Source organism: Rubricoccus marinus, assembly GCF_002257665.1.
Classification (GTDB): Bacteria; Bacteroidota; Rhodothermia; order Rhodothermales; family Rubricoccaceae; genus Rubricoccus; species Rubricoccus marinus.
The window spans coordinates 82,834-198,176 of the sequence record NZ_MQWB01000001.1 but is presented as its reverse complement, the minus strand read 5'-3'; the positions used below and the strand labels follow the sequence as shown (position 1 = coordinate 198,176).

The following is a 115,343-nucleotide window of genomic DNA, read 5'->3' as shown; positions in this document are numbered from 1 at the left end:
GGCGTCCAGCGCCGCGACGGCGTGATGCACATAGGCGGTGTCCAGCGAGTCGCCTCCCAGGCGGGAGGCCAGGCCGGGCGAGAAGAGCCGGACGAAGAGGTGCGCACCGGCCGCCTCGGCGCTCACCTCTAGCGAGCCTTCGGCAAGCTCGGCCACGCGGCTGATGACGGCGCCGAAGAGGCTGAGGTCCAGCAGGATCGGCGTCTCCAACGGCACCACCTCTACCGAGACCGGCACGCCAGAGGCGCCTTCGGCCACGGCGCGGTTCACGGTCGCCTCTAGGCCCGTCGTCCCCGTTGGGCGGGGCGCGACGGTGCGGAGGGCAGAAAGCTGCGTGAGGTCCAGGAATCCGTCCAGCGTGTCGAGGATCTCCTGCGCGGCGCGCGTGATGGCGCCCGCGGCCTCGGCGGCCTCCCCGTCCTCGTCCTCCATCAGGTCCGCGTAGCCCAGGACTGTCGCCAGAGGCACGCGCAGGCCGTGGCTGAGCAGCGAGACGAGGTCGGCGCTGTGGCGTGCGTCGTCGGCGGCCTCCTCGCTCGCGCGGGCGGCGATCCGCTCTGCGTTGCGGCGCTCGGTCACATCCACGGCGACGCCTCTGGCGCCCGAGATCGCGTTGTCGCGGTCCCGGGAGGGCTCGGCGTAGACCTCGAACTCGCGGGAGCCGAGCGTGAGCGTCCACGAACTCGCCTGGCCGGAGAGCACGCGGTTGAACCCTTGCATCGTCTCCGGGTGGTTCCGGTAACGCTCCACGGCGGAAACGCCGATCAGGTCCTCGGAGCGGATGCCCGAAAGCGCGAGCGCGCGGCCCTCGCAGAACACGAAGTGCCCCGCCTCGTCCAGCTCGAACAGCAGAATAGGCGCGTGCTCCAGGACGATGCGGAGTTGGGATTCGCGCCCGTGCAGGTTGTCGCGGATGTGGCGGCGCGCCGTCACGTCCTCGGCGAGAAAGGTGACGCGGCCGGGCCGCTCGGGCGTCGGTGCGGTGATGAGCGAGAGCGAGACGCGGTAGCGGCGGGCCTCGGTCTCGCCCGGCGGCACCAGGTCCGCGCGGAATCGCTGCACGCTCTCGTCCACGGTGGCGCGGCGGCAGGCGCCGGTCCAGAGCCGGACGGCCGCTGGCGGGAGCACCTCGGAAAACGTGTCGCCAGGGCCGGCGCCTAGCATCCGAACGGCGGACTCGTTGGCCTCCACGAGTTCGAGGTCGTCGGGCTCGCCAGGGGCCGTCCGCCATTCGGCCACGCCGACGGGGTACGGCGAGGCGTAGAACAGCCGCGAGAGCGTCGCCTCCTGCTCGGCCAGGCGTTGCGCCGAGGCCCGCCCGCCGAGGGCGGCTCCGGCCCATCGCGCCAGCGTTTCCACCAGCTCCCGCGCGGGCGGCCCGAACGGCTCCGGCCGCGCCTCTCGGCCCAGGAACGCGAGCACGCCGAGGCCTTGCCCTCCCGCTACAATCGGCGCCCCCAGGAACGCGCCCACCTCGCCCGGCGCTGCGAACGCCGAGGCCGCGACATCGTGAATGCCGACCGAGCCGCTGGCGCGGAACGTGATGGACGCCAGTGCGCCAGAGGCCAGCAGCCGCCCGTGGTTGACGATGCCGCCGGGGTCGTGCACGGATTCCACGTTCCACTCCTCGGACTCGACGCAGAGGAACACGGCCGCTTCGAGCCCCAGGAGGGACGACGCTCGCGTGAGCGCGTTGTGGAGCCGCTCGTCCAGCGGCGCGGGGTCCGCTGTCAGCGCGCGGAGGAAGCGCGCGTGGTCCAGCTCTACGCCCTTGTACTCCGCGTAGATCAGCGCCGAAACGAGAGCCCCGGCCTCCGAGAGGTGCCAGTCGCCGATGGGCGCGTCGCAAAGCGCGAGGAGGGCGTGCCGCTCGTCCCCGAGCCACACCGCCTCCACGTGCGGGACATCCACGCCAATAGTGGCCCCAACGACGGAGAGCTCCCCATCGTCCACGAGGGCGGCGAGGGCCACCTGCATCGCGTCTTGCGTCAGGGACTCCCCTGTACTCGCGACGGCCTGCACGTGGCCGTCGAGTTCGAGGCGGAGGACGTACAGCCCTCGCGATTGGAGCAGGGCAGCCGACTGACGAAGCGCGACGTCGAGCGCGGAATGGTGGGGTAGCGACACGGTACAGGTTGAGGGGGCAGTTCCGGTATCGCGCCCTCAGGTGTGCAGGCAAATCAACGCGCATCCTAGGAACGCTCGCGCGTCCGAACGGGCTTCTGCCACCCCTTTTTGTCGCTCCTAACTCGGCCGCCCCGCGTTTTCTCTACGCCAGAGGCCCTACGCCCCTGCTCAGCGCGCGACGACAACGCGCCCCGTCCGGCGCCCCTGCGGCGTGTCCACGACGAGGAAGTACACACCCGACGGGAGGCCGCTGGCGTCGACGTCGAGCAGGGACTCACCGGCGGGATAGGCGCCTCTGGCGAGATCGCGGACGGTGCGGCCGAGGCCGTCCACAAGCCGCGCGCGCACGTCTCCAGGCTCGCTCAGCGTAAGCCGCGCGCGGGCCTGGCCTCGCACGGGCTGCGGCGAGACGGCACCGAGCTGGACGGCGCTCTCGTCTGGCCCAGGCTCGCCAGCCGTGGCCAACGCCAGGGCCTTCTGCGCGGTATAGATGTAGTCCCCGGTCAGGCTGCTGTTTCCGTTCGCGGCGTTGGCCGCCGCGTAGACCGTGACGGCCTGGGGCGGCGTGCCCGCGGGCGGCGTCCAGTCAAAGGTCCACGAGGACTGCTGGTTGCCCGCCGTCGTGTGCGTGACGTAGTTCGTGTTCCCATCCGCGAACTGAATCGCCGACGAGCCCCGGAGGTCGAAGCTGCCGACGGGCGTGCCGCTGGCGTCACGGACGGAGACCTGGAAGCCTTGGAGCCGTCCCGAGCCGCCCGGCGCCGCCTCGGTCGTGTTCACCACGGCCACGGTGATCGCCAGAGGCTGACCGGCCACGTACACGTCGGGCGCGGTGATGGAGACCGAGCCCGTGCCCACGTTCGTGTTCGCGTCCCCGTCCGGCGTGCGGTGGCAGGTGGCGCAAGAGGTGCCGTCGAAGCCGTCGAAGCCCGACGGCGCGCCGTACGGGTACGTCAGCGCCAGAAGCGGCAGGGCAAGGACGGTAAGAGTGGCGAGCGTCCTGACGATCATCGGCGGGTGGGAGGGTGGCCTAGCGGACCACAGTAAGCGGGAGGACAACGCGGCCCGAGGCCGCGTCCAAGCGGACGAAGACGGCGCCGGGCGCGAAGCCGCTGGCGTCGAGTTCGACCTCAAGATCGCCTGCCGAGACGGCGCCGTCGTAGACAACCGCGAGCTCGCGGCCTCTGGCGTCGAACGCCGTGACGCGCACGCTCGTGCCTGCCGCCGCGCCAATGGCGAGGCGCGCGCGGCTCCGGACCGGGTTGGCGCCCCGGAGCGCGAGCGTCGGCGCGGCGTCGGTTGCGCCGGGGCCGTTCGCCAGAGGCCCCTGGACCACCTTGTAGATCTTGCCCTCGGTAAACGAGGTCAGCAGCACCTCGCCCGAGGCGTCGGCGTTGATGGACGCGATGTTGGGCACGGTGTTGAGGATCACGTCGGCGCCAGAGGCGTCGTCGAGAAGCGCCCACAGGCGGGGGAAGACGAAGTCCGCGAAGAGGTAGCGGCCTTGCAGGCCGGCCAGCGCGGTGCCGCGGTAGACGAAGCCGCCCGTGATGGAGAGCCCGCCCGTGGTCTCGGCGGTGTGCGGGTAGGCGTAGAGCGGGAGGTCGTATTTGTCTGGGTCGCAGTCGTCCACGAAGCACTGGAAGCCTTCCATCTCGCCCCAGCCGTAGTTGCCGCCGGCCTCCACGACGTTGATCTCCTCCCAGTCGGTCTCGCCTACGTCGCCCAACCAGAGGTCGCCAGTCTCAGCGTCGAAGGTGAACTTCCACGGGCTGCGGAAGCCTCTGGCGTAGATCTCGGGGCGGGCGCCGCTCACATCGAGAAAGGGGTTGTCCGCCGGGATGCGGTAGGGCAGGCTCCCCGTCGTGCCGTCCACGTCGATGCGGACGAGCGAGCCCAGCAGCGTCGCGAGGTTCTGGCCGTTGCCGTCCACGTCGCCCGGGCCGCGCCCGTCGCCGTAGGCGACGTACAGGAATCCGTCGGGGCCGAACTTGATCTTGCCGCCGTTGTGGATCGTCAGCGGCTGCTCCACCTCCAAGAGGACGACGGGGTCATCGGGGTCTGCCACGAGCGGATCGCGCGCCGAGCGGCGGTACTCCGCCAACACTGTCCGCTGCACGCCTCTGGCGCCGTAGTAGACGAAAAAGCGTCCGTTGCTCGCGTAGTCCGGGTGGAAGGCGAGTCCCAAAAGCCCCGCTTCCGCGCCCGGCCACGCCACGTCCGTCAGGTCCAGAAAAACCGTCGGCTCGGTCTCGCCCGGCGCGATGGAGAGGATGCGCGAGGGCGCCTCGGGCGACGTGCTCCCCTCCCCCTTTTCCACGACGTACAGCCGCTCGGGCTGGCCGGGCGCGACGGCCACCTCAACGGGGAAATCGAACCGGATCCCGGGGAAGGCCTCGACGGCTCGGATCTGCGCGAGGGATGCGGGGGCGAGTAGAAACGCTGCGAGGAGCGTGGCAAAAACGGGAAGTCGACTCATGGCATAAAGCCCATCACATCAGCCCGTTACAACGAGCCGAACGGATTGGCGGAGGGTAGAGGTCTCCGCTAGAACAAACACCACGCCAGCGGCCACACCAAGCGTCTCGAGGTCTACGACGAGGCGCATCTCGCGCGCGACGGCCCCCTCGTTCAGGACGGCCAACTCGCGGCCTCTGGCGTCGAAGAGACGCACACGTACCGGTTCGCCGCCAGAGGCGCTCAGCACGAGCGCGGCCTCGCCGCGGACGGGGTTCGGGCCGTCCACGCGGATCAGCCCCGCGCCAGAGGCGCCGGGGGCCGCCGCGGTAGAAGTGCCCTGAAGGCGGAAGATGGTGCCTCCGTAGGTGACCACGTACGCCTCGCGCCCCGGCCCCTCGTTGATGGACGAGATGTTGCTGATCGAGCTAGAGAGCAGCGTCGAGGTTGCGGTGCCCGGCGTCGTGCCAGAGAACAGGGACCACAGGCGAGGGAAGACGAAGTCGGCGTAGAGGTAGGCGCCCTCCAAGCCCGCCACGTCGGTCCCCCGGTACACGATCCCACCCGTGATGGAGAGCCCCCCCTGGTCCGTGTTGTTGTGGGGGTAAGAGAACACCGGCGCGTCGTAGTCGCTCAGCGTGCAGGTCCGCTGGAAGCACTCGGGGCCTTCCACGCGATTCCAGCCGTAGTTGCCGCCGTTGCGCACCTTGTTGATCTCCTCCCAACGCCCCTGCCCCACGTCGCCCAGCCACAGGTCGCCGGTGAGGGAGTCGAAGGAGAACTTCCACGGGTTGCGGATGCCGTAGGCGTAGATCTCGCCGCGGCCCCCGCCAGAGGCGAATGGGTTGTCCACTGGGATCCCGTAGGTGGCGCCTGCTGGCACCGTGTCCACGTCGATGCGGAGAAGCGCGCCGAGGATGGTGGAGGTGTCCTGCCCGCTGCCCAGCGGATCGTTCCCCGAGCCGCCATCGCCGAGCCCGATGTAGAGGAAGCCGTCCGGGCCAAACGCGATCTTGCCACCGTTGTGGTTGCCGAAGGGCTGGCTCCGCTCCAAGATTACGCGCTCGCTCTCGGGGTCCGCCGCCAGAGGATCGCCGCTGGCGCGCGCGAACTCCGAGACGACCGTCCGGCCGTCCGGCTGCCCGCTGTAGTGCACGAAGACGCGCCCGTTGGCGGCGTAGTTCGGGTGGAACGCGAGACCGAGCAGGCCCTGCTCGCCCCCCGCCCGCACGCGGTCGTCGAGGTCGAGGAAGACCGTCGGGGCGCTGTCCCCCACTTCAAGCGTGAGGATGCGCGCGCGCCCGGTCCCGTTGCCTTGCTCCACTACGTACACGCGGTTGGGCTGGCCCGGCGCCATCCCCATCTCCACCGGCGACTGGAAGCTGACGCCCGGGAACGCGTTGGTGGCCGTGATCTGGGCCTCTGGCGCTGCCGCGAGAAGGAGCGTGAGGCCGAAGACCGCCAGAGGCGTGAGGGAGGAGAACCGGGGCATAGAGGTGGGACGCTGATTCCGCGAAGCTGAAAGGACGGAGTCCACGATGATAGCGACCTTGTAGCCGGTCCCCGTTGCTATGCGCGTCGCTCTCCTGCTCCCCCTGCTTCTGTCTCTCGCCGCCTGCGGCCCCAGCGGGCCGTCGGTGGACCGCGCCGCGCTCCACGCCGAATGGGAGGCGTGGCGCACCAGCCGAGACAGCCTTTACGCCTCCGAGGACACGCCCGTCATGGAGAGCCTGCGCGAGACGTTTACCGGGCTGGAGTACTTCCCGTACGACTCCACGCTCGCCATCCCCGCCTCGCTCCAACCGGCGTTGCAAACGGACACGCTCTACCTCGGCACGTCCACCGGCGAGCCCCGCGCGATGGTGGCCTCTGGCGTGCTCGTGTTTCGCGCCGAGGGCCGCCCCATGCGGCTAACGGCCTACCTCCCTCTGGGGGAGACCAACCCGAACCTTTTCGTCCCCTTTCGCGACCAGACGACGGGCGTGGAGACCTACGGCGGGGGCCGCTACATGGACCTCACGCCAGAGGCTGACGGCAGCGTCGCGCTAGACTTCAACCGCGCCTACCACCCCACGTGCGTGGTCAACCCGTCGTTCTCGTGCCCTATCCCGCCGCCGCAGAACACGCTGGACCTCGCCGTGACGGCGGGCGAACGCTTCCCCGAGGCCTCTGGCGACGCCTAGCAGCAGCGCAGAGTGGGCGGGAGCAGCCTCTGGCGCCAGAGGCTCGGAGCGTGGGCTCTAGCGCCAGAGGCAAAGCAAAGAGGCGAGGGACCGAAGTCCCCCGCCTCTCCAACGTTAGAGCATGAGCGTGCGTCGCGAGCCTAGTCGCGCTTCCGGCGGCCGCGGCGCTCTTCGCGATGATCGTCTCTGCGATCATCCCTGTCGTAGCGGCGGTCGTCGCGCTGGTCGCGTGCCCGGGTGGGGCGGCGGCGCTCTCCCGTCAGGTACTTGAACTCCTGCTTCTGGTCGCGATCCAGGACCCGCTCAACGCGGTTGTCGGCATCGCGCCAGAAGCGTTCCACGGTGCGGTTGGCGTGCTGCTTCTGGTTGAAGCGGCGCGGGAAGGGGTACACGCGGCGCGCCTCGCCGCGACGGGTCTGGCGGAGCAGGTTGTACGCCCGGTTTTCCAGCACCTCACGGATCTGGCGCTCCTGGCGGTTGTCCAGGCGAAGCTCGCGGTCAAGGCGGTCGACGTACTGCCGCACGTCGCGCTCGACGCGGCGCCACTCGGGGGTGCTTCTGGCGTCGTCGCGGTTGTCACGGCGGACATCTGCCGGGCGCGGTGCCGGCTGGTACACGGTGCCGCCTCGGCGTGGGGTAGGGTAGCGCTGGGACTCCAGGGCGGTGCACCCGCTGAGCGCGAGGAGGCCGACGAGGCCGAGTGCGGAGAGTGTTGAACGGGTCATGGCGGTGGGGTTGGTGGGGCTTGAGAGAGCGGGCGGCGCCGGGTGCTGCGTCTGCCCTCACGTGGTAAGCCGCGTGTTCCCCCACCCACGTATCAACCGCCGTTCCGATAGCGTGAATCGCACGCCAGAGGCCTCTGGCGGCACTTCGCCGTCCACCATACAGGACGCCACCGCCGTATGTCCTGTGCGCGTTGCGCCCCGACAGGTTCCGCCACGGCGGCCGAAGCCTCTGGCGCGGAGGGGGCCAGACGGCGCCTCTCTGCGCCCCTTCTAGCCGAGGTCGAGACATGCGTTGCCGGGCGTCGGCGCGGGGCGCCCCTCTTCCCGCAAACCTTTTACACGCTTATTTTATGCGCACAGCTTCGGCAAACCGACGGCTGTGCGACCTCACCCGCGCGACGAGTCTGTGCCGTAGCCCTCCTCCTTCGCGAGAGGCCTCTGGCGCGCTCAGCACGTGTGTCGCTTTAGAACCGAAAGCGCGTGCCCCACGCGATGTCCTGGTACCTCCCGAACGTCACCTCGTGTGGCTCCCGCTGGTACGTAATGACGCCGGGGAACTGCTCGGACTCCAGTTCCGCACCTGGAATCGAGATTGCCTCTGGCGCCGCGACTGAGGTCCACCGCACGAAGAAAGACGTCCGGCGCGGGGCCACGATCTCTACCGTCGCCTGCACGAACGGGCTGCTCCGCGAGGACGACAGGCTGTAGGCGACTTCTCCGCCTGCGGCCGTCGTGGAGCGGTCTACGCTTCCCTCGATGGTCGTCAGGCCCCCGCCGATGGCAGCTTCGAGGCCGAACCCGCTGACGCGCGGGCTGGGCAGCACCAGCTCTGCGTAGCCTCGGAACGAGCCCAGAGAGACGAAGCCCACCTCGGGCCCCGTGACCTCTTCGATGGACTCGCGCTCCAGGCTTGGACGCTCGTCCTCGCCGCGCACCCACGTGCCGCCGAGACGCACCCACGGCACCGGCCGAAGCGCGACGTCGACGCTCGCGAGAGGCGCCGACGCCCCTTGCAGGAACTGCGGCGACGTGTCGGTGGGAATGCCGCCCAGCCGCACGCTCTCCTGGACCACGCCAGAGACCTCGGCATCCGACGACACCCCTCGCATAGCCGCTACGTTTACCCATCCGTAGCGAGCGCGCCAGCGGCTAAACGCCCCATCGGCTCTTGCCGAGCGCGACGAGAGAACGTCCTCCCCCGCGGTCGCCCCCGGGAAGTCCAGCGGCGTGACGTCGCGGAAGGCGGAGCGGTTGGCGAGCGAGCCCAGGCGGCTGGCGTACCCGCCTCGCGGCGGGGGCCGGGGCAGGAGGCGCTCCGCGAGAATGGAGCCCACCGCGGCAAAGAGCGGGACGAAGGGCGCGCTTTCCAGCCCTCCTTCTAGCAGAAACACGTCTCCCCCAGCGACGGCCAGCCCGACTGCGCCGCCGATGTACGGAAACGCACGCGCGATCCCTTCCTCAGCAACCGGCTCAATCTCTACCCACTCGATCTCGGTTGCCGGAATCGCGACGGCCTCTGGCGCCCGCCAGTTGTACGGAGCGACCGGGTGCAAAAGAAGCTGGTCGGCGTCGGCTTTCAGGATCACGCCGGAAAGGATGCGGTCGCCGCGTCGGATCACAACAGTGCGGCGCTCAGGGTTCACGAACGGAACGTCCGTGCTGGGGTCTAGAACTCGGCCCGCGAGGGCGTTCGTCGCCCCCGCTCTCTCCGGCCGGAGCAGAGACTCGCGGGCCTGCGCGACGGAATCGCGAACGGCCTGGTACTCCTCCGCGCTCAAGACAGAGGACGTATAGGCCGACGAGGCCTGTTGCCAGTTGGGGTTCAGAAACGCGGCGGCACTCTGCTCGAAGGAGCCGACAAACGTCCGGAGCGCGTCGATCTGGCCAGGCCGCAGCGCGTACGTGGTATCGCCCCCCACCGCTCGCGACACCACCAGCCGAGTCGTATCGGTGCCTGCCACCACCTGGACGGACTGAATCCCCTCGATCCCTGGGAAGAGCCCGAAGTAGCGCTGCTCCTCTGGCGACAGGTCGGGGCCGATGCGGTCTCCGAGAGGGGACTGCGCAAGCGCGAGTGTGGGAAGAAGCAGAAGGAGAGCGAGAAAAAGACGCATTAGTAGAGAGGGTGGTCCCCGAGGATAACGGTGCCCGATGAGGCGCGGCCACTCGCCCTAGAACGACTCCTCGGTTCTGTCAACGCTCTGTCTGGTCCCATCTATTCTGCTACTAGTCTGTGGCAGACCGTCACGGCGACACCCCTTCGCGCCTGGGTCTAGAACGCAGGCGCAGCCGGCTTTATCGGGCGCTTGCGCAACCGCTTGAGCCCTAGGCATGCCCAAATGCCGCCCGCGCCGACCACCACGCCTCTGGCGCCAGAGGCCCGGCGTACTCTGAGCCGCGTCTTGAAGTTGGTTCTCCATGCTCTACCGTTCCTTCCTGGCCCTGGGCTTCGCGCTTGGCCTCGCCTCCTGCCTGACCACGCGCGCGCCTGCCATGCTAGCCAGCCTAGAGTGCCCCGCAGAACTGCTAATCGGAGAGCAGGGACGCTTTGTCGCCTCGACAACGGACGACGGCATACCGGCTCCTGATGTCCAGTGGATCTGGGGAGACACCGAGACCTCTACGGGCGCGGATGCCTCGCACGTGTTCAGGACTCCCGGGACGTATTCCGTGACCGCAGAGCTACGCCGTGGCGAGAACGCTGTCGATACGGAGACGTGCGTGGTCACAGCCGTAGAGCTAGGGCACGGCCCTGTGTTCACAGCCTGCCAGGCCCAGCCGAGCACGGCCGCCTCTGGCGAACCGGTTTCCCTGATGGGTTCTCTCCACCCCAATTCGCCAGAGGCCGACGCGTTTGGAGTCGACTGGGGCGACGGCAACACCGATGCGTCACTTCCAGCGACGCACCGCTACAGCGAACCCGGCACGTACACCGTGACAGTGACCGCCCGCAACGCCTACGGCATCGATTTCTGCTCGACGGACGTGACCATCACTGAGAGCGACTAAGGAGACCCACCCCAGCCGGTGTCATCGCGAGCGCAGCGCGGCGATCTCGCGACGCCGAGCACGACCCCACCAGATCGCCACGTCGCGGAGCCTGCCCTGAGCGTAGCCGAACGGGCTCCTCGCGATGACATCGGTTGGGGAGGCTGCACAACGAGGCCCTGCACCTCTGGGCCCCAGGTGGGTCGTCGCGGAGACGCCTTACCCAAACGGGTGTCATCGCGAGCGGAGCGCGGCGATCCCGTGCCGCCGAGCGCGGACCACCCCAATCGCCGCGTCGCGGAGCCTGCCCTGAGCGCAGCCGAACGGACCTCTCGCGATGACGCCGCAGGGGAAGGGTGCACGGTAGAGCCCCAGGCCTCTGGCGCCAGAGGCCTGGGCGGGAGCGGGCCTACGCCTCCACCTCCTCGGGCTCGTCTTCCTCCACGTCCTCCCCGTCGTCGTCGCCCTTGCCGCCTCCCTTTGAGAGCGCGTCGAGGTCGATCTCGCGGAACGGCAGCGGCTCGCCAGAGGCCTCAGCGGCGCGCTCCAGTTCCTCGCGGAGGAACGGCGCCGTCGGCGTGTCGGCCTCGGCCAGGGCCTCTGGCGTGCCGGCGAAGAGAATCTGGCCGCCGCCCGCGCCGCCGTCCGGCCCGAGGTCCACGACCCAGTCCGCCTGCTTGGCGACATCCATGTTGTGCTCAATGACGAGAACGGTGTTGCCCTTGTCGACCAGCGCCTGGAGGACCAGAAGCAGGTGCCGCACGTCCTCGAAGTGGAGGCCGGTCGTGGGCTCGTCTAGTATGTAGAGCGTGTTGCCGGTCCCGGGGCGCGAGAGCTCCTTAGACAGCTTAACGCGCTGCGCCTCGCCGCCCGAGAGCGTCGTCGCGGCCTGCCCCAGGCGGAGGTAACCCAGCCCGACCGCGTCCAGCGTTTTGAGCTTGCGCGCGATGCGTGGCTGGTTGGCGAACACCTCCAGCGCCTCGCTTACGGGCAGGTCCAAGACCTCGGCGATGTTGAGCCCCTTGAACCGGACATGCAGCGTCTCGGCGTTGTAGCGCCGCCCCTTGCAGGTCTCGCACTCCACGTACACGTCCGGGAGGAAGTTCATTTCGAGCTTCATGATGCCCGCGCCCTTGCACGTCTCGCACCGCCCGCCCTTGACGTTGAACGAGAACCGGCCCGGCTTGTAGCCGCGGATCTCGGCCTCTCCCATGCGCGCGAACAGCTCGCGGATCAGCCCGAAGAGGCCGGTGTAGGTCGCCGGGTTGCTGCGCGGCGTGCGCCCGATCGGCGACTGGTCGATGGCGATGACCTTGTCGACGTGCTCCAGCCCCTTTAGGTCGTCATAGGGCAGCGGGACCGTCTGCGAGTTGTGGAAGTGCTGCGCGAGCGCCGGCCGGAGCGTGTGGTTGATGAGCGTTGACTTCCCACTTCCCGAGACGCCCGTGACGCACGTCAGCGTGCCGAGCGGGAGGCGGAACGTCACGTCCTGCAGGTTGTGGCCTCTGGCGCCTTCGAGCACGATCTCGTGGCCGCTCCCCTCGCGGCGCTCGCCAGAGGCGGGCGTCGGGATCGCGCGGAGCCCCGCGAGGTAGGCCGTGGTCAGCGAGAGCGGAAGGCCGTCGCCAGAGGGCGTCGAGATGACCTCTGGCGGGCCGGCCGCCAGGAGCTCGCCGCCGTACTCGCCCGCGCCGGGGCCGAGGTCCAGCACGAAGTCCGCCGCCTCAATCGTTTCGCGGTCGTGCTCCACGACGAGGACCGAGTTGCCGAGGTCACGGAGCGATTGCAGCGAGTCGATGAGTTTGGTGTTGTCGCGCGGGTGCAGCCCAATGGAAGGCTCGTCCAGCACGTAGAGCACGCCGGTGAGCTGGGTGCCGATCTGCGTCGCGAGGCGGATGCGCTGGGATTCGCCGCCCGAGAGCGTCCGCGCCGGACGGTCCAGCGTGAGGTAGTCCAGGCCCACATCCACCAGGAAGCCCACGCGCTCACGGATCTCCTTTACGACCGGCCCACCGATGATCTCCTGGCGCCCTTCGAGGTCGAGGTCTTCGAGCCACTGCACGAGCGAGCGCAGGTCCATCTGCACGAGGTCCGCGATGCTCTGGTCGCCTTCGTACGTGCCCGTGTTGCCCACGCGGTAGCTCAGGCTTTCCGGCTTGAGCCGCCCGCCGCCGCACACGCGGCACGCGATGACGCGCATAAACGCCTCGGCCCATTTTTTCTGGCCCTTGCTGCTCGCGTTCTCTTGTGTGTGCGCAATGTGCCCCAGGACGCCACCGAAGCGGTGCTGGTACTTCACCTCGCGCCCCTTGTACTTGTACACGATGTCGAACTGCTCATCGCCCGCGCCCTCCATGAGCACCTGCCTCTGGCGCTCGGTCAGGTCGGCGATCGGCGTTTCCAGGTCGAACTCGTAGGCGTCCGCCACGGCGCGGACCTGGCTCCAGACCCACACGTCGCGCGGCGTCCCGAGCGCCGCGACGGCGCCCTCCTGGAGGGACTTTTTCGGGTTGGGCACGACCAGATCCGGGTCGATCTCCTTGCGCACACCCAGACCGTTGCACGCCGGGCACGCGCCGTAGGGGCTGTTGAAGCTGAACGTGTTCGGGCTCGGGTCCTCGTAGCTCAGCCCGTCCTGCGGCGCCGTCAGGTGCCGCGAGAACAGCACGTCGCCAGCCTCTGGCGGGGGAGCGCTCGCCTCGTTGCCTCTGGCGCCAGAGGCCCTTTTCGACTTCGCGCCCTTCTTGCCTTTCCCTTGCTCCTCGCCAGAGGCCTCTGGCGTGTCGTTTTCCACGGGCGACTTCGCGCTGCCCACTGGCCCCTCCCCCACCCGGTCCACCTGCGCGACGAGCGTGCCGCCGCCCATGCCGAGCGCGATCTCGACGGCTTGCGCGATGCGCGGCCGGATGCCCTCCTTGATCGCGATGCGGTCGATGACGACCTCGATGTCGTGGATGGAATAGCGGTCGAGCTGCATCCCCTTCTCGATGGGGCGGATCTCGCCGTCGGTGCGAACGCGCTCGAAGCCCTGCTTGGCGATCTGCTCGAAGAGGTCGCGGTAGTGGCCCTTGCGGCCGCGCACGACGGGCGCGAGCAGGATCACGCGCGTGCCCTCGGGCCACGCCGCGATCGCGTCGATGATCTCGTCGTCGCTCTGGCGGCGCATCGGCGCGCCGGACTTGTACGAGTAGGCGTCGGCTGCGCGGGCGTAGAGCAGGCGAAGGAAGTCGTAGACCTCGGTCACGGTCCCGACCGTCGAGCGAGGGTTGCGGTTGACGGTCTTCTGCTCGATCGCAATGACCGGGCTGAGGCCGTCGATGAGGTCCACGTCCGGCCGCTCCATCACGCCCAGAAACTGCCGCGCGTAGCTGGAGAGCGACTCCATGTAGCGCCGCTGCCCCTCGGCGTAGATCGTGTCGAAGGCGAGCGAGGACTTCCCGCTCCCCGAGAGCCCCGTGATGACGACGAACTGGTCGCGGGGGATGTCGACGTCGACGCCTCGGAGGTTGTGCTCGCGCGCGCCGCGGATGGTGATCTGGTCGTCCACTGGGTCGGGTCGGGAATAGACAGAGGGCTACCCACCGCGGCCCGGCGCCGTTCCGGGCGGGGGCCTCTGGCGGGGCGTCCGCACGCGAACCGAACGGGCGGTTTCGCCAGAGGCGGTCCGCGGCGGAGCCGCGAGCCTACGCGCGTGCTGTGCCAGCCTCGTGTCACCGCCGAGCCTCTGGCGCCCGAAGCGGTTGGATCGCCCCCTCGGCGCGTAGGTTCGCGGCCGACTCCCCGCGCTCTCGTGACGCTCCACCGCCTCCGCCTCGCTCTCCAGACCGAGCCCAAAAAGCTCCTCAACCGCCTCGGCCTCCGCCAGAGGCCCAAGGTGTTCGCGGTCGGCTTCAACAAGACCGGGACGACATCGCTGCACGTCCTGTTCAAGTCGCTCGGCCTCCCGGCCAGCCACGGCCCCCTCTGGCGCACTGGCGACCGGGCGACTCTCCGCGCGCACGACGCCTTCAGCGACGGCATCCCGGGCGACATCGCGGCGCTCGACGCGGCGCACCCCGGCGCGGCGTTTATCCTTCAGGTGCGGGACCTCCAGAGTTGGGTCATCAGCCGGCTCGGGCACATCGCGCGCAAAAAAGCTGCGGGCAACTTGCCGGGCGGCGGGCCCAAGTGGGACGTGACCGAGTTCGCCGTCCGCGCCTGGATCGAGGACCGCAACGCGTACCACCTCGCCGTTCTGGAGCACTTCCGCCAGAGGCCAGACGACCTGCTGGTGATCAACTACATCCGCGAGCCCGACGCCGCGGCGCGCGTGGCGGGCTTCCTGGGCTTCGACGCGAGCGCGCAGAAGCCGCGCTTCAACGCCGCCCCGAAGCGGCAGCCGCCGGAACACTTCGCGGCCCTGCTGGACCGCGCCCTCGCCGGCCTCGGCATCCCGGACGCCGAGGCCGACTACGACCTCTACTGCCCCAGCTTGCTCGCCTCTGGCGAAACTCCGCCGTGGCCGCCGGACACGTCCATGATGGAGCGCACGCCAGAGGCCGCCGCCCGCGCCCGCTCCTAGCGCGCGGCGATGACCTCGACGAGCGCGCGGATCATGCGCGCCTGCTCTTCGCGGTGGCCGTGCTGCGCCTCCACGTTGACGTACGGGCGCCCGTTCTGCGCGGCCCAGACCGAGAGCGAGCCGTCGTCGGTCGCGCGGGCGTTGTCTTGCAAGACCGCGTTGAAGCCTCTGGCGACGAGCGCGTCATAGAGCGCGCGGTCGGTGACGAAGAAGAAGTCGTCGGGGTCGGTGCCAGGGTGGAGCGTGACGGCCTCGGCGTCGGCTTCGTAGGCGCCGCCAGAGGCGTAGGAGGCCACGGAGTAGTTGTCCTCGGTGTTGTTGTGCAGAGTGACGACCACCGCCGGGTCGAGGTCGGTGTACGCCTTGAGGACGGAGGCCGCGAAGGTCTCCAGGGCGGCCTCGGCCTCTGGCGTGGCGCGCGAGAGCGACGCGAGGGTTTTGGCGCGGCCCGCGTCGGTAAACATCCGGTTGGGGTCGGCGGCGAAGCGCTCGCCCCCGACGGTGAACGCGAGGTTGCGGTCGCCGGAGTGCTGGAGCTCGACGACCCAGCCGCCCGTCTCGCGCGTGACGTCCAGCGCCGCGTCTACGGACGTGCTCTCGTCGTCGTGAAGGTTGAGCATGTGGATCGCCTCTGGCGTGCCCTCGCGCCCGAACGCCTCACGTCTCGCGATCCGCACCGGCGTCTCCCCGGCGTTTACGTCCCAATAGCCTACGCTCGTGGTGCCTGGCCCGACAGGGACCGAAACCTCGGTGCCCGGCTTGGCCTCTGGCGAGACCACGAGCGTGTCCGCGCGGCGGTCGGACGGGTCGCCAGAGGCGCTGGGCTTGTCGGTCTGCGCGCAGGCGGGCGCAACGGCGAAGACGAGGAGGAGCGGGAGGGCGCGCATCGGGAGCGGAGAGATCGGGAGAGCAAGAAACGACCATCGCGCGCGATTCGCCTCTGGCGACGCCGGCGTCTCGCTGGGAGGAGGCCAGAGGCCCGTCACCGCTTCTGCGCTCTGACTTCTGACGCCTCTCGCAGAGCCCCCGGTATCTTCCGCCAAACCACTCCCCCACCCCGATGCTTTTGCTCCTCCTGCTCCAAGACGCCGCGCCGGGCGGTTTCGCCCTCGGCGGACTGCTGTTCCCGCTGCTCATCCTCGTCGTCTTCTACCTCTTCCTGATCCGCCCGCAGCAGACGCGCGAGAAGAAGCGCCGCGCGATGATCGACGAGCTCAAAAAGGGCGACCGCGTGGTCACGGCCGGCGGCATCCACGGGACCGTCCTCAAGGTCGAGGACACGAGCCTGCTCGTGGAGGTGGACCAGAACACCAAGCTGCGCTTCGAGAAAAACGCCGTGACCGGCAAGGCGGCCTAGCGCCAGAGGCGCACCGAGGCCTCTGGCGGTGGCTCCAGCCCAACGGCAACGCCGCGCCAGAGGCGCACAGCGAATCCGCGAACCTCGCGGCGGACCTCGGGCGTTGGCCCCCAAACAACACGCCGCAGCGCGGTACGACCCATGGCTGACAACTCGCCCCGCCCTGGCGGAGAGACCCGGTTCGACACCATCGAGGACGCCATCGAGGCCGTCCGCAATGGCAAGCTCGTCGTCGTGGTGGACGACGAGGACCGCGAGAACGAAGGCGACCTCATCGGCGCGGCCGAGTTGGTCACGCCGGAGTCCGTCAACTTCATGGCGCGAGAGGCCCGCGGGCTGATGTGCGTCTCGCTCACGCGCGAGCGCGCCGCCGCGCTGGACCTGCCCATGATGGAGCAGGCCAACACGTCGCTGTTCGACACGCCCTTTACGGTCTCGGTCGACTACCGCCACGGGACGACGACCGGGATCTCCGCCGCCGACCGCGCCGCGACGATCCGCGCGCTCGCCGCGCCAGAGGCCACGCCGACGGACTTCGCGCGGCCCGGCCACATCTTCCCGCTCCGCGCCACGCCCGGCGGCGTGCTCCGCCGCGCAGGCCACACCGAGGCCGCCGTGGACCTCGCCCGCCTCGCCGGCCTACGGGCCTCTGGCGTCCTGATCGAGATCCTCAATGAGGACGGGAGCATGGCGCGCGTGCCGGACCTCCGCTCTTTCGCTGACACGCACGGCCTGCTCCTCGTCACCATCCAGGACCTGATCGCGTACCGGATGCGGACCGAGAAGCTGGTCCAGAAGCTCGTGGAGGTAGACATGCCGACCGCGCACGGCGACTTCAGGCTCGCGGCCTACGAGGAGGTCCTGACGGGCGACAACCACCTCGCGCTGATGAAGGGCGGGCCGTTCTCGCCAGAAGAGCCCGTCCTCGTTCGCGTCCACTCGCAGTGCGTCACCGGCGACATTTTCGGCTCGGCGCGGTGCGACTGCGGCGACCAGCTCGCCGGAGCGATGCAGCAGATCGAGCGCGAGGGTCGCGGCGTGGTCCTCTACATGAAGCAGGAGGGCCGCGGCATCGGGCTGATCAACAAGCTCAAGGCTTACAACCTCCAGAGCCAGGGCATGGATACCATCGAGGCTAATGAGGCGCTCGGCTTCAAGATGGACCTCCGCGACTACGGCATCGGCGCGCAGATCCTCTCGGACCTCGGCGTGGGCCAGATGCGGCTGATGACCAACAACCCCCGCAAGCGCGTGGGGCTGGGCGGCTACGGCCTCGAAGTCGTGGAGCAGGTGCCGCTGGAGATCGCGCCCGGCGAGCACAACGCGAAGTACCTCGCCACCAAGCGCGACCGCATGGGCCACAAGCTCTCGCTCGGCGACGGCTTCTCCTCGCACGATTCCGACGTGCTCGGCTCCATCCTCGACTCCGACGCATGACCCGCACCCTCGCCCTCGCCGCGCTCTTGCCTCTGGCGGCATGCGGCTCTGATTCCGCCTCTGGCGACGCCCCTGCACCTCAGGTACCCGTCGCTGACGCCCCGCCGGACACGCTCGCGCAAGAGGCCTCGAGCGAGGAGTGGCCGCTGGCGAAGGCCGGCACGATCCGCGTGGAAGGAACGGAGCAGCCCACCACGCTCACGCTCGTGCGCGAGGAGGGCTTCCCGATTCCCTTCGCGACCTACCGCCCCGAGGGCATGACCTCGGACTGGGGCGCGAGCGACGAGGGCGCCGGCGCGCACTTCTTTCTCGGCGACGCTACGCTCACCATTTTCGTCCCCTCTCGCGACCCCGGCGACCTCGCCGCGTGGGCGAGCGAGACCGCCGAGTCCATGGGCGAACCGTCCCAACTCGACGCCTTCCCCCGATGGGTGGACGCCGCGTACTCCTTTGGCGGCGTGGACGTGACCGGCTCGGTCCGCGCCGGGCGGCACAACGGCCGTGCGTTCTACGTCCTCGAAACGATGCCGCTGGAGATGGGCGACGGCTTCGCGCCTCGTGCCGAGACCGTCCTCCGCGAGTGGCGCTGGCTGGACACGGGAACGGGCTTCGGCGAGTAGTCTCTGACGCCAGAGGCCAGGGCCACAAGTGGGACGGTCTCAGCACCATCCCGTCTGTCGTTCCCGCGCAGGCGGGATTCCCGAGCGTCGGGGACGCCTCCCGCGCTGTTCTGCCTCTGAGTACGCACAGGAGAGCGCTTCCCTCTCCAGACGCCCGAGTGTCTGGTGCTACTGCAGCACCCTGACTTCGCTCCGAAGCACCCCACACGCAAAAGCCCCTGGCGCCACACGGACGCCAGAGGCTTCGTCATTTGAGCGCGAGGCACAGGTCCCTGGCGCCAGAGGCTCAGGAGGCCTTCTTCGCCGGTGCGGCCTTCTTGGCTGGGGCCTTCTTTGCGGGCGCCTTCTTGGCCGCCGGTTTCTTCGCCGTCGGCTTCTTGGCGGCCGGCTTTTTCTTGGCCGGGACTTTCTTCGCGGCGGGCTTCTTCTTCGCCGCCTTCTTCTTGGGCTTGGAAGCTGCCTTTGCGTCGATAAGGCCGATAGCCGTTTCCAGCGTCACCTCCATCGGGTCTGTGCCCTTGGGGAGCGTCGCGTTCGTCTTGAGGTGCTTCGCGTACGGGCCGTAACGGCCGCTACGCACCTCGATGGGCTCGCCGGTTTCGGGGTGGTTGCCGAGCACGCGGAGCGGCTTGTTCTTCTCGTGCTTCTCCGCCAAGAGCTGGAGCGCACGCTCCAACCCGACCGTCAGCACGTCGTCGCCGTCGGCGGGCTTGAGGCTGGCGTACGTGCGGTTCTGCTGCACGTACGGGCCGTAGCGGCCGATGCTCGCCTTGATGTCGTCGCCGGTTTCGGGATGCTGGCCCAGCGTGCGTGGCAGGCCCACGAGCGCGATGCCCATGTCGAGATCCACGTTCGCGGGGTCCGTCCCCTTCGGGAGCGACATCCGCTTGGGCTTGGCGCCTCCTTCCTCGTCGTCGCCGAGCTGGACGTATGGGCCGTACGGTCCGTTCTTGAGCAGCACGGGCTGCTCGTGCTCAGGATGGATCCCGAGCACACGGTCCTGGCTCGCGGCGTTGAGCACGTCGGAGAGCATCTCCTGGGTCACGTCGGCCGGGGCCCACTCGCCGGGGATGGACTTGGTCTCACCTTTGCTCGTGTCCTCCGTGTACGGCCCGTAGCGGCCCACGCGGATCACGAACGGCTCCCACTTTTCGTGCTTGAGCGACGACACCTCTTTGGGGTCGATCTCGCTCAGGCGCGTCTCGATGCGTTGCTCCAGCCCGTCGGCGCCGTTGAAGAAGCGCTCGAGGTAGGGCGCGCGCTGTTCGTCGCCAGAGGCGATCTGGTCCAGCTCCTCCTCCATCTTCGCCGTGAAGCCGGTGTCGACGAGCTTCTCGAAGTTGCGCTCCAGGAGTTGGTTCGTCGCGAGGCCCGTAAACGTCGGCGTCAGCTGCGAGCCCTTGCGGGTCACGTAGCCGCGGTTGACGATAGTGTCGATGATGGAGGCGTACGTGGACGGGCGGCCGATGCCGGCGGCTTCGAGTGCCTTGACGAGCGAGGCGTCGGTGAAGCGCGCGGGCGGCTTCGTCTCGTGCCCGATGGGCTCCACGTTTTTGCAGCCGGGCGTGTCGCCTTCGGTGAGCTGCGGCAGCGGCGTGTCGCGGTCGTCCAGCGCGGCATCCGGGTTGTCCTTGCCTTCCACGTACGCGCGGAAGAACCCGGGGAAGACGATCACCTGGCCGTTCGCGCGGAACGTGCTCTGGTCGTCCGTTCCCTCGGCGGCGAGGATCTCGGCGCGCGTGCGGAGAAGCTGCGCGTCCGCCATCTGGCTCGCGACCGTCCGCTTCCAGATCAGGTCGTAGAGCTTGGCCTCCACGCCGCTCAGGCCGAGCTGCTTGGAGGTCTTCATCTCCGTGCCCGAGGGCCGGATGGCCTCGTGGGCCTCTTGCGCGTTGCGCACCTTGCCTGAGAACTGGCGCGGCGTGGGCGAGAGGTACTCGGACCCGTAGCGCTCCTCGACGGACCGGCGCGCGGCGCCGATGGCCTCGCTGGAGAGCGTCGGCGAGTCGGTACGCATGTAGGTGATGAGGCCCTGCTCGTAGAGCTTCTGCGCCACGCGCATGGCCTGACGGGCGGGCAGCCCCAGCTTGCGGTTCGCCTCCTGCTGGAGCGTAGACGTGATAAACGGCGCCGCTGGCGTCCGCTTCGCCTTTTTCTGCTCCACCTCGCTTACGCGCCACGAGGCCTTCGCGAGGCGTTCCGCCAGAGGCTTGGCCGTGGCCTCGTCCATCTGGAGGGCCTTCGACTTCGGCTTGAGCTTGCCGGTGTTCTCGTCGAAGTCCTTGCCGGTGGCCAGCTTCTGGTCACCGTAGTGCGTCATCTTGGCGTCGAACGCCGTGCCGCCCTGCTCCAGCGTGGCCGTGAGGTCCCAGTAGGACGCCATGACGAAGTCCAGCCGTTCCCACTCGCGCTGCGCGAGGACGCGAACGGCGACGGACTGCACGCGCCCGGCCGAAAGCTTGGGCGCGATCTTTTTCCAGAGCACGGGCGAGACGCTGTAGCCCACCAGCCGGTCCAGGATGCGCCGGGCCTCTTGCGCGTCAACGAGCCGGGTGTCCACCTCGCGGGTGTCGTCCAGCGCCTTCAGGATGGCGGCCTTGGTGATCTCGTGGAAGACCATCCGCTTGACGGGCACCTTGGGCTTGAGAACCTCCAGGAGGTGCCAGCCGATGGATTCTCCCTCGCGGTCTTCGTCCGTCGCGAGGTAGAGCTCGTCGGCGTCCTCGAGGGCGTCCTTGAGCATCTTGACCGTCTTCTTCTTGTCGCTCGGGACGACGTAGAGCGGCTCGAAGCCGTCCTTGACGTTGACGCCTAGGCGCGCCCACTTCTCCTTTTTGACCGCGGCGGGGATCTCCGCCGCAGACGAGGGCAGGTCTCGCACGTGGCCCATGGACGCCTCCACCTGGTACCCGGCGGGCAGGAACTTGCGGATGGTCCGGGCTTTGGTCGGGGACTCGACGACGACGAGGCGCTTCATATAGTGGGGCTCTGTGTGTTTCTGTCTCAAGCTACGCGGGAGCGGCGTCAACGCTCCGGCACCGCGCGCGGCGCGCCGTTTCTTGACGCGCCAGAGGCCTCTAGCTGACGGGTGAGAGGCGGGACGCCCCTAGCCTCTGGCGTCGGCGGCTCAGGGGGCGGGCGTCACGCCAGAGGCGCGCGCGGAGTCGCGGCGGAGCGTGTCCTGCGGCGTCAAGACGGTTTGGCGGGCGGCCTCGGACTCGGCCGCGGGCTCTTTGTACTGGAGGATCTCGATGTTGCCGGCGTCGGTCTGCGCCTCGATCCTCGCCTGCCCCTCTCCGAGTTGGGCTCGGAAGTCGACGCCCGCCGGGCCGCCGCTCTGGCGGACGTCCGAGAACGTGAGCGCGGGGTCGAGGTCCAGCGCGCCGGCGCGGCTCTCGGCATCGACGCGGACGGACGCCGCGGCGGGCAGCAGGAGCAGGAGGTCCCCCGCGCCGGACTCAAGGCTCCACCGGCCCTCGGCGGGGATAAACGCGGCGCCAGCGTGGATGTCGCCGGCGCTGGAGGACAGCACGACGCGGGCGCTTCGGAGGTGATCGGCGCGGATCTCGCCGGCGCCGGTCTCGGCGTCCAGCGTGCCCCGGAGGCCGTTCGCGGTGATGTCTCCCGCGCCGAGCCGCACCACGACGTTGGTCGCCAGAGGCACGCGCACCTTGGCGTCCACGGTCACGTTCGGGTTGTCGGCGTCCGTGCGCCACACGAACTGGTACGTCGCCCCGTCGCCGGCCTCTTCGATCCGGATGTCCTCAAGGCGTGCCTCGGCTTGGCGGTCCGTCGTGCCCATCGCGCGCTTGGTGAAAACGACCTCGGCCTCCTGGAGCCCGATCACAGCCGTGACGCTTACGTCGCCCGCGAAGCCGTCGAGGACGAGCTCGCGGTTGTCCAGGCGGACCGCCCTCGTTTCCTCGGCCGTGGCCTCGTTGCTGTCGATGCCGCCGGTCTGGCAGGCGGCGAGGAGAAGGATGGGAAGGAGAAAGAGCGCGCGCATGAGACGATAGGAAGAGATGGGGAGGCCGCGCGTCGGGCGGGCACCCGTCTCTCACGCCTCCACGCCTCTCGCGATCCGCAGGGCCCGAATCCTCATGCCCGAGCCGCTCTCGCCAGAGGCCTCTGGCGGGATCAGGCGGAAAGGCGCACCTCGCGAATAAAGCGGCGCACGGCCACCCACGACGCGAAAAGACCGAGCACGAGGCCGAGCACGACGCAGACCCCGAACGTCGCCAGAGGGTGCCCGCCGGGCCAGCCGACGTCCGCCACGCCGGTCTGGCGGAGGTAAGCCAGGAGGATGGCGTACAGCCCCCACAGCGTTCCGCCCGCGAGCGCGCCAGCGGCCAGGCCCTGAATGCCGCCTTCGACGAGGAACGGGCGCCGGATGAATCCACTCGTGGCGCCGACAAGCTTCATCGTGCGGATCAGCATCCGGCGCGCGTAGATGGACAGCCGGATCGTGTTGCCGACGAGGAGAAGCGCCGCGAGGACGACGAGAAACCCGATCCCGAGGCCGATGCTGCGAATGGCCGAAAGGCGGCTTTCGAGGGTTTGGAGCAGGTCCAATTCGTAGTTCACGTCCGCCACGCGGTTCCAGGACTTGACGCGGGCGGCGGTCCGCTCCAGGCTATCGGGCGAGGCGTAGTCCCCCTGAAAGCGGACGCGGAAAGACGCCGGGAGGTTGGCGTCGTCGTCGAACAGCGTCGCGCCCTCGCCGAACTCCTCGCGGAAGATGCGGGACGCCTCGGCGGTGGAAACGTAGCGGAGCGAATCCGCGCCCGGGAGCCCCGCGAGGCGCTCCTGCATGCGCGTCGTGCCATCGCCGTCCAGCGGGTCCAGGTACACCTCGATCTCGCCCGCGCTCTCCCTCAACTCCTCGGCTGCGCTCTGCACCAGCCACCCGACAAGCGCCGTCATCCCGATCAGGACGAGCGCGACCGCGAGCGCGGCGATAGAGGCAAAGGCGGCGAACTTGGCGCGGCTGAATCCGGCAAGCCCCTCTCGGAGGGCGTAAGGCAGTGCCAAGGCGGGGGATGGATGGGTGTGCGCGAAGGTACCGCGCCCGATGGCGTGTGTCTCGCTCGGGAGGAAACCCGGCCTCTGGCGCGCGCCCGGATGCTGTCAGGCAGAGGGAGCGTGACGCCTCTGGCGCCAGAGGCGCCGATCTCCAGCGCGTCTTACCCCGGTGCGGCGGGGGACCTCTCCGCGCACGGCGGGGTCCCCCACAGCCTTACCGCTCGACGCGGCCCGAGCCGGAGCCCTGCGCGAGCTTCGACACCTCGGACGCACTTGTCAGGTTGAGGTCACCGGGGATCGTTTGCTTCAGGGCGCTTGCGGCCACGGCGAAGTTCAGCGCCTCCTCCGCATCGCTCATCGACGCGAGGCCGTGGATGAGGCCAGCGGCGAAGCTGTCGCCGCCGCCTACGCGGTCCACCAGGCGGACATCGTACTGCCGGCTCCGGACGGCCTGCGCCAGAGGCTCCGACGCGCCGGCGCCGCCGAGCAGCATCGCGCTCCACCCGTTGTCGCTCGCGCTGTGGCTCTCGCGCAGCGTGATCGCGACGGCGTCGAAGCCGTACTCGTTCTGAAGCGCGTCGGCCAGGCGGGCGTAGCCAGCCTCATCCAATTCGGCGTCCTCGGCGGCGTCCGCGCCCGAGCCCTCGGTCCGCATGCCCAGCGAGCGGTCGGCGTCCTCCTCGTTGGCGATGCACACGTCCACGTGCTTCATGAGAGGGCGCATGACCTCTTGCGCTTCTTCTGTGGTCCACAGCTTAGAGCGGAAGTTGAGGTCGCAGGAGACGGTCGCGCCGGCGTTCTTGGCGGCCGAGAGCGCTTGGCGGAGCGCCGCCAGAGGCTTCGAGCCCAGCGCGGGCGTGATCCCGGTCCAATGGAACCAGTCCGCACCCTCCAGCGCGGCGTCCCAGTCCACGTCGCCCGGCTCGATCTCGCTCACGGCGCTGTTCGCGCGGTCGTAGATGACCTTGCTCGGCCGCTGGCTCGCGCCGGTCTCCAGGAAGTAGATGCCCACCCGGTCGCCGCCTCTGGCGACGAAGCGGGTGTCCACGCCGTAGCGGCGGAGTTGGTTGACGGCCGCCTGCCGATCTCGTGCGTGGGCAGCTTGCAGACGAAGCGCGCGTCGTGCCCGAAGTGGGCCAGGGAGACCGCGACGTTGGCCTCTCCCCCACCGTAGGTGGCGTCGAAGCGGTCGGATTGGGTAAAGCGCGAGAAGCCCGGCGTGGAGAGGCGGAGCATGATCTCGCCGAAGGCGACGACAGTTGCCCTTCGCAAAAACGCCTCCCGCACCGACGTGGTGGGGAGGCGTTGCATGTGGGCCCTGATGGATTTGAACCATCGACCTCTCGCGTGTGAGGCGAGCGCTCTAAACCCCTGAGCTAAGGGCCCGAAACCGGCCGCCGCGCGATCGAATCGCGAGCGGCATCGTGGGACAACCTAGCCCGCCTCTGGCGACGGACGCAAGACGCCCCGTGTGGAGATTCCATCGGTCTGGAGCCGCGTGGGTGGCCTCTGGCGCCAGAGGCTCGCCACATACGGTGTGCACACAGGTTGCACACAGCGCCACCTCTGCGTTACTTCACACCACGTACTTCCACTACAGGCTTCCCCTATGCGCATCCGTTACGGACTCGCCGCACTGCTGGCTTTGCTCCTCTCCGCGCCCACGATGGCGCAAGAGTCGGCCGCCATCGTCGCGGCAAAGCACCACTTCCGCACCCAGTCGCCCGCCGCTTTTGCCGCCGACGACCTCGCCGACCTCCACGCGACGGACGCGTACCTGGACCGCCGCACCGGCGCGACCAACGTGTACCTCGCGCAACGGTACGCGGGAATCGAGATCTGGGGGACCGTGGCGCCCGCAGCCGTCTTGCCGAGTGGGAAGGTGCATGCCCTCGCGCCGGCGTATCACAGCCGTCTCGCGACGCGAGTAAACACCACGGCTGCGCAAGTGGCCTCTGGCGCGGCGGTCTCCGCCGCCGAGGCGTACGTGCGCCGGTTCGAGAGCGCGCAGCCAACGGGCCCCGTCGTGACGACCGACGCCCCCGGAGCACCTAGCCCGAACGCGCCCATCACGTTTGAGGCCAGCGAGCCACAGCTGATCTACCAGCCCACCGACAGCGGCGCGCTGCGCCTCGCCTGGGCAACGACGCTCTCGTCCCAGAACGGCCCCCTCCAGTTGGTCACCGTCCGCGTAGACGCCGTCACCGGCACGGTCCTCGGCGTGGACGACCACGTCGCGCGCGACCAGTGGCCCGCAAAGCCTGTGGCGCCCGAGGCCCCGGTCTCCCTCGCGCCTCTGGCGCCAGAGGCGTCGATGCCGCTTGCGGCCGCTCGCGCGGGCTCCTACCGCGTGATTCCGTGGCCCGTCGAGAGCCCCAGCCACGGCGACTACGCGCTCGTCACGGACCCCGCCGACCCTACGGCGTCGGAGCTAGGCTGGCACGACACCGGCTCGCAGCAGTTCACGACCACCCGCGGTAACAACGTCTGGGCCTACCTCGACCGCGATGACAACGAGGCCGCCGATGTCGGGACGGCTCCCGAGGGCGGGGCTTCGCTCACGTTCGACGTGCCATACACGACGAACCGCCAGCCGCGCGAGAACATCGACGCCGCGACGATCAACCTGTTCTACTGGGGCAACGTCTTCCACGACATCACCTACCAGTACGGCTTCGACGAGGCCGCCGGCAACTTCCAGGTCAACAACTTCGGCCGCGGTGGCGCGGCCAACGACCCCGCGTTCTTGGAGACCCAGAGCGGCGCGGACGTCTGCAACGAGACCAACCCGTGCGTCAACAACGCGAACTTTGCTACCCCCCGCGACGGTAGCTCCGGGCGCATGCAGATGTACGAGTGGAGAGGCGCAGCGGCCTTCAACGTTTCAGCCCCCTCGACGGTCGCCGCCGCCTACCCGGCTTCAGCGGCTCTCTTCGGGACCGGCGCGACGGTGTCCGGCGCCATCGTGACGACCACAACGTCGGGCGGTATTGCCAGCCGCGGGTGCACCGCTGCCGACATCGCGAACGCGGCGGCGGTTGCGGGCAACATCGCGCTCATCGAGCGCGGCGGATGCTCCTTCACGACCAAGGTGCGCAACGCGCAGGCCGCTGGCGCGATCGGCGCCGTGATCCACAACAACGACCGGAAGGGAGAGGGCGAGGACGGCTCGCCAGAGGACCTCGTCGGCATGTCCATCGGGGCCACCGAGGCGGATGACATCACGATCCCGTCGCTCTTCGTGCAGAACAGCACCGGCCTACTGCTTCGCCAGCGCGAGGGCGCGGCCGGCTCGCTGACGCTTCAGGTGCAGCGCGATAGCGGCCTGGACGCCGGCGTCGTCGCGCACGAGTTCGGCCATGGCCTTTCAACGCGCCTCACGGGCGGGCCGAGCCAGAACGGCTGCCTCTCTAACCAGGAGCAGATGGGCGAGGGCTGGAGCGACTACTACGGCCTCCTGACCACGATGGAAACCGCCGACGATACGCCCCGCGGCATCGCGACGTACCTGTCGTTCGAGGGCACCGACGGAGGTGGAATCCGCCCGGCGCGCTACACGCGCGACATGAACGTCAACCCGCTCACCTACGAGGACGTCATCACGCGTGCTGGCGTGGCGGGTAGCGGGATCTCCATCCCGCACGGCCTCGGTAGCGTCTGGGCGACGGTCCTCTGGGACATGACGCTGGACCTCGTGGACGAGTACGGCTTCGACCGCGACGTGTACGACGCCGACGGCGGCAAGGGCAACCAGATCGCGATGAACCTCGTCACGCAGGGGCTCAAGCTCCAGCCGTGCCTCCCGGGCTTCGTCTCGGGCCGCGATGCGATCCTGAACGCGGACACCCTGCTCTACAACGGGCGCAACTCGGACCTGATCTGGGCCGCGTTCGCGCGCCGCGGGCTCGGAGTAGGCGCAAGCCAGGGCCTGACCTCCAACGCCAACGACGGCAACTCGGACTTCAACCCGCCCACGGTTTCCCGTGAGAGCGGCCCGAACGCCTCTGGCGCCCGCCTCGTCGTTACCGGCCCCAACCCGGTGCGCGGCACCACGGCGCTGAGCCTCTCGCTGGTCTCGCCAGAGGCCGTGACGGTGCACGTGGTGGACCTGCTCGGCCGGAGCGTGCAGACGCTCCACGACGGGCCTCTGGCGGCGGACCGCCACACGGTGGAGTTGGACGCGAGCGGCCTCGCGCCGGGCGTGTACGTCGTGCGCGCGCAGGGCGAGACGTTCTCCGCCGCGCAACGCGTGACGGTCGTCCGCTAGGCGCCCGGTCGCTCTTAGACCTCGCGAGCCCCGCTGCCTCTTTGGGCGGCGGGGCTCACGTATTAGAAGCCTCTGGCGCCAGAGGCGCCGGGCCGCAGAGGCTAGGCGCGGACCGTTGACGCGTGCTTCGCGATCCGCGCGACAAAGAAGCCTTCCAGCAGCCCGTCCGGGAGGACACGGCGCGCGAGGCGCACGCTCTCTGGAAACGTTTTGCCGCTCCACGCGGCCATTCCGGGCATCGTGGCCTCCGCCAGAGGCCCAGAGGTGGGCAGCCCCGCGTCCACGATCTCGATCTTGTCCCCGAACGTCTTGAGCGCCTTGGCGAGCACGGCCTCGTTCTCCTCTGGCGCGAACGTGCACGTGGAGTAGACGAGCGTGCCGCCGGGCTTGAGCGCCATGATGGCCGAGAACAGGAGGCGCCACTGCACCCGGCGCATCTCGTTGATCTTGCGCTTGCTCCAGTAGCGCGTCGTCTCCGGATCGTCCGCGAGGAAGCGGCCTTCGGTGGAGCACGGCACGTCCACGAGGACGCGGTCGAAGGCCTCGGTTTCGGATTGCCACACGCGCGAGCCGTCCCCCTGCCACGCGGTCACGCAGGTCGCGCCCTGGGCCTCCATGTTGGCTTTGAGCTTGTAGAAGCGCCCCCTCACCTTCTCCATCGCGACGATCTCGCCGCGGTCCTCCATCATGGCCGCGAGTTGGCCGGTCTTGGAGCCGGGCGCGGCGCACAGATCCAGCACGCGCTCTCCGGCCTCTGGCGCGAGCAGGTGCGGCGGTAGCTGGCTGGAGGCGTTCTGCACGTAGAGCGCGCCGCGCGCGTAGGCGCCAGAGGCGAGCAGGGCCGCGCGGTCCTCGGCGCGGTACGCGCCTGGAATGCCCTCGATGGGCTCGAAGCCGACGCCCTCGGCCTTTAGCTCGGCCATCGTCTCCGCCTCTGGCGCCACGAGCGGGCACGCGCGGAAGGCCGTCGCGCCGGGCGTCTCGAACGTGGCGAGAACGGCGTCCAGGCGCTCAGGCGGCAGGATGGCGCGGAGGCGGTCGAGGAAGAGGTCTGGGAGAGCCAACAGGAGACGGGAGCGGTGAGGCCTGAAGATCGCGCGCGCCAGCGGCCTCTGGTGCCAGAGGCCGCGCCCATGCAAAAACCGCCGGCGTGCGGACACACCGGCGGCTCAGGAAGGCGTCAGGACGTGGGCTACGCCGCCGGGTCCTCGGTTTCGACCGCGGCACCGTAGGCCACCGCTCCCGCGTCGACGGCCGAGCCATCGCCGGAGGCACCGACCGGGGCGCCGTCGCCAGAGGCCTGTGGCGAGCCGGCGATCGCCGTCGGCGTGACTGAAGCGGGCGAGACCGCGGAGGCGAAGTAGTCCTCGTTGTCGAACGAGTCCACCTGGATGGCGTCGGCGCGGGCGTCCTCGGCGCGCTTGAGGAGTTGGGCCTCTTGCGGGGAGATCACGCCGGCCTCGACGGCCTGCGGGATCAGCGTGGCCGGGTGCGCCTTGGGGAGCTGGCGCGAGCGGATCGCGTCCTTCACCTTCCGGACGACGACCTCGGCCTCGGCGCAGATCGCCATCGCGTTCTCGAAGCGGCCGAGCGTGTGGTCCGGGTCCATCGTGGTGAACACGCCGCCGAAGAGGCGGTCGCGCTGCTCGCCGGGCACCTGCATGGCCGCGGCGACCTTGTGGCCGGTCTTGTCGGACGGCATCCCGCCGATGCGGTTGAAGCGGCTCCACGCAGCGAGAGGCCCACGGAAAAGCCACGTGGCGCCGGGCACCTGGAGGTTGGCGAACAGGCCGTCAAAGGCGTCCTGGATCTGCGCGAAGGCGTAGTCCATGCTCCACTGCATAAACGCCACGTCCTCTTTGCGGCGGCCTTCGGCCTCGAACCGCGCGAGAACGGCGGTCCCGAAGTACATCCACGAGAAGATGTCGGCGAAGCGGCCGGTGAGCTTCTCCTTGCGCTTGAGGTCGCCGCCGAGCGTGCCCATCGCGAGATCCGCGAGGAACGCGAACGTGGCCGAGGACCACTGCATCTTGCGCCAGTAAGGCGCGGCGGGGCCGCTCACGGGCGAGCCGGCGAGCCAGCCGCGCGAGAGGCTGAGGCCGATGCCGCGGAACGCGTTGCGGATCACGTGGCCGATGTGCGGCCAGAAGGCGGCGTCGAACGCTTTCACGTCGCGGTTCTGCAGCGCGACCATCTCCTTGAGCGCGTACGGGTGGCAGCGGATCGCGCCCTGCCCGAACACCATGAGCGTGCGCGTGAGGATGTTGGCGCCCTCCACGGTGATGCTGACGGGGATGCCGATGTAGGCGCTCGCGAGCGGGTTGCGGGGGCCGCGCGAGATCGCGTTGCCGCCGAGGATGTCCATCGCGTCGTTGACGGCTTTGCGGAACAGCTCGGTGGTCTGGTACTTCATCATCGCCGTGACCACGGCCGGCGCGGCGCCGCTGTCTAGCCCGCCGTTGGTGTACCGCCGGGCGGCCTCCATCGTGTAGGCCCAGCCGCCGATCCGCGCCAGAGGCTCCTCGATGCCCTCGAACTTGCCGATGCTCAGGCCGAACTGCTTGCGGATCAGCGAGTGCGCACCCGCGACGCGAGCGGCCTGCTTGACGCCCGCGGTGGCGGAGGCGGGCAGCGAGATGCCGCGGCCTGCGGCGAGACTCTGCATGAGCATCCGCCAGCCGCGTCCCACGCCCTCGGTTCCGCCGATCACGGCGTCTTCGAGCTTGACGACGACGTCGTGGCCCTCGGTCGGACAGTTCCAGAACGGGACGCCGAGCGGGTCGTGGCGCTTGCCGAGGACGACGCCCTCGGTCGTGGTGGGCACGAGCGCGCAGGTGATGCCGAGGCTCTCACCCTTGCCCAGCAGGTTCTGCGGGTCGAAGAGCTTGAACGCGAGGCCGAGCACGTCGGAGATGGCGGCAAGCGTGATGTAGCGCTTACGCCAGTTGAGCTTGATGTAGAGCTCGCCGTCGTCGCCGCGGAAGACCTCGCCCTTGGAGGAGATCGCGCCGGCGTCGCTGCCCGCGCCGGGCTCGGTCAGGGCGAACGAGGGGATCGCCTCGCCAGAGGCCAGGCGTGGCAGCCAGTAGTCCTTCTGCGTCTGGGTGCCGAAGTGGCTCAGGAGCTCGGCCGGGCCGAGCGAGTTGGGCACCATGACGGTGATACCGAGCGTGCTGGACGCGCTCGCCACCTTTGCCACGACGGCGCTGTTGAGGCTGGGCGAGAAGCCGTGACCGCCGTACTCCTTCGGGATGATGAGACCGAAAAAGCGGTCCGCCTTGAGCTTGTCCCAGAGCGCCTCGGGGAGATCGCGCCGCTGCCAGATCTCCCAGTCGTCCGTCATCGCGCACAGATCCTCGACGGGGCCGTCCAGGAACGCCTGCTCCTCTGGCGTGAGGCCGGCGTAGGCCTGCGAGAGGAGCCGGTCCGTGTCCGGCTTGCCGGAGAACAGCTCGCCCTCCACCCAGACCGTGCCGGCGTCGATGGCCTCCTGCTCCGTGCTGGAGATGGTGGGGAGGAACTGGAGCTTCTCCATCAGCCCCATGACCGCGCCGGAGAGCGCGCGCCGGACCGGCGTGATGAGGAAAACGGCCGCGAGGACGGCAAACACGACGATCGCCCAGACGGGCGCGCCGAAGCCGACGAGCGCGACGAGCCCCGCGGCGGCCCAGACCGCCAGAGGCGCGCCCGTAAAGCCGAGCGCGAAGAGCACCAGCACGATCCCGAGGACCGCGGCCCAGGTGGGCGTGAACGCGCTGAAGGCGCCGTGGAGGGAGTCGAGTACGTCCATGTCGGTTTACAGTGTTAACCCGGAGGGCTGAGCGGGGGCCTCTGGCGGGTGCGGGCGCACGCGAGTAGCCGGGAGGCGCCCGCGCGTATGCAGAAGGTTAACAGTGTAAACCACAGCTCTCTGTTACGCAAGCGCTTCGCGCGTCCCCCCCACGCGAGGCGTCCCCACGATGGCCCCTGGCGCAGACGGTGCCGGCGGCCGGCACTCTCGCCAGAGGCCCGCCCCCGACGGGGCGCGACGGAAACCGCGGGGCCTCTGGCGGGTGCGGGCCTCTCCCCTCCCCCGCACGCATGTCCGACTCCGTTTCCTGGGCGCTGACCCACCTTCCCCGCCAGACCGGACGCACCGCCATCGTGACCGGCGCCAACTCCGGGATCGGGCTTGAAGCCTCGCGCGCGCTCGCGGCGCTGGGCGCGCGTGTTGTCATGGCGTGCCGCAACCTGGACAAGGGCAACGCGGCGCGGATGGACATCAAGAGCACGGTCCCAGGAGCCGACGTGGAGGTGCGGCACCTCGACCTCGCGGACCTCGCGAGCGTGGAGGCCTTCGCCGCCACCTTCACCGCCACCTCGACGGCGCCAGAGGGCCCGGGCGATGGGCTCAAGCAGCGCGTGGACCTGCTGGTCAACAACGCGGGGGTGATGGCGTTGCCCGAGCGGCGCGAGACGGCGGACGGCTTCGAGATGCAGTTCGGCACCAACGTGCTCGGGCACTTCGCGCTTACGGCGCGCCTGCTGCCGCACCTGCTAATGCCGCCAGCGGCCCGCGTGGTGTGGCTCAGCAGCATCGCGCACCGCGAGGGGCGGATCCACTTCGACGACCTCAACAGCGAGGCACGCTACGACCCGTGGACGGCGTACCGGCAGAGCAAGCTGGCCGACCTCATGCTCGCGCTGGAGATGCAGCGGCGGCTGACGGACACGGGCGCGGACGCGATCAGCGTGGCGGCGCACCCGGGCATCTCGGCTACCAACCTCGCGACGGACATGATGAGTGGCTCGCCCATCCGCGCGATGCTAATGGGGCCGCTTATCAACCTCGTGGCGATGCCGCCATGGAGGGGCGCACTCCCCACGCTCGCCGCCGCCGCCTCGCCAACGGTCCAGCCCGCGGATTACATCGGACCGGACGGCTTCCGCGAGATGCGCGGCACGCCGACGCGCGCGGAGATCATGCCGCAGGCCCGGGACGAGGAGGCGGCGCGGCGCCTCTGGCGCGCGTGCGAGGAGGCCACAGGCCTCGCGATGCTGAGCTAGCCTCTGGCGCCAGAGGCCGTGGCCGAGTGCGGCGTTTCGGCCGCGAGGCCAGAGGACGACGCCGGAGCCATGGCGGCGTTTGGGCAGCGCCCGGGGCGATTCATGCTTGCGTTCTCGTTTGCGCAGGCGTTCCTTCACATTCCGCTTCCCGGATGTTCTGACGCATGAAGTGCGGAAACCGTCGCTTCATGCCGCCCAGCTTCCGCCTTTTGTCCCGATTCCGGACTTCAACCGGCACTCAGTGCCGCTGAAGTATTAGTTAGGCGGCCACTACCTTAGCGTATGGCAAAAGAGAGATTCAAGAGCGTGATCCGACTCGATGCGCCGCCGCCAGGCGAGCGGTTTCTGATCCGCGCGTCAAACTTCTCTCTGAACGACTTCGGGACATGGGCGGAGCAGTTCAAACCGGCAGACGAGCACGGCATGACGAAGTTCTACGAGTTGGTCGTGAGCCGCGAAGACCTACTCTCTTTGCTGGATGCAACCGGAATGCACTGCGCCATTCAGCGTGTGCCGTCTCTCCCGGACTTCGAACGCCTCTATCTCCGTAAAGGCCGCGGCACTGGCTTTCAAGCTGCCCTTACCGCCGTGGCTGCCTAACTCGCCGCTGCAAGCCGACGAAGGGCGTCAGCGCTCCCGGCTCGTCCGAGCGTCGGCGCTACTTTCGCTTCGTCCGATAATCAAGCCCTCAGCCCTTCGCGGTTGAGCGGCCATCTGTTCTGCGGCGGCTCTGCCTTAGCCGATGATCGACCTATACATCGCAAAGTCGCTCGCGGTCAGCTTCGGCGTCGAGGACTATTCTGGCCTCTACGAGGTCATCTGGGGCCTCAACTCTCAGTACCCGGAGATCAATCAAGAGACAAAGGTCCGGGCGGCTGACAGAGCCATGCGCTCCTTGCTCGACATGGGGCACGTCCGGTTTCACAGCGGTCCCGAGGGGCCAACCGAGGAAACAATGCCAACCGTCAAAGCACTCGGCGTGCTCGACGACCCAGCAGTCTGGAAGCCGCCGCTCGAACGGTCAGGGCTCCCGCTGTACTGGTTCACCGCGACGGATGCAGGCGGTGACGCGCTTGAGCGAGGCGAGTACAGTTCGCTCTGACTGCCGCCGCCGCAGAACTCGCCGCTGCGGCCGACCGCCCGGCCAACGTCGTTGCCCTGTTCAGGTTCACCACCTACTTTCGCCTCGGCCGAGCGCGTCGCCACTCGGGCGGCGGCAGAGCGGCCAGCTGTTCTACCGCGCTCTTGCTATGCCAGACCCGGTCTCAGTAGAGAAGGCGTTGCGCGTCGGGACGGCAACAGTAGGCATCCCCGTGATGCTGATCATGGTCGTCCCTCTGGGCCTGTTCGTCGTGTTCGGGGAGCGCCTCGGCCTCACGGGCTTGTTTGGCCTCGCCGCCATCGTTGTGCCCATCGCGCTTGCCTGGTTGTGGTGGTCTGTCTACTTGCCCCGCTGGCGGGTCTGGGCGCTTGAAAGGGTCACAAGTCCGGCAGACCGGGAAGAACTGATCGCTCGCGCAATCGAGGGCAACCTCATGTGGGCCCCGGGCCACTTCTTCGAGAGGACGGAGATCAAGTCCGGGCGCGTCCGCGAGCGCGAGCGTGCCGTGGGTTGGCACGAGATCCGTGACTCCGCGCGGTAGAACTCACCGCTACAGGCCGACCCCAAGCGCCAGCGTCTCGGTTCCACCGGGCTTCGGCGTCTCCGTAGCTTCGGGCTACCGTCGCGCCCTTAGCTTGGGGCGGCTGAGCGGTCCACTGTTCTGCAGCCTCCCGTCGCTACCCTCGTCATGGAATGGGAAAAGGTCCAATTGGCGTTCGAGTGGGATGGAAGCTGGCGCGACATCTACGTCCTTGATTCCTCACTCGACGACTGGCAACGGCTCCTCGACTTCCTCAGGACCAGCCGCTACAACCTGACGTTCAAGCGGGCGTCGGTCGAACCGATTCCGGTTCATGCGGCGGAAGCGTTTGGTGGACCAGACGACGTGCGCCCGCTGCTGCAGATAGACGTGGACGGGATCGTAGTGAACAGCCACTTCTTCGCCAAGGAAGAGATAGAGTTCGACCTCGACCCGCGCGAGGTGGAAGTGTCAGCGGACGCAGAGGCCGTGTTCGAGTTCATGGCAGGCATAGGCCGCGCGTTGAGCAAGCCGGTCATCTTGACGCCCGAGAACATGAGCGAGCTTGCGCTGATCGCCTACGATCCCGCTACGGACGAGCTACAAAAGCTGCGCGAGTTCGGCGGGCTGCTGTGATCCGGCTGCAGAACCCGCCACTGCAGGCCGACCGCACGCCGTAGCGTTTTCGCCTCGTTCTGGCATCGCGTATCCTCCGCTCCGAACCATCGCCAGCGGCCGTTGCCCTTCGCGGGTGAGCCGCATTCTGTTACACGGCACTCCCCATCCTCTCGCTACCGGACATGACCGAGTTGTGGTGCTGGCGGTGCCAGCAGGAGATGCCGATGCTGGACGAAGACGAGTGGCCCGAGATGGCCGCTGCCCTACGACGCGGCATCCGCAACATCAAAGCGCGACGGCAGGCGACCGGCGCCAGCTTGGCCGAGGTGACGGAGGGAGACAAGTTGCAGGCCCAGTACGCCGAGGCGCTCGACCTGTACGAGCGGCTAACGGGCTATCGTGAGACGAACCCTCTCGCGCTGCACCACCACCGAGTATCGATCTACGGCCCTCCGTGCCAGACGTGCGGCAAACCTCTCCGCACGCCGCAGGCTAAACTCTGTGCAGCGTGCGGTGCCCGCCGTGCCGCCTAACCCGCGGCTGCACGCCGAAGAGGGGCTAGCGCCTTCGCGCCGTCTGGCCTCTGGCGCCAGAGGCTCAGCCCCCGAGTTGGCGCCAGAGGTAGCTGTAGATGGACGCCCACATCGTCGCCTGCTGCGCGGGCGTGACGCCGGAGCCGTGGCCGCCCTCGGTGTTCTCCACGTAGTCCACGTCGTAGCCCATGGCTAGCATCTTCGCCGCCATCTTGCGCGCGTGGCCGGGGTGGACGCGGTCGTCGCGCGTCGTCGTGGTGAACAGCGGGCGGGGGTAATCGGCGTCCTCGCGGAGGTTCTGGTAGGGCGAGTACTGCGAGATAAACGCCCAGTCCTCTGGGTTGTCCGGGTCGCCGTACTCCGCCATCCAGCTCGCGCCCGCCAGAAGCGTGTGGTAACGGCGCATGTCGAGAAGCGGGACCGAGATCACGACGCCGTTGAACAGGTCCGACCGCTGCGTCATAACGGTGCCCGTGAGCAGGCCGCCGTTGGAACCGCCGCGGATCCCGAGGTGCTCCGGCGAGGTGACGCCTCTGGCGATGAGGTCCTCCGCCACCGCGATAAAATCGTCGAAGGCGCGCTGGCGGTTTTCGCGCTGCGCCGAGCGGTGCCACGCCGGGCCGAACTCGCCGCCGCCGCGGATGTTGGCGAGCACGTACACGCCGCCGCGCTCCAGCCACGTCTTGCCGAGCAGACCGCCGTAGGACGGCGTCAGCGAGACCTCGAAGCCGCCGTAGCCGTACAGCTGCGTCGGGTTGCTGCCGTCCATCGCGAGGGCCTCTGGCGCGACGATGAAGTACGGGACGCGCGTGCCGTCGGCCGAGGTCGCCTCCCACTGCTGGACGCTCAGGCCGCTGGCGTCGAACTCGGCGGGGAGTTGCGTGACCTCTCGCGTGGTCCCGTCGCCAGAGGCGAGGTAGAGCGTCGTCGGCTGGAGGAAGGAGCTGTAGGTAAAGAAGAAGCGGTCGTCGTCGTCGCTCGTGCTCACCACGCTGACGCTGCCGAAGTCGGGCGCGTCCACCGTGCGCCCAACCCATTCGCCGCCCTCGAACCGGAACTGTCGGAGCTCGCCGTTGACGTTGTCCAAGAGCGAGACGAGGAACGTGTTCTTCGTGGACGAGGTGCCCTCGACGGTCTGGCGCTCGGTGGGCACGAAGACCGCCTGGAAGTCGCGGCTGCCGCCGAGGAACGCGTCGTAGTCGATGGCGAGAAGCGAGCCCGCCGTGTAGGCCTCGCCGCCGGCGTCCCAGTCCGAGCGGAGGTAGAGCGTCATGTGGTCACCCACGATGCCGGGGTCGGCGTCGAGCGGGAGGTCCAGCCGCACCAACTCGCCCTCGTGCATGACGTGGAGGGAGCCCTCGAAAAAGCTCGGCCGGTGCGCCACCGCGCCGATGATCTCGTCGCCGCGCTTGAGCGCGGACGCCCACGAGCCCACGTCCTCCGCTTCGCCCTCGAAGACCGTCTCGGCCTCCGCCAGAGGCGTGCCCCGCTGCCAGCGCTTGACCACACGCGGGTAGCCGGAGGTCGTCATCGAGCCCTCACCAAAGTCGGTCGCGACGAGCAGCTCGTCCTCGCTCAGCCACGCCACAGCGCCCTTGGACTCGGGCAGGGAAAAGCCGCTGGCGACGAACGTCTTGGTCGTGAGGTCGAACTCGCGGGTCTCGACGGCGTCGGCGCCGCCGCGCGAGAGGCGCACGAGGCAGCGCTCGTAGTCCGGTGCGAGGCAGGAAGAGCCCTTGTACGCCCAGTTCACGCCCTCGGCCTCGCCCAGCGCGTCGATGTCCAGGACGGTCTCCCACTCGGGCTCTCCGCCCAGGTAGCTCTCCCACGAGGTCCGGCGCCAGAGGCCGCGCTCGTTGTCCTCGTCGGTCCAGAAGTTGTAGAGCCAGTCGCCCATGATGGACGGGTACGCGATGCGGTCGTCGGACGTGATGACCTCCAGCGCGTCGGCGTAGAGCGCCTCGTACTCCGGCACGGCCTGCAGCGCCTCGGCGCTCCGGGCGTTTTGAGCCTCTACCCACTCCATCGCGCGCTCGCCCTCCACGTCTTCTAGCCAGATGTAGGGGTCGCCCGGCGCATCGGCGGGTTGCGCCTCTGGCGGGATTTGAGCAGCGACAGAGGTGGCGGTCATCGCGAGAAGGACGAGAAGGCGGCGCATGGCGGATGGGGCAGGACGCGCAAAGGTAGAACGGCTCCCAAGGCGCGGCTCACGCGAGGCCTCTGGCGCAACGCCCACGCCCGCAAAAAAGCGGGAGAGCACAAAAGGCTCCCCCGCTCTGGGTTCCGGCGCATCCCACCACGAAGACGCCGGAGCCGAGCGCCTGCATCTATCGCGCCATCCTCCCCCATGGCGCCGCTACGCCGCCGCCAGAGGTCATCTGCGCGACGCGAGAGCCGGTTGGATGCGCGCGTGAGACCTGGGCCTCTGCCTCGGCTCAGACCTCGCCAGAGGCGTATTGCGCCAGGGGCTCGCTCCGCCAGAGGCCTCTGGCGCCAACGAAAACGCCCCGCCCCTCACGCGAGGGACGGGGCGGCCAAACGGCGCCAGAGGCGCTACGCCTCGAACTGCTTGAACACGACGCACGTGTTGTGCCCGCCAAAGCCGAACGCGTTGGAGAGCGCCACGTTGACCTCGCGCTTGCGCGGCTCGTTGAACGTGTAGTCCAGGTCGCACTCGGGGTCCGGCGTCTCGAAGTTGATCGTCGGCGGGACGGTGTCGTGCGTGATCGCGAGGATGCTCGCGATGGCCTCCACGGCGCCAGCGGCCCCGAGGAGGTGGCCGGTCATGGACTTCGTGGACGAGAGGCTCATCTCGTAGGCGTGATCGCCGAAGACCTTTTTGATGGCCTTCGTCTCCGCGATGTCGCCCAGCGGCGTGCTCGTGCCGTGCATGTTGAGGTAGTCCACGTCCTCTGGCGAGAGGTCGGCGGTCTTGAGCGCCATGCGCATCGCGCGCGCCGCGCCGTCGCCGTCCGGGTGCGGGGCCGAGACGTGGTAGGCGTCGCCGCTCATGCCAAAGCCGACGACCTCGGCGTAGATCTTCGCGCCGCGCGCCTGCGCGTGCTCCAAGTCTTCGAGGATGACCGCGCCGGAGCCCTCCGCCATCACGAAGCCGTCGCGGTTGGCGTCGAACGGCCGGGAGGCGGCCTCTGGCGCCTCGTTGCGCGTCGAGAGCGCGCGCATGTTGTCGAACCCGCCCAGGCAGACCTCGACGACGCCCGCCTCGGTTCCGCCGGCCACCATCACGTCGGCCAGGCCGCGCTCGATGATCATCGCCGCGTCCACGATCGCGTTGTTGCCCGTCGCGCAGGCGCTGACCGTCGCGTGGTTGGGGCCGCGCAGGCCGTGCTGGATGGAGATGTGCCCCGGCGCGATGTCCAGGATCATCATCGGCACGAGAAACGGCGAGAGACGCCGCGGGCCGTGCTCGCCGAACTCCAGGATCTGGTCCTGCAGCGTGCCGATGCCGCCGATGCCGCTGCCGAAGACGACGCCCGTCCGGTCGCGCTCCTCCTCGCTCAGCGTGTCGGTGTCGATGCCGGCGTCGCGCAGCGCCTCGCCAGAGGCCACGAGCGCGTACTGCGAGAAGCGGTCCATGCGGCGCGCCTCCTTCCGGTCGATGAACTCGGTCGGGTCGAAGTCCTTGACCTCGCACGCGAACTGGCAGCGCAGGCGCGAGGGGTCAAAGCGGGTGATGGGGGCGGCGCCACTCTTCCCCTCCATCATGGCCTCCCAGAAGTCCGGGACGTTGTTGCCAATGGGGGTGAGGGCACCGAGGCCGGTGACGACGACGCGGCGGCGAGAAGCGGACGGCATAGGGGGGCCGCTGGCGCGGGCGGGAGAGGCGCGGTGGGGGGACCGCAGGAAAGGCTCTGTACGGCGAGAGGAAGGAGGGCCGAGGGGAGCGTGTGGCCCCTCTCGTCCCCCCTTCCTCTCGATCAGTCGGGTGGAGGGCTTCAGCCCGCCTTTTCGGAGACGTAATCGACGGCGTCGCCGACGGTGCCGATCTTTTCGGCGTCCTCGTCTGGGATCGTCACGTCGAACTCCTTCTCGAACTCCATGATCAGCTCGACGGTGTCGAGGGAGTCGGCTCCGAGGTCGTTGGTGAAGGATGCATCGCGTGAGATCTCGCTCTCGTCGACGCCGAGCTTCTCGACGATGATGGCGGTGACGCGGCTCTCAATGTTGTCGGCCATGTTAGGATAATCGGGTTGGGGGTCCGCCAGAGGCGGGGAGGGTGGCGGGCGCCGCCCGCTCGGAAAGATCCCAAGCTACGGAGGCCCCCGCGCACGGGCAACGCAACCGAAGACGGCGCGCGCGGGCGCAGAGTTTCACGCCTCTGGCGCGCACGCGCGCGAGGCCACGCGCCAGAGGCGCGTTTTTCCTCAAGAGACGCCAGAGGCCGCGCGCTGCGCGTGCTCGCGAGGCGCGCCCCGGTATCTTCGTGCCCTTTCGCATCTGCTGCACCGCCGCTGGCGCCCTCCCCATGCCCACGCTCTTCACCTCCGAATCGGTCTCCGAAGGACACCCGGACAAAGTCTCGGACCAGATCTCCGACGCCCTCCTCGACGCCTTTCTGAAGGGCGACCCCGCCAGCCGCTGCGCCATCGAGACGCTGTGCACGACGGGCCTCGTCGTCGTCTCCGGCGAGGTCACGAGCGACACCTACGTGGACGTGCAGGAGGTCGTGCGCCAGACCATCGAGGAGATCGGCTACACGGACCCTCTCTTGCAGTTCGACGCCCGCTCCTGTGGCGTCCTCGTGAGCATCCACGAGCAGTCCGGTGACATCGCGCAGGGCGTGGACGACGACAAGGGGCTCCACGTGGAGCAGGGCGCCGGCGACCAGGGCATGATGTTCGGGTACGCCACGCGCGAGGACGAGGACACCTTGATGCCTCTGGCGCTGATGCTCTCGCACCGGCTCGTCAAGCGCCTCGCCGAGGTGCGCAAGGCTGGCGAGCACATGACCTACCTCCGCCCGGACGCCAAGAGCCAAGTCACGGTGGAATACGACGACTACGACCGCACCATCCGCCGCGTCCACACCGTCGTCCTCTCCACGCAGCACGACGAGAGCGTGACCGTGGAGCAGATCAAGGCCGACGTGCGCGAGCACATCCTGCCCGCCGTCCTGCCGAGCGAACTCGTGGACGACGATCTCATCCTCCACGTCAACCCCACCGGCACGTTCGTCATCGGCGGGCCGCACGGCGACACCGGCCTCACAGGCCGCAAGATCATCGTGGACACCTACGGCGGAAAGGGCGCCCACGGCGGCGGCGCGTTTAGCGGCAAGGACCCGAGCAAGGTGGACCGGAGCGCGGCCTACGCCACGCGCCACATCGCCAAAAACCTCGTCGCCGCCGATCTCTGCGACGAGGCGCTCGTGCAGGTCGCCTACGCCATCGGTGTGGCCGCGCCGGTCTCGATCCGCGTGGAAACGGGCGGCACGGCCAAGCACGGCCTGACCGACGCCCGTCTCTCGCAAGTGGTGCAGGACACCGTAGACATGCGCCCGGCCGCCATCATCTCCCGCTTCAACCTCATCGACGCCTCTGGCGAGAAGCGGCCTACGTACCGCAACACGGCCGCCTACGGCCACTTCGGGCGCGACGAATTCCCCTGGGAACGCCTGGACCTCGTGGACGACCTCAAGAAGGCGGCGAACGCCTAGCCAACGCGGCGCCTCTGGCGCCAGAGCGGGCGTCCCCTTCGGGAGGTGCCCGCTTCCACTTCTAAGCGCTCGCCAGAGGCCTCTGGCGAGGTCCGAAACAGAAGCGAGCGGCGCCCCTAGCTATAGAGCGCCGCTCGCGCACTGAGCCCCGTCCCACCACAAGCGGGGCTCAGCAGGTGTCCTGGCGGGGCGTCAGCGCACCACCGTTACGCGCCGCGTGCGGACCTCCTCGCCAGAGGACAGCCGCACGATGTAGACGCCTGCAGGCTGGCCGCTGGCGTCCCACGTCCAGTCGCTCTGGCCTGCGGCCAGCGTGCCCTCGGCGAGCACGGCGACCTCGCGGCCCAGCGCGTCGTAGACCGTCAGGCGGACGTCGGCGGGCTCCGGCAGGTCCGCCGCGAGGCGGACGGCGCCAGAGGCCGGGTTGGGGAAAGGTGCCAGAAGCGTGAGCGAGGCCTCTGGCGTCGCAGGCTCAGACACGACGGCCGTGGTGCTGCCGACAACGCGCATGCGGATGTCGCCAGAGGCGTTGTTGAAGCCGGTCACACGGATGTGGTAGACCGTCCCGGCCACAACCCGGAAGTTCTCGATGCGCGACGTCAGGATGCCGTCACCGGGAAGGCCATCATCATCGCAGGCCACTTCCGTACCGATATCGGTACGGATGCTGAGAACCGTGTCGAAGGTGGAACCCGCGAGATCGATCGTGATGAAGCCATTCTGAGTAGGCGCGAAGGTCCTCCACGTCGAGTTGCCCAGGTCTATGGAGGTGCAGGAGGCAGCGGTCTCACCGGCCTCACTCGTGGCGCCGACGTTGGTCTCAGGGAAGATGTTGTCCAACCCATCTACTGCACCATTATCGTTCAGATTCAAGTTCCGCCCGATCCCGAACGAGTCGTACGGTGGCGTGGTAAGAGCCGTGCCACCGCCGGACGTAGCCTGCGATGTAACAGCCATCGCGATGTCACCTTCAGCACTATTGAAGCCGACCACACGGACGAAGTAACGCCTCCCCGCTTGAGCAGCGAAGTTCTCGATCCGGGAGGTCAAAATGCCGTCGCCCGGGATGCCATCATCATCGCACGCTATTTCTTCCAGCTCACTTCCGACTTGAGCGATGGACAAAACGGTGTCGAAGGTGGAGCCCGCGAGATCGATGGTGATGGCGGCGTCCTCTTCCACCTTGAAGACCCACCAGACGGCTTCGCCATTGTCGGTCGAAGTACAGGTCGCAGTAGGGTTGTTGAACGGCTCGGCGTCGGCGCCTGCATTGGTGCCAGTGTAGATGCCGTCGGCCGCGATGGGCATCGCCTCGAAGATGCTGTCGTTGATGGGCTGCGCGAGAGCGGCGGGAGTTAGGAGGAGCGCGGCGAAAGCCACAAGGGTGAGTCGCAAAGAAGTCATAGGGCTGGGGAGACTGGGGAGCCCTAAGCAACCCTGTTGCCCCTTCCGGCAGGTATCACCAGCGTCTCAAATGTTATCGCCAGCGTCTCAAATCGGCGCCAGAGGCTTGCTTTGGCGTGTCGATGGCGTCGTGCTGCAAGGCCAGCGGCGTCGGCCGTGTGCTACTCTTCCCGGGCCTCTGGCGCCAGAGGCCCGTGCAGGTCAGCGGCGCCTACTGCCCGCTCACCTCGTAGGTGACCTGGTACACCCCGTCGTCGCCCCGAAGGGTCTCGGTGTACCTGCCGTGGATCTTCTGGATCGGGACGGAGAAGGTCCCGATCAGGTCCCGGTCATCGGTCGTGTCGTACTCCATCAGCGTGATGGTCACTCCCGAGGTCGAGGTGGCCGACGCCCCGACCGACCACGACTCCCCATCGTTGATGTCGTGGTAGGATTCGTTCCCGGACGGGTACCGGCTTCCATCTACTACGAGGTAGACCTCATCCTCTCCCCACTCCGTCGTCTCGACACACTTTACCGATGTGACCCGGACCCGGATGATGGGGATGTTGGGCGTAGGCGTGGTGACGACGGCTGTTGACGCCCACGTGGGTCGGGACGTCCACACGCCAAAATCGCTGTCCCCGATCAGCTTGAAGTCTCGGGGGGCCGCGATGACCTGAACGTTGCCGTTGGCCAGTACGTGCGCGGTACCTCCCCAGCGGAAGCTGCCTGAGCCATCGGTAAGTTTCCGGTGCTCCGGGGACGCAGCGCTGGCCGTAAACATGTTCGTGGGGGATGAGGCGTCGGCCTGAGACAGGGTCCACACCGAGAACGAGTTCTCTTCATCGGAGATGGTGCCATTCTGGCCCAGGCTGACGACGTAGAACGAACCGGAGGACTGGTCGAAGAGGAGTGAGATCCCGGCTTCCCCGTACGGGACAGAGCCCCGTTGCGATACGACGCTCCACGTGGAGGATTCCAGCGCAGACCCTGAACTCACGTACAGCTTGTTCGTGCTCCCGTTGATCAGGAGGAGGTAGTGCCGTTGATGGACGGGGTGGTAGGCGAAGGCCACGTTCTCAATCCGGCTGCCCCCGAGCGGGTCGCTCAGATTGAGGTTGGTCAGTTCCGTCACTGTCGCAGCGCTCGACACCGAGAACACACGAACCGACTTGTTCGTCCCTGTGCCGACGGCGAGATAGTCCCCGTTGCCCTGCGCCGCGGCCATATAGCCATCATCTCCGGTGAACTGGATTGTGTGACTCTTTTTACGCTCCCGGGTAGCGGGGTCGATGATGATGAGGTCTCCATCACGGTTGCCAGCATTGTCGTGAGAGAGAACCCAGTACTTGCCGACAACCGCCATGCCCTGGATGTGGGTCGCAGCGGTCGACGAGACGCCCCCGCTGATGCCGTACTCGGTGTGATTGGACAGGAGAGACTGCAGGTGGCTTCCGATATCAGACGTTGCCCGCGAGAACGCCATCCGGGTCTGCACCGGCTGCTGGCTCCACATCGCGCTAAACCAGCCTTCGCCGGCGCTTCCGAGCTCCAGGGGGCCGTTTTCGTTGTGCAGGTAGGTACTCGTCCAGCGGTTCAGGATGCGCACGTACCCATCGCTGGTAGGCTCAAGGACCCACATCGCGCTCCACCACCCGGGCTGGATCGGCCCAACCGCGAGCCCTTCCTGGTTGTGTAGGTAAAGCCCGGTATTGAGATTGCGGAGGCGCACATACGTCGCGTCAACGGGCTCAAGGACCCACGCGGTGTTGCCGGAGGAGTTGGCGACGAGCGAGCCGCTGTCTACCGCAAGGCGCTCGGCGCCCTTCCAGCGGTTCTCAAACGCGGCGACCTGCTGCGCCTGGGCCTCTGGCGCGAGGACGGCTACCACGCCGAGCAGCACGAACAAAGCAGCGGTCCGCGAGACGATGCGAGGGGCAGCAGTCCAATGGACGCGCAGGAGAGATGAGGGCGGCGGGTAGATCATGGCGTGTTCAGGGATAAGCGGGGACGATGGCGGGTACGTGCCCCAAAATGACGCCCTCACGTTTCGGTTGCTCTCGACAGCGTCTCAGATCCTCTCGGCAGCGTCTCAAACCGACGCCTCTGGCGTCAGGCCGCGGCCTGATCCCGGCTGTAGGCCGATGGCGTGGCGCCGTAGCGCTCGCGGAAGCACGCGCCGAAGTGCGAGACGCTCTTGAACCCGACGGCGTAGGCGACTTCGGAGACGTTGCCCGCGCCTCTGGCGAGGAGCCCGCCCGCCCGCGCCAGACGCACCTCGCGCACCAGGTCCACGGGCGAGCCGTCCAGCGCGCCCCGGAGGCGGCGGTAGAGCGTGGACCGGCTCATATCCACGGCCTCAGCGAGGTCGTCGACCGAGAGGCTCTCGTCGTCCAGGCGTGCGTCCACGCCCCCCACCAGTTGCCCGACCAGTTCGCGCTGGTCCGCACTCGCGCCAGAGGCGAGCCGGACCGGGAAGGGCTCGGCCTCTGGCGCCGCGTCCTGCCAGCGCTCGCGCAGGCGTTGGCGGGAGGTAAGGAGCGCGTCCACGCGGGCACGTAGCTCGCGGGGGTCGAACGGCTTCGCGAGGTAGTCGTCGGCGCCCGCACCGAGCCCGTCCACGGTATCGCTGACGGCGGCCCGCGCAGTCAGCAACAGGACCGGCACGAAGTCGGTCTCGGGATCGGCGCGAAGGGCGCGGACGAGTCCCAGCCCATCGAGCCCAGGCATCATCACGTCGCTTACGATGGCGTCCGGGATGGCGCCTCTGGCGAGGTCGAGCGCGGCGTCGCCCGAGGCGGCCTCCGTCACGACGTAGCGGCTGTCGAGGTGGCGGCGGACGAGGGCGCGGAGGTCGGCGTTGTCGTCCACGACGAGCACGCGCGGCGTGTCCGCCGGGGCCTCTGGCGGGAGCGGCGGGAGGTGCAGCCGGCCGTCTCCAGAGCGCCCATCGCCAGAGGCCCGGTTGCGGGCGGAGCCGTCGCCCGAGGACCCGTCGCCCGAGGCGAACAGGAGCGCGGCTGTTTGGAGGCCGGGCTCGCCAGAGGCCCGGCGGGTTGCGCCCTCTGGCGCCTCGGCGTGGACCGGCAGCGTGAGCGTAAACGTGGCGCCCTGGCCGGGCGTGCTCGTGACGGTGATGGCGCCGCCGTGGAGGTCGGCAATCTCGCGGACCAGTGCCAGCCCGATGCCGGTCCCCGCGCCGCGTCGCGTGGGCGAGTCGTCGGCCTGGTAAAAGCGGTCGAACACGCGCGCGGCCTGATCCGGCGCGAGGCCCGGCCCGGTGTCACGCACGCGGAACGCCAGAGGCTCCCCGGCGGCCTCTGGCGTGAGCGAGAGCGTGACGGTCCCGCCAGCGGGCGTGAAGCTGAACGCGTTGGCAAGCAGGTTGGCGAGGGCGGTCTCGACCAGGACGGGGTCGAACGTGCCTCTGGCGGCAGGTAAATCCGTCTCGAACGCGATGCCCTCGCGCTGGGCCAGAGGCCCGAACGCCTCGGCGACGCGCACGGCGAACGCGGCGGCGTCAAGCCAGACCGGCTCGATCTCCAGCACGCCCGCGTCGCTCCGCGCCAGCGCCAGGAGTTGCTCCACGAGCGCGAGCAGCCGCCGCCCGTTCCGCGTCGCGAGGTCGATCTGGTCGCGGGCCTGGGGCGCGACCTCGCCGTGGCGGCCTTCGCGCACGTCCGCCAGAGGCCCGAGGATGAGCTGGAGCGGCGTGCGGAACTCGTGGGACACGTTGGCGAACAGGCGGCTCTTGGCCTCGTCCAGCGTGCGCAGCTCGGCGGCCTGCGCCGTCACGATCTCTTTTTCGGCCGCGAGGTCTGCGGTGCGCTCGGCGACGGTTGCCTCCAACTCGCGCTGCCTCTGGCGGAGCACGCGGACACGGGCCCCGTACGCCAGTGCGGCAAGCCCGCCGAGCGCGAGCAGACATAGAACCGCGAACCACGCCGTCTCGGTGAACCGCGCCGGGACCACAAATGCCTCCGCCGCCAGAGGCTCGCTCCACACCCCTCCCGCGTTCATCGCCTGTACGTGGAACGCGTAGCGGCCGGGCGCGAGGCCACCGTAGATCGCGCGGCGCTCGGTCCCCTGATCCACCCAGTCGGCATCGTGACCCTCCAAGCGCGTGCGGAAGCGGACGTGGCCGGGCGAGACGAACTCGGTCGCGGTGTAGCGGACGGTCAGCGTGCGCTCTCCGAGCGGGAGGCGCAGGCCTCTGGCGGGTTTGAAGGCGCCAGAGGCCTCGGTCTCGATCTCCTCCACGATGACGCTCGCGGGTTGCGCGTACTGCTGCGCGTAGAGCGCTGGGTCGATGCGTGTGACGCCTTTGTATGACGGGATCCACAGGCTGCCGTCAGGCGCGTGCAATGACCGGGTCATTTCGGCCGACGATCCAAGATGCCCAGCCGACGGGAGCAGCGTCACCACGTCCAACCTCTGGCGCGTGCCGTCGAGAACCGCGTGGGCGTCGGATAGGCGGAGGCGGTAGAGCGTGACCCGGCCGCTGAGCCAGAGGTACCCCAGATCGTCCAGGAGCACGGTCGTCAGGAAGTCGGTGGGGAGCCCATGCTGTGTGGTCAGTGCGCGCACCTCGCCGCCGCGCACGCGCAAGAGGCCACCTGTCTCGGTTGCCACCCAGAGCGCTCCGTCCGGCCCCGGGGTGATGTCGCGCGTCCACATCGCCACGGACGAGTCCGCAACGACGCGCAGCGCGCCAGAGGCCTCGCGCACAGTGAGGCCGCCCGTCGACCCAATCCAGAGGCGCCCGTCTGGCGCGGGGTACAGCGCGCGCACCCATCCGTCAACTTGGAATGAGTCGGTGACTGCGAGCGCTCGTGTGTCGAAGCGCCGGACGACGCCGCTATAGTCGCCCGTCCAGAGCACATCAGCATCGGTGGGATCCGTCTGCATCGCCCAGAGCGTCGCGTTGCCCGTGCTCATCACGATCTCGCCGCGGCCCTCGCGGAGCCTGAGCAAGTATGGCTTCACCGCCCCCCAGCGCTGGCCTCTGGCGTCGGTGACAACGTGACCGATTTCGGTCGTGCCGTCGGGCGCGGTGTGCTCCGCCGCTCGCCCGGGGGCGGGGCTCAGGCGGACGGCCTCTGGCGCCACCACCCCGTCACGCAGGGTCGCGAAGCTGGACGCCGTGCCTGAGTGCGCACTTACCACGATGGCTCCATCGGGCGCGAGCGTGGCCTCGGAAGCGTACTGTGGGATGCCGTCTTCGCCGGTGTAGCGGCGGAAGGGCTCCTCTGTGATCTGGAACAGCCCGGTGCTGCGCGTGTGCACCCACACGTTCCCCTGCCGGTCCTCGAAGACCTGCTCGAACCACGTCGCGCCCTCGGGGCGGATGTGTGCCAGTTCCTCACCATCCCTGAGGACCGTGAGCACCGTCTGCCCGTCCTCTTCGCGCTGGACCCAGGCCCGCCCCGCGCGGTCCACCAGGCGGACGCGGGAATCGTCGCCCTTGTCCCATCCCCACGCGAGGACGGCGCCAGAGGCGTCGGTGATGTTGACGCGAGGCCGGCCGTCGCGCTGCTCCTCGGTGCGCTGGTAGAACACAGGGCCATGCTGGGTCTCCGTAAAACCCGCCAGGCGATTATCGGAGGGCGGCACGAACCGCTCTCCGTCCCATCGCGCCACGACGCCTTTCCCGGTCGCACTCTCGGGCACCCCTGGCGCGTCACCGGGATCGAGGTACGTCCATATCGATCCCCTCGGGTCCACGGAGAACGGCGGCCAGTTCCCGATAAGGGACTGCTCTACCGGCTCCCACCCTTCGCCCTTCCAGCGAAACACGTATTCCCCCGAGGTGACACACCAAAGGCCGCCTTCGGCGTCTTCGTAGAACGACTGGACCCAGTGGCGGTCCATGTCCAGCGGGTAGGCGGTCCAAGCGCCGTCGCGAAGGCGGTAGGTCCACTTTTTCTTGTCTCCCACCCAGAGGTCGCCCGAGCGAGTCACCGACGCTCCGACAAAATCATCGCTCCGAAAGACGGGCGTCGTCTCGGTCGTGAACAGTTCGAACCGGACCCCATCGAAACGCGCGAGGCCTTCCCTCGTGGTGATCCACAGATAGCCGTCCGGTGTCTGCGTCACCGCAGCGACGGGCGTTGGGAGCCCGTCATCAACGGTCCACTCGCGGACGCGGAACGATGGCGCGGCCGTGCGCACGCTTCCAGTAACCGGCACCGTCGCCGCGCCGCCAGAAGCCGCTGGCGCCTCTCCCAGAACCCGCCCCGAGGGCGCCTCCGTCGGCTCGCACGCGGCGAGGACGAGGCTCAGCAGACCGACGCGGAGGACCGGGGGCACGTGATGGAGCGGGAGGGCAAGCACTCTTTCAAGATCGGTACTCCCTCAAAAACAGCCACATGTATCGGATCCCCCACCTCAGAGCAGCGCCAGCCTCTGGCGAGATTCACGCCTCCAGCCACCAGAGGCCTCTGGCGCGCCACACGCCGAGTTAGCAGAGCCCTTACAAACCGTTCTCATGTCCGCGCCGTAGGTTTCACCCTAGACTGAAAACACGCCCGGCCACAGGCCACCCTCGATGGACCACAAGGAAGGACAGTACAAAGTCGCCGACCTCTCGCTCGCGGACGCGGGCCGCATGCGCATCGAGTGGGCCGAGAGCCGGATGCCTGTGCTCATGAAGCTGCGCGAGGAGTACTCCAAGACGCAGCCGTTCAAAGGCTACAAGATCACCGGATGCCTCCACGTCACCAAGGAGACGGCGGTTCTGATCGAGACGCTGAAGGCATGTGGCGCCGAAGTCGCGTGGAGCGGCTGCAACCCGCTCTCCACGAACGACTCCGTGAGCGCGGCGCTCGCGCTCGGCCCCAACGGCGACGGGGACGGCGTGGAGATCTACGCGTGGTACGGGCAGGACACCGAGGACTTCTACTGGTGCATCGACCGCACCATTGACAAGACCCCAGACACGACGCTGGACGACGGCGCCGACCTCATCTTCCGCGTGCACTCCGCCTTCCCGGAGAAGACGAAGGACATCATCGGTGGCTCCGAGGAGACCACGACGGGTGTCCACCGCCTCCGCGCGATGGCTGAGGACGGCAAGCTGGGCTACCCCGTCTACGCCGTTAACGACGCCGAGACGAAGTGGGACTTCGACAACGTGTACGGCACCGGCCAGTCCACGATCGACGGCATCCTGCGCGCGTCCTCCGTGCTCATCGCGGGCAAGAACTTCGTCGTCGCCGGCTACGGCCACTGCGGCCGCGGCGTGGCGATGCGTGCGAAGGGCATGGGCGCTAACGTCATCGTGACGGAGGTCAAGGCGACCGCCGCCCTCAAGGCGACGCTCGACGGCATGCGCGTGATGCCGATGGAGGAGGCCGCCAAGGTGGGCGACATCTTCGTGACCGCAACGGGCATGAAGGACATTATCCGTGGCGAGCACTTCCTGAGCATGAAGGAAGGCGCCATCGTGTGCAACACGGGCCACTACGACGTGGAGCTCAACCTCCAGGAGCTCGCCGAGGTCTCGACCGACGCGCGGATGATCCGCGACGACAACCGGGAGTACACGATGGAGAACGGCAAGAAGGTCTACGTCCTCGCGGACGGCCGTCTCGTCAACCTCGCCGCCGCCGAAGGACACCCGTCCGAGGTGATGGACATGAGCTTCGCCAACCAGCTCCAGGCGCACCTTGCGCTGATCCGCTCCCACGAGGCCGGCGAGGAGATGGAGAACACCGTTCTCGACCTCCCCGAGGAGCTCGACCAGGAGATCGCCGAGATCAAGCTGGAGACGATGGGCCTAAGCATCGACAAGCTCACCGATGAGCAGGTCGTCTACGCGACGGACTACTCCGCCGGCACCTGAACCAACCCGCCTCTGGCGCCTGAGCTCCGGAGGCCCCGATCGGGAAGGCTACCGCCATAGCCTCCCGAAAAGAGCGCCCGTCCCGTTTCTCGCGGGGCGGGCGTTCGCCTTTTTGTGCGCCTCTGGCGAGCCTCGGCGCTGAGCTCCCTCGCGCCAGAGGCCTTTGGCGCCCCTACTCCTGGTCGTCCACCGTCACGCTCGTGATCACGAAGCGGTCGATGTAGCTGCCCGTGACGGCCGCGCCGCGGATGTCTGCCGGGAGGTCCGCGTCCTCGATCACCACCTGCACAAGGTCCGCACAGACCGACGTGAGATCCCCGACCCGCACCGGCAGCGAGATCTGCGCAAAACGGCACCCGCCGGAGGCCTCTGGCGCCCCGGCGCCCGCCGCCTTTGTGTCGTCCTCGCCGTAGTCCTGGCCCACGACGTAGCGCCCGCCGCTGCGGACGACGCGCGTGGAGCCGTTTTTCCCGTCGGCGCTGCCCGCGTTGGTTTCGGCCCGGAGCGTCTTGTTGAGGAACGGGAAGTTGGGGATCTCGACGAGCACCTGACCACCGAGCAGGTACTGCAACGTCACCGCCTGCACGCCGATCGACGGCGCGATGTCGAACACGATGTCGTGCCGCCCTCCCCCGTTGTCCTTGGCGAAGATGGAGGCGAGGAACTCGTTGTCGGTATCGCGGACGGAAATCCCGAAGGTGCCGTTTGTCGGCAGATCGATGGGCTCGAACGTGAGGTACGCCGAGTCCACGCTTTGCCAGAGGCCGATCCCGTCCTCGCCAGAGGTCCCGATGTTGGTTACGACGAGGCGGTCGTTCTCCAGCCGGAAGCTGGCGTCTCCTAACGTCTCGATCTCGACCCCGTCAAACGTGATCGTGTCGGGCACGAACGCGTCTACAACGGAGTCGCACGAGGCCAGCGCGGCAGAGAGTCCGAGAGCGACAGCGAGGAGAACGGCGGAGCGAGGGCGCATGGGGCAAAGCGATGGTTTCCCAGAGAGTACGCCACGACGCGGCCTCCGCGGAGCCGCGCGAGGGCCTCTGCCGCGGCGCCTCCAGCGCCAGAGGATCTGGTTGGGCCGCGCCGCGTACCTTGCGCCGCCCCTCTCCCACTCCCTATGCAGAGCCTCTGGAAGAGCCTCCTCGGTGGTCCCAACACGACCGAGACCGACGTGCTCCAGAACATCCCCCTCTTCGAGGAGCTCTCCTCACGTGAGCTAGACGCCATCCGGCGGCTGCTGCACCGGCGCGAATACGTCGCCGGGGAGTCCATCTTCGTCCAGGGCGAGCCCGGGCTCGGGATGTACATCATTGAGCGCGGCGCCGTCTCGATCCAGAGCGAGCCCAGCGGGCGCGAGCTCGTCGAACTCACCGACGGCGACTTCTTCGGCGAGATCGCGCTGCTCAACGAGGTGATCCGCACCGCCACGGCGCGCGCGAAAACGGACTGCACGTTGCTCAGCCTCTTCCAGCCTGACCTTCTCGGCCTGCTGGACCGCAACTCCCGGCTGGGCGTGAAGGTGCTCCTCGCGCTCGCGCGCCTTGTCGGCCTCCGGCTCGTGGAGGTCTCCGACGAGGTGGAAGAACTCACGCGCGAGTGCGAAAAGCTCCGCGCGGCCTCTGGCGACGTCGCGGACACCCAGGCCCTGAGCGCCGCCCCGGAAGACGCCGATGGCAGCCGCTCCGTCTAGCTCCCCCGTCCGGCAGGTGGAGCGCTCCGGACGCCTGGGCGGCCTCGCCGCCCTCGTCGTGCTGGGCGGCATCCTCGCGATCATCTTCGTGGCGCCCGGCATTGCGGGGCTCACCGTTGTGGCCGGCATCCTGGCCTACCTGCTCCTGCCCCTCGTGGACCGGCTGGAGCGACGGGGCGTGAGCCGCACCGCCTCGGCGTGGCTCGTCTTTCTGAGCCTCGTGCTGATCCTGACCGCCACGGCGGTCCTGGGCGCGCCGTTGCTATTGGAGCAGGCGCAGGCGTTCCAAGAGCGGTGGGCCTCTGGCGAGATCCCCCGCCTCCTCTCCAACGCCGAAGTCGAGCTCGCGAACCGTCTCCCGATGGTCGAGCCCGGCGAGCTCGGGCTCGTGGAATCCATCCAGGGCGCGGCCTCCAGCGAGATGCGGCCGCTCGTGGTGTACGTGCCCGACGCGCTGGAGATGATCGGCAACTTCGTGCTGATCCCGTTCGTGCTGTTCGCGCTGCTGAAGGACGGCCCCGTCCTCCGCAAGAAGCTTCTCGGCCTGGTCCCCAACCGGGCGTTCGAGTTCGCCATGGGCGTCGTGTACAAGATCGACGACCACCTCGGCGGGTACCTCCGCGGGCAAGCCATCGTGGCCGTCTTTGTGGGCGCGGGGACGGCGTTTGGCCTGTGGGTGCTGGGGGTGGAGTACTACCTCGTGCTAGGCATCATCACCGGACTGGCCAACTTCGTCCCCTACGTGGGCTTCGTGGTCTCGGCCGCGCTCTCGCTCGCCGTTTCCGTTCTCACCTCCGACGGGTTCGGGCAGGCCACAGGCGTGATCGTCCTGTTCGGCATCCTTCAGCTGTTCGAGAACGCGGTGCTGCAGCCGTGGATCACGGGCAAGAACGTCTCGCTCCACCCGGCCCTCGTGCTCGGCGCCATCCTTCTCGGGGGGCAGGTGGGCGGCGTGCTCGGTATGACGCTTGCGGTCCCCATCGCGGCTGTTGTCAAGGTCATCCTGGTGGAGACCGTGGTGAACCTCCGCCGCTTCCATTTCTGACGGGGCCACGCCCTCGCCAGAGGCCTCCGCGCGCCGGAGCCCGCCGCCTCTGGCGATCTCCGCCCCCGCCTCCCCTCCATTCGCCAGAGGCCCCGTAGCTTCCCCCATGTCCTCAGACGCCTCTCGCGACCGCCTCACGATCCGTTTCTGGGGCGTCCGCGGCTCTCTCCCGACGCCCCGCGCCAGCCACCTCGGCGTGGGCGGCAACACGACATGCGTGGAGGTGCGGGGGCCGGACAACCAGATCGCGATCCTCGATGCCGGGACGGGCGTGCGGGACCTGGGCGTAGCTCTGACGGCCGAGGCGGGCGGCGCGCCTCTGGACGTGCACCTGCTGTTTTCCCACTTCCACTGGGACCACCTCCAGGGCCTCCCGTTCTTCGCGCCGCTCTACGCACCGGGCAACAAGCTGACGTTGCACGCCGTCGCCACGCCGGCTGAGATCGAGGCGGCGATGGGCGGGCAGATGAGCGAGCCGTTCTTCCCCGTCCCGTTCGAAGAGCTCGGCTCCACGGTCGTGTTCGAGCCTCAGGCCAACGGCACGTCGTTCGATGTCGGCGGGATGACCGTGCGGCCGTTCGCGTTGCACCACCCGCAGGGCTCCAGCGGCTACCGCTTCGAGGCCTCTGGCGCCGTGTTCGTCTACGCGACGGACTACGAGCACGGCGACGCCGAATCGGAGGCCACGCTCATCGAGGCCGCCAGAGGCGCCGATGTGCTCTACAGCGACGCGCAGTACACCCCGGACGAGTACGCGCTCCGCCACGGATGGGGCCACACCACGTGGGAGCACGCCGCGCGCATCGCCACCGAAGCGGGCGTGGGCCAGTTGCTCCTCTCGCACCACGACCCCACGCACGACGACGCCACGCTGGAGCGCATCCTCGCGCAAGCCCGCGAGGTGTTCCCCGACACGGACCTCGCGCGCGAGGGCGAGGGGATCAAGCTGTAGCTCTCTGGCGCCGCGAGCCGCTGGCGCCAGAGGCCGCGCGCTACGCCTCGGACGTTGTTTCCGCCTCCGCGCTCTCGCCAGAGGCTTCCCGCGTGTCGACGCGGCGCAAAAGGCATCAGGTGGGATAAACCTTTTGCGCGAGAGATATGGACTGAATGTAATCCACGCAGGTTAGATCGTAGATGTGTTCCATCTCCACGCGAGCCGTAGTAACGCTGCGCCCTATCGAGCCTACCTGAACTCCTTCGATTTCCAAATCCGACCTAGAGGCCCAGCGTCCCTCCGTGTAAATAATCACAGGCAAGACGATAGAGCTATCGGACCGAATCGCCCACCCACGCAGTTCGGCGAAAGCTCTATCGGAATAAGACCTTGCTTTCCCGCCTGCGAATCTTTTTTCCAGAACCTGGATGCTGATACCAAGCTTATCAGCCGAGCACGATACGTTTTCAGACTCGCTCCCACTTGTCGTATTGCACGAGAATAGCGCAGTCACGAACACCAAAAACATGAACACGGCAGATCTATTTACACCAGAGGCATCCCGCTTCATACTTCTCTAGCCATCGTGATAGAAGCTAGGCGCCAGAGGCCTCTGGCGCGTCGATCCGGCGCAGGCCGATCACGTTCTCGACGTGCGCCGTGTGCGGGAACAGGTCAACGGGCTGAATGGCCTCAATGCGGTAGCCGTTGTTCGTCGTCGCGAGCAGGCGCTGCAGGTCTTTCGCCTGGGTGCGCGGGTTGCACGAGACGTAAACGATGCGCTCGGGCCGGAGCGCGGCGATCTGCTCGGTCACCTTGGGGTGCATCCCGGCGCGCGGTGGGTCCACAAGGACCACATCGGGCTGGCCGTGCTCCTTCACGAAGTCCGGCGTGAACAGCTTGAGCATGTCGCCCGCGACGAACGTGCAGTTGTCCACACCGTTCTCCACAGTGTTGACGCGCGCGTTCTCCACCGCCGCTTCCACGAGTTCGACGCCCACGACGCGCTCGACCTGATCGGCGACATACATCGAGATCGTGCCCGCGCCGCAGTAGAGGTCGTAGACCAGGTCGTCTTTCTGGAAGTGCGCCATCTCCTTCGCGATGGCGTACAGCTTTTCGGCGCCCTTCGTGTTGGTCTGGAAAAACGCGCTCGGCGCGATCTCGAACGTGTGCTCGCCAATCTTGTCGTGGACGACGCCAGAGCCGAAGACGACGATCTCCTTCTCGCCGTAGGCCGTCTGCGCCTTCCCGCTATTGACCGTGTTGACGAGCGTGGTCACGCTGGGGAACTCGGTCCGCAGCCAGTCCGCGAAGAGCGCCATCTTCTCGGCGCTCTCGTGGCTGGTCACGAGGTTGACCATCTTCTCGTCCGTGTGCGCCGGCGTGCGGATCACGAGGTGGCGGAGGTAGCCGCTGTGGTCGTGCACGTTCCACGCGGGCCACCCGTGGTGCTTGGCGAACTCGCGGACGCCGTTGACGAGCCGCGCGCTCCACTCGCTCTGGAGGTAGCACACCTTGAGGTCCAAGACCTTGTCGTAGCGGCCGGGCACGTGGAGGCCGAGCGCGAAGTCCTTGTCCATGGCCTCGCCAGAGGCGATCTCCCAGTCGGTCAGCCAGCGCTGCGCCGAGAAGGAGAATTCCATCTTGTTGCGGTAGTAGTACGGCTCGCCCTCGGCACCAATGGTGGGGAGCACCTGCACGCCGGCGCCAGAGGCCCCATGCGTATCCAGGTCGATGCCGCCCTCGTGGCGGAGCGCGCCCTCCACGTGGTCGCGCTTCATCTCCAGCTGCGCCTCGTAGCCGACGTGCTGCCACTTGCACCCGCCGCACGAATCGAAGTACTCGCAACGCGGCTGGACGCGGAGCGGGCTGGGCTCGAGCACGTCCAAGATGCGCGCCTCGGCGAACGAGCGCTTGCGCTTGAACACGCGCGCCTTGACGCGGTCGCCCGGCACAGCGCCGGCCACGAAGACGACGTAGCCACGGTCACCATCGCCCACGCGGGCGAGGCTCTTGCCGCGGTCGGCGAAGTCGGTGAGCGTGATCTCGACCTCGCGGCCGCGCTTGAGCGCGGAGGCGGTGAGGTCGGCGTTGGGATCGGTGGCCTCGCCAGAGGCGAGCGGTGCGGTCTCGGTCATGCCCAAAGCTAGGCCGGGCCTCTGGCGCCGGGTGGGAAGACGAGGCGGAAAGAGCAGGGGCGGGCCGCTGGCGCCAGAGGCTGGGGGCTGGGGGCTGGCTCTTGGCGCCAGAGGCCTCTTTGATCCCACCGACGAGGTCCCCTCTCCCCTCGGGTGAGGGCCGGTTCGACCGCCAGAGGCCTCTGGCGAGGCCCAGAAGAATCCTTAGAACCGGACATGTGCGACACGCTCCTACGGGAGGACGGGCGCAGCGCCAGAGGCGGGGCGGGATGCGGATGGCGAACGGGACCTCTGGCGGAACAAATCGACCGGCGCCCCCCTCATCCCTCATCCCTCATCCCTCATCCCTCATCCCTCAATTCCGAGCGCTCTTCGCGGCCCGCTGACGCCAGAGGCCGCACCTTCCGCCTCTGGCGCGAATCCTCACGCGCGCAGGTCTCGTTCCCCGCACCTCACTCACACCTGACCACGATGGCGCTCTTCGGCTTCGGACGCAACAAGGACGACCAGGACAAGCTCGAAGACGGGCTCGAAAAGACACGCAGCGGCCTCTTCGGCAAGCTCAGCCGCGCCGTCGCGGGGAAGGACACCGTGGACGAGGAGGTGCTGGACAACCTCGAAGAAGCGCTGGTGACGAGCGACGTGGGCGTCAAAACCACCGTCGACATCATCGGGCGCATCGAGGCGCGCGTGGCCGAGGACAAGTACGTTACGACCAAAGAGCTCCAGGGCCTGATCCGCGACGAGATCGCGAGCCTGCTCTTGGAGAGCAAGCCAGAGCGTCCGGCCAGCTTCGAGGCGCCGCTGCCCAACTCGCCGCACGTCGTGATGGTGGTCGGCGTCAACGGTGTGGGCAAGACGACGTCCATCGGCAAGATCGCGCACCGCTACAAAGCGGCGGGCAAGAGCGTGCTCCTCGGCGCCGCCGACACGTTCCGCGCCGCGGCGACGGAGCAGTTGGTGATCTGGAGCGAGCGCGCCGACGTGCCCATCGTCAAGCAATACCACGGCGCCGACCCTGCCGCGGTGGCGTACGACACCGTCGCGCGCGCCAAGGCCTCTGGCGCCGATGTGGTCCTGATTGACACCGCCGGGCGCTTGCACAATCAGATCGGGCTCATGAACGAGCTCACCAAGATCAAGCGCGTCATGGACAAGCAGGTGGACGGCGCGCCGCACGAGGTCCTGCTTGTGCTGGACGCCAGCACCGGTCAGAACGCCATCCGCCAGGCCGAGGCGTTCACCCAGGCCGTGGACGTGACCGGCCTCGTCCTCACCAAGCTGGACGGGACCGCCAAGGGCGGCATCGTGATCGGGATCTCGAACGAGTTCCAGATCCCGGTCAAGTACATCGGCGTCGGCGAGGGGATGCGGGACCTCCAGGTCTTCGACCGCGCCGCGTTCGTGCAGGCGCTCTTCGAGGGCGGCGCGGTGGCGTAACGGGAAAGGCGGATTCCGCTAACCCGTTTCAACACCTCGGCCTGGGCGCGCGAAGCCTCTGGCGCACCGTTCCTTCCGAGCCTCTGCCAGCGGTGCGGCACACCGCTCCTACGGCCCGCCAGAGGCCGCCTCTGGCGCCAGGGGCGCACCGTTCGGGCCTCTGTGCGGCCGTCCGTTCCCGTTCGCGGACGGTTCGGAGCCCCTGAGAGGCGGAAGCGCTCTCGAAAGCGCCATCTTTGTTCGTCCCGTTCTGCGCGGGGCCTTCCGTGCCCTATACTCTCGTCCCTGTGTTCACAGAGCCTATGCGCGCTCGCTACTCCCTCTCGCTCCTCGGGGCGATGCTCGTCTGCCTCCTCGCGGCACCGGCGTGGAGCCAGGCCACCTACGAGCCCGCCTTCGACGCCGAGGTCGTAGTCACGCGCGACGACGACGGCAAGGCCACGCTCGACGTATACGCGGACATCCCCTACCAGAACCTGCGCTTTCTCGCGCGGTCGGTCGGGTTCGAGGCCAGCTACGTCGTCACAGCAGAGATCAAGCGCCTCTCGGACGACGGCACCCTCGCCGGGCTCGTCACCTCGCGCACGTGGACCCGCGACGTGACCGTCGCGAGCTACGACGAAACCCTGGGTGAAGGCTCGGACCGCTCCGTTCAGGGCGTTGGCGTGGAGCCCGGTAAGTACGTCGTAGAGCTCACGCTTGAGGACGGCGCCAGCGGCCGCGTGTTTGCGCAGGAGATCGGCACGGCTGTCCGCGAGATGAGCGGCCCCATCGCGATGAGCGACCCCGTCCTTCTCGACGCGTACGACGCCAGCGGCCGCTTCGAGCCCAACCTTGGGGGCTCCATCTCCACCGAGCAGGAAGCCTTCACAGTCTACTACGAGCTGTTCGCCAAGGAGCCTAGCGCGCTCCAGGTGACCTACGCCGTCACGGACCGCTCGCGCCAGAGAGAGCGCCCGTCGTTCGTCGCCCTTCTCGGCTTGGCCCCGCGCCAGCGCGAAGACGTCGGCGTCCCGGTCCTCGTCTCCGAGCCTCTCGACGCGCCGGCCGGCCGCACGCCCGCAGCGTTCCGCGTCGAAACGGAGAACCTGAAGGTCGGGGATTACACGCTGACGATCCGCTTGGAGGACTCCTTCGGCATCCTCGTGGCGGAGGCCGAACGCCAGTTCTCGGTCCGGTGGATGGGCTTGGACGCGCAGATCGCGGACCTCGACAACGCCATCACCCAGCTCCGTTACGTGGCCAAGGACCGCGAGCTCCGAGCCCTCCGCAACGCGCCAACGTTCGAGGAGAAGGTCAAACTCTTCCAGGAGTTCTGGAGCCGCCGCGACCCTACGCCGGCGACCTCCCGCAACGAGCAGATGGAGGAGTACTACTACCGCGTGGCCTACGCCAACGAGCGCTACGGCCGCATGCGGGACTCTGGCTGGACGACCGACCGCGGCGAGGTGTACATCCGCTTTGGTGAGCCCGACCACGTGGACGACAAACCGTTCAACTACGGCACGCAGCCCTACCAGATCTGGTCCTACTTCCGCCACGGCCGCCAGTTCATCTTCGTGGACGAAGGCGTAGGCGACTACCAGCTCCTCGTGCCCATCTGGGACGAGCGCACGCGCCTGTAACCGTTAAGCCTCTGGCGCACCGCCAGAGCACGCCCGCCTCTTGCGCCTCGGCTCATTGCGAGCCGGGGCGTTTTGCGTTCACGCCAGAGGCCCGGCACGCCCCGGCCTCTGGCGCGCGCGATCTTGCGGCCCGCCCCTCCCCGCCTCCGTGACCGACGCCCCCCGCATCGTTTTTATGGGCACGCCCGATTTCGCCGTGCCCTCCCTCGACGCCCTCGTAGAGGCTGGCCTCGCGCCCGTCGCCGTGGTCACCGTTCCCGACAAGCCGGCAGGCCGCGGCCGGAAGGTGCGCAGAAGCGCCGTCGGAGAAGCCGCCGACCACCACGGCATCCCGCTTCTCCAACCCCAGAGCCTAAAGGACGAGGCGTTCCGCCAGAGGCTGATCGAGTTGGAGCCCGATATCCACGCCGTTGTCGCGTTCCGCATCCTGCCGCGCGAGGTCTACGAGACCGCCAAGCTGGGCGCGTTCAACCTCCACGGCTCGCTCCTGCCGGCCTACCGCGGCGCCGCGCCCATCAACCGCGCGATCATGGACGGCGTGACCGAGACCGGCGTGACCACGTTCTTCCTCCGCCCGAGCGTAGACACCGGCGACGTAATCCTTTGGCGCCGCACGCCCGTCGGACCCGACGAGACGGCGGGCGACGTACACGACCGGCTGATGGAGATTGGCGCCGAGGCCGTTGTCGAAACCGTGCGCCGGATCGCCTCTGGCAAGGCCGAAGGCCAGCCACAGGACGACGCGCTCGCGAGCCCCGCGCCTAAGATCTTCCGCGAGGACGCCGAGATCGACTGGAACCGGCCGGCCGGCCGCGTGCACGACTTCGTCCGCGCGCTCTCGCCCTACCCCGGCGCGTGGACCACGTGGGACCCCGGCACCGGATCCGAGACGCTCAAAGTTCTCCGCACTCGCGTCTGGTCGCCAGAGGCCTCTGGCGACGCCGAGGCGAGCGGCGCACCAGGCGAGGTTCTAGACGCCAGCGGCGCGCTTGTCATCGCGTGCGAAACAGGCGCCGTGGAGGTTCTGGAGGCACAACGCCAGGGCAAGCGCCGCATGGACGCCGCCGACTTCCTTAACGGCGCCGACCTCACCCCAGGCGCGCGCTTCGGCGCCGCCGAGGCCTGAGCCGCCGCGCTATTTTCGGCCCATGACCGACTCCACCCCGCCCGACTTCCAGCCTCTGCCGGACACGTCCCCCACGCCAGAGGCCTCTGGCGCCACTCCGGCACGCGCCAGCGGCCCACCGGACCTGCGGGCGCTTAAGGAGCGCGTCCAGAAGGAAAGCGCGTGGGTGCAGCCTCTCTTGGATGAGGTCGGCAAGGTGCTCGTAGGGCAGAGAGAGATGATCGAGCGGCTCCTGATCGGGCTGCTCACGGGCGGGCACGTGCTCCTCGAAGGCGTGCCGGGCCTCGCGAAAACCCTGGCGGTCTCCACCCTCGCCAAGGCTGTCCACGCGGACTTCCAGCGGATCCAGTTCACGCCGGACCTGCTTCCGGCCGACTTGGTCGGCACGCTGGTGTACCACCAGGGTGACGGCTCCTTCCGCGTCAAGAAAGGCCCGGTCTTCGCCAACTTCGTCCTCGCGGACGAGATCAACCGCGCGCCCGCAAAGGTCCAGAGCGCGCTCCTAGAGGCGATGCAGGAGCGGCAGGTCACCATCGGCGAGAGCACCTACCCCCTGCCCCGGCCGTTTTTGGTTCTCGCGACGCAGAACCCCATCGATCAGGAGGGCACGTACCCGCTGCCCGAGGCGCAGGTGGACCGTTTCATGCTCAAAACGGTCGTGGGGTACCCCTCGCGAGAGGACGAGTTGACCATCCTGCGCCGCATGGCCCGTACCGCCGAGGCGCACGAAACGCGCGCTATCGTCCAGCCCGAGGCCATCGTAAGCGCTCGCGCCATCGTGGACGCGCTCTGGGTGGACCCGAGCGTAGAGGAGTACATCGTGGACCTGGTCCTCGCCACCCGCGAGCCCGCCCGCTACGGCGCCAAGGATCTCGACGGGCTCGTCGCCCACGGCGCCAGCCCCCGCGCGACGATTGCGCTCGCGCTCGCCGCCCGCGCGACGGCCTTTCTAGACGGCCGCCCCTACGTCACACCCGACGACGTGCGCACGATCGCGCCCGACGTGCTGCGCCACCGCATCGGCGTGACGTACGAGGCCGAAGCCGAGGAGGTGGCCTCTGGCGCCATCGTGCAGCGCGTGATGGAAGTCGTGCAGGTGCCGTAGCCGATCTCGGATCTCGGATCTCGGATCTCGGATCTCGGATCTCGGATCTCGGAATCAAGTCGGCCCGAGCCTCTGGCGCCAGAGGCCTCGCCATATTCGGCGAGAGGCGCGTCCCATCCCTCCCCTCGGGGAGGTGCCCGCAGGGCGGAGGGGGTGCTGTCTCAGAATGCCCCAGGTCCGGCCCGCCAGAGGCAAGGCAACCTCGCCAGAGGCCGGCCACCGTGCAGCTAGGCCCCGAACACCGCACCCGCTACCCAGGGCCTCTGGCGCGCGCGATCTTGCCGCACACCCCCGCCCGTCGCGATGCGCCCGCAGCAGTCCTTCCGCAAAGAGTCCATCACCGTCGAATACCTCGCCGAGCGGATGCGCGAACGCGTGGGCGCCGAGATGGAGCCCGTCAACGGCGTGGACGTGAGCGCGCGGACCGTAACCGAGCCCTCCATCCACCGGCCGGGACTCGCACTGGCGGGCTACACCGAGCTGTTCACGCACCACCGCGTGCAGGTGCTCGGCAACACCGAGTGCCGCTACCTCGCGTGGTTGGACGACGACGCGCGCATGGAGGCCTTTTCGCGCCTGCTCGGCTTTGACCTCCCCTGCATCGTCCTCACCGACGGCAACACCATCCCGGACTCGCTCCGCGACGCCGCGACCCGGGCGGGCGTCCCGCTGTTCCGCACGCAAGAGGCCACGGTCCCATTTATGGGCCGCCTTCGGGACTTCCTGGAGGACCAGTTCTCGGAGCAGCTCACGCTCCACGGCTCGCTCTTGGACGTCTACGGCATCGGCCTGCTCCTCACGGGCCCGGCGGGGATCGGCAAAAGCGAGGTGGCACTAGACCTGGTGGAGCGCGGCCACCGTCTCGTGGCGGACGACGTGGTGATCGCCACTAAGAAAACCGAGGGCGTGCTCATGGGCGCCGGCACCGACCTCGCCCAGCACTTTATGGAGATCCGCGGGCTCGGCATCGTGGACGTCCGCGCGATGTTCGGCGTGCGCGCCATCCGGCACCAGAAGCGCATCGAGGTCATCGTACGGATCCACCCCTGGGACGAGAGCGAGGAGTACACCCGAATCGACATGGTGGACGAGACCGACCGGATCCTCTCGGTGGAGCTCCCGGTCGTCAAGCTGCCCATCGTGCCGGGCAAGAACGTGACGGTCATCTGCGAGGTCATCGCGATGAACTACCTCCTCCGGCACTACGGCTACGACCCCGCCGAGGTGTTCAAAAAGCGCCTGCACGATCAGATCCAGCGAAAGCGCGACGGCGCCCCGCGCCGGGGGATCGAGTGGTTCGAGCACGACACGGAGTAAGGGTCTCACCCTCCGCCAGAGGCCTCTGGCGCCGGAAGACGTGGTCCACGGGGAGCGTTTCGATCCGCTCCGACTGGCTACGAAATGAAATGGTTAGGAGAGGAATCGGAGGAGGGATGGCGCGACGTTGACACCTAGGGGACTCCCTGATACATTTGGGGCCCCGCGAATGTGCTCCCACCACGCGTAGCGAGGCCTCCGGGCCGTCTCTGCGCAGCATGACGCGGCCGAGCCCACGCTGGCGCGGCCTTTGTTCGGGTGGGTGAACAGGCGGCCCTCGTCTTCAGGACCGGCCCGGGTACGCAGCCCGGTCCTCAAGACGGTGGCCCTCGCTTCCTCCTAGCGCCAGCCCCGCCCTATGCCCAACAGCTTCTACTACTACGATCACGAGTCCTGCTCCTTTGTGGAGGTCGAGCCGAGCCGCAAGGGGCTCTGGCTGAAGCTCGGCGCCATCGCGTCGCTCGCGCTCGTCCTGGCCGCCGTCGGTGTCGGCGTGATGGCCCAGTTCGTGACCTCGCCCGTTGAAGTGGCGCAGCGCGAGGAGATCCGCGCGCTCCAGGGCGAGTTGGAAGAGACGAGCACCCGTCTCGTCGCCTTCTCGGACCAGCTCGAAGAGCTCTCCGAAACCGACCGCGAGCTCTACCGCACGGTCCTCAACGCGGAGCCCATCTCCGAGGACGAGTTCAAGATGGGCGTCGGCGGCTCGGAGCGCGAGGACCTCGTCCACTACTCCACGCCCACCGCGCAGCTCCTCAAGACGACGAGCGCGACCATCGGACGGCTGGAACGCCAGATGGAGCTTCAGAACCGCTCCTACGACGAGCTGAAGGAGCTCGCGACCTCCCGCGACGCCGTTCTGCGCCAGCAGCCCGCCATCTTGCCGCTCAAGAACGCGCGGCTTACGAGTGGCTTTGGCATGCGCTACCACCCCATCCTGCACACCACGCGGATGCACGCCGGCGTGGACTTCCCGACGCCTGTCGGGACGGACCTCTACGCCGCTGGCGACGGCGTCGTGAGCTTTATCGGCGCGAAGGGCGGCTACGGAACCGTCATCGAGATCGACCACCCGCTCGCGGGCAAGCTCACACGCTACGCCCACCTCTCGCGTGTGGCCCCTGGCATCCAGGTCGGCTCCAGCGTCCGCCGTGGTCAGACGGTGGCGTACAGCGGCAACACGGGCCTCTCCACGGCGCCCCACCTCCACTACGAGGTGCGCCTGCTCAACGAGGAGCGCACGCCGATCAACCCGGTGACGACGTTCGTGCCCGGCGTGAGCCCGCGCGAGTACCAGGAGCTCCTGGAAGCGGCGCGCACGCAGACCGTCTCGTTCGACTAGGCTCGCGGCCCGCACACGGCCTCTGGCGGGCGGTCTCCACGGCGGGGCCGCCCGTTTTTCGTGAGGTGCGCTGCAAATCCGCGCCCCCGTTGCTTTTTGGTCTGGGCCGTCCTATCGTGCGGCCCTGATTCCGACCTCTCTCGGCCCGCTCCGGGCCCCTCTCTCCCCGCCTGACATGTACTGGACGCTCGAATTCGCGGCGACTCTCGAAGACGCGCCCTGGCCTGCCACCAAGGACGAACTGATCGACTACGCCGACCGTACCGGCGCCCCTTACGAGGTCATCCAGAACCTGGAGGAGATGGAGGACGACGGCGAGCCGTACGAGAACATCGAGGAGGTCTGGCCGGACTACCCGACGCAGAACGAGGACTTCTACTTCGAGGACGACGAGTAGCCTCTGGCGCCAGAGGCGGGGGCACCTTTTCGCTGGCGTTCTCGCCAGAGGCGCAAACGCACCGAGCCCCCGGCCAAACAGGCCGAGGGCTCAGAATCCCAGGGGCAGCCAGAGGCCGAGCGTGAACGCGGGCTCAGCCCACGCCCCACCACGCCACGGTCCGGCTGCGGGTCAGCAGCGACGTCCGGGAAGTGGTGTTTACGCGTCCAGGGCGCGCGTGGCGCGCTCGTAGCCGCCGAGGGCGTCATCGACGAAGACGCGGGCGGCGCGCTCGGCGGACTGCGCCGTGCGGAAGTCAGAGGCCGACGTGTGCAGCGTGTACCCCCGGCTCTCGATGGAGAACGAGTAGCGGTCCGAGCCGTCCTGCGCCTGCTCCAGCCGCAGCGCGAAGCCTCGGTGGTGGAGTTGGAGATTGGAAGCGGTCACGACGGAGCGGCGGACGATGGAGGAGCGGCGGGCGGTCTGCATAGCCAGAGTGTGTATCGGCGGGAACTGCCAGGAGTTTGGCAAGCACCCGGCCTCTGGCGCCAAACGCGCTCTGGCCGTGGCCTTGTATACGCAAATACGACACCGTCCCGAAGTGAAACGCCGTCGTATCGCTCCGAGACGGGTCAGGCCGCGAACTCGGAGGCCGGCGTAACCGCCGCCGCGCGGGCGTCGTCCGCCGCCTGCGCCGCCACCTGGGCCAGTTCGCCGATCGACTCCGTGATCTCCGCCGCCATCGCCATGGCCTCTGGCGTCCACCCATCCTCGGTCGCGCGTTCGGCCGCGACGCAGGCGTCGGCCACGTCGCTCGCGCCGAGCGTGGCGCAGGCGGACTTGAGCGCGTGCGCCACGCTCGCCAGCGCGGCCGCGTCGGCGCTTACGCATGCGTCGTCTAGCCGGGCGAGCAGGCTCTGCGCCGAGCCCGCGAACGCGTCGAGGACCTCGGCCGCGAAGGCGGGGTCCTCAACGCCCGTGTTGTTCGCCAGGTGCATCAGCATCTCCGCTGGCGCCTCTGGCGACGGCAGGAGCCTCGGCGCGCGTGCGGGCGGGGGCGCGGCGCCAGAGGCCGGCGCCGGAGGCGGAGAGGCGGTGCGCGGCGCGCGCGCCAGCGCGTCAGCGAGGTGGTCCAGGCGAACAGGCTTGGAGAGGTAGGCGTCCATGCCCGCCTCGCGGCACGCCTCGGCGTCACCGGCGAGCGCGTTGGCCGTTAGCGCGATCACGTAAGGCTGGTGCTCGTGCTCGGCGCGGAGGCGGCGCGTCGCCGTGAGGCCGTCCATCTCCGGCATCTGCACGTCCATCAGCACGACGTCGTACGCGCGGTCCCGCATGGCGTGGAGCGCTTCGAGGCCGGTGTGCGCCACATCTGCGGTGCCGCCCAGGCGGCGCAAGAGGCCGAGCGCCACCTTGCGGTTGACCGGGTTGTCCTCGGCGATAAGGATGGAGAGGCCTCTGGCGGCTACGGACTGCGCGCTCTGCTCCTGACGCGGCGAGGGCGCCGCGCCGCGCGTGAGCCGCGAGACGACGTCGAGCACGCGCGAGCGCCGCGTGGGACGCGAAAGGACGGCATCGAACAGACCGGGCTCGGGGGCGCGCGAGCCGACCGGGCTGAGCAACACGAGGGGGAGGCGCGCGAGCCGGATGCGGAGCCGCCGCGCAAGCGCGAACCCGTCGCGGGAGCCGGCGGTGGGAGCACCGTCCGCCTGGAAGTCCAGCAGCGCGACATCGGGACGGGCGCCGCCGTCCAAGTGCGCGATCGCTTCCTCGGCGTTCCGGGCGGGGAGAACGGTGGCGCCAGAGGCCCGCAGTGTGGCGGCGAGGGCGTTGCGGGCGCGCTCGTGCGTGTCTACGAGCAAGACCTTCGCGGCGAGCGGCGGGGCCTCTGGCGCCGCTTCCCGCACGTCCAGGTGGAGGCGGAGGACAAAGGTGGAGCCTTCGCCTTCGGTGCTCTCGGCGGTGATGCTGCCGCCCATGAGTTCGGCGAGGCGGCGAGAGATCGCGAGGCCGAGGCCGGTTCCGCCGTAGCGGCGCGTCGTGGACGAGTCCACCTGAGAGAACGACTCGAACAGGCCGGGCATCCGGTCCTCGGGAATGCCGATCCCCGTGTCGGTCACCCGGATGTCCAGCGGCAGTCGGCCGCCGCTCAGCGGCCCATCGCGCCGCACCTCGACGACGATCTCGCCGCTATCGGTGAACTTGACGGCGTTGGAGAGCAGGTTGAGCAGGATCTGCCGCAGCCGGATGGTATCGCCCATGAACGCGTCCGGGACCGTCGGCTCGACGTAGGCGACGAGCTCGATGCCTTTCTCAGCCGCCTTGCGCGCCACGACCGCTAGCGCGTCGTCGATGCCGTCGCGGAGCGCGAACGGGGCGTTCTCCAGTTCCAGGCGCCCGGCCTCGATCTTGGAGAAGTCCAGCACGTCGTTGATGATGGCGAGAAGCGTGTCGCCAGAGGCCCGGATGGTGTTCACGTAGTCCTGCTGCTCCGCCGTGAGGTGCGTCGTGGCGAGCAGGTCCGTCATGCCGATCACGCCGTTCATGGGCGTGCGGATCTCGTGGCTCATCGTGGCGAGGAACTCGCTTTTGGCGCGGACCGCCGCGAGGGCCTCCTCGCGGGAGGCGTCGAGCCGCTTGACGACGGCGAGCCGGGAGCGGAGCACGAACGTGCCGAGCACGGCGAGGGCCGTAAGCGTGGCGAGAAACGTCTGACGGGGGACGAGCGGGTCGTCGACGGAGAACAGCGCGAAGGCGACGGCCGCGACGAAAACCGCCGAGTAGCCCGCGAGCTGGCGCGGCGTCCGCATCCCCGCCGAGCAGCCGAAGTACACGAGCAGGATCCCGAGCGCGGACGAGATCGAGAAGTCGTTGAGCGTGGCGACGTAGATCTGCCACGCGGAGATCGCGTAGAACAGCGCGTACACGAACCGTAGCGCGCGGGCGCGGACCCACTCGCTCGTGAAGGTGAGCCCCACGACGAGGACGGCGGCGAGCCCGAGCGTGGTCCGCTCCGCCAGGGGGTCCACGATGCCGGGCTCCGCGAGGCGGTACAGCAACCCGAAACCGATAAGCACCATCCCGCCAACGGCGAGAAGGGTGCGATACAGTTTGAGCGGTTCGGAGTGCGTGGCGGAGGAGTCGGCCTGCATGGAGGATTGGAACCGGGCAGCGCGAAAAGGGAACGGGCACCGCGCACGCACGCGCGTGAGCGGCACTCTCGGGGGTCCCCCTCCCTTCTCGCAAATGGCCTGCCGGACGGTCGCGTGGGGGTTCCGCCTCTTGCGGGTGTGCGCCGCTCCCAAGCATCAGGCGCGACCGCCAGAGCCGGCCTCTGGCGCCAGAGGCCCGGCCGGATCTACCACCGATGCCCGCCGCAGTCCAAGTCCCCGCAGAGGGAGCCGCCGCGCCAGGGGCGCATTACCGCTCGCCCTCGCGCCGCAGCGCGTTCCCGTCCGACTCCAGCGCGTCCGGCCCGTAGCGCAGGATCGCGCGGAAACGGACTGTGTACTCCACGATGGAGTAGACCATCACGGCCGCCGTAAACCAGATGAGCGCCTCCAGAACGGCCTCTGGCGAGGCGAGAAGCGCGGCGACAACGGTGAGCGCAAGCGCCGTGACGGCGATTTTTCCGCTCCACAGGCTGGACGTGAAGTGGCCCAGGCGGCGCGTCTGGATTAGGCCTCCGAGCGCCAGGAGCGCGTCGCGCGTGATGGCGAGGAGCACGAACCACAGCGGGAGGTTCGGCCCGGCGGTTTCGGGTCGCGTGAGGAGCGCGAGCGTGACCGCGGCCGCGGCCAGCTTATCGGCGGTCGCGTCCAGCACCTTGCCCCATTCCGAGACCTGTCCCTGCCAGCGCGCCACCTTGCCGTCGAACCAGTCCGTCGCGATGGCCAGGCCGATCAGGCCGAACATGGGCCCGATCGGCCCGCCGCGGTAGACCAGCCACGCGATGGGGACCACGAGGATCGCCCGCGAGAGGCTGAGCAGGTTGGCGGCTGTCCAGAACTGCCCCATGTCGGGGAAGCCGATGACGGGCGCCTGGGACGGGCGGACGGGCGTGGGCATGGCCGAAGGTAGGCGGCACCGCGGGGTTTCGCCCCCGGCGCCAGCGGGAGATGCCGTGAGGGCGTGCCTCTGGCGCCCGCACGTCGGTACCATCGGTCCGTGACCGCGCTCCTCATCGCCCTCGTGCTCGCCTTTGTCGTCCAGGCCGCCGGCTGGGCGTGGGTAAGCGTGGGGCTGAACCGCGTGCGAGACCTGGGCTCTCCAGCGTCGCCAGAGGCTTCTGGCGTGGCGCTCTCGGTCGTCGTGGCGGCGCACGACGAGGCGGCGAACATCGGCGCGCTACTGGACGCTCTGGCAGCGCAGACGCACCGCCCCTTCGAGGTCGTCCTCGTGGACGACCGCTCGACCGACGCGACAGCCGACCTCGTGCGCCAGAGGCAGGCGGGCTTCCCCGTCCCGCTGCGGCTCGTCCATATCTCCTCTGGCGATGCGCCGACCTCGGCGCCTGCCCTGCCCGAGCCCCTGGCGCCAGAGGCCGCGATTCCGCTGCCGCCGAAGAAGAACGCGCTCACCCGCGGCATCCAAGCCGCCTCACACGACCGCCTCGCGTTTACCGACGCCGACTGCCGCCCGCCGCCGGGGTGGCTCGCCGCGCTTGCGCGCTTTGCAGAGGCCGCGCCAGAGGCCGTCCTCGTCGGCTACGGGCCTCTGGCGGGCTCGGGGTGGCTGGGCCGGTTTGTGCGGTATGAGACGGCGCTGACGGCCGCGCTGAGCATCGGTGCCATCGGGCACGGGAAGGCGTGGCACGCGGTCGGGCGCAACCTGTCCTACCCGCGCGGCCTCTGGCGGGAATTGGGAGGCTTCGCGCCCCACGCGCTCTCTCTGGGCGGCGATGACGACCTCTTCGTGCAGGACGCCGCGCGCGCGGGCGCCGAGGTCCGCTACGTGACGGCGCCAGAGGCCTTCGTGCCGAGCGCGGCGCCCGCTACGTGGCCGAGATTCTGGCGCCAGAGGCGGCGCCACGCGGCGGCCGGAGCGCACTACCCATCGCGCCTGCTCGCGGCACTGGGTGCGATGCAGATCTCCGGGTTGATCCTGTGGATCGGGGCGCCGCTCTTGCACGTCGCGTTCGGCGTGCCGTGGGGCTGGGGGCTGTTGGCCGCGCGGACGGTGCTGCAGCGCGGCGTGCTCAGCACGGCTTGGGACCTCCTCGGCGCAGAAGCCGACGTGCGCCTCTGGCATCCCGTTCTCGACGCGATGCTGGCGGGCTACCACGCCGTCGCGGCCGTTCTCGGAGTGCTCCCTACGCCGAAGCGGTGGTAGAGCCAACCTCTGGCGTCAGAGGCTACCCCTTCACCGCGCCCAGCGTGAGGCCGGAGATGAGGTAGCGGCTCAGGACCAGAAACAGAACCACGACCGGGATGGAGACGAGCAGCGAGCCCGCCGCGTACAGCCCCCACTGCGTCGCCATGGATGCCTGAAAGCCCTTGAGGCCGACGGGGAGCGTGAACAGCTCGGTGTCCTGCAAAACCACCGCCGCGACGACGTACTCGTTCCAAGCGCTCATAAACGAGAACAGCGCCGTGATGACGAGCGCGGGCGCCGCCAGAGGCAGGATCACTTTGTAGAACGCCTGCCACGGCGTCGCGCCGTCGATGCGGGCGGCTTCCTCCAGGCTCGCGGGGATCGTGTCGTAGTAGCCCTTCATCTGCCACACGCAAAACGGCAGCGCCGTCGCGGTGTAGATGACGACGATGCCGAGGTACGAATTGATAAGCCCGAGTTGGATCAGCACGATGTAGAGCGGCAGGAGCAGCATCGTGGCCGGAAACATCTGCGTGACCAGGATGCCGCTCAGCGCCGCCTTGCGGCCGCGGAAGCGGTGGCGGCTAAGCGCGTAACCCGCCGTGCTCGCGAGGGCGACGCCCGTGATGGTCACCACGATGGAGACGAGCAGGCTGTTGCCCAACCAGCGGAGGAAGTCCGTCTCGGTGAGCAGCACGCGGTAGTTCTCAAGCGAGGCGCCCTCGGGGATGAGCGCGAGCGACTTGCTGAGCAACTGGTCCCCCGGCCGCATCGAGATCGTCAGGATGCGCGTCACGGGGTAGACCGCGATAAAGGCGAACAGCGCCAGCACGGCGTACGACGAGAGGCGGCTGAGGAGTCGTTTGGTGTCCATGTTCGGGTGCGGGCCTCTGGCGCCAGAGGCGGCGCGCTTATCGGGTGACGCGGCCGACGATGAAGTCGTAGACGTTGGGGGCGCGGTCGTCCACCTTGCCGCCGCCGCTGTCGCCAGAGGCGTCGCGGAGCACGTCGCGGAACTCGCCGAGGCCGGAGCCCGACGCGCGGGGGCCGACGAGCACGACGACCTTCGCGCCGCGCCCGAGTGCGGGCATGACGAAGTGCGGAATGGAGAACTCCAGCGTGCCCGCGGCGGGGTCGAAGCCGCTGGCGCCGCCGCCGGGGAGCGCGCCGAGGCCCTGACCTCTGGCGTTCTCGATCGAGATGCCGTCGCCGATGTGGACGACGTACTCGTAGCCCTCGCCGTTGGGGAAGTCGAAAAGGGAGTTGCGGCCCACGCGTTGCTCGCCGCCCTCCTCGGTGTCGAACGCGACCGAAACGATGGTCGGTGAGGCGCCAGAGGCGAGCGCTTCGAGCGTGGCGAACTCGATGCGGACGTAGGTCGTGGAGTCGTCCTCGGTGACTTCGAGGTAGGTCACGTCCAGCACGCCGGGCGCGATGTCCTCGGGGTAGGTGAAGGTGTTCGTCGAGCCCCAGTCGTCCCCGTCGGGGTCGGTCTGCGTGGCGATCACGCGGGCGCTCATGTTGGTCTGCAGGATCTGGTCGCCCGAGAGGTCCCGCTTGTTCTCGACGGCGCGCATGACCGGGTACTCGTCGCGGAGGTCCGGCTGCATAAAGGCGAAGCCCTCCCAGGCCTCTGGCGCGGCGTCAACGGGCTCGACCTCAGCGGCTTCGCCCGCGATGGACGCGCTCGCGCCGTTGATCTCGACCTCGAAGGGCTCGCGCGCGACGAATGCCGTATCGCCCTGCGCCATCGCCAGAGGCACGCGGACGGCGCCGCCCGGGCCGACGAGGCGGAGAACGGCGCCTTCGGCGAAGCGGCCTTCGGGCGCGACGGTCGCGGTGACCTCGCTGCCGCTCTGCCGCAGCGTGAGGTCCACGGCGCCATCGCCGAGGCGGAGGCGCGTCGTGGTTTCGCCCCAGGATTCGGGGAGGCGCGGCTGCACCTGGAGCGTGCTCGCGTCCGGCCAGCTCGCACCCACGAAGCCCTCCATCGCGGTCCGCACCAGTTCGATCACGCTCCACGGCTGGACCGGCGCACCGCCCACGCCGACCTGCCCGGCGGCCTGCCGCGGGTGCGCGTCCAAAAACTCCGGGATCGCGCCGACGACGCCGCGGCCGGTCACGAGCTGCGCCTGTGCTTGGGTCAGCTCCCACGCGGGCTCGGCGCCGCCGGTCTCGGCCATCAGCCGCGCCAGAGGCCCGGCGAGCCACGTGCTGACCACGCCGCCGTAGCGCGCGGCGCCCTCGGGGTAGAACTCGCGCTCGCGCAAGAAGGGGTGGAACAGGCTGTCCGACTGCGGCAGCGTTCCGACGCCATACGGGTAGGCCAACTGCTCCGCCAGGCCTCTGGCGAGGCGTGCCTTGTCCGCGGCGGGGAGGTCGAAGGCGCTGAGCGCCAGGAGCCCCGTTGGGCGAACGCCGCCCGCTGGCTGGCCGCTGGCGTCTAGGCGGTCGGCGATGCCGGAATCCGAGAGGAAGCGTTGGCGGAACTGTCCCTGGAGGACCTGCGCCGTATCGGCGTACCACTGCGTGTTGGAGCGGCCGGCGACGCCCATGATCTCGGCGTACTCGCGGACGGTCCCGAGCGCGCGGTAGAGCGCGCCCTGAGCTTCGGCGGTGGGGCCGCGGCGCTGGAATCCGCCCCCGGCGGGGTCGGTCTCCATCCACGCTGTCCGACCGTCACGCGAGACCAGAAAGCCTCTGGCGTCCAGCGCGTTGCCGTTGCGGGAGTCGGCCTCGTAAAGGCCGCGCATGGCGAAGACCGACTTGAACCAGAAGTTGCTGCCGCCCGTGACGAGGCTGCGGTCGCCGGTCGCGCGGACGTAGTCGCCAGAGGCGGCGAGGAACAGCGGCGTCGCGTCGGCGGTCGTGAACTCGGCCTCGCCAGAAGCCGTGACCACGTTGGGGGCGCGGCCGAGGAGGTCGGCGCGGCGGTCGAAAAGCTGGGCGTCTCCAAAGGTGGTGAGCAGCTTTCGCGCCTCTTCCCAGCGCCCGAGGTCCAGGAGCGCTTGCGTGGCTGAGATCGTGGAGAGCCCCGGCTGGGGAGGCGCGCCGGGGAGGCCGGTCGCGAGGGTCAGCCGCGTGGAGTCCTCCGCCACCAGCATGTCCAGAGTGACGGCGGCCCACCGGAAGGCGCGGTCGAACTCGATGTCCTCGGTCGCCAGAGGCACGCGTTCCACGACGCCTGCGAGACGCTCGGCGCGCCTCTGGCGCTGCGCGTCGGCGTTTTGGAGCGCGAGCCCCGCGAGGGAATCGGCCGCGGCCGGCGACGAGCCCGTCGCTACGACGACCTTGCCGGGCGTGCTGAAGCTGACCTCGCCGGGCACGTTGGCGGCGTCGCGCCCGGCCTCTGGCGCGGTGGCGATGTCGCGGAGGCGCGGCGTGCCGCCCGTCGCGCGCACGGCGTTCCACGTGCCGCCGGCGAAGAACACGAGCGACTCGCCCACGACGCGCGCCGAGTCGGCGCTCGCGCCAGAGGCGATGGCCGGCCGGTACGCCACGACGCCGAGCGAGTCCACGGCCTCGACGAGCAGCGCTGCGGTGGAATCGCGCGAGTCCAGAAGCGTGATGCGCTCCACGAAGCGGGCGCGGTCGTCGCCCTTGACCTTGTTCAGCAGGCTCGCGATAAAGTCCGATGAGTCGCGCTCCATGTAGGCGCGGACCGCGAAGTCCGGCCGCGCGACGCCCCGGTGGCGGTCGGGCGCGCCGAGCACGAGGGAGTCCACGTCCAGCCACCAGCTCCACCCGTCCAGCACACGCTCACCGCCGACGGTCAGGCCCATCGCGGGGTCGTCCTGCGCGTACGCGAGCGCGTCGTAGTAATACGCGCCGCCGCCAGAGGCCTGCACGGTCGCGCGGGCTTCGCTCAGCGTGTCGCTTTTCGGCCTTGGCCCGGTCTCCACGGCGAGCGCGGCGAGGGACTCCGGCCCCTCGTTCGCGAGTAGGATCTCGGTCGGGTCGCTGCAGCCGCCGGCGCACCCGGAGAGCGCGAGGGCGACGGCGAGAACGAGGAAGAGGGGACGCGAGAGCGAATGGAGCATTGAGAAAGTCAGCGGGCGAGGGGCCCGGTCGTGTCATCCTGCGGAGCGGCCGTCTCCGCGCCAGAGGCCTCTGGCGAGTCTAGCGCCTGACGCCGCGAAACGCACGCCCCGGCCCGAGGCCACGCGCGGGCCTCTAGCGCCAGAGGCTAGTACATCGATTCGGTCGCGTTGGTCCGGTTCAGGAAGGCCTGCGTAAAGACGAACAGGACGGCGAAGATGACCATGCTCAGGGCGGCCGCCCAGCCGAAGCGGTACAGGCCAAAGGCGGCCTCGTAGACGTAGCTGACGAGGATGTGCGTCTGCTCGTTGGGCTCGCCGCCGTTGGAGACGAGCCAGATCACGTTGATGTTGTTAAAGGTCCAGACCGCGCCGAGCGTGATCGCGGGGATCATAACCGGCCGGAGCAGCGGCGCCGTGATGCGGCGGAACTTGACCCACGCGCTCGCGCCGTCCACGTCGGCAGCCTCGTACAGCTCGCCAGGGATGGACTGCAGGCCGCCGAGGGCGATCACCATCATGAACGGGAAGCCCAGCCAGATGTTGGTGATGATGGCGGCCATGAACGCGCCCGTGGGGTCCGTCAGCCACGCGACCGGATCGGCGGAGAACAGCCGGTTCATGAACAGGTTGACCGCGCCGTACTCGTAGTTGAACATCCCGCGCCACGTCAGCGCGGTGATGTACTGCGGGACGGCCCACGGCAGGATGAGCAGGATCCGCCACGCTGGCTTGCCCTTGATAAACTTCTGGTGCAAGACGACCGCCAGAAACACGCCCAGCCCGACGTGGAACGCCACGTTCACGACGGTCCAGATGATCGTCTTGAGGAACACGCCCCAGAAGGCGGGCTCCGCCATCACGCTCGCGTACTGCCCGAACCCGGTGATCTTCCAGTCCCGCAGCGTGTAGATGTTCGCGTCCGAGAGCGAGAGCGCGACGTTGTACAGAAACGGGAACGCCACGACCGCGAGCACGATCACGGCCGTCGGCACGAGCAGGAAGGCGAGGAAGAGCTTGTGGCGCGTGGCCTCGCTCATTCCCCGCTTGGGCGGAGTCGGCGCGGGGCCTCTGGCGCCAGAGGCGGCTTCCATCCCCGCGGCGTCGGTGGGTGCACTGAGCATGGTCTAGCGGTCTTGAAGAGCGAAGTCGTTGAGGCGTTTCTCCACTTCGGATTGCATGAGGCGAGCGCCCTCCTCACCGCTGACCTCGCCGTTCATGACGAGTTGGTACGGCCCGCGCATGCCGTCCCAGATCAGGCGGAGCGTGGGCGAGGTCGGCATGGGGCGCGTGTGCTCCAGCTGCGCGAGGCTTTGCTGGAGGATCGGGTTGGCTTCCATCACGCCAGAGGCCCGCACGGCCTTTCGGACGGGGATCGTCGCGAGTTCGCGCGTCATGTCGGCCTGGACCTCGTCACCGGTGAGGAGCGCCATCACGCCGAGAACGGTGGGCAGCTTCCAGTCCGGCACGGCGGGGTTGAGCGAGTACGCTTTCGCGGCGGCCATCGGGCGTGCCCACGCGCCAGAGGCTTCGTTGTAGGGGATCGGCGCGAGTCCGTAGTCGATGCCGGAGTCGCCGTAGCCGGCCCAGGCCCAGGGGCCGTTAATGATCATCGCGGCGCGGCCTTCTTTGAAGAGGGTTTCGGCGGTGTTGTAGTCCACCGTCGGCGGGATCACGCCTTCCACGTCGCGGAGGCGCTTGATGAAGTCGATGGCCTCGACCGTGGCCGGGCTGTCTAGTGTGGGCTCCTCGGCGTCGTTCATCACCCAGCCATCGTAGGCGGTGAGGAACGGGATGAAGAAGAACGGCTCGGTGTAGTTCCACACCAGCCCGTAGCGCTCTTTGGAGCCGTCGCCGTCCTCGTCCAAGGTGTTCGCCCTCGCGATCTCCAGCATCTCCTCGAACGTCTCGGGCGGCGTGTCCACCAGGTCCTTGTTGTAGACTAGCGTGAGGTGGTTGCCCACCTGATCGGCCACGCCGTAGAGCCGTCCTTCGTAGCGCAAGAGGCCCTCGTCGATAAAGGCGGCCTTGGCCTCTGGCGTGAGCAGGCTGTCCAGCGGGCGGATGGTCTCGGTGATGGCGAGCATCCCGATGTTGTCCGCCGGGCCGTAGACCATGTCCGGCCCCTTGCCACCGATGGAGGCGAAGAGGAAGTGGTTGCGGAGCTCCTCGGTCTCCTTGTACAGCACCTCCAGCTCGACCGAGTCCTGACGGGCGTTGTAAGCCTCGGCCCAGTTTTCCAGGAACGCGCGCTCGGCGGCGTCCTTCTGGTGCCAGATGCGGACCTTGACGGCCTCGCCTTCGGGCGGCGGGCCGGCCGTCTCGCTGCAGCCCATCGCGAGGCCGCTCGCGAGGACCACGAGCGCGGCCGCACGCCAGAGGCCACGGAAGGGACTGGAGGCCGGGGACTGGGGACGAGCAGGGGATGGACGCAGGCGCCCGGGGCCTCTGGCGCCAGAGGCCGTTTCTGCAGGGGCGGGGCGTGCATCGCCCAGACCCGGCGTGGAGAAACGGGGTGTCGGTCCGGGGAGCATCGCGGACGCCAGAGGCCTCTTGCGTGAAAGGAGATGCATCATTCGTCGAGCCCTCGCGGGCGGATGTCGGCGTCGCGAACGGGGCGGTAGACGACGAGCGAGCGGGCGGGCACGCGGTAGCCGAGTTCGGTGCGGTCGTCCTCGTAGATCACCTGCACGAGCGCGGGGATGTCCCGCACGGCCCCGCGCGAGGCGAAGATCGGCACGAGCGGGCCGGTTTCCCCTGGAATCCCGATCAGCTGCGACGCATCGGAGCGGTTGAGCGCGACGATGAGCCGCTGGGTGCCCAGCGTGCGCTCAAAGGCGAGCGTGCCCGTGCTGTCGTCGGTCGTGAGAAAGCGCTGGTCGCCGCGGCGGAGCACGTCCCATTCGTTGCGCAGCGCGATGGCCTCGCGGTGGAAGCGCCAGAGGCTGCTGTCGAAGGCGACGGGATCGGGCGTGCGGGCGCGGCCGAGCGGGTCGGTCGCCTCTGGCGCCATGTCGAGGTCAGGCCAGGGGAACGGCTTCCGGTCGTCGGGGTCGTCGGCGCCCCAAATGCCGGCCTCGTCGCCGTAGTAGATCGTCGGCGCGCCGCGGGCGGTCATCTGGAGGGCGACGACCATGCGCTGGATCTCGCGCTCGCGGGCGTTCGGCGCGCGAACGGCGTAGCGCTCGTCCTGACGCGGGTTGGAGCCCTGGTCGAAGTGCGTACCCAGCGGCGCGTTGACGATCATCGACGCCAGACGCTCGGTGTCGTGCGAGCCCATGAGCGTGAGGATCGCGTGGCGCGTGGCCTCGGGGTAGGCGCGCTGGCGCGCGGTGAGCGTGTCCGCGAACGTCGCCAGAGGCACGCGGCCGTCCAAGATGGACTGCTCGACGGGGATCGCGAAGGCGCTGTAGCCCATCACGGTCGTGAACTCGGTCTCTTTCGCGAAGTGCGCCGCAGGGCTCCAGATCTCGCCGACGGTCACGGCCTCGGGGTTGAGACTGCGGACGTGCGCGTTCCAGTCGCGCCAGAAGCCAGCGGGGACTTCGTCGGCCACGTCCAGCCGCCACCCGTCGATGCCGTCGCTCGGGTCGCCGTCGCCGTCGGGGTCCATCCAGCGGCGCGTGATGTCAAAGATGTGCTCGCGCACACCGGGTCGCAGATCGGGCTCGTCTGCCAGGACGGCCAGAGGCTTGAAGCCCCACCAGCCTTCCCAGTCGAACTCGTCCTGGGGCGTGGCGGGGTCGTCCCACGCCGTCACGTTGTACCAGTCGGCGTAGCGGCTGGCGCGACCGTTCTCGCGCACGTCTTGGAAGGCCCAGAAGCGCGTGCCGGTGTGGTTGAACACGCCGTCCAAGACCACGCGGACGCCTCTGGCGTGGAAGGCGCGGACCACGTCGAGAAAGAGCGAGTCGGCGCGCGTCCAGACCCACGTCGCCGGATCGCCGGGGTCTTCGCCAGCGGCCAGCGCGATGTCGCCGTCGGGGTCCGGCCCGAAGTAGGGGTCGACGTGATGGAAGCTTGTCGGGTCGTACTTGTGGAGGCTCGCGGCGTGGAAAACGGGGTTGAAGTAGACGACGTCGACGCCGAGATCGGCGATGTAGTCCACCTTCTCCAGCACGCCCTGGAGGTCGCCGCCGTAGCGGCGGAAAAAGACGCCGTCCTCGTAGAAGTCGTCGCCGAGGTCCTCCTCCCACGCGTCGCGCGCGTACCAGTCGCCGGTCCACGGGCTCGGGCGCCAGAGGCTGCTGTCGGCGCGGTCGTTGAAGTCCAGCGAGGCCCAGGTCGGATCGTTGCTCGGGTCGCCGTTGCGGAAGCGCTCGGGGAAGATCTGGTACCACACGGCGCCCTGCGCCCAGTCGGGGGGCACGGGCTGGGCCAGTGGGGAGTAGGCAGTGGCCAGTAGCAGAAGGGCGAGGCCGAGGGATCGAATCATCGGAGCGCCTGCATGAGCGAGAGGAGTTGGCGGCCGAGGCGGTCGGCGCGCTGTTCGAGGTCCGCGACGGCCTCTGGCGCGAGAAAGCCGAGGCGGCCCGCGAGAAGCCATTGCGTCTCGATCTCGCGGAGCGACGCGCGGGCGTAGCGAAGGAACTGCTTGTACTCGCCTGTTGCGCCTCTCCCCCACCCCTCGGCGATGTTGGACGGGACGGAGACGGAAGCGCGGCGCAACTGCGAGGTCAGGCCGAACCGCTCGTCTGGAGGGAAAGACTGCGTGGCGGCATACACCGCTTCCGCGAGGTTCATCCCTTCCTGCCACACGCGCAGATCGCGGTAGCTGCGGATCTGACCTTCAGCCACGACGCCGTGCTCCGCTCCAAGCGGATACACGACCTCTGGCGCATCGTCCGATGCCCCCACTGGCCACTCGCCACTGGCCCCGTCCCCCGTCATCGCGCCACCGTGATCCGCGCCGTCGCCGCCGTCCCGCCAGAGGCCGCGCGCACCACGTAGACGCCCGCGGGCACGCCGCTCACGTCCACGTCCAGCCTCTGGCGCCCGGCCGGGGCCGCGCCCTCGTGGAGCGTTGCGACGCGGCGGCCGAGCACGTCGAAGAGCTCGACCGTGAGGTCGCCGGCGTCCTGCACCATTACGTCCACGCCCAGTGCGCCAGAGGCGGGGTTGGGGAACGCGCGGAGGCCGAAGGCCTCTGGCGCCAGAGGCTCGGTGTCCTCGTTCGCGACCGTGATGAGGCCAGGGTCGGGCGAGGGCACGTCCACGTTTGTGTAGACGCGGAACTCGCCGGGGAGGAGCTCCTGCGTGAACTGCGGGAAGGCCACCTCTTGCTCGGTGTCGGCGAAGAAGTCGTACCAGGTGCCGGTGCTGGGCCACTCGGGCGCGACGAAGGCGTTGGTGACGCCGAAGTTGCCGACGATGACGACTTCCGTCGGCTCGCCCTCGGGGGCGGTCGGAAGCGAGAGCGTGATCCAGCGCGAGGCCGTGCGGCCCAGCTCGGCCCGGAACTCCGTCTCGGGGTCGCTGAAGATGGCGTAGTCGGCGCGGAGGCCGAGAAGCGCCGCCCACGTGCCGTACAGCTTCTGGCGAAGCTCACGCTCGCGGTCCGTCGCGGGCGTGAGCGCGCCCTGGAAGCTGCCGCCGAAGGGTGAGACACCTTCTTCCCAGTAGTCCCAGCGGATCGGCTTGTCGTTGACGCGGTCCGGCGTGCCCGGAGCGCACTCGCCGGGGTAGGTCCCGTTGACCAGGCACTCGCCGGGGCCGTAGCCGTAGCCCAGCTCACCGAACTGCCAGATCATCCGCGGACCGGGCACGGTCAGGAAAAACGCGCCGACGAGCTTCTGGCGGTCCAGCGCCGTGTGGAGGTCGCGGATGTTGTACGCGCCAGAGGCGTTGCCAAAGTTGCGGTTGCGCCACATGGTCCACTGCTCGTCGTGGCTCTCCATGTACGTCACGGCGTTCGCCAGAGGCACCTGGCCTCCCACCCAGCGGGGCGGGTAGGTCTCTTCCAGCGTGCTCGGGAAGTCCGTCGCGGTGGGGTAGCCCATCGCGCTCTGGGCGTACTCGCGGTCCATCTTGTGCCACAGCATGGCGCCGGGGCGGCCCTCGTCTTGCTGGAACAGGGCGAGATCGCGCCACTCCTGCGCGCTGTTGATGAGGTGCTCCAAGATCACCGTCGTTTCCGGGTGCTCGTCCCAGAGCGCGTCCATCATGCGCGTGAGGAGCGCGATGCGGCCGGGGTTGTAGTTGTAGAAGTCGCCCGTCTGCATGAACCCCGCCGTGAGGTCGAAGCGGTAGCCGTCCACGTGGTATTCCTCCACCCACCAGCGGTTGGCTTTGTCCAGCCAGATCTGCGTCAGCTCGCTCTCGTGGTTGAGGTCGTTGAAGACGTTGAAGGGGTGCGTGGCGGTGACGTTGGCGTACGGGCTGCTGGCGCTCGGGCCGGAAAAGCCGCCGGAGTTGTAGAGCCGGATGAGCGGGCTTTGGCCCGTCGCGTGGTTGTACACCACGTCGAGAAAGACCGCGATGCCTCTGGCGTGGGCCTCGTTGACAAAGGTCTTGAACTGCTCGGGCGTGCCGTAATACTTGTCCAGCGCGAGGTGGAAGGCCGGGTTGTAGCCCCACGATTCGTCGCCGTCAAACTCGGCGACGGGCATGAGCTCGATGGCGTTGACGCCGAGGCGCTGGAGGTAGTCGAGCGTGTCGGTGAGGGAGACGAACGAGTGATCGCGGAGGAAGTCGCGGACGAGGAGCTCGTAGATCACCAGGTCCTCTTGCGTGGGCGCCTCGAAGTCGTCGTCGGTCCACGCGAACGCGCTCCCGCCGGCGGTAAAGCGGCCGACGGCGAAGTCGGTCTGCCCGCTAGGGTAGCCGGCCTCGCCGGGGTAGAGCACGATGGGCGAGTACGGATCGGCGACGCGGATCGTGCCGTCGACGAGGTACTGGAAGTCGTAGGCCTCGCCAAGCGTGAGCCCGTCGAGGCGGATCCACCAGCGCGTGCCGCGCGGGTCGGTCGTGTCGCGGAACATGAGGGCGTCGTCGCCCACCGTCCAGTCGTTGAAGTCGCCGAGGGCGTAGACGTAGCTCTTGGCCGGCGCACGGAGGACGAGCCACGTCGTGCCGTCACCGGCGTCGGAATGCGTGATGCCGTCCTCGATGCCTGCGGGGACGGGCGCGTCCACCACGTCGGGCGGAAGCGTGCCGACTTGGGCGCTTACCGCGTCGCCAGAGGCGTCGGCCGCGTCCACGCGAAAAAAGGAGCCGGGCGGAACGGGCGTGGGAAGCTCCAATCGGTAGATCCCGTCGCCGGTGTCCTCAATGCCGCTCGTGTACGTCGTCTCGTTCACCGTGAACGAGATGGAGGGGAACGCCTCGGTCCCGAACAGCCCGACGGAGACGGCGACGATCTGGCCGCTGGCGTCCTGCTCGCGCGCGAGTTGGAAGGCCATAGGGTCCGAGACCCGGACCACGGAGTCGTTGTTGCCGCCGGTCGTCTCGCTGCCAAGCGGGTCCGTAATCCAGGTGTACTCGGTGCCGCTGGCGTTCCGGTGGTAGTGGATCTTGTACGCGTGGCCGCCGCCGGCCACAGGCCCGTCGCCGGGCGTGAGGGAGATCGTGTAGCGGTACTCGTTCAGCGCCGCGTCGTACGTCATCAGCGACGGCGCGGTCGGGGCGATCACGCCGCCATTGTTGGGGCCCCAGTCGTTGACGGTCCCTTCCGGCATCGTGCCCGGCACGAAGGCCCGCACCACCGGCGAGAGCGCGGGCGCCGTCAGGTCCGGGAGAAAGCGGAACGTCACGTCCACGCTTTGCGCGAGCGCGCCGCTGGCGCCGGAGGCCAGAGCGAGGAGGAGTACGAGGCGGAAAAGGGTCGACATCTGCCGGGAACGCGGGCGGGTCAAAAAAATGCGCCGACCGTCCGTGCGGGCGGTCGGCGCGAGGCTCCGAAGAGCGGGGGCTCGCTGGAGGCTTGCACCTCCGGGAGCGGTGCGCGCGGCCTCTGGCGAAGCTGCGCGCCCAAACGTGGCCGCCAGAGGCCCGGGAGCGGTGCACCCAGAGGCCTCTGGCGACCGGTGTGCTTAGCGCACGACGGTCATCCGGCGCGAGACAACCTCGCCACCCGCCTGAACGCGGAGGACGTAGACGCCAGCGGCCAGCGAGGACGCGTTGAGCGAGAGCTCGGTCTCGCCAGAGGCAAAGGCGCCCTTGGCGAGCGTCACGATCGTGCGGCCCATGAGGTCGACGACCTGCACGTCCACCTCCATCGCCCGGTCGAGGCCGAGGTCGAAGGTGACGCGGCCGACGGCCGGGTTGGGACGCGGCGCGCTGAGCGTGACGCCCTCGGCGAGGCCGGGGCCCTGCTCGTTGGCGACGTCGATCTCACCCGTCCCGTCCACTGCCATCACCGTGGGCGGTGTGGCCGTGTTGTTGATGAGGATGTACGGGTCGTAGATCGGGTCACACGTGCCGTCGGCGTCGGCGTCCGGGCCGCAGTCGTCGCGGTAGGTGCCGTCTGCCTTCAGCATGGCGCCGAAGACGAGGTTGATGGTGCCGTCGCTCTCCGCGATCGGGTAGAAGGAGTCGTTGCCGAAGCCTCCCTCGTTGTCGTTCGCGTTGAGGCCGAGCTTACCGACGAGCGTGGTGAGCGCACCGGCGGGGTAGTTCAGCGTCAGCTCCCAGATGTTGTCGTTGTCGTCATCGGAGAACGCGAAGTTGTCGTTCGCGCCGAGGCCCGTGGGGCCCCAACCGAGCCAATCCGAGATGCCGCCAGCGGGGCCTCCACCTTCGGTGGACTCCCACATCGCGGGGCCGTTGATCCACACGCCGTCGATGGACGTGGACGCGTTGGGCGTGCCGGGGATGGAGGCGTTGTCCTCGAGGTAGAACGCTGCCGAGCGCATGTCCACGCGGAACGTGATCGTCTTCGCGTCCTGGAGCACCTGGCTGGCGGTCACGTCGTTGAAGAAGCGCTCTGCGACGGCGAGTTCCTGGAGATTGTCGTTGTCGACATCCATCTCTTCGCCCGTCGTCGTGACCAGACGGTCCGGACCGCTCTCCCACGCCGCGATGCTGTTATCGGAGCGGTTGAGGATGACGAACTTGTACGGGCTCGTACCCGGGGTGAGAAGCGACACGGGGCCGCCATCTGCGTCCTGCTGCTCGGAGATGAGCACGGTGTAGATGTTGTCCCGGAAGGCGTCTTCCTGCATCGGGACGGCCACGCTGCCCCAATCGTCTACGCCGTTGAGGGCGCCAGCGACGCCGGGGACCTGGGTTGCGGGGTCGAACGCGCCACGGGCGGTCTGGACGGACATGTCCACCGCGAAGGTGACCTCGTAGTCCTCCTCTACCGCGGTCGAGTTGCACGCGTCGACGGGGTCTCCGTCTGCAAAGGTGACCTCTGCAACGGTCTGGTTGGCGTCTGCGGTCACCGTGTAGGCACGGTCGCCCGTCTGATCCTCGTAGCCCAGGCCTCCGGTGGAGAAGAACTTGTAGGAGATGGCCTCCTCAGCGGTGAAGTCCGCGGAGTAGGAGTAGGTGCCGTCGCCGTCGTACGTCATGTCCGGGGCGGAGTCGTCCCAGCCGAACACGTTGCCGCGGATTTCCATCACGTCCGAGGCGGGGTCGTGCTGGCAGGAGTCGATGTAGCGTTGCATGTCGACCTGGAACGTCACGTTCTGGGCCTGCGCCGCTCCGGCGGCGAGGACGAACGCGAGCGCGGCCAAGCCGAGTCGTGTAGCGAGTCTCATGGTAGTGAGGGAGAAAGGGGGCCGCGAGCGGCCGGAAAACGGCGGGCGAACCCGCGCGCGATTGGGAGGCGCCTCGGCCTCTGGCGCTGTCGCCAGAGGCTAGAACGTGACGCCGAGAGAGAACATCTGAGGCGTGCCGAAGGGCTCGTACTCCTGGAAGACGTAGTCGAAGCGGAGGCCGAGGTCGGCGTTGAGCTCGTAGGCGAGGCCGAAGCCGACGGACCAGCCGCCGTCGTCGGCGACGCTGGAGAACGCCTGGCGGTAGCCGCCGCGTACGAAGAGGAGGTCGCGCCAGGAGGCCTCGCCGCCGAAGTTGGCGGACTGGCTGTTGTCGCTCGGCGCCTGCCCCTCGGCGCTGACCGTAAGCGACACGTCGCCGGCCTGGACGGGCGTGGCGCTGACGCCGACGCGAAACGCCAGAGGCAGGGACCACGCGCCGACTTCGAGCGCGCCGGGCAGGTCGTCGTTGTCGCCTTCGCGGTCCGGATCGCTGTCGAAGCGGCGGCGGAGGTCACGACCGGAGAGCATCATGTCGCTTCCGAAGTTGGACATCGTGGCGCCGAGCACGATGCCACGGAAGCCCGTCGCGTAACGGACGCCGAGGTCCACCGCGCCGCCCGTGGCGGACTCGTTGTAGATCTGGTTGCGGACGAGCTTGGCCGTCGCGCCGATGGAGAACTGCTCCGTCAGCGGGCGCGCGTAGCTGATGCCGACCGCGAGGTCGCTCGCGCCGTAGAACTCGCCGGTCCCCTCGGGCTGCTCCACGGTGGTCACGCGCTCCTCACCGTAGTTGAGCGCCGTCACGCTCACGCCGACGGTCCCCATCGTACCCACGTTGAGCGTCACGCCTGCGAAGCTGTGCTGCGTCTCGGGGAGGAACCACTCCTGGGTGGAGAACAGCGCGCTGCCGCCGCTCCGGTCCGAGGCCGAGGCGATGCCCGCCGGGTTCCAGTGCAGCGCCGAGGCGTTCTGAGCCACGGCCGTCTGCGCCGAGCCCATCGCGGCGCCTCTGGCGTCGGTGCCGATAAGGAGGAACGAGGCGGCCGTCGTGCCCGGCTTGTCCTGCGCACAGGCCTCTGGCGCCACCGCCAGAGGCGCGAGAGCGGCGAGCAGCCCGGCGGTAAGGGTCTTGATCGTCATGGTCACTTGATGAGGGCCAGCTTGCCGGTGGTCTCGCCGACGCCGGGCGCGTCGATGTGGTAGAAGTAGATCCCGTAGGCGGTCTCCAGATTCTCGCGCGTGCGGAGGTCCCAGCTCACCGTCCCGTCGTCCAGGCCGGAGTCGTGGACGAGCTCGCGGATGAGCGAGCCGCGCACGTCGTAGATGCGGACCACGGAGCCCTGCGGCAGGTGGATAAAGTCGATCCGGCGCTCGCCGCGGCCGGAGAGGTTGCGCGGCGGCGGGCGCTCCCAGCTCGCCGATGCCACGTACGGGTTCGGCACCACGCGGATGGCGTCGAGCTGCGCCTGCGCGGCGTCCACATCGACGCCAGAGGCCACGGTGGAGAACGCGAAGGCGTCGCGCGTGGAGAACGGCTTCCGCGAGGCGAGGAGGTACCGGTCGCCCGCGTTGGGGATCTCGCCGGTAAAGCGGCCCTGCGCGTTGCCGCGGATGCGGAAGATGTACGAGACGGAAAGCTCGTTGGGCGCGCACAGCGTCGGGCTGTCGCAGTCGTAGATGAGCAGCGCGTCGCTGCGGACCGAGCCGGGCAGCGAAGGCGTCGCCGTTGTGCTGGCCGTGAACGTGCCGTCTCCGCCGTCGGTGGGGATGAACACAAAGGCGGCCTCGCGGTCCAGCGTCCGGTTGTACACCGTCACGTTCGTCTGCAAGGACTGCACCACGGGCCCGGTGGAGCCCAGCCGGATCCCGCCGAGTGACGGCGTGTTGGCCTGCTCCGTGAGCCGGATCTCGTAGTCGTACGGGACGGCGGCGCCCTGGAGCTGCCACGTCGGGTTCTGGAAGACCGTCGTGAACGCGTCCGCGAACTGGTCGGCGGAGGACGGCTCAGTCAGGAACATTGAGGCGTCCTGGTCGATCCGCGCCACGTCGTTGTTGAACACGAACCGGATGCCGTCCACGACGGCCGACGGGGCCTCCGCCAGAGGCGTCGTGACGACGGTCTCGCCGTTGCGGCGGATGGAGAAGGAGCGGGACTCGGCGATGTCGTCGTCGAAGACGATCTCGTACTCGGCGCCGTCGGGGATCAACTGGGGGTTGAGGACCTCGGTGAACACCTCGCCGGTCGTCGTGCCCGTCACGCGCACGAGGTTCTCGACGCGGCCGGCGGTGTAGCCGGCCACAGGCGCGTTGGGACGCACCTCCACGACGTTGTCACCGGTCACCACCTTGCCGTCGGCGGTCTGGGAGGAGAGGATGTTGTTCTCCGCCGGGAAGAAGTCCGGGCTGCCACGGTCGTAGGCCGTGATGGCGTAGTAGTACGTCTGCCCGTTGTTCACGTCCGTGTCCACGTACGAGTACCGCAGGCCGGTGTCCGTCCCCAGGTTGAAGCCCACGCCGCGGGTGCGGGGGTCGTTGGAGGTGTAGATGCCGCGGATGCCGTCGGCGCGGTCGAACTGCACGAACGGGACGCGGGTGGCCGCGTTGCCAAAGGCGTCCGTCACGAACTCCACGTCCTGGAAGTTGGGGTCCGTGGACTTGTACAGGCGGTAGCCCTCGAAGTCGAACTCACCCAGCGCGGGGTCGAAGCTCTGTTCCGCGATGGAGTCCCAGTAGAGGGTGACCTGCCCGTCCCCGCCGACGGCGCGGAGCGTCGGGCGGTCCGGCGGACGCGCGAACTGGTAGTTCCGGTTGTAGATCTCCTGGATCGTCTGCGTGTTGGTCGTGATGTCCTCCAGGTCGTCGCCGAAGACGAGCGCCATCGAGAAGCGGAGCGTCTCGCCGGGCTCCAGCGAGAAGTACCCGCTGCCGAACACGAAGTCGCCGTCCACGCCACCGGTCTGCTGCTGGAGCTGGAGCTCTTCGTTGGTCGTGAAGAAGCCCGGCGTCATGCCGTCCCAGACCCGCTCGTCGTCGGTGAGCGGGAAGGCGTTGGAGGGGAAGAAGTAGAAGAACGACGAGAGGCCGACCTGGTCGGACTCGGTCACGTCGAGGTCGTCGAAGTTGGGCTCGCCGGAATCCGCGCGGCCGTTGCCCTCGCCCTGATCACCGGTCCCAGGCTGGCCGTCCGCGCCGACGTCGTCGGTCGCGGGGTTCCAGTCGCCGTCCTCGTCCACACCGTTAGCGCGAGACTCGTCAATGAGGAGGTTGCGGAGGCCGTACGTCGTGGAGTCCGCCTCGGTCGGCGCGCGGCCCTGAATGGCGCGGGCGAAGCCCACGTAGTTCTTGTACTTCAGCGCCGGGAGCGTCACCACGCCGCCACCGAACGCCTGCGCGCGGCGCTCGAAGTGCAGCGTCACGTCCTCGTCGATGATGCCGTCGAGGTCGTCGTCGATCAGGTTCTTCTCCGTGACCGTTACCGGCGGGATGCTCGGGTTCTGGCCCTGGATCTGCGTCTGCACTTCCTGAACCACGTCGCCGGCCCGCACGGTATAGCTCCGGCCCTGGCTTTCAACTGTGATGGAGCCGCTGGCGGGCACGTACTGGATCGAGCGGCGGCCTGTGGCCTCGTCGATGAGCACGAGCGGGTCGCCAGAAGCCAGCGTGCGGGGCTGGAAGTCGGACTGCTGGAACGTGTTGTCGGAGCCGACGCGCGTGAGGTCGGTGATGGGGTTGCCGTCCACGTCGCGGCCCTGAGGCGTGGAGGGGTCGCCGTCGCCATCATCGTCGATGCCGTTCTCGGAGTTGCCCGGGCTCTCCAGGAACCCGTAGCCCACGTACCCGACCGGCTGGCTCTCGTTGCCGGAGTTGTCGTTGTCCCAGGAGTAAACGATGCGGTTGGCCTGGTCGAAGAACGCGAGGTCGTCCTGCGAGTCGCCGTCGCCACCGGCGAGCGTGCCGACGGTGAGGCCTACGGCGACGCGGGGGTAGGTGATCTGCGAGGTGTTCGTCACCTCGTAGAGCCAGAAGATGGCGTCCTGCGCAAGGAACTGACTCCACTGCAGGCTCCGGACTTTCAGCTCCAAACCGAGGCCGCCGCGGTTGGGCCGCGCGGGGTCGGGAGTGAAGCCCGGGTACTCGGTCTGGATCTCCCGGTCGTTCGTGTCGTCCGCCCAGAAGTAGCTCTCCAGGTCGGCCGAGAACTGGTTGCGCCCGAAGAAGCCGTTCCACTGCGCGCGGCCCGTCGTGGGGTCGATCCACGTTGGCTGGTCCGGCCAGAAGTTGGGCCAAGACTGCGGGTCGGTGGAGAGCGCGAGGCGGTCGTTCTCCTCGTTCGTGTCCTCGCGCACGCGGTTGGACGCAAAGCCCGGCTTGGGCTCAAACGTCCACGCGTCCGAGGGGTTGTCGGGGTTGGTCGGGATGCCACGGTTGCCAGGCCCACGCGTGGTCGACACGTGCCGCACCAGGTCGTCCGCCACGCCGTCACCGTCGGTGTCTACGGGCACCTCCGAGACGATGATCGGCAGCACGTCGCCGACGTACGTGTCGTCCGACCCCTTGGGCCACTCTCCACGGACCTCGCCCACGCCTCCAAGGAGGCCGTAGTTGAAGACCGTGATGACGACCTCGTTGCCGTCCACGTCCGCCTTCTTCTCGTACACCTTCGACGAGTAGTACGCCGGGTCGAAGAGGAAGTCCGGGAGGTCATCGCGTGACTGCGCCGAGGCCTCTGGCGCCAGAGGCCCCGCGACCACGGCGAGAGCGGCGAGGAGAGAGAAAGAGAGAGCTCGAATCATCGGAGACGGTGAAACCGCGAAGTCGGGTAGTGTACCGCAGAGAGGCGACCACACATAGGTCACACCTCTGTGCATAGTCGTCTAAATGCCCAGGCGGAGGCCGAGGGTCACCCGACGGGGCTGGCTGAAGAAATCCGGGCGGGTGTAGGCGCGCTCTAGCACCAGGGGGTCACCCGCGAACTGCGTCCGTGCGCGGGCCTGCTCCAGGGAGTAGGTGGCGCGGCCCGTGTCGGAGAAGACGTTGACCTCGTCGCGGTTGTCGAAGAGGTTTTCCACCTTGCCAAAGACCTGGAAGGTGGCGCCGCCGAGGTTGAGGCCCTTGTAGGCGCTCAGGTTCACGTTGAGCGTGGACGGGCGGAGCTCGCTGTTGAGCGGGATCGTCGTGGGCGCCTCGGAGCCACCGCCGATGGCGGTGTTGATCGTCGGCGTGTACGGAAGGCCAGAGCCGTAGCTCGCCAGAAGCCCGAAGCCCGCGTTGTAGGCGCTGTTGCTGTAGGTGAGGCTGCCGTTGACGGTGTGGCGCTGATCCCAGTTGGTGGGCACGATGACCTGCTCTAGGCCGACCTGCGCCGCTGCGGCGTTGTACACCTGGCTCGGGTCGCTCGCGTTGGCGCGGGCCACCTGGTAGGTGTAGTCGAACCCGGCGAAGAGATCGCGGCCGATGCGCTGATCGAAGCGGAAGACGACGCCGCGGACGAGGCCGAAGTCGGAGTTGACGAGTTGGCCGTAGCGGGCCGAGGAGCCGCGGATAACGATCGGGTCCGTCGCAGAGCCCGCGAGGTTGCGGATGTCGCGGTAGTACGCCGTCAGCTCGACGGCTGTCGACGCGGTGAGCGACTGCTTGAGGCCGATCTCGCCGTTGATGGTCTGCTCGGGCTTGAGGTTCGCGTTGCCGATCAGTCCGATCAGGCCCGAGCCCTCTGAGCTGAGCTGGAAGAACGGGTTCTGGTAGAGCAGCTCGAAGTTCGGGATCTGGAAGAACTGCCCGTACGAGAAGTGGAACACGCCCGTGGACGAGATCGGGAACGCGACGCCCAGACGGGGGCTGAACTGCCACGTGGGCTCGGCGTCGACGAAGTACTCCTCTGGGATGAACCGCTCCTCTGGCGCGTCGCCGCGCAGGATGGGCTGGTTGTTGCCATCCGTGGTGCACTGCAACTCGATGACCTCGGCGCACTGGCGGAGGCTCGGGAAGACCGTGACCGGATCGCGCGGATCGCCGAAGAGGACGCCGTTGGAGTCGAAGTAATCAAACCGGACACCGGCGTTCACGACGAGGCCACCGACCTCAATCTTGTCCTGGATGTAGGCCGCGAACTCCGTCGGGCGGCGGTCATAGCGGTTGTTGAGCAGCAGGTCACGCCGCGACACCACCTCTTCCCCCAGCTGCGTCGTCTGCTCGACAAGCGTGAACTCGTCCTGCGCCCGCAGTTGGTGGAAGCGGGCCTCGATGCCAGTCTTGACGAGGTGCGACTTACTGACCTGGCTCTGGATGTCCAGCTTCGCGAGCCACGTGTCCGTGGAGCGCGAAAAGCGGCCGTTGTCGGTCCCTCCAGCGGCGAACCCGGACGTGATGTTGTTCGGCGCGACGCCGATGAAGTCGTTGTCACGGTAGCGCTCGTCCAGCGGGTTCTCGAAGAGGTAGCTATCGAATGTGGTGTAGTTGTTCGTCAGGCCGATCTCGTAGAACGTCGTGTTCGAGAGCAGGTGCGTCCACTTCAGGATGCCCGTGCGGGCGCGCCGGTCGTTGTTGCGGCGGCCCTCAGGCATGTAGTAGTAGAAAAAGCTGCCGTCGCGGAAGTCCTCTTGCGACGCGAGGAGGTTGGCGGAAAGGCGGATGCCGGAGAACAGGTTGGCGGTCAGCTTGACCTGTCCGGACACCTTCTCGTAGGGGTTGAGCGAGACCATCTCGCGCGTGCCGCTCCCGAGCGTATCGCGGAGGACGATGGCGCCGCCGGGCGCGAATCCGATGTCCTCGAAACGGTACCGGTCCTCGCCGTTGACCCACCCATCGTTGCCGAAGTAGCGGCCGCTGGCGAAGAAGAAGACCTTAGACGGAAGGATGGGGCCGGAGAGCGTGCCTTCGAGGTTGCGGATGCCGGTCCCGAAGTCGCTGACGCCCGTTCCGGGGAAGACGTTGAGCGAGTTCACGCCAGAGGCCCCGGAGCCTGCGGCGTAGTCCCCGGCGAAGCCGGAGATCTGGGCCTCGAAGTCGTCGGAGCCGTCACGCGTGACGACGTTGACGATGCCGGAGAGGGCCTGCCCGTACTCCGCGTTAAAGGCGCCGGTCACGACCTGGAGCTCCTGGACGGAGTTGTTCTCGATCTCCAGCGCGAGGCCGCCGTCGTACACGTCGGTCACGGGCACGCCGTCGATCCAGTAGCCGACCTCGCCGCCGCGGCCGCCGCGGAAGTGGAGTTGGCCGCCTTCTTCCACGACACCGGCCTGGAGTTCGATCACGTCGGCGAAGTTCTCGACGGGGATCGCGCGGATCTCATCGCCGGAGACGAACGCGGTCGTCGCCGTTACGTCGCGCTCGAACAGCGCGCGCGTGGCCTCGACGACGACTTCGCCGCCCAGGTCGGCGGTCTCCTCCTGCAGTTCCACGTCGATGTCCGTCGTGAGGTCGATCCGGACGCGGGCGTTCTCGACGCGCGTGGTCTGGTAGCCGATAAACGAGAACGAGATCGTGTACGAGTCCGGCCGGACGCCGATGATGACGTACTCGCCGTCCAGGTTCGTCGCGGCGCCCTGTCCCGTGCCCTCAATGAGCACGTTGACGCCAGGGATGGTCTCGCCTGTGGCCGCGTCGGTGACGCGCCCGGCGACCTTTCCGGTCTGGGCGCTGGCCGCGGCGCTGAGCCCGAGGGCGAGCGCCAGAGGCAGGAGGAAACGAGAGAGGGGTAGCGACATCCTAGGGGAGCCCGGGGTCAGGCGGTCTCAGAAACGGGCCCTCCCGTCGTCTCACGGACGACGAGGCGGGGCACAAAGACGGTGTGGGAAGGAGGCGTGTCGGGCTCGCTCATGCGGCGCAGCAGCAGTTCGGTGGCGAGCGTGCCCATCTCCACCATGGGCTGGCGGAGCGTGGTCAGGCCGACGTACGCGCTAGAGGCGACGTCGTCGAAGCCAACGACCTCGAGATCGCCGGGGACGGAGAGGCCGGCCTCTCGCGCGGCGCGGAGCGCGCCGAGGGCCATGACGTCGGCGGCGGCGAACACGGCCGTGGGGCGGGCCTCTGGCGGGAGCTCTAGGAGCTTCTGCATGCCGCGGTAGCCCGCGTAGCGGGTGTAGCCGTGCTGCTCGTGGTCCCACTCCGCCACGACGACGTGGCGCGGGTCGAGCGCGCGGCCTCTGGCGGCGAGTTCCTGCTCCACGCCCGCACGGCGGTCTTGCGCCGGCACGGACTCCGCCAGAGGCAGGATCAGGCCGATGCGCTCGTGGCCGCGGTCGAGGAGGTGACGGACGGCTTCGGCGCCGCCGGTGACGTTGTCGACGGAGACGGAGTCGAGGTCTTCGTGGTAGGAGTCCACGAGGACGACGGGGTTGCGGCTGGAGGCGAGGCGGCGCGCGCGGTCTCCGGAGACGGGCGTGGACACGAGGATCATCCCGTCCGAGCGGCCCCGCTGGAGCGCCCGGCCGAGTTGGCCGTCCACGCGGCCCAGCGTGCGGGCGGCGTAGACGAGCAGGTCGTAGTCGCTTTCGTCCAGGCGGTCTTGGAGCCCGCGGAGCACCTCCATGAAGAAAAACGAGGTCATCATCGGCACGACGGCCGAGACGATCCGGGTGTTTTTCCGGGCGAGGCTCTGCGCGCTCGCGTGCGGCTCGTACCCCAACCGCGTCGCGACGTCGAACACCCGTTCACGCGTCGAGTCCGAGACGCGCGGGTGGTCGTTGAACACGCGGGAGACGGTCGCGATGGACACGTCCGCGTGGTCGGCGATGTCGTAGATGGTGACGCTCAAAGGTCCGTAGGGCCGCGGTGAAAGCGGGAATGAAAGCGCTTTCAGTGCTCGGTCATGATAGGGTTACACCCCCCACCCGTCAAGGTGCTTCACGGGCCTTTAGCGCGGCATCCGGACCAAGCATGCCGAATGCCGCCGCGCATGCCTCAGCGCGTACGGAGGTCCCTCCGGCCCGGTCGCGGACCGCGCCGCCAAGGGCTACCGCAGGAACACGCGGGCGCTCCACGGCGCCATCTCGAGGTGCGTCTCGGCCCCGAACGTCTTCGTCACGCCGAGTTGCTCGCCCGCCGCCAACGGGGCCACGCGGTACGTCCCGTGGTGCAGCGCGTCCCGGAACGCGACCGCGCGAGCCTCTGCCGAGAAGTTGAACGCCGCGAAGACGACGCTCCCCTCGGCCTCGCGGACAAAGCTGAGCACGTGCGCCTCGTCGTTGTTGGGGACGCGGACCATCCGGCCGCCCCACGGCGCGTTGTGGAGCGCCGGCGCGTCGTGCTTGAGCGCGAAAAGGCGCCGGTACAGGTCGTCGATGGGGTGCTCGCGCCAGAGGATCGGGTCGCGGTCGAAGAAGGCCAGCCGGCGGTCGTTGCCGGCCTCTTGCCCGTTGTAGAGCAGTGGCATCCCCTCCCCTACTACGGAGAGCACGATCGCCGCGTTCAGCGCGTCGCCAAACTGCTCCCACATGGTCCCGTCCCAGGCGTTTTTGTCGTGGTTGCTCACGAACGTCATGCGCTGGGCCTCTGGCGGGTACGAGCCCTGGTTCTCGGCGTAGACCTTGAAGAGAGCGCTCACGTCTTGGGCGCCAGAGGCGACGGCGTGCATGGCGTCGTACCAGTCCCACGCGTACGTCGCGTCAAAGGCGCGGGCGTGGAGGTCGCGGGCCTGCCACTCGGCGAGCATGAAGACGGGTTTGATGGCGTCCAGTTCGGCGCGGGCCCGCTCCCAGAACGGCGTCGGCACGAAGCCGGCCACGTCGCATCGGAAGCCGTCGATGTCGGCTTCGCGGAGCCAGAACGCCATCGCGTCGGTCATGGCGCGCCAGAGGCCGGGCTGGCGGTAGTCGAGGTCCACGATGTCGGTCCAATCCCACCACGGCGTCGGGCGGAGGGCGCCTCTGGCGTCGCGGGCGTACCACTCCGGGTGCTCGTGCACCCATGGGTGGTCCGGGGCGGTGTGGTTGGCCACCCAGTCCAGGATGACGCGCATGCCGAGCGCGTGCGCCTCGTCTACGAACGCGCGCAGGTCCTCCAGCGTGCCGAACTCCGGGTTGACGGCTTCGTAGTCACGCACGGCGTACGGGCTGCCGAGCGATCCCTTGCGCTCGGCCTCGCCGATGGGATGGACGGGCATCAGCCACAGGATGTCCACGCCGAGCGTTTGCAACCGGGGCAGGTGCGCTTGCGCGGCTCGGAACGTGCCCTCTGGCGTGAACTGCCGCGTGTTGATCTGGTAGAGCGTCGCGCTGCGCGTCCACTCGGGGTGCGCGAGCGTGGAGGTGTGCGCGGGGGGGTAGAGATCGGGCATGGCGCCAGAGGCGGGTTGGGCGCCGAAGTTCGCCTCTGGCGCCAGAGGGGTGCTCCACGCGGGGTCCTCAGACTGGTGTCATCGCGAGCGAAGCGCGGCGACCTCGTGCCGTCAGGCAGGTCACGAAGTCGCGACGCTGGTCCCGATGGCACTTGGGTTCAGGCGGTCTACGTGCCGACGACGGTGGTATCGGCCGCGACGCGGACGGTGACGGAGAGCGGGTCCTCGCCTCGGCGCTCGAACAAAAACCGGTAGGTCCCCGGAGGCGGGGACGGGAGGGCAACATCGAGGGAGTCGATCATCACACGCGCCGAACGCGTCGGGCATGGGTCATCGGAGCCACGGACGAGCACGTCTTTGACGAGGGCCTCGTTGCGCACCGCGCTGCCAGGCGTTCCAGTGCTGACCGTGTAGCCAGAAAGCGCGTAGCAACCCGCTTCTGGCGCGACCCCGGTGTAGCGGAAGGCCGCTCGGAGTTGCCCCCGCTCTCCTATGCCCACCGCGAGTAGCTCCGCACCCTCCGCGCTTACGCGCTGGACAGAGCTGGAGTCGGTGAGCACGCCGCAACCGGCAAGAGCGACGAGCGGAAGAAGAGCGAGGCGGGAAAGCACGGCACAGTAAGGAGAGGGATGCGCTCAACGCCAGAGGCCGGCGCCGCGTGTGCGGTCCCCTCCGAAGTGCCTCTGGCGCCAGAGCCGCGCAGGCCACTCGCGCCAGAGGCTCAGCCCTCCGTGTCCGCCTCTGGCGCGTCTGGGCCGACCGTCATCTCGATGAGGTCGTGGATGCGGTGGAGCTTGTCCGCCCACGAACTCGCCTCGCGGTAGCCGTGCGGCTCTACGGGCGCGATGGCGAGCTCCCAATCGCGCTTGCCGAGCTCGATGAGGCGCTGCGAGAGGCGGAAGATGTCTTGCGGCTGCACGTTGTCGTCCACGAGCCCGTGCGTCATCAGGAGCGGGTCCTCCAACCCGTCCGCGAACTCGATGGGCGAGGAGCGGAGGTACGCCTCGGGGTCCTCCAGCGGCGAGTTCAGGATGTTGCGGGTGTACGTGTCGTTGTAGTGCGCCCAGTCCGTCACGCTCCGCATGGCGGCACCGCTGCCGAAGTGCTCGGGCTCGGTAAAGAGCGCCATAAGCGTCAGGAAGCCGCCGTAGGAGCCGCCGTAGATGGCGACGCGCTCAGGCTCGATGCCGAACTCGCTTCCGACCCACCGGCTCGCGTCCACGTAGTCCTGCAGGTCGCGCCCGCCCATGTGGCGGTAGACAGCCGTGCGCCAGTCGCGACCGTAGCCCGCGCTCGCGCGGTAGTCCAGATCGAGGACGACGTAGCCCTCGTCTGCGAGCATGTTGTGGAACTGGTACTCGCGGTAGTAGCCGCTCCACCAGTTGTGCGCGTTCTGGAGGTAGCCCGCGCCGTGGACAAAGAAGACGGCCGCGCCGTTGGGGTTCTCCGGCCGGTAGATCCGCGCCGGCACGCCCGCGCCGTCGCTCGCGGGGATCTCCACGATCTCCGCCGCGCGCCATGGATAGGCACGCCACGCGTTGCTCGGCGAGTCGGTGACGGTCCGGGCCTCTGGCGAAGCCGGGAAGGCCGAGCGGACCATGACCTCTGGCGGCTGGTTCGCGGTCGAGAACAGCATCGCGAGGGTCTGGTCGTCGGGCGAGAGCGCGGCGTCGTAGCGACCGGGCTGGCGCGTGATCCTCTGGCGCGTGCCGCCCGCCAGAGGCATGCGGTAGATCTGGCGCTCGGCATTGGAGGCCTCCCCGGTCTGGAGGATCCACGCCGTGCCGTCGCGGGTGAGCTGCACGGACTCGACTTCCCACTCGCCAGAGGTGAGTTGCCGCGTCTCGCCAGAGGCCACGTCCACGGTGTGGAGGTGGCTCCAACCAGACGCCTCGCTCTTGTACCAGTACGTGCGGCCGTCGGGGAGCCACCCGCCCTCGCTGCCACCGCCCCACCACGAGATGCCGGGTCCGGCGATCCATGCCTCGTCACGCTGGTGGTCCAGAACCGTGAGCGCGCCAGAGGCGGGGTCCAGCCGCGCGATCCAGCGGTCCTTGTTGTCGATGGTGCGGACCTCGACGACGGCGTAGCGCCCGTCCGGGCTCCAGTCCGGCCCGATGGCGAAGGCGACGCGGCTGGAGTCGGTCTCCTGGCCCTTCTCGCGGAAAAAGTCCGCGGCCACGAACGCGCCGGGCAGCGTGCTGAGGTCCACCTTATAGACGCTGTCGCGCTCCACGTCCTGAACCCAGAGCGTGCTCGCCGTCCGCTCGGCGCCAACCTTGGCGCGGGCGGTGATCTCCTCGGCGTAGCCGCTGGCGGTGACGTAGTCCACCATGCGCGTGGTCGGGTTGGAGCCGCTGGGCGAGAGCGTGAACGTGACGTAGCGCTCCGTCGGGTCGATCCGAAGGTCGCCGATGCGCCCGTCGCCGACGTAGTGCGTGGGCGGGAGGCCTCTGGCGCGGTCCTCGCGCTCGCGGGCGGCTTGGCGGAGCGAGTCCTGCTCCACACCACGCCGGATCACGTCGAGCAGGCGCGTCTGCTGGCTGCGGAGATAGGCGTCCTGATCGCTCGGCGCTTTGTCCTTAGGCTCGTTCCCACGGCGGAGGTCCGTGAGCTGGCGCACGACGCCAGAGGACGCGCCGCTGCCCGAGTCGAGATCCATCGCGTAGAGCGCGTCGCCCTCGCGGTAGACGATAGAGCGCCCGTCGGGCGAGTACCGCGCGCCGCTTTCGCGGGCCGTCGTGCGCGTGAGCCGCTGCATCTCGTCCGTCTCGATGATGTAGCGCCAGAGGTCGCCGCCGCGCTCGAACACGCGCTCGGTGGCCGAAGGCGAGTACGCGAGGCGGTCGCGCCAGAGGCCGCCGTACGCCGGCGGAAGCTCGCGGGCCTCTGGCGCGCTCACGAGCACGGGGTCGCCGCCGGAGGGATCGGCGGAGAAGAGGGAGTCGCCGGGAAAGCGGCCCGCCGGGTTCCACGTGAAGTAGAGGCGGTCGCCGCGGTCGGTCCAGTAGGGCGCCTCGGGCCAGTCGCCGATCCACGTCGCGGGATCCTGCGTGATGAGGTCGATGGTGAGCGTAGGGCGCTCTTGGGCGCTCGCGCCAGAGGCGCAGACGAGGAAAACGGCGGCGAGGAGGAGGCGGCGAATCACGGCAGCGGGGAGAGACCGCGCCAAAGATAGGCGGGGCCTCTGGCGCTGCGTCTACCGCGCGACGGTGATCCGCGTCACGGCTGTGCCTTCTGGGAGCGCCACGCGGACGGCGTAGGCGCCCGGCGGCAGCGGCGCGAGGTCCAGAAGCTGCCGCCCGGCCTGCGCCAGAGGCGCGTGGGTCTGCACCGTCCGCCCGAGCGCGTCGATCACGTCCACGCGCGCGAAGTGGCTGGAGCCGTTCCAGACCGGCGAGCCGGAGGCGCCCCACACCACCGTAGCCGCGGTGCGGGCCGGGTTGGGCGCCACGCGCAGCGCCAGAGGCTCGGATGTGGGCGGAGCCTCAACGTCGGTCGCCGCCCACGCACCGATGTCCAGCACGCGGCCCTGGGAGTACGAGACGGCGTACAGCTCGCCTTCGGTGCCTTCGCCAAACGCCACGATCCACGCGTTATCCGCCACGACGCCGTGGTCGATTACGTCGGCAGGATTGTCGGCGTCCAGCGACCAGAGACGGTGCGTGATGAGGTCCACGGCGACGTAGCGGCCCACCAGGCCCGGCGCGCGCGTGCCGCGGTAGACGAGCCCGCCGGTGATGGAGACGCCGCCTGTCTCGAAATTGTGGGGGTAGGAAAAGACCGGTGCGTCGAACGCCTCGCACGAAGACGCAAAGCAGAGCGGCCCTTCCATCGCGTCCCACCCGTAGTTGCGGCCGCGCTCCACGGTGTTGACCTCTTCCCACGTGTTCTGCCCCACGTCCGCCACCCAGAGCCGGCCGCTGGCGTCGAAGCTGGAGCGCCACGGGTTTCGCAGGCCCCACGCCCAGATCTCCTCGCGCCACCCTTCGGCGTTGCCCACGAACGGGTTGTCGACCGGAACGGTGTAGCCCTCGGCCTCTGGCGCCAGAGGCACCTCCAGGCGGAGAACGGAGCCGAGAAGCGTGGTGCGGTCCTGGCTGTTCGCGCTCAGTCCCTCGGCCAGCCCGCCGTCGCCGAGCGGGACGTAGAGCATCCCGTCAGGGCCCCAGAGGATCTTGCCACCGTTGTGCAGCCCCGTCGGCTGCGGCACGCGCAGGATCTCGCGCTCCGAGGCTAGATCAAGCGTCCCATCGGCGCGGATCGCGTACCGCACCACGGCGCTTTCGAACGCGCCCCCCGAACGGAGCACCATGTAGGCCGCCAGCCACTCGTCCGAGGGGTGAACCGCGACGCTTTGCAGCCCGCCGTCCTGCGCCAGAGGCCCGATCCGACCGCGGAGATCGGCCACCATACTGAGCGACGCCGACGCCGGGTCTTCGTCGAACGCCCAGATCTCGCCGTCGCGCTCGGCCACCCAAAGCCGTCCCGCCTCTGGCGCGGCGACAATGTCGATGGGCTGCGTAAAGCCGGGCAGCGCCGGGAACGCGTCGGGGAGCGGCTGCGCGAGCCCGCCTCTGGCGCCAGAGGCGAGGAGCAGCGCGAAGAGAAGACGGATCACGGCGAAGCCAGAAGGATGGCGCACAAGGTAGGCCGACGCCTCGCGCCGTTACGCCGCGCCCCTCGCGCCGCCAGAGGCTACCGGCCGCCGATGACGATGCCGAAGAGGAGCGTGTCCAGCCCGTAGCCGTCGGGGAGGCGGAGCGCGATCTCGTCCGTGCCGTTGTCCACAATCACGTCACCGCTTTCCACGTCCGAGAGGCCGAGCGCGTAGCTGACCTTGGGACCGAACTTGGTGCCGAAGACGTTGAGCGTCACGCCCGCGCCGAACTTGGCGGCCGTGCTGAGCAGTTCGGAGGTCTCGCGGACGCTCGCGAACGTCACGTCCTCATCGGAGAGGTCTACCAGAAAGCGGAGTTCGGGGCCGCCAAACGCGTACAGCGTCGCCGGGCCAACGCGCTTGCCGACGCGGAGGTCCGCTTGCAGCGTTACAAAGTTGGCCTCGAAGGCGTCGCGCTCGAAGGAGCCACCTTGCTCGTCGAACACGGCTGACGTGTTGAGGTAATGCACGCCGAGCCGCACTCCCACATTTTTCGGCATGACGATCAGGCCCAGGCCGGCTTCGAAGCCCACCGTTGGCTTGAACTCGTACGTCTGCATCTGGGACGGGTCGATCTCGGGATCGTCCGGGTCGAAGGTGAAGCCCTGCACGTCCCCCGGCCACGAGACCACGGGACCGAGCGTGAAGTCCACGCCGACCTGGGCGTGGGCGCCAGAGGCGACGCTACCTGCGGCAAAAAGGACGGCGAGAGTGAGAAGGCGTCGCATGGAGAGAGGCGGTGGGAGACATGGAGTACAGGAAGCGCGGCCGCACCGAGTCATGCTCCTATGCGGCGCACGCACCTCACACGACGGCCGTGCCGTTGGGGACGGGGGCGTCGGGGCGGAGCAGCACGGCGCCCTCGGTCGCGCTCACGGCCGCGAGGACGATGACCTCGCCAGAGGCCGCGCCGGGCGGGTCTAGCACGATGACGACCTGGCGGCCGATGAGATCGTCGGGGCCGTAGCGCTCGGTGATCCGCGCGATGGCGTGGCGGGTGTCCCCGCCCAAATCGATGGTCAGGCGGAGCGCGTCGGCGGCGGCAACGGCCTCGGTGACGGTGCCGATGCGGAGGGGGAATGCGGTAAAGTCCATGCGCCAAGCTACACGCCGCACGGCCGTTTCCACGACCTCACGCGGGGCTCTTTCCTCGCACCGCGCTCCCTCGCCAGAGGCCTCCGCGCGGGCACGCGGCCCCGGCCTCTGGCGCAGACCGGACGAAATCGAGCCGAACTGGTCTGGATCGGGCACCTGTTCGGTCTAGGGGCGTAGGTTGAAGCGTGGCGCCCTATTTACAGGAGACACAGCCGCCTCTGGCGCCCAGCTTTTCTCACCAACCCCGCAGCATCATAGCCCGCCGTAGACGCTCCAAGCCGCAGCCCCGCCGCCGCGAGCCGCAGACCCCCATCAACGATCAGATCCAGGCCCACACCGTGCGCGTTATCGCCGACGGAGAGGGTCAGGTCGGTGTCTTGCCGCTCGCGCAGGCCATCGAGATCGCCCAGAACCGAGGCATGGACCTCGTCGAGATCTCGCCCAACGCGGATCCGCCCGTCGCCAAGATCATGGACTTCGGGAAGTACCGCTACGAGCAGCAGAAAAAGCTGAAGGAGCAGCGGAAAAAGCAGGCGAAGCAGGGCGAACTGAAGGAAATCCGCTTCCGTCCCCGTACGGACGACCACGACTACGATTTCAAGACCAAGCACGCGCGCGAGTTCTTGGAAGAGGGTCACAAGGTCAAGGCGTGGGTTCAGTTCCGCGGACGTGACATCATCTACAAGGACCAGGGCCTCGACATCCTGGAGCGGTTCACCGAGGACCTCGCGGACATCTCGAAGATGGACCAGGCCCCCACGATGGAGGGCCGCCGCATGACGATGATGCTCGCGCCGGAGAAGAAGAAAGCCGGAGGCAGCAAGCCCGCGCCCTCCTCCGACGAGGACTAGCAGGCCCGCCTCTGGCGCCAGAAGCGCTCTCGTTTCTCGCCAGAGGCTCAATAGCGCGTGAAGATGCGCCGCCTGCGCCTCTCGCGCGACGCGCACCTCTAGTTTTGCCGCTCGATCTGTGCCGCCCGTGCCTCGTGCTCGGGCGGCCGTTTTGTCCGAAAGGCCCACGTTTAAGCGCCCCCCGGGGCACCCCGATTATGCCCAAGATGAAGACCAACAGCGGTGCCAAGAAGCGATTCAAGCGCACCGGGACGGGCCGCATCAAGCGGATGAAGGCCTTTACCAGCCACATTCTGACCAAGAAGTCGCCCAAGCGTAAGCGCGACCTCCGCGACAGCACGCTCGTCTCGAAGGTCGATCAGAAGCGCATGGAGCGGCTCCTCGCGTCCTAAGCGGACGCCAGAGGCTGGGCCTTCCGCCCGTTTTTCCCCTCGCGCCAGGACACCCGTCCGTGGCGTGAATCCCACCCCCAACCAGGAGAACCAAAATGCCACGCGCACGAAATCTCGTGGCTTCCCGTCGCCGTCGCCGCAAGCTCTTGAAGCAGGCGAAAGGCTACTGGGGCCGCCGCAGCAACGTCTACACCGTTGCCAAGCACTCCGTCGAGAAGGGGATGCAGTACGCCTACCGTGACCGTCGCGCCCGCAAGCGCACGTTCCGGCGCCTGTGGATCGCCCGCATCAATGCTGGCGCCCGCGTCCACGGCACGACGTACTCGCGTCTGATCGCCGGCCTCAAAAAGGCTGACGTCCCTCTCAACCGGAAGGTCCTCGCGGACCTCGCGGTCCGCGACAAGGAAGCCTTTAAGGCTGTGGTCGAGATGGCGGCCTAGCGCCTCCGTCTCGATCTGCCCGCTCCCGCCCGACCTCGGTCTGGCGGGAGTTTTTGTTTCGGGGTCAGATGCGTAATGCGTGATGCGTACGGGAGCCTCTGGCGCCGCACGCGTAGCAGAGCGAGACTCGACCCCACGCCTCGATGCCTTCCCTTGCGGAGGCGCCCGCGCCAGCGGGCGGAGCGGGTTGCGTTTCAGGATGCGACCCCGCCCGTCGGAGGCCTCTGGCGCCAGAGGCTCGGCGCCGCTGCCCTCACGCATTCCGGATCCCGCATCATGTCCGACACCGCCACCCCTCTCGACGCCGAGATCGACGCCCTCCAGGCTGAGATCGACGCCGCGCCGCTCGCCTCTGGCGACGAGGCCGAAGCCTTCCGCGTCCGCTTTCTCGGGCGCAAAGCTGGCGCCGTGACGGCGCTCTTCGGCAAGATCGGCAGCGTGCCGCCCGAGGCCCGCCGTGCCGTCGGCCAGAAGCTCAACGCGCTGCGGCAGAGCGCCGAGGCGCGCCTGGACGAGATGCAGAGCGCGGCCTCTGGCGCGAGTGCCGAGGCGACCGACCTCGACCTCACGCTGCCCGGCCGCATCCCCGCGCCTCTGGCGCCGGGCTCGCTGCACCCGCTGACCCAGACGCTGGAGTCCATCCAGGACATCTTCGCGCAGTTCGGCTTCGCGGTCGCCAGAGGCCCCGAGATCGAGGACGACTGGCACAACTTCAGCGCGCTCAACTTCCCGGCGAACCACCCGGCGCGCGACATGCAGGACACGTTCTTCCTGGAGCCGCCGGCGCCAGAGGGACGTGGCATCGTGCTGCGCACGCACACGTCGCCGGTCCAGGTGCGCGTGATGGAGGAGGCCGTGCGCTCCGGCGGTGGGCCGCCCATCCGCGTGATCGCGCCCGGCCGCGTGTTCCGCAACGAGGCGGTGAGCTTCAAGAGCTACTTCATGTTCCACCAGGTGGAGGGCCTGGTGATCGATGAGGGCGTGAGCTTCGCAGACCTCAAGGCGGTCATCTTCGCCTTCGCGCGGGCGTTTTTCGGCGGCGAACCGAAGATGCGCTTCCGCCCCAGCTTCTTCCCCTTCACCGAGCCCTCGGCCGAGGTCGACGTGTGGTGGGAGGACGAGTCTCTCCCCGGCGGCGGGCGCTGGCTCGAGATCCTCGGCTGCGGCATGGTGGACCCCAACGTGCTGGACTCCGTCGGCATCGACAGCGAGCGGTACACCGGCTACGCCTTCGGCATGGGCGTCGAGCGCATGGCGCAGATCCGCTACGACGTGGACGACATCCGGCTCTACTACGAGAACGACCAGCGCTTCCTCCGTCAGTTCTGACGTGGTACGAGGTACAGGGTACGCGGTACGGCTGCGACTCTGACCTCGTACCCAGTACCCCGTACCTATGTACCTATCTCTCAACTGGCTCAAGGACTACGTCCAGCCTGATCTCTCGCCAGAGGCGCTCTCGGACCTGCTCACGATGGCGGGCCTCGAAGTCGACGGCATGGAGGTCTCCGGCCCCTCGTTGGACGGCGTCGTCGTCGGGCGCGTGCTGACGGCGGAGCAGCACCCGAACGCGGACCGCCTGCGCGTCTGCACCGTCGACATCGGCGGCTCGCCAGAGGCCTCTGGCGAGAGCGAGCCCGTCCAGATCGTGTGCGGCGCGCCAAACGTGGCCGCGGGCCAGATGGTGCCGGTCGCGACCGTCGGGACTGTGCTCATGCTGCCCGACCGCGAGACGGGAGAGCCGACGCCGGTGACGATCAAAAAGGGCAAGATCCGCGGCGAGGTATCCTTCGGGATGATCTGCGCCGAGGACGAGCTCGGCCTCGGAGACGACCACGACGGCATCCTCGTGCTTGACACCGACGCCACTCCCGGTACGCCTCTGGCGGAGGTCATCGCGCTCCCCGGCGACATCGTCTACGACATCGCGCTCACGCCCAACCGGCCCGACGCGGCCAGCCACATCGGCGTCGCCCGCGACGTGGCGGCGCTGACCGACACGGTTCTGACGCTTCCCCAAGTCGACACGCCAGAGGCCTCTGGCGAGGTCAATGAGCGCATCACGGTCGAGATCGAGGACACAGACGGATGCGCCCGCTACGCGGCGATGCTCGTGACGGGCGTGACCGTCGCGCCCAGCCCGGACTGGCTCCGCGAGCGGCTGGAGGCCATCGGCGTGCGCCCGATCAACAACGTGGTGGACGTGACCAACTTCGTGCTCCACGAGATGGGCCAGCCGCTCCACGCGTTCGACCTCGCGCACATCGCGGGCGATACCATCCGGGTCCGCGCGAGTCGAGCCGGCGAGAAGGTGACCACGCTGGACGACGTGGAGCGCGAACTCCCCGAGGGCACGCTGCTCATCTGCGACAAGGAGCGGCCTGTGGCCGTGGCCGGCGTAATGGGCGCCGCCAACTCCGAAGTCTCTGATAGCACAACCGACGTGCTGATCGAGAGCGCGTACTTCGACCCCGCGCGCATCCGCAGCGCGGCAAAGGCGCTGAGCATGCAGACCGACGCCAGCTACCGCTTCGAGCGCGGCGTGGACCCAACCGCTCAGGTGCGTGCGGCCTCTCGCGCCGCCGCGCTGATCGCCGAGGTGGGCGGCGGAACGGTCGCCTCTGGCGCCATCGACGAGAACCCCGTTCGGTTCGAGCCGACCGTTGTCACCGTGCGCCCTGAGCGCGCGCGGATGCTGATCGGCGCCGAGATCGCCGACGACGAGATGATCACGCTGCTCCAGGCCATCGGCTTCGAGGTGGCGGAATCGGGCGCGGACACGTTGCAGGCCTTTGCCGACGGCGCCTTCGCCAGCGGCCACGTCGCCGAGGCCGCGTCGGACGCCTCTGGCGCCGGGCTCCGCGTGGTCGTCCCGCCCTTCCGCCCCGACGTGGAGCGCGAGGTCGACGTGATCGAAGAGATCGCGCGGCTCTGGGGCTACGACAACGTGCCCACGCCGCGGACGGCGCCGGTCGCGCTCGTGCCCACGCCAGAGGCCCCGGCCGAGCGGCTTCTCGCGGCTGCGCGAACACAACTCGCCGCGCTGGGCTTCCGCGAGCTGTTCACCAACTCCCTCGTGCCGTCCGAGACCGCCGAGCGGTACGCGGGCGCCGACTGGACCGGGCAGGAAACGCGGACCGTCGAGACGCTCAACCCGATCTCGCAGGAGATCGCGGCGATGCGCCCGAGTCTGCTGCATGGCCTGGTCAACGCCGCGGCCTACAACCAGAAGCGCGGCGCGTCCGACCTCCGCCTCTTCGAGAGCGGGCACGTCTACGCGCGCAGCACGGACGCCAGCCAGCCCGTCGAGGGCTTTGCCGAGCACACCGCGCTCGCCTTCGCGATCTCGGGGCTCGCACAGCAGCAGCGCTGGGACGCGCCCACCCGCGCGTCCGACTTCTACGACCTCAAGGGCGTCGTAATGGCCGTCCTGTCTGCCTCTGGCGTGACCGGCATCGAGGAGACCCCGCGCCGCGAGCCCTCGGGTCTGACGGCCTACGCGCTGGAGCTCTCCGCCAGAGGCCAGCGCCTCGGTGTGATCGCGCGCGTGAGCGATGCGGTGGCGGAGGCGGCCGACCTCGCCGCGCCGCTCTTCGCCGCCGAACTCGACTGGGACGCCGTCGCCCGCGTCGCCGCAAGAGGCCTCACGCGCTACGAAGCGATCTCGCGCTTCCCGACCGTCGACCGCGACCTCGCGCTCGTGCTCGACGCCGAGCAGCCTGTCGGGCCTCTGGCGGAGACGATCCGCCGCGCCGGCGGGCCGCTGCTTCAGGACGTGCGCCTGTTCGACCTCTACACCGGCGACCGGATCGAGGCGGGCAAGAAGAGCGCGGCATTCACGCTCGTCTTCGGCGCCGACCGCACGCTCCGCGACAAGGAGGTGGACGGCCGCGTTAAGAAGATCGTCCGCACCCTGGAGCACCAGCACGGCGCGACGCTGCGCGCGTAGGCCTCTGGTGCCAGAGGCCCTCTTGCAACACGTGAGGTCACACGCCCTATCTTGCTGCGGATCGCCGCTCTCCCCCTCATGGAGCCCGACCGCCAGGCCGCTCCCCCCTCCCCGCCGATAGATCCCGCGCCGCCGAGCGACGGGGGCGCCCTCGCGCGCTTGCGCGAGCGCGTGGAGGCGGCGGTTCAGGAGATCCTCCGGCTGCGGCAGGAGAACACCCGGCTGGCCGAGCGCGTGGCCGAGATCGGCGACGCCAGCGGCCCCGGCCTGCAGCTCGGCGACCGCGACCCCGCCGAGCTGCGCGCGTCCATCCAAGGCTTTATCGACGCCGTGGATGCGGCCCTCGCCGCCGAGCTGGACAAGAGCCGATGAGTGAGACCCCGCCCCGCTCGCTGAACCCCAGTCCGCACGGCGACGCGCCCCTGCGCTCGATCCGCGTGCGCATCCTGGACCGGGACTACCCGCTCCGCGTCGCCCCCGCTGACGAGGCGTACACGCTGCACCTCGCGAAGTACGTCGACGGACGCTTGCGCCAGATCCGCAGCGGGATCCCGCACCAGCCCGACCTCACGCATGCCATCATCGGCACGCTGGAGATGGCCGAGGAGCTGTTCGCCGCCCGCGCCGAGATCGACCAGCTCCGGGCCCGCGTGGAAGTAGAGGCCAAAGACCTCTCGAAGCGCCTGGACGAGGCCCTGCGCCGCCCCACCTCGGGCGACGGCGCCACCACGCCCTCGCCCGAATAGGCCTCTGGCGCCAGAGGCCTGCCTTTTCTGCGCGCCAGAGGCGACCGCCCGGCGCGAGGGCACGGGGATTTCGCCGCCGCGGCGCGGAACAGCGCACGGGCGTAGGCGATATTCCATGGACCGGCTCGTGGCCACCGTATGGGAACCTGAACAAGAAATAAAGCGGGCGCCACGCTCCAGGGTCTGATTGCCAGGCCGCATTCCCCTCGGGGATCACCCCACGCTTGCGTGGGGACCGCGGAAGGCGTGAGGGCTCGGCGGGCACCCACTGTGTTAGACGAGTAGGTTTCTCGTCCACGGCTGCGGGCTGGTCCTCTTTTTTTGCGCGACGCCGCACGCGAGCGCCCCGTCAGCCTTGGCTTGGACGGGGCGTTCGCGCTAGCGGCCCCTTCCCCCGCCCATGGATCCCCTCCTGCCCGTCCTCGCCGCTGCCCTGCTTGCCCTCGTGCTCGGCATCGTCGCTGGCCGGTGGTGGGGAGGCCGCGTGGCCGAGGCGCGCATGGGCGAGCGCATCCGCGCCGCCGAAACCACGGCCTCTGGCGCCCGCGCCGACGCCGAGGCGGCCCGAACCGAGCTCAACCAGGCACGCGCCGACCTGCAGTCGCAGCGCGACGTGCTCAAGGAGGACCGCGAGGCGTACCGCGAGCGGAAAGCGCGCTTTGAGCAGCGCACCGCCGAGGCCAAGGAAAAGCACGCCGCCATCCGGGCCAAGCTGGAATCGGCCCGCCAGAAGCTCGCCGCCCGCCGTGACCGCATCACCGCGACTGAGGCCGCGCTCGCCCAGGCGTCCGCCGCGCTGGAGGCGCTCACCGCCGAGGCCTCGAAAAGCCAGGAGGACGCCGCCGCGCTCGCCGAAACCGTCAAGACGCGCGCCAGCGGCGTCGCCCGGCGTCAGCAAGAAGTCGCCACGCGCGAGAAGGACGTAGAGGAGCGGAGTGCGGCCCTCGCGCAGCAGGAACTCCGCCTCGAAACGCTTGTCGGCCAGCACCTCGACAAGCTCGAAGCCGTCGCGGACCTCTCGCGAGACCAGGCCCGCCAGAGGCTCATGGACGAGATGGAGCGCGACGCCAAGCTCGAAGCCGCGCGCCTCGTCAAGGACGCCCGCGATGAAGCCCGTCTGACGGCAGACCGCGAGGCCAAAAAGCTCATCATCAAAAGCGTCCAGCGCCTCGCCGCGCCGACGACGATCGAGCACACGGTCTCTCCCATCGCGCTCCCGCGTGAGGACATGAAAGGTCGCGTGATCGGCCGCGAGGGCCGCAACATCCGCGCGTTCGAAGCCGCGACGGGCGTCGAGGTCGTCGTGGACGATACGCCGGACGCCGTGCTCGTGAGCGCCTTCGAGCCCGTCCGGCGCGAGATCGCGAGGCTCTCGATGGAGAAGCTTCTGGCGGACGGACGGATCCACCCGGCCCGGATTGAGGAGGTCGTCGAAAAGACGCGCGCCGAGATCGAAGAGGAGATCATCGCCTCTGGCGAGCAGGCGGCGCTGGACCTGGAGATCCACGGCCTCCACCCCGAACTGATCCGCATGGTGGGCCGGATGCGGTACCGCGCGAGCTACGGCCAGAACCTGCTCGCGCACTCCATCGAGGTGGCCAAGCTGGCCAGCGTGATGGCCGCAGAACTGGGTCTGGACGCCCGCAAAGCGCGCCGCGCCGGGCTCTTGCACGACATCGGCAAGGTGACCGAGGAGCCGTTGGAATCGCCGCACGCCATCGCAGGTATGGAGCTCGCGATGCGCTACAAGGAGCACCCCGACGTGTCCAACGCCGTCGGCGCGCACCACGACGAGGTGCCGATGTCGTCGCTGATCGCGCCGCTCGTGCAGGCCGCCGACGCCGCCTCTGGCGCCCGCCCCGGCGCCCGCCGCGAGGCGCTGGAGCGCTACGTGCAGCGCCTGCAGCACCTGGAATCCATCGCGACGGACTTTGAAGGCGTGCAGCAGGCCTACGCCATTCAGGCCGGCCGCGAGCTCCGCGTGATCGTCTCGCCAGAGGCCATCTCGGACGCCATCGCCGAAAGCCTCTCGCGCGACATCTCGAACCGCATCGAGCGCGAGATGGAGTACCCCGGCCAGATCCGTGTCACAGTGATCCGCGAAGTGAGGAGCATCTCCGTCGCCAAGTGACGGCCGCCTCTGGCGCCCTAGCGCGCGGGGTCGTCCTCGCGTGTGCCGCCGCGCTCTGCGCCGGCTGCGCGTCGGCGCCAGAGGCGACGCCACGCACGGCTTCTGGCGCTCCGGCGGCGCTTCTCGGCGCGTTCGTGGACGACTACGGCATCGCGTACGAGATCACGGACCGAGAATGGGTCCAGCGCCCGAACGCCCACTACCGCATCGTGCGGTGGGCGCCAGAGGACCGGTACCTCATCGCGCAGAACGACGCGGCCAACCCAACCGATGGCGGCCTCTGGACGCGCATCGATTGGGTCCCGCTCGCCGGCATGGCGCCGTACGAGTGGGCCTTCTGCCTCAGCGTCTACGACGCACCGACACCCGGAGCCGCTGCTGCCTCTGGCGACGCGGATCCCTCCGTCCCGCGCACGGGCTGTGGCGGCTACCCGTTTTCCCGCATGCGACGCGTCGCGCCAGGAGACAGCACCGGCGCATCGCGCGGGTACTAGGCCGCCTCTGGCGCCAGAGGCCCATCGCTATCGGCGGTGGTGACGCCGATGATGATGCCCCTCTCCGTGGGAGGTGTGCGCCGCGTGCGCATGAGAACCGCGGTGGTGATCTGGCGCGAACGCACGGCCGATCACGCCAACGGCAGCGCGAGCCACGAACAACGAGGCGGCGAACAGGAGAACGAGGAGCAGCCCCATGCGGAGCCGGTTGGAGCCGAAGACGAAGCGAGTCATAAAGCGAGCAGGTGGGGATCTCAGCGAGAGGCCGCCGCAGAAATGCAGCGCCTCGGGTCGCGGGGAAGCACACCGCCAACGGCGCCGCGGCTGTGGCGGTGCGCGCGGTGTCACGGACGGCGAGCCCTCTGCCACGAATAGCACCACGCCGACACGAACACTCTAGCGACCGCGCTCAACGGCCATGTGGCTGAGAAATCTGAAGGCGCGGCCAACGCAGGTGGAGCGCCAGAGGCGATCCATGAAACCGCCTTCACGGAGGACGTGTGAAGCCGCTTTCACGAATCCGTACAACGGGTTAGGCGTGGGAGGCACCATGCGCCCCCTCGTCCTCTGCGTCACCAAAGCGAAGCCGTGCCCGAAGCGGGACTGGCTGGGGCGCTGCGTGGTCCTTGAACGCACGGCTCGGGTCTAGCGCCTCGCGCAGGCTTCTGGCGGGACACGCTCCCGCCGTTTGGTTTCGCCTCGGATGTCCTGAGGCTTCCCCCCTTCTCTGGCGCGCGCGCCAGAGGCGCGCCCCCTAACACGCGGGGCGCCCTCACTCCCAAGCTTATGAGAACCCTCGTCTCGTCCTTCCAGGACTTCTTCCGCACCGAAGCCGCTGGCGGCATCCTGCTCCTGTTCTGCGCCGTGGTCGCGTTCGCGTGGGCCAACAGCCCGCTCGCGGCGTCGTACGCGGATCTGTGGGGCATGTACGTCACCGTTGGCGCGGGTTCGTTCGAGATCTCGAAGCCGCTGCTCTTGTGGGTCAACGACGGCCTGATGGCGCTCTTCTTCTTTGTGGTCGGGCTGGAGATCAAGCGCGAGGTGCTCGTGGGCGAGCTGTCCAACCCGAAAAAGGCAGCGCTCTCCGTGATCGCGGCCGTCGGTGGCGCGGCCATCCCGGCCCTTATCTACGTGGCCGTCAACGCCGGGATCGGAAGCCCGGAGCGCATCGCGGGCTGGGGCGTGCCGATGGCGACCGACATCGCGTTCGCGCTCGGCGTGCTGGCGCTGCTGGGCACGCGCGCGCCTCTGGCGCTGAAGATCTTCCTGACCGCCCTCGCGATCGCGGATGACCTCATGGCCGTGATGGTGATCGCCCTCTTCTACACGGCCGAGTTGAAGCTGGGAGCGCTCGCGCTGGGCGTTGGACTGGTTGCGCTGCTTGCCGTCCTGAACAAGCTGGGCGTGCGCAAAACGTGGCCGTACGCGTTGATCGGTCTCGTGATCTGGGTCGCGTTCCTTAAGAGCGGCGTCCACGCGACGGTCGCGGGCGTGCTCGTGGCGCTGACTATCCCCGCCTCGCGCATCATCGACGCCCCGGCGTTTCTGGAGCGCGCGCAGGGCTATCTCGCCACGTTCGCGGACAAGATGAAGCCCGGCCAGGCTGAGCCGACGGGCGAGCAGATGTACGCGCTGCACGCGCTTGAGGAGAGCGTCGAAGCCGTTGAAACGCCTCTGGCGCGACTGGAGCACGGGCTTCATGGCTTCGTGGCGTTTTTCGTGATGCCGGTCTTTGCTCTAGCCAACGCAGGCGTCGCGCTCGGCGCCGGCGCCGGCGCCCTGCTGACCGACGCCGTCGCGCTCGGCATTGCGGCGGGCCTCATCGTTGGCAAGCCTGTGGGCGTGCTGGCATTGGCGTGGGTCGCGGTGCGCACCGGCCTCGCTTCTCTCCCCGAGGGCGTCTCGTGGCGCCAGATGGTCGGCGTGGCGTTTCTGACCGGCATCGGCTTCACGATGTCCATCTTTATCGCCAACCTCGCGTTTACGACGGACCCCGCGTTGCTGGACAGCGCGAAGCTGGGCATCCTCGTCGCGTCGCTCGTCTCGGGCGTCGTGGGATATGTGCTGCTCCGCACCTCTTCACCGGCCGCGGTCTCAAAAGCCTGAGCCGGCCCGCGTTTTTTGAAGCCTCTGGCGACAATCCCGGTGTAGGGATCTGACGCCAGAGGCTTTGTGTGTGAGGGGGCTCCGGCCGATCTCTCGCCGCGCGCGGAGTGTTCGCCCTGCCGCGCACGCCAGAGGCCTAGTTTCCCTCGCCTTCCGAACCGCACCCCATGACCCTGACTCAAAGCCTGCTCTACATGGGCGGTGGCGTTGTACTGCTGGTGGCGGGGGCAGAGGCCTTGGTGCGAGGAGCGGCGGCGCTGGCGCTGAGGTTTGGCATCACGCCGCTTGTTGTCGGGTTGACGGTTGTAGCCTTTGGCACGTCGAGCCCGGAGCTGGTGGTGAGCGTCAAGGCGGCGATCGGCGGCAACGGGCCCGTAGCGCTGGGCAACGTGATCGGTTCGAACATCGCCAACCTGGGATTGATCGTGGGGGTGAGCGCCGCGCTGTCGCCTCTGGCGGTGGACCGCCGACTCCTCACGCGCGACGTGCCGGTCATGGTCGGCTCAATGCTGCTGCTGTGGGCGTTTCTGGGCAACGGCGTGCTGAGCAGCTTCGAGGGGGGCATCCTGGCGTGCGGCATCGTGCTGTACACGTTCTGGGGCGTGATGAGCTCGCGCCGCGAGACCAAAGCGGCGCGCGAAGCCTCCGAGGACCTCCCCATCGCGGTCGAGGACGCAATGGCAGCGCCGGTTTGGAAGGTGGCGCTTCAGGTAGGCCTCGTATTCGGAGGCCTCGCGATGCTCGTCTTGGGCGCGGGATACCTGGTGGACGGCGCGGTGTCGATCGCGCAAACGCTGGGCGTGAGCGAAGCCATTATCGGCCTCACGCTTGTCGCCATCGGCACGAGCTTGCCGGAGTTGGCGACGACAATCGTGGCCGCGGCCCGTGGCCATGGCGAGATCGCGCTTGGGGGGGCCATCGGTTCGAACGTGTTCAACATCCTGGGCGTAATCGGCCCCGCTGCTATCGCCGCGCCGATCTACTCCGAAGGCATCGGGTGGCCCGTGATGGCCGTCATGCTGGGCATGGCCGTTTTGACGACGTTCTTCCTCTTCTCGGGCGGCAAGACCCGCCGTTGGGAAGGCTTCGTGCTGCTTACGGCGTACGCGGGGTACCTGTGGTGGCTCGTGGCGGTGTAGCCTCTGGCGAGGGGATGGAGAGCCTCCAGAGACGCATTCCCGCGCCTTGAGCGCAGTCCAGGGCGCGCCCTCACCAAACCATCAGGGACGCCTATGGACGCCAGAGGCCGGTTTTCGGTGCCAGGCTGTGAAGAAGTGCCGGCCTTGGCACCCAACGGCGGGCGGTCTGCGTTTCTTCGGCTCCCACCTCCCCTTCCCCTCGTGATGCGCACCGCGTTCGCTGCTCTGCTCCTCTGCCTCGCCTCTGGCGCCGTGGCCCAATCGCCCGGCCGTCTCTACGATCAGGAAGAGATCGGTGAACTGCTCTACGGCGTCCGTCAGGAGCTCGCCGAGATCCCCGAGGTGGGGTGGAACGCCTACGTGCTGGACCACGAGACGGGCAACTCCATTTTCGCGCGTGCCGACCTCTACCGGGCCGCGGGCGACGGCGACCAGTCCCTGGGCAAGGAGCGCCTCGCGATGGTGCAGTTCCTCAACCGCATCTACCTCAACGACCTCAGCATTGGCGATACGCTCGTGCTCCCGACGCATCTCGGGCTGGACCCGCGCGCCTACGCGCCGTTTCCGCGCCGCTACGAGGGCGCGGCCGAGTTCGACAAGCTGTTCATCATCGACAAGGGCGTGCAGGCGTGGGCTGCGTACGAGAACGGCGACCTGGAGCGCTGGGGCCTCGTCAACACGGGCGCCATCGACAGCCAGACGCCGGCGGGCCGTTACAATTTCAACTGGAAAGAGTTGGACCGCATCTCCACGCTCTCGCCTCCCGGTGAGCGCTGGCGCATGCGCTGGGTGTTCAACTTCTACCACGAGCGCGGCATCCACGTCCACCAGTACCGGATGCCCATCGGCGAGCCCGCCAGCCACGGCTGTGTGCGCCTGATCACCGATGACGCGAAGTGGATCTACGACTGGGCGGAGCCGTGGCGCACCACCGCCGGAACCGGCGCCAGAGGCCTCGCGAGTGCCAACGGCCGCGTCCTTGAGCAGGGCACCACGGTTCTCGTCCTCGGCGATGGGGAGGAGCCCGTAGACGGACCGCCGGCCCGCTTCGAGTGGAACGGAGACAAGCCTTCGCTCCGCGTGGTGGACCTGCCCGCGCACCCGTACGAGGTGCCGCCCGGCACGGACCAGCAGCGCACGTTCGACCGCAAGCGCCGGCAGGCCGCCGCCACGTCGTAGCCTCTGGCGAAACGCCCTCTGGCGCTGGCGCCAGAACCTTACTCCGCCTCGCGCTCGGCCACGAACTCGCCCTCGACGGTGATCGACTCCGCGCCGCGCGTCGCGGTAAAGGAGAACTCCCCGGCCGCTTCGGTATCGCTCACCCGCAGGATCTCGACCGTTCCGCCAGAGGCCCTATATGGGGCGCCGTCGTAGCGGTCGAGCTCGAACGTGGCGCTCGCATCGGCCGGGATGTGGTACAGCGTGCCCCGAACGGAGCCGCCCTCGAACCGAAACTCGATGGTTGGCAGGTCGGTGTCGGTGAGGATGATGCCAGTGGTGAGCGGGTCGTCTTGGACAAGGACGTAGTACGCCGATCCGTCCAAGTCGAACCTCTGATCGCCGCGGACGGTGGCGGAAAAGCTGCCGCGGTCGGCGTCGAACGCGTCGAAAAGGCCGCAACCGGCGAGCCCGAAAAGAAGCGCGAGGGGTAGGAGCCGAGTCATGGCGAGTGGCGTGGAGTTCTACAGCGTACGGCACGCCGCGCGCGCCTGAGCCATCCGTTGCCTCCCTTCACGAGGCAGCCTCGCGCGCCAGAGGCGCACGTGTTCGGGCGGAGGCCTCTGGCGCGGGTCCAAAACGTGCATCTCCTCGGCAATCTCCGGTCTCTGGCGCTAGCTTTCACCCGAGACTGAAAGCGCGATGGAAGCGCTCCCGGTTCTACCAACCCGGCCTCTGCAGAGGCGTCCCATGGAGGAGGAATTCGATTGCATCATCGTCGGCGGCGGCATCGCCGGACTGTCGGCGGCCATGACGCTCGCCAGAGGCGGCGCCAAGTTCCTGCTCGTGGAGCGGGGCGAGTGGAGCGGCGCCAAGAACGTGTCGGGCGGCGTCCTCTGGGGGACCGACCTGAACCGCCTCGTGCCCAATTACTGGGAAGAGGAGGACGCGGGCTGGGAGCGGTTCGTCAACCACCGGCGACTCTCGCTGATGGACCCCGGCGCGAGCTTCTCGCTGGACTTCAAGAGCGACCACTTCGACACGCCGCCCTACACCGGCGTCACGGTCCTGCGCTCGCGCTTCGACGCGTGGCTCGCGGGCAAGGTCGAAGAGGCCATCGGCGAGAGCGACCACCCGGACGAGTCCTTCCTCGCGACCGACATCCTGGTCGAGAGCGTGATCGTCGAGGGCGGCGTCGCCAGAGGCATCCGGGCGGGCGGCGAGGATTTTCGCGCCAAGTGCGTGATCCTGGCCGAGGGCGTCAACAACCTTCTCGCGCGGCAGGTGGGGCTGGAGAAGGAGTACGTGCCCGCCGATCACGTCGCGGTCGGCGTCAAAGAAGTGATCCGCCTCGGGCGCGAGACCGTCGAGGACCGCTTCCAGCTTCGGGGCCGCAGCGGCCTCACCAACGAGTTCGTCGGCGCCGCGACCGACGGCATCGACGGCGGCGGCTTCCTCTACACCAACCTGGAGAGCCTCTCGGTCGGCTTGGTGATCGGCATGAAGGCGATGCGGGGGACCGGCCGCACGCCGTACGACCTGCTCAACGAGTTCAAGGAGCACCCCGCCGTGGCCGACATGGTGCGCGGCGGCGAGGTCGTGGAGTACAGCGCAAAAGTCGTCTCCACCGGCGACATCCGCGGCGTGCCGAGCGACCTCACGATGGACGGCCTCATGATCGCGGGCGAGGCCGCGCACCTCGTCCTCAACGCGGGCCGCGCCATCCAGGGCATGGACTACGCCATGCGGACGGGCATCCTCGCCGCCGAGACCGCGATCAGCGCCGTCGCCTCTGGCGACACCTCCAAGGCCGCGCTCGCGCCCTACCGCCAGAGGCTGGACGAGAGCTACGTCATGCAGGACATGAAGGCCTTCCAGGGCGCCGTTCACCTCCTCCACTCGCCGCACATGACCGGCGCGCTGCCCCGAATGGCGTGCGATTTCGGGCGGGAGTTCTTTACCGTCGACAACCGCCCCACCCGCAAGGCCACCCGCATCCTCCGCGACGTGCGCAAAAAGCACATCAAGCTGATGGACTTCATGAAGCTCGGCGCCAAAGCCGGGCGACACCTGTAGTGATGCGTACTACGTAATGCGTGCTGCGTGATGCGTAAGAGCGCCCCTCCAGAGGCCTCTGGCGCCACCCAACCGGTGTCATCGCGCAACCGGTGCCATCGCGAGCGAAGCGCGGCGATCTGGTGGCATCGAGTACGGCCCCGCCCGATTTCTTCGCTCCGCTGGCTCCGCCTAC

Annotated in this window: 84 protein-coding genes, 1 tRNA gene and 1 pseudogene (1 of these 86 running past the window's edge); 40 read left to right on the top strand and 46 right to left on the bottom strand. The window is 68.8% G+C overall.

Annotated features, from left to right (window positions below; genetic code table 11):
• The 4 genes from BSZ36_RS00745 to BSZ36_RS00730 all read right to left on the bottom strand — a co-directional run.
• On the bottom strand, window positions 1–2,127 hold the 5' portion of the coding sequence (locus BSZ36_RS00745) for a PAS domain-containing protein (protein WP_143536697.1). Its footprint begins 132 nt before the window's first position; the window shows 2,127 of its 2,259 coding nt (coding positions 1–2,127); the start codon lies at window positions 2,125–2,127; its stop codon lies off the left edge, out of view.
• Between the two features lie 168 nt (window positions 2,128–2,295).
• Window positions 2,296–3,138, bottom strand: coding sequence for a choice-of-anchor V domain-containing protein (locus BSZ36_RS00740; RefSeq protein ID WP_094545255.1), 843 nt, complete (start codon window positions 3,136–3,138; stop codon window positions 2,296–2,298).
• A gap of 19 nt (window positions 3,139–3,157) precedes the next feature.
• A complete protein-coding gene (locus BSZ36_RS00735) occupies window positions 3,158–4,606 on the bottom strand; it encodes a PQQ-dependent sugar dehydrogenase (protein ID WP_094545254.1) in 1,449 nt (482 codons plus the stop codon).
• An 18-nt stretch (window positions 4,607–4,624) separates the two neighbouring features.
• Complete coding sequence (locus BSZ36_RS00730) at window positions 4,625–6,076, bottom strand: PQQ-dependent sugar dehydrogenase (RefSeq protein WP_094545253.1); 1,452 nt, start codon at window positions 6,074–6,076, stop codon at window positions 4,625–4,627.
• Window positions 6,077–6,155: 79 nt separating this feature from the next.
• Between BSZ36_RS00730 and BSZ36_RS00725 the strand changes: the two genes are divergently transcribed.
• A complete protein-coding gene (locus BSZ36_RS00725; RefSeq protein WP_094545252.1) occupies window positions 6,156–6,767 on the top strand; it encodes a DUF1684 domain-containing protein in 612 nt (203 codons plus the stop codon).
• A 140-nt stretch (window positions 6,768–6,907) separates the two neighbouring features.
• Here BSZ36_RS00725 and BSZ36_RS00720 read toward each other — a convergent pair whose 3' ends face one another.
• Window positions 6,908–7,492, bottom strand: a complete 585-nt coding sequence (locus BSZ36_RS00720; protein ID WP_094545251.1) for a hypothetical protein — start codon at window positions 7,490–7,492, stop codon at window positions 6,908–6,910.
• A gap of 464 nt (window positions 7,493–7,956) precedes the next feature.
• Window positions 7,957–9,606, bottom strand: coding sequence for a hypothetical protein (locus tag BSZ36_RS00715; protein WP_094545250.1), 1,650 nt, complete (start codon window positions 9,604–9,606; stop codon window positions 7,957–7,959).
• Window positions 9,607–9,910: 304 nt separating this feature from the next.
• Between BSZ36_RS00715 and BSZ36_RS00710 the strand changes: the two genes are divergently transcribed.
• Window positions 9,911–10,501, top strand: a complete 591-nt coding sequence (locus BSZ36_RS00710; protein WP_094545249.1) for a PKD domain-containing protein — start codon at window positions 9,911–9,913, stop codon at window positions 10,499–10,501.
• A gap of 388 nt (window positions 10,502–10,889) precedes the next feature.
• Here BSZ36_RS00710 and uvrA read toward each other — a convergent pair whose 3' ends face one another.
• Complete coding sequence (gene uvrA, locus BSZ36_RS00705; protein ID WP_094545248.1) at window positions 10,890–14,027, bottom strand: excinuclease ABC subunit UvrA; 3,138 nt, start codon at window positions 14,025–14,027, stop codon at window positions 10,890–10,892.
• Between the two features lie 243 nt (window positions 14,028–14,270).
• Here uvrA and BSZ36_RS00700 point away from each other — a divergent pair, with 243 nt between their 5' ends.
• Window positions 14,271–15,041: a sulfotransferase family protein gene (locus BSZ36_RS00700; RefSeq protein WP_094545247.1), complete on the top strand. Its 771-nt coding sequence runs from the start codon at window positions 14,271–14,273 to the stop codon at window positions 15,039–15,041.
• On the opposite strand, the gene BSZ36_RS00695 is transcribed toward BSZ36_RS00700, so the two are convergent.
• Window positions 15,038–15,928 (bottom strand): hypothetical protein, encoded by an 891-nt coding sequence (locus BSZ36_RS00695; RefSeq protein ID WP_094545246.1) that lies wholly within the window; start codon window positions 15,926–15,928, stop codon window positions 15,038–15,040. The two genes, BSZ36_RS00700 and BSZ36_RS00695, sit on opposite strands and share 4 nt — an antisense overlap.
• Window positions 15,929–16,101: 173 nt before the next feature.
• On the opposite strand from BSZ36_RS00695, the gene yajC reads away from it, so the two are divergent.
• From yajC to BSZ36_RS00680, 3 genes are all read left to right on the top strand, one after another.
• Complete coding sequence (gene yajC / locus BSZ36_RS00690; protein WP_094545245.1) at window positions 16,102–16,398, top strand: preprotein translocase subunit YajC; 297 nt, start codon at window positions 16,102–16,104, stop codon at window positions 16,396–16,398.
• 141 nt (window positions 16,399–16,539) lie between these two features.
• Window positions 16,540–17,835 (top strand): bifunctional 3,4-dihydroxy-2-butanone-4-phosphate synthase/GTP cyclohydrolase II, encoded by a 1,296-nt coding sequence (locus BSZ36_RS00685; protein ID WP_094545244.1) that lies wholly within the window; start codon window positions 16,540–16,542, stop codon window positions 17,833–17,835.
• The gene (locus BSZ36_RS00680) at window positions 17,832–18,455 is read left to right on the top strand and encodes a hypothetical protein (RefSeq protein ID WP_094545243.1); all 624 of its coding nucleotides are present in this window, start codon (window positions 17,832–17,834) and stop codon (window positions 18,453–18,455) included. The genes BSZ36_RS00685 and BSZ36_RS00680 overlap by 4 nt, the downstream gene beginning before the upstream one ends.
• 286 nt (window positions 18,456–18,741) lie before the next feature.
• Here the strand turns inward: BSZ36_RS00680 and topA are convergent, their stop codons facing one another.
• The 5 genes and pseudogenes from topA to BSZ36_RS00655 form a co-directional block, all read right to left on the bottom strand.
• Entirely contained in the window at window positions 18,742–21,432 is a 2,691-nt protein-coding gene (gene topA, locus BSZ36_RS00675; RefSeq protein WP_094545242.1) for a type I DNA topoisomerase, read from the bottom strand.
• A 150-nt stretch (window positions 21,433–21,582) separates the two neighbouring features.
• Window positions 21,583–22,461 (bottom strand): DUF4097 family beta strand repeat-containing protein, encoded by an 879-nt coding sequence (locus BSZ36_RS00670; RefSeq protein ID WP_094545241.1) that lies wholly within the window; start codon window positions 22,459–22,461, stop codon window positions 21,583–21,585.
• A 131-nt stretch (window positions 22,462–22,592) separates the two neighbouring features.
• Window positions 22,593–23,486 (bottom strand): cell division protein FtsX, encoded by an 894-nt coding sequence (locus tag BSZ36_RS00665; protein ID WP_094545240.1) that lies wholly within the window; start codon window positions 23,484–23,486, stop codon window positions 22,593–22,595.
• A gap of 205 nt (window positions 23,487–23,691) precedes the next feature.
• Window positions 23,692–24,788, bottom strand: a pseudogene (locus BSZ36_RS19965) (PfkB family carbohydrate kinase).
• 1 nt (window position 24,789) lies between these two features.
• A tRNA-Val gene (locus BSZ36_RS00655) sits at window positions 24,790–24,863 on the bottom strand.
• Window positions 24,864–25,086: 223 nt separating this feature from the next.
• On the opposite strand from BSZ36_RS00655, the gene BSZ36_RS00650 reads away from it, so the two are divergent.
• Window positions 25,087–27,744 (top strand): M36 family metallopeptidase, encoded by a 2,658-nt coding sequence (locus tag BSZ36_RS00650; protein ID WP_094545239.1) that lies wholly within the window; start codon window positions 25,087–25,089, stop codon window positions 27,742–27,744.
• 101 nt (window positions 27,745–27,845) lie between these two features.
• Here BSZ36_RS00650 and BSZ36_RS00645 read toward each other — a convergent pair whose 3' ends face one another.
• Both BSZ36_RS00645 and BSZ36_RS00640 read right to left on the bottom strand, forming a co-directional pair.
• Window positions 27,846–28,808: an RsmB/NOP family class I SAM-dependent RNA methyltransferase gene (locus BSZ36_RS00645; protein WP_218827501.1), complete on the bottom strand. Its 963-nt coding sequence runs from the start codon at window positions 28,806–28,808 to the stop codon at window positions 27,846–27,848.
• A gap of 128 nt (window positions 28,809–28,936) precedes the next feature.
• Window positions 28,937–31,534 carry an acyl-CoA dehydrogenase gene (locus tag BSZ36_RS00640; RefSeq protein WP_094545238.1) on the bottom strand — a complete coding sequence of 866 codons (2,598 nt, stop codon included), beginning with the start codon at window positions 31,532–31,534 and terminating at the stop codon, window positions 28,937–28,939.
• 290 nt (window positions 31,535–31,824) lie between these two features.
• Between BSZ36_RS00640 and BSZ36_RS00635 the strand changes: the two genes are divergently transcribed.
• The 6 genes from BSZ36_RS00635 (at window position 31,825) to BSZ36_RS00610 (ending at window position 35,563) form a co-directional block, all read left to right on the top strand.
• Complete coding sequence (locus BSZ36_RS00635; protein WP_094545237.1) at window positions 31,825–32,790, top strand: oxidoreductase; 966 nt, start codon at window positions 31,825–31,827, stop codon at window positions 32,788–32,790.
• Window positions 32,791–33,096: 306 nt separating this feature from the next.
• Window positions 33,097–33,390 carry a hypothetical protein gene (locus BSZ36_RS00630; RefSeq protein WP_143536696.1) on the top strand — a complete coding sequence of 98 codons (294 nt, stop codon included), beginning with the start codon at window positions 33,097–33,099 and terminating at the stop codon, window positions 33,388–33,390.
• Between the two features lie 142 nt (window positions 33,391–33,532).
• Complete coding sequence (locus BSZ36_RS00625) at window positions 33,533–33,892, top strand: hypothetical protein (RefSeq protein WP_094545235.1); 360 nt, start codon at window positions 33,533–33,535, stop codon at window positions 33,890–33,892.
• Between the two features lie 148 nt (window positions 33,893–34,040).
• Window positions 34,041–34,433, top strand: coding sequence for a hypothetical protein (locus tag BSZ36_RS00620; protein WP_094545234.1), 393 nt, complete (start codon window positions 34,041–34,043; stop codon window positions 34,431–34,433).
• A gap of 147 nt (window positions 34,434–34,580) precedes the next feature.
• The gene (locus tag BSZ36_RS00615) at window positions 34,581–35,048 is read left to right on the top strand and encodes a hypothetical protein (protein WP_094545233.1); all 468 of its coding nucleotides are present in this window, start codon (window positions 34,581–34,583) and stop codon (window positions 35,046–35,048) included.
• 164 nt (window positions 35,049–35,212) lie between these two features.
• Window positions 35,213–35,563 carry a hypothetical protein gene (locus BSZ36_RS00610; RefSeq protein WP_218827500.1) on the top strand — a complete coding sequence of 117 codons (351 nt, stop codon included), beginning with the start codon at window positions 35,213–35,215 and terminating at the stop codon, window positions 35,561–35,563.
• Window positions 35,564–35,627: 64 nt separating this feature from the next.
• Here BSZ36_RS00610 and BSZ36_RS00605 read toward each other — a convergent pair whose 3' ends face one another.
• From BSZ36_RS00605 to BSZ36_RS00595, 3 genes are all read right to left on the bottom strand, one after another.
• Window positions 35,628–37,721, bottom strand: a complete 2,094-nt coding sequence (locus tag BSZ36_RS00605; protein ID WP_094545232.1) for a prolyl oligopeptidase family serine peptidase — start codon at window positions 37,719–37,721, stop codon at window positions 35,628–35,630.
• A gap of 395 nt (window positions 37,722–38,116) precedes the next feature.
• On the bottom strand, window positions 38,117–39,379 hold the full coding sequence (gene fabF, locus BSZ36_RS00600; RefSeq protein WP_094545231.1) for a beta-ketoacyl-ACP synthase II: 1,263 nt from the start codon (window positions 39,377–39,379) through the stop codon (window positions 38,117–38,119).
• Window positions 39,380–39,519: 140 nt separating this feature from the next.
• Entirely contained in the window at window positions 39,520–39,759 is a 240-nt protein-coding gene (locus BSZ36_RS00595) for an acyl carrier protein (protein WP_094545230.1), read from the bottom strand.
• 290 nt (window positions 39,760–40,049) lie between these two features.
• Here BSZ36_RS00595 and metK point away from each other — a divergent pair, with 290 nt between their 5' ends.
• On the top strand, window positions 40,050–41,240 hold the full coding sequence (gene metK, locus BSZ36_RS00590; RefSeq protein ID WP_094551069.1) for a methionine adenosyltransferase: 1,191 nt from the start codon (window positions 40,050–40,052) through the stop codon (window positions 41,238–41,240).
• A gap of 192 nt (window positions 41,241–41,432) precedes the next feature.
• On the opposite strand, the gene BSZ36_RS00585 is transcribed toward metK, so the two are convergent.
• The 3 genes from BSZ36_RS00585 to BSZ36_RS00575 form a co-directional block, all read right to left on the bottom strand.
• On the bottom strand, window positions 41,433–42,644 hold the full coding sequence (locus tag BSZ36_RS00585) for a T9SS type A sorting domain-containing protein (protein WP_094545229.1): 1,212 nt from the start codon (window positions 42,642–42,644) through the stop codon (window positions 41,433–41,435).
• A gap of 211 nt (window positions 42,645–42,855) precedes the next feature.
• Window positions 42,856–44,613, bottom strand: a complete 1,758-nt coding sequence (locus tag BSZ36_RS00580; RefSeq protein ID WP_143536695.1) for an RICIN domain-containing protein — start codon at window positions 44,611–44,613, stop codon at window positions 42,856–42,858.
• A gap of 125 nt (window positions 44,614–44,738) precedes the next feature.
• Window positions 44,739–48,935, bottom strand: a complete 4,197-nt coding sequence (locus tag BSZ36_RS00575) for an ATP-binding protein (protein ID WP_094545227.1) — start codon at window positions 48,933–48,935, stop codon at window positions 44,739–44,741.
• Between the two features lie 238 nt (window positions 48,936–49,173).
• Here BSZ36_RS00575 and BSZ36_RS00570 point away from each other — a divergent pair, with 238 nt between their 5' ends.
• Complete coding sequence (locus BSZ36_RS00570) at window positions 49,174–50,469, top strand: adenosylhomocysteinase (RefSeq protein WP_094545226.1); 1,296 nt, start codon at window positions 49,174–49,176, stop codon at window positions 50,467–50,469.
• A gap of 172 nt (window positions 50,470–50,641) precedes the next feature.
• Here the strand turns inward: BSZ36_RS00570 and BSZ36_RS00565 are convergent, their stop codons facing one another.
• Complete coding sequence (locus BSZ36_RS00565; protein WP_094545225.1) at window positions 50,642–51,442, bottom strand: hypothetical protein; 801 nt, start codon at window positions 51,440–51,442, stop codon at window positions 50,642–50,644.
• Between the two features lie 144 nt (window positions 51,443–51,586).
• Here BSZ36_RS00565 and BSZ36_RS00560 point away from each other — a divergent pair, with 144 nt between their 5' ends.
• The 3 genes from BSZ36_RS00560 (at window position 51,587) to BSZ36_RS00550 (ending at window position 54,156) form a co-directional block, all read left to right on the top strand.
• Window positions 51,587–52,159, top strand: a complete 573-nt coding sequence (locus BSZ36_RS00560; RefSeq protein WP_094545224.1) for a cyclic nucleotide-binding domain-containing protein — start codon at window positions 51,587–51,589, stop codon at window positions 52,157–52,159.
• Window positions 52,140–53,204, top strand: a complete 1,065-nt coding sequence (locus BSZ36_RS00555) for an AI-2E family transporter (protein WP_094545223.1) — start codon at window positions 52,140–52,142, stop codon at window positions 53,202–53,204. Before BSZ36_RS00560 ends, BSZ36_RS00555 begins: the two co-directional genes overlap by 20 nt.
• A 106-nt stretch (window positions 53,205–53,310) precedes the next feature.
• Window positions 53,311–54,156, top strand: coding sequence for an MBL fold metallo-hydrolase (locus tag BSZ36_RS00550; RefSeq protein ID WP_094545222.1), 846 nt, complete (start codon window positions 53,311–53,313; stop codon window positions 54,154–54,156).
• Between the two features lie 578 nt (window positions 54,157–54,734).
• Here BSZ36_RS00550 and rlmD read toward each other — a convergent pair.
• The gene (gene rlmD, locus BSZ36_RS00545; RefSeq protein WP_094545221.1) at window positions 54,735–56,279 is read right to left on the bottom strand and encodes a 23S rRNA (uracil(1939)-C(5))-methyltransferase RlmD; all 1,545 of its coding nucleotides are present in this window, start codon (window positions 56,277–56,279) and stop codon (window positions 54,735–54,737) included.
• Window positions 56,280–56,750: 471 nt separating this feature from the next.
• Between rlmD and ftsY the strand changes: the two genes are divergently transcribed.
• The 7 genes from ftsY to BSZ36_RS00510 all read left to right on the top strand — a co-directional run bounded on the left by ftsY (window position 56,751) and on the right by BSZ36_RS00510 (window position 64,628).
• Window positions 56,751–57,719: a signal recognition particle-docking protein FtsY gene (gene ftsY, locus BSZ36_RS00540; protein WP_094545220.1), complete on the top strand. Its 969-nt coding sequence runs from the start codon at window positions 56,751–56,753 to the stop codon at window positions 57,717–57,719.
• A 302-nt stretch (window positions 57,720–58,021) separates the two neighbouring features.
• A complete protein-coding gene (locus tag BSZ36_RS00535) occupies window positions 58,022–59,344 on the top strand; it encodes a GWxTD domain-containing protein (protein ID WP_094545219.1) in 1,323 nt (440 codons plus the stop codon).
• A 148-nt stretch (window positions 59,345–59,492) separates the two neighbouring features.
• A complete protein-coding gene (gene fmt / locus BSZ36_RS00530) occupies window positions 59,493–60,470 on the top strand; it encodes a methionyl-tRNA formyltransferase (RefSeq protein WP_218827499.1) in 978 nt (325 codons plus the stop codon).
• Between the two features lie 22 nt (window positions 60,471–60,492).
• Window positions 60,493–61,575 (top strand): AAA family ATPase, encoded by a 1,083-nt coding sequence (locus BSZ36_RS00525; RefSeq protein ID WP_094545218.1) that lies wholly within the window; start codon window positions 60,493–60,495, stop codon window positions 61,573–61,575.
• 303 nt (window positions 61,576–61,878) lie between these two features.
• Window positions 61,879–62,892, top strand: coding sequence for an HPr(Ser) kinase/phosphatase (gene hprK, locus BSZ36_RS00520; RefSeq protein ID WP_094545217.1), 1,014 nt, complete (start codon window positions 61,879–61,881; stop codon window positions 62,890–62,892).
• Between the two features lie 358 nt (window positions 62,893–63,250).
• Window positions 63,251–64,231, top strand: a complete 981-nt coding sequence (locus BSZ36_RS00515; protein WP_094545216.1) for a peptidoglycan DD-metalloendopeptidase family protein — start codon at window positions 63,251–63,253, stop codon at window positions 64,229–64,231.
• Between the two features lie 175 nt (window positions 64,232–64,406).
• Entirely contained in the window at window positions 64,407–64,628 is a 222-nt protein-coding gene (locus tag BSZ36_RS00510; RefSeq protein ID WP_094545215.1) for a DUF2795 domain-containing protein, read from the top strand.
• 198 nt (window positions 64,629–64,826) lie between these two features.
• Here the strand turns inward: BSZ36_RS00510 and BSZ36_RS00505 are convergent, their stop codons facing one another.
• From BSZ36_RS00505 to BSZ36_RS00495, 3 genes are all read right to left on the bottom strand, one after another.
• Window positions 64,827–65,096: a hypothetical protein gene (locus BSZ36_RS00505; RefSeq protein ID WP_094545214.1), complete on the bottom strand. Its 270-nt coding sequence runs from the start codon at window positions 65,094–65,096 to the stop codon at window positions 64,827–64,829.
• Window positions 65,097–65,239: 143 nt separating this feature from the next.
• Window positions 65,240–67,756: a response regulator gene (locus BSZ36_RS00500; protein WP_094545213.1), complete on the bottom strand. Its 2,517-nt coding sequence runs from the start codon at window positions 67,754–67,756 to the stop codon at window positions 65,240–65,242.
• 268 nt (window positions 67,757–68,024) lie between these two features.
• Window positions 68,025–68,672, bottom strand: a complete 648-nt coding sequence (locus tag BSZ36_RS00495; RefSeq protein WP_179270947.1) for a CDP-alcohol phosphatidyltransferase family protein — start codon at window positions 68,670–68,672, stop codon at window positions 68,025–68,027.
• 99 nt (window positions 68,673–68,771) lie between these two features.
• Between BSZ36_RS00495 and BSZ36_RS00490 the strand changes: the two genes are divergently transcribed.
• On the top strand, window positions 68,772–69,935 hold the full coding sequence (locus tag BSZ36_RS00490) for a glycosyltransferase (RefSeq protein ID WP_179270946.1): 1,164 nt from the start codon (window positions 68,772–68,774) through the stop codon (window positions 69,933–69,935).
• Between the two features lie 22 nt (window positions 69,936–69,957).
• Here BSZ36_RS00490 and BSZ36_RS00485 read toward each other — a convergent pair whose 3' ends face one another.
• From BSZ36_RS00485 to BSZ36_RS00455, 7 genes are all read right to left on the bottom strand, one after another.
• Entirely contained in the window at window positions 69,958–70,791 is an 834-nt protein-coding gene (locus BSZ36_RS00485; protein WP_094545210.1) for a sugar ABC transporter permease, read from the bottom strand.
• 37 nt (window positions 70,792–70,828) lie between these two features.
• Entirely contained in the window at window positions 70,829–73,957 is a 3,129-nt protein-coding gene (locus tag BSZ36_RS00480) for an amylo-alpha-1,6-glucosidase (protein WP_094545209.1), read from the bottom strand.
• A gap of 146 nt (window positions 73,958–74,103) precedes the next feature.
• Window positions 74,104–75,078, bottom strand: a complete 975-nt coding sequence (locus BSZ36_RS00475; RefSeq protein WP_218827498.1) for a carbohydrate ABC transporter permease — start codon at window positions 75,076–75,078, stop codon at window positions 74,104–74,106.
• Window positions 75,079–75,081: 3 nt separating this feature from the next.
• Entirely contained in the window at window positions 75,082–76,530 is a 1,449-nt protein-coding gene (locus tag BSZ36_RS00470) for a sugar ABC transporter substrate-binding protein (RefSeq protein ID WP_094545207.1), read from the bottom strand.
• Window positions 76,527–78,389, bottom strand: a complete 1,863-nt coding sequence (locus BSZ36_RS00465; protein ID WP_179270945.1) for a glycoside hydrolase family 13 protein — start codon at window positions 78,387–78,389, stop codon at window positions 76,527–76,529. Before BSZ36_RS00465 ends, BSZ36_RS00470 begins: the two co-directional genes overlap by 4 nt.
• Window positions 78,386–78,781 (bottom strand): four helix bundle protein, encoded by a 396-nt coding sequence (locus BSZ36_RS00460; RefSeq protein WP_218827497.1) that lies wholly within the window; start codon window positions 78,779–78,781, stop codon window positions 78,386–78,388. Before BSZ36_RS00460 ends, BSZ36_RS00465 begins: the two co-directional genes overlap by 4 nt.
• Before the next feature lie 59 nt (window positions 78,782–78,840).
• Window positions 78,841–81,783, bottom strand: coding sequence for an alpha-amylase family glycosyl hydrolase (locus BSZ36_RS00455; RefSeq protein ID WP_094545205.1), 2,943 nt, complete (start codon window positions 81,781–81,783; stop codon window positions 78,841–78,843).
• A 28-nt stretch (window positions 81,784–81,811) separates the two neighbouring features.
• On the opposite strand from BSZ36_RS00455, the gene BSZ36_RS19630 reads away from it, so the two are divergent.
• Window positions 81,812–81,988: a hypothetical protein gene (locus BSZ36_RS19630; RefSeq protein ID WP_218827496.1), complete on the top strand. Its 177-nt coding sequence runs from the start codon at window positions 81,812–81,814 to the stop codon at window positions 81,986–81,988.
• On the opposite strand, the gene BSZ36_RS00450 is transcribed toward BSZ36_RS19630, so the two are convergent.
• From BSZ36_RS00450 to BSZ36_RS00400, 11 genes are all read right to left on the bottom strand, one after another.
• A complete protein-coding gene (locus tag BSZ36_RS00450) occupies window positions 81,985–83,655 on the bottom strand; it encodes a T9SS type A sorting domain-containing protein (RefSeq protein WP_094545204.1) in 1,671 nt (556 codons plus the stop codon). The two genes, BSZ36_RS19630 and BSZ36_RS00450, sit on opposite strands and share 4 nt — an antisense overlap.
• 99 nt (window positions 83,656–83,754) lie before the next feature.
• Window positions 83,755–84,795, bottom strand: coding sequence for a PorV/PorQ family protein (locus BSZ36_RS00445; RefSeq protein ID WP_094545203.1), 1,041 nt, complete (start codon window positions 84,793–84,795; stop codon window positions 83,755–83,757).
• A gap of 2 nt (window positions 84,796–84,797) precedes the next feature.
• A complete protein-coding gene (locus tag BSZ36_RS00440; protein WP_094545202.1) occupies window positions 84,798–88,448 on the bottom strand; it encodes a fibronectin type III domain-containing protein in 3,651 nt (1,216 codons plus the stop codon).
• Window positions 88,449–88,529: 81 nt separating this feature from the next.
• Window positions 88,530–91,361, bottom strand: a complete 2,832-nt coding sequence (locus tag BSZ36_RS00435; RefSeq protein WP_094545201.1) for a TonB-dependent receptor — start codon at window positions 91,359–91,361, stop codon at window positions 88,530–88,532.
• A 17-nt stretch (window positions 91,362–91,378) separates the two neighbouring features.
• Window positions 91,379–92,410 (bottom strand): LacI family DNA-binding transcriptional regulator, encoded by a 1,032-nt coding sequence (locus BSZ36_RS00430; protein WP_094545200.1) that lies wholly within the window; start codon window positions 92,408–92,410, stop codon window positions 91,379–91,381.
• Between the two features lie 198 nt (window positions 92,411–92,608).
• The gene (locus BSZ36_RS00425) at window positions 92,609–93,931 is read right to left on the bottom strand and encodes an alpha-amylase family glycosyl hydrolase (RefSeq protein WP_094545199.1); all 1,323 of its coding nucleotides are present in this window, start codon (window positions 93,929–93,931) and stop codon (window positions 92,609–92,611) included.
• 167 nt (window positions 93,932–94,098) lie between these two features.
• On the bottom strand, window positions 94,099–94,542 hold the full coding sequence (locus BSZ36_RS00420; RefSeq protein WP_094545198.1) for a hypothetical protein: 444 nt from the start codon (window positions 94,540–94,542) through the stop codon (window positions 94,099–94,101).
• 110 nt (window positions 94,543–94,652) lie between these two features.
• The gene (locus BSZ36_RS00415; RefSeq protein ID WP_218827495.1) at window positions 94,653–97,079 is read right to left on the bottom strand and encodes a prolyl oligopeptidase family serine peptidase; all 2,427 of its coding nucleotides are present in this window, start codon (window positions 97,077–97,079) and stop codon (window positions 94,653–94,655) included.
• A gap of 51 nt (window positions 97,080–97,130) precedes the next feature.
• Window positions 97,131–98,552, bottom strand: a complete 1,422-nt coding sequence (locus BSZ36_RS00410; protein ID WP_179270943.1) for a PQQ-dependent sugar dehydrogenase — start codon at window positions 98,550–98,552, stop codon at window positions 97,131–97,133.
• A gap of 77 nt (window positions 98,553–98,629) precedes the next feature.
• Window positions 98,630–99,319: an outer membrane beta-barrel protein gene (locus BSZ36_RS00405; protein WP_094545196.1), complete on the bottom strand. Its 690-nt coding sequence runs from the start codon at window positions 99,317–99,319 to the stop codon at window positions 98,630–98,632.
• 76 nt (window positions 99,320–99,395) lie between these two features.
• Window positions 99,396–99,686, bottom strand: coding sequence for a hypothetical protein (locus BSZ36_RS00400; RefSeq protein ID WP_094545195.1), 291 nt, complete (start codon window positions 99,684–99,686; stop codon window positions 99,396–99,398).
• Between the two features lie 218 nt (window positions 99,687–99,904).
• Here BSZ36_RS00400 and infC point away from each other — a divergent pair, with 218 nt between their 5' ends.
• The 9 genes from infC to BSZ36_RS00355 all read left to right on the top strand — a co-directional run bounded on the left by infC (window position 99,905) and on the right by BSZ36_RS00355 (window position 108,689).
• Window positions 99,905–100,537 carry a translation initiation factor IF-3 gene (gene infC / locus BSZ36_RS00395; protein WP_425442692.1) on the top strand — a complete coding sequence of 211 codons (633 nt, stop codon included), beginning with the start codon at window positions 99,905–99,907 and terminating at the stop codon, window positions 100,535–100,537.
• Window positions 100,538–100,734: 197 nt separating this feature from the next.
• A complete protein-coding gene (rpmI, locus tag BSZ36_RS00390) occupies window positions 100,735–100,929 on the top strand; it encodes a 50S ribosomal protein L35 (RefSeq protein WP_094545194.1) in 195 nt (64 codons plus the stop codon).
• Window positions 100,930–101,024: 95 nt separating this feature from the next.
• Window positions 101,025–101,369 carry a 50S ribosomal protein L20 gene (rplT, locus tag BSZ36_RS00385; RefSeq protein WP_094545193.1) on the top strand — a complete coding sequence of 115 codons (345 nt, stop codon included), beginning with the start codon at window positions 101,025–101,027 and terminating at the stop codon, window positions 101,367–101,369.
• Window positions 101,370–101,645: 276 nt separating this feature from the next.
• Window positions 101,646–102,698, top strand: a complete 1,053-nt coding sequence (gene pheS / locus BSZ36_RS00380; protein ID WP_094545192.1) for a phenylalanine--tRNA ligase subunit alpha — start codon at window positions 101,646–101,648, stop codon at window positions 102,696–102,698.
• A gap of 67 nt (window positions 102,699–102,765) precedes the next feature.
• Complete coding sequence (gene pheT, locus BSZ36_RS00375) at window positions 102,766–105,318, top strand: phenylalanine--tRNA ligase subunit beta (RefSeq protein WP_094545191.1); 2,553 nt, start codon at window positions 102,766–102,768, stop codon at window positions 105,316–105,318.
• 78 nt (window positions 105,319–105,396) lie between these two features.
• Window positions 105,397–105,690: a hypothetical protein gene (locus tag BSZ36_RS00370; protein WP_094545190.1), complete on the top strand. Its 294-nt coding sequence runs from the start codon at window positions 105,397–105,399 to the stop codon at window positions 105,688–105,690.
• Window positions 105,687–106,064, top strand: coding sequence for a cell division protein ZapA (locus tag BSZ36_RS00365; protein ID WP_094545189.1), 378 nt, complete (start codon window positions 105,687–105,689; stop codon window positions 106,062–106,064). The genes BSZ36_RS00370 and BSZ36_RS00365 overlap by 4 nt, the downstream gene beginning before the upstream one ends.
• Window positions 106,065–106,464: 400 nt before the next feature.
• A complete protein-coding gene (gene rny / locus BSZ36_RS00360; protein WP_094545188.1) occupies window positions 106,465–108,195 on the top strand; it encodes a ribonuclease Y in 1,731 nt (576 codons plus the stop codon).
• Window positions 108,192–108,689 carry a hypothetical protein gene (locus BSZ36_RS00355; protein ID WP_094545187.1) on the top strand — a complete coding sequence of 166 codons (498 nt, stop codon included), beginning with the start codon at window positions 108,192–108,194 and terminating at the stop codon, window positions 108,687–108,689. The genes rny and BSZ36_RS00355 overlap by 4 nt, the downstream gene beginning before the upstream one ends.
• On the opposite strand, the gene BSZ36_RS19955 is transcribed toward BSZ36_RS00355, so the two are convergent.
• On the bottom strand, window positions 108,686–108,814 hold the full coding sequence (locus BSZ36_RS19955; RefSeq protein ID WP_281253125.1) for a hypothetical protein: 129 nt from the start codon (window positions 108,812–108,814) through the stop codon (window positions 108,686–108,688). The genes BSZ36_RS00355 and BSZ36_RS19955 overlap by 4 nt on opposite strands.
• A 661-nt stretch (window positions 108,815–109,475) precedes the next feature.
• Between BSZ36_RS19955 and nhaA the strand changes: the two genes are divergently transcribed.
• From nhaA to BSZ36_RS00335, 3 genes are all read left to right on the top strand, one after another.
• The gene (gene nhaA, locus BSZ36_RS00345; protein ID WP_094545185.1) at window positions 109,476–110,795 is read left to right on the top strand and encodes a Na+/H+ antiporter NhaA; all 1,320 of its coding nucleotides are present in this window, start codon (window positions 109,476–109,478) and stop codon (window positions 110,793–110,795) included.
• A gap of 167 nt (window positions 110,796–110,962) precedes the next feature.
• Entirely contained in the window at window positions 110,963–111,934 is a 972-nt protein-coding gene (locus BSZ36_RS00340) for a calcium/sodium antiporter (protein ID WP_094545184.1), read from the top strand.
• 204 nt (window positions 111,935–112,138) lie between these two features.
• On the top strand, window positions 112,139–113,113 hold the full coding sequence (locus BSZ36_RS00335) for a L,D-transpeptidase (protein WP_143536692.1): 975 nt from the start codon (window positions 112,139–112,141) through the stop codon (window positions 113,111–113,113).
• A 38-nt stretch (window positions 113,114–113,151) separates the two neighbouring features.
• Here the strand turns inward: BSZ36_RS00335 and BSZ36_RS00330 are convergent, their stop codons facing one another.
• Window positions 113,152–113,598 (bottom strand): hypothetical protein, encoded by a 447-nt coding sequence (locus BSZ36_RS00330; protein WP_094545182.1) that lies wholly within the window; start codon window positions 113,596–113,598, stop codon window positions 113,152–113,154.
• Between the two features lie 196 nt (window positions 113,599–113,794).
• Between BSZ36_RS00330 and BSZ36_RS00325 the strand changes: the two genes are divergently transcribed.
• Window positions 113,795–115,168, top strand: coding sequence for an FAD-dependent oxidoreductase (locus BSZ36_RS00325; protein WP_218827493.1), 1,374 nt, complete (start codon window positions 113,795–113,797; stop codon window positions 115,166–115,168).
• Window positions 115,169–115,343 lie beyond the last annotated feature (175 nt).

Excerpts from the sequence above, each read along its gene's own strand:
- rplT (WP_094545193.1), top strand. The coding sequence starts at position 101,025 with ATGCCACGCGCACGAAATCTCGTGGCTTCCCGTCGCCGTCGCCGCAAG.
- BSZ36_RS00475 (WP_218827498.1), bottom strand. The coding sequence starts at position 75,078 with ATGCTCAGTGCACCCACCGACGCCGCGGGGATGGAAGCCGCCTCTGGC.
- BSZ36_RS00500 (WP_094545213.1), bottom strand. The coding sequence starts at position 67,756 with ATGCAGGCCGACTCCTCCGCCACGCACTCCGAACCGCTCAAACTGTAT.
- BSZ36_RS19630 (WP_218827496.1), top strand. The coding sequence starts at position 81,812 with ATGCGCCGACCGTCCGTGCGGGCGGTCGGCGCGAGGCTCCGAAGAGCG.
- BSZ36_RS00695 (WP_094545246.1), bottom strand. The coding sequence starts at position 15,928 with ATGCGCGCCCTCCCGCTCCTCCTCGTCTTCGCCGTTGCGCCCGCCTGC.
- pheS (WP_094545192.1), top strand. The coding sequence starts at position 101,646 with ATGTCCGACACCGCCACCCCTCTCGACGCCGAGATCGACGCCCTCCAG.
- BSZ36_RS00585 (WP_094545229.1), bottom strand. The coding sequence starts at position 42,644 with ATGACTTCTTTGCGACTCACCCTTGTGGCTTTCGCCGCGCTCCTCCTA.
- BSZ36_RS00550 (WP_094545222.1), top strand. The coding sequence starts at position 53,311 with ATGTCCTCAGACGCCTCTCGCGACCGCCTCACGATCCGTTTCTGGGGC.
- BSZ36_RS00740 (WP_094545255.1), bottom strand. The coding sequence starts at position 3,138 with ATGATCGTCAGGACGCTCGCCACTCTTACCGTCCTTGCCCTGCCGCTT.
- BSZ36_RS00725 (WP_094545252.1), top strand. The coding sequence starts at position 6,156 with ATGCGCGTCGCTCTCCTGCTCCCCCTGCTTCTGTCTCTCGCCGCCTGC.
- nhaA (WP_094545185.1), top strand. The coding sequence starts at position 109,476 with ATGAGAACCCTCGTCTCGTCCTTCCAGGACTTCTTCCGCACCGAAGCC.
- BSZ36_RS00685 (WP_094545244.1), top strand. The coding sequence starts at position 16,540 with ATGGCTGACAACTCGCCCCGCCCTGGCGGAGAGACCCGGTTCGACACC.
- BSZ36_RS00525 (WP_094545218.1), top strand. The coding sequence starts at position 60,493 with ATGACCGACTCCACCCCGCCCGACTTCCAGCCTCTGCCGGACACGTCC.
- BSZ36_RS00560 (WP_094545224.1), top strand. The coding sequence starts at position 51,587 with ATGCAGAGCCTCTGGAAGAGCCTCCTCGGTGGTCCCAACACGACCGAG.
- BSZ36_RS00735 (WP_094545254.1), bottom strand. The coding sequence starts at position 4,606 with ATGAGTCGACTTCCCGTTTTTGCCACGCTCCTCGCAGCGTTTCTACTC.
- BSZ36_RS00625 (WP_094545235.1), top strand. The coding sequence starts at position 33,533 with ATGATCGACCTATACATCGCAAAGTCGCTCGCGGTCAGCTTCGGCGTC.
- BSZ36_RS00450 (WP_094545204.1), bottom strand. The coding sequence starts at position 83,655 with ATGAGACTCGCTACACGACTCGGCTTGGCCGCGCTCGCGTTCGTCCTC.
- BSZ36_RS00605 (WP_094545232.1), bottom strand. The coding sequence starts at position 37,721 with ATGCGCCGCCTTCTCGTCCTTCTCGCGATGACCGCCACCTCTGTCGCT.
- BSZ36_RS00680 (WP_094545243.1), top strand. The coding sequence starts at position 17,832 with ATGACCCGCACCCTCGCCCTCGCCGCGCTCTTGCCTCTGGCGGCATGC.
- BSZ36_RS00580 (WP_143536695.1), bottom strand. The coding sequence starts at position 44,613 with ATGATCTACCCGCCGCCCTCATCTCTCCTGCGCGTCCATTGGACTGCT.
- BSZ36_RS00480 (WP_094545209.1), bottom strand. The coding sequence starts at position 73,957 with ATGCTCCATTCGCTCTCGCGTCCCCTCTTCCTCGTTCTCGCCGTCGCC.
- BSZ36_RS00365 (WP_094545189.1), top strand. The coding sequence starts at position 105,687 with ATGAGTGAGACCCCGCCCCGCTCGCTGAACCCCAGTCCGCACGGCGAC.
- BSZ36_RS00455 (WP_094545205.1), bottom strand. The coding sequence starts at position 81,783 with ATGTCGACCCTTTTCCGCCTCGTACTCCTCCTCGCTCTGGCCTCCGGC.
- BSZ36_RS00715 (WP_094545250.1), bottom strand. The coding sequence starts at position 9,606 with ATGCGTCTTTTTCTCGCTCTCCTTCTGCTTCTTCCCACACTCGCGCTT.
- BSZ36_RS00325 (WP_218827493.1), top strand. The coding sequence starts at position 113,795 with ATGGAAGCGCTCCCGGTTCTACCAACCCGGCCTCTGCAGAGGCGTCCC.
- BSZ36_RS00570 (WP_094545226.1), top strand. The coding sequence starts at position 49,174 with ATGGACCACAAGGAAGGACAGTACAAAGTCGCCGACCTCTCGCTCGCG.
- BSZ36_RS00330 (WP_094545182.1), bottom strand. The coding sequence starts at position 113,598 with ATGACTCGGCTCCTACCCCTCGCGCTTCTTTTCGGGCTCGCCGGTTGC.
- ftsY (WP_094545220.1), top strand. The coding sequence starts at position 56,751 with ATGGCGCTCTTCGGCTTCGGACGCAACAAGGACGACCAGGACAAGCTC.
- BSZ36_RS00340 (WP_094545184.1), top strand. The coding sequence starts at position 110,963 with ATGACCCTGACTCAAAGCCTGCTCTACATGGGCGGTGGCGTTGTACTG.
- BSZ36_RS00440 (WP_094545202.1), bottom strand. The coding sequence starts at position 88,448 with ATGATTCGAGCTCTCTCTTTCTCTCTCCTCGCCGCTCTCGCCGTGGTC.
- BSZ36_RS00495 (WP_179270947.1), bottom strand. The coding sequence starts at position 68,672 with ATGCCCACGCCCGTCCGCCCGTCCCAGGCGCCCGTCATCGGCTTCCCC.
- BSZ36_RS00370 (WP_094545190.1), top strand. The coding sequence starts at position 105,397 with ATGGAGCCCGACCGCCAGGCCGCTCCCCCCTCCCCGCCGATAGATCCC.
- BSZ36_RS00640 (WP_094545238.1), bottom strand. The coding sequence starts at position 31,534 with ATGGACGTACTCGACTCCCTCCACGGCGCCTTCAGCGCGTTCACGCCC.
- BSZ36_RS00485 (WP_094545210.1), bottom strand. The coding sequence starts at position 70,791 with ATGGACACCAAACGACTCCTCAGCCGCCTCTCGTCGTACGCCGTGCTG.
- BSZ36_RS00535 (WP_094545219.1), top strand. The coding sequence starts at position 58,022 with ATGCGCGCTCGCTACTCCCTCTCGCTCCTCGGGGCGATGCTCGTCTGC.
- rny (WP_094545188.1), top strand. The coding sequence starts at position 106,465 with ATGGATCCCCTCCTGCCCGTCCTCGCCGCTGCCCTGCTTGCCCTCGTG.
- metK (WP_094551069.1), top strand. The coding sequence starts at position 40,050 with ATGCCCACGCTCTTCACCTCCGAATCGGTCTCCGAAGGACACCCGGAC.
- BSZ36_RS00465 (WP_179270945.1), bottom strand. The coding sequence starts at position 78,389 with ATGATTCGATCCCTCGGCCTCGCCCTTCTGCTACTGGCCACTGCCTAC.
- BSZ36_RS00720 (WP_094545251.1), bottom strand. The coding sequence starts at position 7,492 with ATGACCCGTTCAACACTCTCCGCACTCGGCCTCGTCGGCCTCCTCGCG.
- BSZ36_RS00400 (WP_094545195.1), bottom strand. The coding sequence starts at position 99,686 with ATGGACTTTACCGCATTCCCCCTCCGCATCGGCACCGTCACCGAGGCC.
- BSZ36_RS00610 (WP_218827500.1), top strand. The coding sequence starts at position 35,213 with ATGACCGAGTTGTGGTGCTGGCGGTGCCAGCAGGAGATGCCGATGCTG.
- BSZ36_RS00670 (WP_094545241.1), bottom strand. The coding sequence starts at position 22,461 with ATGCGCGCGCTCTTTCTCCTTCCCATCCTTCTCCTCGCCGCCTGCCAG.
- yajC (WP_094545245.1), top strand. The coding sequence starts at position 16,102 with ATGCTTTTGCTCCTCCTGCTCCAAGACGCCGCGCCGGGCGGTTTCGCC.
- hprK (WP_094545217.1), top strand. The coding sequence starts at position 61,879 with ATGCGCCCGCAGCAGTCCTTCCGCAAAGAGTCCATCACCGTCGAATAC.
- BSZ36_RS00565 (WP_094545225.1), bottom strand. The coding sequence starts at position 51,442 with ATGCGCCCTCGCTCCGCCGTTCTCCTCGCTGTCGCTCTCGGACTCTCT.
- BSZ36_RS00555 (WP_094545223.1), top strand. The coding sequence starts at position 52,140 with ATGGCAGCCGCTCCGTCTAGCTCCCCCGTCCGGCAGGTGGAGCGCTCC.
- BSZ36_RS00615 (WP_094545233.1), top strand. The coding sequence starts at position 34,581 with ATGGAATGGGAAAAGGTCCAATTGGCGTTCGAGTGGGATGGAAGCTGG.
- rpmI (WP_094545194.1), top strand. The coding sequence starts at position 100,735 with ATGCCCAAGATGAAGACCAACAGCGGTGCCAAGAAGCGATTCAAGCGC.
- pheT (WP_094545191.1), top strand. The coding sequence starts at position 102,766 with ATGTACCTATCTCTCAACTGGCTCAAGGACTACGTCCAGCCTGATCTC.
- BSZ36_RS00510 (WP_094545215.1), top strand. The coding sequence starts at position 64,407 with ATGTACTGGACGCTCGAATTCGCGGCGACTCTCGAAGACGCGCCCTGG.
- BSZ36_RS00515 (WP_094545216.1), top strand. The coding sequence starts at position 63,251 with ATGCCCAACAGCTTCTACTACTACGATCACGAGTCCTGCTCCTTTGTG.
- BSZ36_RS00595 (WP_094545230.1), bottom strand. The coding sequence starts at position 39,759 with ATGGCCGACAACATTGAGAGCCGCGTCACCGCCATCATCGTCGAGAAG.
- BSZ36_RS00425 (WP_094545199.1), bottom strand. The coding sequence starts at position 93,931 with ATGCCCGATCTCTACCCCCCCGCGCACACCTCCACGCTCGCGCACCCC.
- BSZ36_RS00445 (WP_094545203.1), bottom strand. The coding sequence starts at position 84,795 with ATGACGATCAAGACCCTTACCGCCGGGCTGCTCGCCGCTCTCGCGCCT.
- BSZ36_RS00730 (WP_094545253.1), bottom strand. The coding sequence starts at position 6,076 with ATGCCCCGGTTCTCCTCCCTCACGCCTCTGGCGGTCTTCGGCCTCACG.
- BSZ36_RS00650 (WP_094545239.1), top strand. The coding sequence starts at position 25,087 with ATGCGCATCCGTTACGGACTCGCCGCACTGCTGGCTTTGCTCCTCTCC.
- BSZ36_RS00470 (WP_094545207.1), bottom strand. The coding sequence starts at position 76,530 with ATGATGCATCTCCTTTCACGCAAGAGGCCTCTGGCGTCCGCGATGCTC.
- BSZ36_RS00710 (WP_094545249.1), top strand. The coding sequence starts at position 9,911 with ATGCTCTACCGTTCCTTCCTGGCCCTGGGCTTCGCGCTTGGCCTCGCC.
- BSZ36_RS00435 (WP_094545201.1), bottom strand. The coding sequence starts at position 91,361 with ATGTCGCTACCCCTCTCTCGTTTCCTCCTGCCTCTGGCGCTCGCCCTC.
- BSZ36_RS00635 (WP_094545237.1), top strand. The coding sequence starts at position 31,825 with ATGTCCGACTCCGTTTCCTGGGCGCTGACCCACCTTCCCCGCCAGACC.
- topA (WP_094545242.1), bottom strand. The coding sequence starts at position 21,432 with ATGAAGCGCCTCGTCGTCGTCGAGTCCCCGACCAAAGCCCGGACCATC.
- BSZ36_RS00405 (WP_094545196.1), bottom strand. The coding sequence starts at position 99,319 with ATGCGACGCCTTCTCACTCTCGCCGTCCTTTTTGCCGCAGGTAGCGTC.
- BSZ36_RS00505 (WP_094545214.1), bottom strand. The coding sequence starts at position 65,096 with ATGCAGACCGCCCGCCGCTCCTCCATCGTCCGCCGCTCCGTCGTGACC.
- BSZ36_RS00620 (WP_094545234.1), top strand. The coding sequence starts at position 34,041 with ATGCCAGACCCGGTCTCAGTAGAGAAGGCGTTGCGCGTCGGGACGGCA.
- BSZ36_RS00335 (WP_143536692.1), top strand. The coding sequence starts at position 112,139 with ATGCGCACCGCGTTCGCTGCTCTGCTCCTCTGCCTCGCCTCTGGCGCC.
- fabF (WP_094545231.1), bottom strand. The coding sequence starts at position 39,379 with ATGCCGTCCGCTTCTCGCCGCCGCGTCGTCGTCACCGGCCTCGGTGCC.
- rlmD (WP_094545221.1), bottom strand. The coding sequence starts at position 56,279 with ATGACCGAGACCGCACCGCTCGCCTCTGGCGAGGCCACCGATCCCAAC.